A 115343-nucleotide genomic window follows, 5' to 3' on the forward strand; every position below is an offset into this window, starting at 1 on the left:
GTCCGCCGCCGAACGTTGCATTCTGATGAAACCGGCGAGAGCGGCGTTAACTCGTACATGCAATTGGACTAGTATCATCTTATGTATCCGTATGCGGCAATATGACGCGTATTTTTGTTTTTTTATCTTATGGCGATGACATTAGGAGAATCCCCCGATCTCGGACTGCGCGTCTTTATTTCAATCTACTTTATGTGATCCGTGAAGCTTTTATGACGGTTATTGCTCATACTGACAAAAGAAAAAAGAGATATCCCTTATTTGGAATATCTCTTTTTGAACCATTAGAGCCTTGGTGGGCATACAGCTAAATCATTTGAATTGCAACCATGCTTATTTTATTGGCTGGGCAACCGGCGCATTATTTTTCCAAGCGTAGAAAACCGATTTTACAGGTACGAAGTAGGAGTGTTCCACCAGCAAATCCCGAACATCTTCAGTCTCTGTTGGAGACACGTCAGACTTTTCCACTGCCTGCATAATATCAAAAGCATAATCTACATAGACCTTGCCTTCGTCATCCATCACAAAAGGTAAGGCCTGACCTGAATATACACTATTCAGCGTAATGGAAGGAATACCTGCCTGAGCAGCCTGCTCCATATCCACAGCATATAACCCCGGATACATTTCTTCCCCGCTTGGCAGCTTATTGTTATGTACGGACTTATATTGATTAACCATTCGTTGCACATCGTTTACTTTCTGTACGGTCAGAAGATCCATCACTTTAACGGTCGGATTCACTTCTTCGTCCTGAATAAGGAAGTAAGCGCTCCCACCACTTTCAAAAGCAGTCCCCGGTATTTCATCCAGATACCCCAGTTGTTTCAACTTGGGCAGATCCACTCTGAACTTTTCATATTTTGGCGTTTCCATATCTGCATTGATGATTGGCAAAATCCCCTCATCTTGCTGGAATGCCTCGACAGCACTCTGGATACGGCTCACGCTTTCCCGATAGGCTATCTTAGGGTCCGAATTGCTCTGGGATGGATACATACAACCAGTTGCTGTAAAAGCAAACAACAAGAATAACAGCAGACCGCCCGTCTGATGTTTCAGACGCTGCCGTCCGCTTCCTTCCACACATTTTGGCTTGTTCCTAATCATTCGTGTCCTCCTTGAATAACTCATTAGAGAATCAATTTCATAACGCTCAGAACCAGTCGTCTTCCTGTTGTTGACGTTCCAGTTGTTTCCGAATGGCTGCCTTCAGCGGGTCCTCTGGAACATGAACCGATAGAGATCCACACACCTTGGCCTGACAGGACAGTCTTATACCTGCTTCCAACAGTGAACCCAGCTTGCGCTTTTCTGCATCTGTTGGTGGATACAGTTCCGCCCGATGTTCTTCATCCACATTGACTTTGCACATCAGGCAAGCCGCTTTACCATCACATCGGGTCGTAATCTTGACTCCAGCACGTCGTGCTGCATGCAGAAGTGTTGCCCCTGGTTTGAGCGCTATCGATTTGTTCATAGGTAAAAAAGTAACTTTATAGTCCATCAATTTTCCTCCCTCAACCTACTGGGGCCATGTAAAGCCAACAAGCTCTTCCACTTCGGCTCTGAAGCGGTTTGTCCATACATTCTGTTGACTTAAAAGCATCATTATAGGTTGATGTGCATCTGGCTGCACGCGCATCTGTGTCGCAATGGGGACATAACGATCTTCACGACCTCGCAGCAGATTAAACAACAGCTCATGCGCAAGCGGCATCAGTCGCAGGCTATATGAACCCACTTGTGCTACTGGTGCATGCGGAGCAAGTACATGTTCAATCTCGATACGGTACCAACTTTTGCGAGCCCATATTTCGAAACCACCAACCAGTTCCAGCGCACATTCACCCACCTGATAGTGGCTCAACAGAGAAGCATACGGTCCTGTCTTGTCCACTGTAGGCTCGTCAAGCATTTCCCCCGGAGCGCTAAGGTGAAGTTCCTTAGCAGCAGCAACATCCGCATAGATATCAATATCTCTCGGAGCCTGTTGCAACTCCACCCCTTGAAGCAGCAACCCACAACTCCCTCCAAGTAACCATGTCTGCGGCTGTGTGTTCCAGGCTTTGGCCGTTTCCAGCAAAGCCGCGTGTAATTCCGGATAACGCTCTGTCCGACCCTCCGTATCATGCGGCCCCATAGGCTCACACTCCCCTCATCCGTGTTCATTGTGTCAGTTCTTATGATGTGCTTATGCGGATGTTATCTTTCAGGCATGGGAAATCAGGTCAGAGAAGCGATTCCACCGAAAAAGCCAATCAGCATAATCAAAAATGCAATCAGAGAAAGAATCCCCCGTACAATACCTTTTGTTTTGGCACGAGCAAACGTAATCAGGAATACAGATAGTCCCATAATGAGGATGGCCACCAATGACAGCCACATCTTGTCCATTGCGCTCATAATCCAACAGTCTCCCCTTCAGTCCGATATTCATCACTGACACTGTGACAATTGCAACCATTATAACACGAAATTCAGCTCAACTTTCCAAAAAAAAGACAAAAAAGCAAGCCGGCAGAAGCCGACTCGTCTTTTTGTCTTACTGGATCACCTGCACAAGCGGGTGTGATCTATTATTTTTTCATCATCATTTTCATTAACGATTCCATACTGCTCGGATTCAATCCGCTTTTCTTGACCGCACTCACAATATCCTTAACCGTATCCTCAGATACCGGGACTTTCGCCATGGCGGATACTTGTTTGATCAATTGGCGCAACTGAGCTTCATTCTGAATCGTCGTTGGTTTCACCGTGCTTGCCAATTTCTTAACGGCACCTTCCGTTATCGTTTTACCCGTTTTCTTATTGATTGCATTCAGTGCATCTTTGGAAATGTTGTTACCCATTCGTCTCCCCTCCTCCGGCAATACTCATGTGTATAGTATGAGTCTGCTACAGAAAAGGTGAATAAGCTTCTTATTTCACAAGGTACGTTTAGGCTGATTACAATCAGGAATGCCACTGCTCCCAGGTTTCAAGCTTCATGACTTCCATTTCAGTCTTCGGGTCACGTCCCATCAAGGCTTCAACCGCATCACGTGGCTGTCTCTCCTGGAATAAAACGTGATATAACTGATCCGCAATTGGCATTTGCACTCCGTATTTTTGGGAGATGAAATAGGCAGCTTGCGTAGTTCGAATGCCTTCTACCACCATGCCCATGGACTTCAGAACATCATCCAGCTTCTGTCCCTGGCCCAACATGGAACCTGCTCTCCAGTTCCGACTGTGCTGACTTGTAGCCGTTACAACCAGATCCCCGATTCCAGCAAGTCCCGAAAACGTTAGCGGATTTGCTCCCATCTCAACACCAATACGTGTGATCTCTGCCAAACCGCGTGTTAGCAAAGCAGCTTTGGCATTATCACCAAATTGAAGACCATCCGACATACCTGCACCAAGAGCAATGATATTTTTGAATGCGCCCGCCAGCTCAACACCGATCATATCCCGATTCGTGTAAACCCGGAAATAGGCATTCATAAACAAAGCTTGGGCAGACTCGGCAGATGCCTTATCCAGTGAAGCTACAACCACTGTCGTTGGACAACGCTTCACCACTTCTTCCGCATGGCTTGGGCCAGAAAGAACAACCACACGTCCTTCTTCACATTCAAGCTCTTCTGAAATGACTGTGGACATCCGTTTCAGGCTTTCTGTCTCAAAACCTTTGGTTGCATGAATGACTAACATCTCAGGCTTGTAATAAGCCTTAAGCTGGTTCGTAACCGCACGCATGGCTGAAGAAGGCGCAACAATTAACACAGCTATAGCGCCTTCCACCGCAGCTTCCATATCAGTTGTTGCTTGAATCCGTGTTGAAAGCTCCGCATCCGGAAGATAGCGAGTATTAGTGTGCTTGTTATTGATTTCGTTAGCCTGGTCTTCACCACGTGTCCACATCATCACGTCCAACTGATTGGCGGCGAGTACACTGGCCAGAGCCGTTCCCCAGCTCCCAGCGACCAGAACAGCAACTTTTTTAGACAACTCGTTTACCCCCTCCAGGGTTTTTCGATCCCAATTTATTTTCCTGTCCTTTGGCGAGCTTCGCAATATTGGTACGATGTCTCCAGAACGCAAACAGACAAATAATCAGACTCCCCCAGAAGATATTCATTGAATATCCGGGTAATACCAAGATAAAGATGGGTGTAAATGCTACAAAAATCAGAGACCCCAATGAAACATAGCGTGTCAATACAATAGACAGAATGGCGATCACCCCAGCACATAACGCAGGTAGGAAAGCAAGACTCACCAGAACACCAATGGCTGTGGCAATGCCTTTTCCTCCACGAAAATGGAAGTATAGCGGCCAGTTATGTCCTGCAATGGCTGCTATACCACTGAGTGCAGGAATCCAGGCAGAACCGTCACTCAGCCAGATTCCAATCCATACAGCTGCAACACCCTTAAGTACATCAAGTAACAGAACAGCAATTGCCGGTCCTTTACCCAAAATACGCAATGTATTGGTAGCTCCCGCGTTTCCGCTTCCGTGCTGACGAATATCGATCCCCCGTATCGCTTTGGCAAGGAGGACACTAAAGCTGATCGAACCGAGCAAATAGCTCAGTACAATCGCTGCGATTTGTAAAATCACACACTTCTCCCCTAACTTTCGTCGGACTTCTTCCGAGTAAATATGCGAATTGGTGTTCCTTCGAAATCAAACGCTGCACGGATTTTATTCTCCAGATAGCGCTCATATGAGAAGTGCATCAACTCAGGGTCGTTCACAAAAATAACCATGGTCGGCGGTTTAACTGCAACCTGAGTCACATAGTTAATTCTCATTCTCCGTCCTTTATCTGTTGGCGGAGGATTAATTGCAACCGCATCAGACACCACATCGTTAAGCAGATGTGTCTGCACACGTAACGTGTGTTGCTCTGCTACACGTTGCACAACCGGCAACAGTTTTTGTAAGCGTTGTTTTGTGAGGGCTGACAAGAATACGACCGGAGCATAAGTCATAAACAGGAAGTGATCCCGAATTTTTCTCTCAAATTCTTTCATCGTTTTGTCATGCTTCTCTACCACGTCCCATTTGTTCACAACAAACAATGACGCTTTACCAGCTTCGAATGCATATCCTGCAATATGCTTGTCCTGTTCAATAATGCCTTCTTCACCATTAATGACAATCAGAACAACATCTGCACGCTCAATCGCACGCATCGCACGCATTACACTGTATTTCTCAGTTGTTTCATATACTTTACCACGCTTACGCATACCTGCTGTATCAATCAGCACGTAACGTTGGCCGTCTTTTTCAAAAGGTGTATCAATCGCATCCCGGGTCGTTCCAGCCACGTCACTTACAATGACACGCTCTTCACCCAGAATAGCGTTCACCAGTGAAGATTTACCTACATTAGGACGTCCGATCAGAGCTACACGAATGACATCTTCATCGTAAGTCTCTTCCTCAAGTTCTGGCAACTTCTCCACAATTGCATCAAGCAAGTCACCTACACCTGTACCGTGACTTCCGGATACGCCGATGGGATCACCGAAACCAAATCCATAAAACTCATAAATGAGCTCACTTCGTCCGATATTATCCACTTTGTTAACGGCTACAACAATAGGCTTGCCTGAGCGGTAGAGCATCTCTGCTACCTCTTCATCCGATTGCGTAATACCTGCTTTTGCATCACACATGAATACAATAACATCCGCTTCTTCAATAGCGAGCTCTGCTTGCATCCGAATCGATTTTAAAATTACATCTTCACCATCAATTTCGATACCACCTGTATCAATGATACTAAATGGTTTACCGTTCCATTCACCGATTCCATATATGCGGTCACGGGTAATGCCCGGCTTGTCTTCCACAATGGCCAGTCTGTCGCCGATGATCCGATTGAAAATGGTGGATTTACCCACGTTCGGTCGTCCGACAATTGCCACAACGGGTCTTGCCATACATTCCACTCCTCCTGTCCATACTTACGATACTCATCATAGCAAAAAAGATATGTCTTGGCTAACGTTTCATGCCAAATTACTCGCAATAAAAACAATCGGCGAACCCGCCTGGGGCTCGCCGATCTTGCTTTTGTTATTCAGCAAAATATGCAGTATATAACTTAGAACCATGCATTGTTAACTTATTTGAATTTGCTGAGTTTGTCTCCAAACAGTTCGCCAAGCGTAGTGCTCATACCTTGATTGTTCAAGGAAACGTTTGGATTGTTGATTTCTTCACGCGGAGCGTTGTTTCTTGAAGGTCTTTCTGATTTTTGTGGTTGAGCTGGAGCTTCTTCTGTTTCTTTGATGCTCAAGCTTACACGTTGCTCAGAAGGGTTCATGTCCAAGATTTTAACTTGAACTTCTTGTCCTTCTTTCAACACTTCATGAGGAGTGCCGATGTGTTTGTGGGAGATTTGCGAGATATGCACAAGTCCCTCAACACCAGGAGCGATTTCAACAAATGCACCGAAGTCTACCAGACGTTTTACAACACCTGTTACGATATCGCTGGAATTGAATTTTTCGCTTGCTGTTTCCCAAGGACCTGGTTGAACAGCTTTCATGCTCAGGCTGATTTTGCCTTTTTCAGGGTCAACTTTCAGCACTTTCACACTAACTTTATCACCTTCAGACAGTACGTCGGATGGTTTTTCAACGTGTGTCCAAGCCAGCTCGGATACGTGAACCAAACCGTCAACTCCGCCCACATCAACAAATGCACCGAATTGAGTCAAACGTTGTACTGTACCTTCGATCACTTGACCTTCTTGCAAACCAGCCATTACTGTAGCTTTGTTTGCTTCGAATTCTTGCTCCAGTACGTCTTTTTGGGAAAGGATCACTTTGTTGTTCTCACGGTCGATCTCTTTCACTTTAACACGCAGTGTGCGTCCTTTGTAGTCGCTGAAGTCTTCAACGAAATGGCGTTCAACCATGGAAGCCGGGATAAATCCACGTACGCCCACATCTGCTACCAGACCGCCTTTAACAACATCACCTACAACAACTTCGAATACGTCTTGGTCTTCAAAATGCTTTTGCAATTGATCCCATGCGTTTTCGCTGTCGATTGCACGTTTGGACAGAACGAGTTTTTCTTTCTCGTCGTCGATGCTAAGAACTTTAGCTTCAACTTCTTGTCCAACTTCTACTGCGTCAGACGCGCTGTCAACATGTAATGAAGACAGTTCACGAATTGGAATGACACCGTCATATTTATATCCAATGCTCACATAGGCTTGGTTATCTTCCAATTTGACGATGGTTCCTTTTACGGTATCTCCTTTTTTCAAGGAAACGAATTGATCCAACTCATCTTGGGTTGCTTCTTGATTTTTCATTTCTTCCGACATGTCAAATACCCTCCTCAATTCAAAAACCCCATTATATTCAAACCTGCCTGTAGCAGAGTTCAAAACACTTTCATCACTGAGTGCTCAAGCTTTAGTCTCCCTCAAAAATATGGAAACATGCACTCAGCTACCGACGAAGCCACTACTTGCTTGGCACGCCCGTTTGCACCATTTCGTTAATCTTGGACATAATCTTTTCAGTCGCCTTCTCCAGAGCTTCTCCAGATGGGTCTTCCTTGAACTCGTCCAAACTTACTGGTGCTCCATATACAACTTTCATCTTACGAAAAACTTTGTAGTTACCGATAATAGCAGTAGGAATAACTGTAGCGCCACTGCGGAGAGCAAAACTCGCTGCCCCTTTTTTGCCGATACCTCCATCATTGTGACGGCTTCCCGAGGGGAAGATTCCAAGCACTTGACCATCACGCAAAATATTGAGTGAGGTTTTGATGGATTCCTTGCTGACACCTCCACGTTTAACGGGGAAAGCGCCCACTGCTTTAATAATTCGGCCGAGTACCGGAATTTCAAACAATTCGCTTTTGGCCATGAAACGCACCTGACGGCGAATTTTGATACCAACGGTTGGAGGATCGAAGTTACTAATATGATTGGAACATAAAAGTACGCCGCCTTCTTTCGGAATATTCTCCCGTCCAACGGCCTCCAAGCGGAAAAGAATGGTATAAATGATCCGCAGTAATGTGCTGCAAAATGTGTAAATCATAGACCGATCTCTCCTCTGACCATTGTGCAATAAGATACGATTTTGTCAACCACTTCATGGATGTTCATCTCCGTTGTATCAAGGACGATAGCATCCTCAGCACAACGCAATGGGGAAATTTCCCGATTCTCATCCAATCTGTCACGGGTGGCAATGTCTCGCTCCAGCTGTTGCAACGTCAGTCCTTCAGAAGGGTCCAGTTCTTTGAAGCGGCGAAGCGCACGCTCTTCCACACTGGCAGTCATGAAGATTTTCACTTCCGCATCGGGCAATACTGTCGTTCCGATATCGCGTCCATCCATGACGACGCCCTTGCGCAAAGCCATTTGCCGCTGAGTATCCACTAATTGCGTACGCAGCCCCTCGATTTGCGCATATCGGGACACGATTCCCGTCACTTCACGGGAGCGGATTTCCGAGGTTACTTCTTCCCCATTACAGAACACTTTCTGTCCGTCGGGATCCGGTTGTAAATCAATGACCAGCTTTTGGGCTTCCTGAAGTACCTGTGTCACTTCTTCCGGCGCAATATCATTCCGAAGCATGTGCAAGGTTACCGCACGGTACATTGCGCCTGTGTCGACGTATACATACGCGAGCGCCTCTGCAACCAATCGGGCCACCGTGCTTTTCCCGGCACCGGCAGGTCCGTCAATTGCAACGTTCATTTTCCCGTTCTCTGATGTGTTCTGGCTTGCCAACGGGGCATTCCTCCTCAAACGATAAACCTCAATAAAAAAACAGGCATTGCCTGCATCGTGAAAATTATACCACACTCTACACATGGATGCAAAAACAGACAAATCAACGACGTTTGTAATCATTCATCGTTTGCACTTCAATTGGCGTTCCTTCCAGGCGGTCAATGGTGGTCAAATTCTTTTTGAAGCCGGGTACCAACAGCAGCAATTGATATACCACAAGCAGGATTAGAAGGACTGTAATCAGAATCGTAACCTTTCGTTCCATTCGCCTGGAGAAAACATAATAAAGTCGTTCATATCTGCGGGTTGCATGACGACGATTCAAGGCAATACCTCCGTTTTTTTTCATTACGGTACCCGCAGTTCCCTCTCTTTATGCCACAACATTCCTATTTCGTGCGATAGTCAAGTTGCCGTTCGAAACAAAACTTGATAATTTTCTGGCGCTCCGAATCTGAAATCTGCACAAATTTCAGCATGCACAGCTGTCTGCCGGTTTCCAGGGTTTTGATCCGTACAACTTCAGCTTCAAAATTCACATGTTCAATGGTTGAATTCCGGTAGGGAACCAGCAACCAGCATTTCAGTTTTTGACCTTCAGCTATTGAAAAACCTGTTTCGCCGTAGATGGACAATCCACCGCCACCAATATCTTCAGTCAATCCGACGGCACGGGTCAGGTCTTCACTCTGGATGGCCAATTCGAGGTTTGCATGAACACGAAGAAAGCTGCGCCGTTGTATTTTGGATATATCGCTCGGAAGCGGTTTGCGGATACGGACAAGACGGACCACATCTTCCTCAAATCCCGTGACATAGGTATTAAAATAATGCCGGACCCCATCCTCCGTAATATATGAAATGGACAATTCCTCTCCGAAAAAGAGCCTTTTCAGACGGCTGCTTCCTTGTTGCATCGGGACCTCAATCAGAAAACTGCTGTCATCCATATCTGCAATGCGTGATTTGTACTCTTTGTGTTCCTCTTTTTCATCTGCAGAAGCAATCTGGATGTATAAAATTTCATTTATTTTAGGAAACAAGCTGTTCACCGCCACTTTATGTATTTATCTTCGTATGTACAAGGACTATTATACCATGACCTTTCTCACATTGAACAAGAAAAAAACAGACCACATTGTGGTCTGCCGCAGTTAATCGCTCAACTTCAAATTGAGATTATCCATCTTTTTATGAGGTTGCATTGACCGGTTTGATCTCTTCAACCGCTTCTTCTAATCCTGTATTCGCATTAATGTATATCCGGTAACGGGATCCGTTAATTTTCCCTCCGAATTCATAACATAATACTTCTTTGCTGTAATCATTCTCAATCAGAGATTTGCGAACATAATTTTCTTCGAACTCCGAATTAAGCTTTTTCCGCGCCTGTTGCTCTGTAAGAGTTGCTTTCGGAATTTTGCGCTTGTCATTATGTTCGTAGACAAAGTCACTCGCCTGGAAGCCGGTAACTTCGCCTGTATCCAAACCTACACGAACTGACATTTTCTCGGGATAAATCAACGTGTCCCCTTGCTTACGCACATAAGTAAGGTTACCCAGGTTACCATATTCATCGTAGTTTACAGCCTTCATATCCTTATAACCTTTGTTCATTAGAAATTGATCTGCTTTAGCCATGGCATTCTGACGAGATACTTTTTTGGTTCCGATTGGACGCGTATCACTGTAAGAGATCAGCATTCCGCCATTACGCGTGAAATCCATCATCAGTTTGCCATTGTTGGCATGATCAATCGTGGCAGTATACGACTCCCAGTCTGTTCCTTTACCGTTCTCCTGCACTTGGATTTTGCTACTATCCGCATCAGAGAATTTTGCAGCCTTGCTTTGAATCTGTTCTTTGGTCACCGGCAGACCGTCCAGTTTCTTGACTGATCGTTTTGCATAGATATTGGATACGGAAGGACCCCAATCAAGTTCCGGGTATTCCTGTACCTTTTTGTTCACAGTACGAAAACCATCAACGATCGTGTTGTCCATGGTTTGCTCTTGTGTTGCCATGGCAGTCTCTGCATCCATCCAGCGCAATCGGTCCGTCAGCACTTTCTGCTGCACATCCTGCAGATTCTTGGTAATCTCGGATGAATTCTGATACAGCTTTTTCAGGTTGCCCATTTCCTTCTCACTTAGTGGTTCGTTCGTCAAGTCACGCATCGACGCCCGATAGGCAAAGTTCGAAATACGCGAGAGAAACTCCTCTGTCTCGTTAAATGGTAGCATGGTGAGTGGCAGTTGGTTGATCTCATTCTGCGCTTCACTGGTGAGTCGCCATACATTCATCAGACCTTTGCGATGCATCCCCTGTGATGTAGAGTGAACCGCCAAGGTGTTACCAATCTCCGAATGCAGTTTGTCCATATGAAAAGATAAATCGTGAAAGGCACGCTGATATTGATTCTCTGCCTTGATCAGAATTGCATTCTTCTCCTGATTCTCCTGATAGCCCCACACGAGCGCACCGACCAGCAGAACCGCAAATATCGGAAACATAACTGAACTTAATCGTTTATACATCGGTAGAGTCTCCTTTCTTCTAAACCACTACCTCTATTGTGGATCGAAGAAAGATCTCTTATGCATGCGATTTCCAGTCCTTACACAAGCAGGCTGCTAAAGTACTGTCTGGGTCCTCCTTTTAATTCAGCTGAATCCCAGTTGCCATGCCCTCTTCTTCAATTTCGAACTGGTCTCTGTTATCGCAGAGGCACTGCTTGAATCCCGTCTCAATCCGGCCCCGTTCTTTCTTGCCTCGTAATGTAAATCGTTCACCGCATTGTTTGCATCTGATTTTAATTTTAATTCTCATCACAACGATCTCCGTTTCTGTTGGTCATTCCCCGGGAGTTTATCTGTAAAAATAAAAACACACCGGAGCCATAGGCGCAATATGCGCTTTATGTCCACCAGTGTGTCCGTATTTTTATAATTTAACCTCTTCCTCCCGCTTCACAAAACGAAAAGGAGAACGGTTATTAGCTCGTGTGATTTTACCCATTGCCCCATACCACAGGCCCGCCATTAGCGGCGCTATAAACCACAACCAATGATTCACCATGGTGTTCATGATGACATCGTACAATGCATGCCAGAAAAAAGGTAACACCAGAGAAAGAACGAGATACCACCGCTTTTTCTTACCACCGATAAACTTGGCTTTACCCATATAATAACCCATAATTACCGCAAACATAGCGTGCCCTGAAACAGGGAGCAGTGCCCGAAGGAACATGGCTGAGACGGATGCATTCCCCGCAAAGGCATACAACACATTCTCTACAGTGGCAAATCCAAGTGAAACAGCTACTGCATATAAGATCCCGTCATACGGCTCATCAAATTCGGTGTGATTATAGATGATATGATAAAGAACGAACCATTTAACGAATTCCTCCACACCACCTGAGATCATAATGGCCTCAAGATAAGGATTATCCCCGAGCCACATCATCATGCCACGCTGAATAATCATCACAGGCAGTACCATCAGAATCCCCATGAGGAAAACCCGCAATACCATATGAAGTGGCTCATAATCATAACGGTCTTTCAGGTAAAAGTATGTTAACAAGGCGAGACCCGGAGCAACTGCTGCCGCTAAGACCGAAAACAAAAGCACCGAAATTCCCTCCTCTGACTAAAGACGCGATTACAACTAGAGATTAATCCTGGCGTTTGAAGTGGGTGCAGATAACATCAATCGCTTGTGCAGGAATAACAACCTTACCATACTCTTCCATAACTGCCGGAGTCATTGAGGAGCCTTCACCAAATTCAGCAAGCAAAGCAATCAATGCCGCATGTTTGGTGGAATCTACCTCATCTGGCTCAAAATGCAAGAACCACTTGTCTTTATAAGAATAAAGTCTCCCAGCATCCGTAACATGCTGACGCAACATATGTGCAGCTTCAATGAGCACTTCAAAGTCCTTGAATGCATAAACGATGGAATCGCTTTGCTCGAGTGTAACTTCCATTTCATATACTTCTTCAGGAAGATCATCTTCATGACCTGAACCATATTGTTGCGGATCATATTTTCCACGTGTGACAATGACAACCATCCCTTGAGCGGGAAGTGCGAATACTTCGACAGCGAGTGGACCTGTGGCATCAAATCCAAGTTCGGAATAGGCCTGATCCATCATTTCAGTGAACAGTTCATGAACCTTAGGTATTTCCTGCCACATATCTTCTTTTTGTATTCCGCGCTCGCTCAGATCGTCAAAGGTCAGGAAAATCCGTATCTTATCGTGACTTAGTCGTTCTATTTTCATACAGGATCTCCCCTTTATAAGCAAGTCTTATAACAGATTATGAAGCACAAAACAATATGTGCTGAAAATAAATCTATGTAGTTATGTTATCATTTTATACCTCTAAATGCACGAAGTAAAATCGACAAAAAAAGAATCATTCCACAGCCAATCCAGACTGTGGATGATTCTAATTGGAGGTTTTGGTTTATAAACCCGGTACTGTTGTGTTTGTTTGACTTAAAATTTGCTCAACTTCATGCTTCACATCGGGATTGGTGCGAATAAAATCTTTGAGCATGCTCATATTCGCTTCTTTTTCCTGCGGTGTAATTGCTCTTGCGGTCTTTGCTGCCGGATTTTTGTGGGATTCACCATGTTGATTTTGCTTGCTTGTGAACCCGTCCATACCCGGGAAAGTCATTTCCATCATTTTATGTTTTGCCTGGTCCATCATATTTCTTGATGAACCCGATGACAACATGGGCAATTTGCCTTTGGACAGCCATGAACTGGCTGCAACACCAATGACAAGACCCCAAAAAAAGGATGACGTCTTCATTACACCAACCTCCTTCAAGTGTTAAAATCATGTTTAGTGTTTGCGGGAGTGAGCGATCTCATTCCGTATAAATACAGGAAAGCGAGTTGAAATCATGTTCAGACATACCGCCGCATTGATCATTGCTGCAAGTTTGCTGCTGTCAGCTTGTGGGACAGCGGAAGAAAAAACATCTGATAATTCCACACCAGCGGGCGAATCAACTACCACGGTTCAAGAAGAGCAAGGTAACTCTAACCCAACTGAAACAGGAGAACCCGGAACTGGTATGCCCGAGCCTTCAACGGAAGATTCAACTGTGACAGAAGAAGAACCTGAATCTTCGGAGAAGGTTTCTACAGAAGAGAAAGTGGAAAAGACGTATCATATGAATGAAAATTATTATATTAAACCAAACGATGAAGCGAGCCCAAACAAAGTGGTCTTGTTAACTTTTGATGATGGACCCAAAGAAGAAAAAATGATTACTTCACTGATCGACACTTTAGATAAACATAACGCTAAAGCGATATTTTTCGTCAATGGATATCGGGTAAAAAGCCATCCAGAATTGCTCAAACTCATACATGAACGGGGTCAGATTATAGGCAATCATGCCTGGGATCACGAGGATCTCCAAAAAATGTCCAACGCTGAGGCGGCAAAACAGGTTACAGATGTCCAAAAAATAGTGAAGGATACCATTGGTGAGGAACCGCAATTCTTCCGTCCACCTTTTGGTTCGGGAAATGATGCACTGAAGGCTGCTGTGAAGAAAAATGGCATGTTATATATGACTTGGTCTAATGGTTCGCTCGATTGGGATAAAAGCACCAAAGACAAACCGGAAAAAGTCATTCAAAATGTATTGGACCAGTTAAATCCCGGAAGCAATATTTTGATGCACGAGTTGCCATGGACGGTTGAAGCATTGGATGAGTTGCTGACCAAGCTCGAAAAGAAAGGTTATTCCTTTGTTGATCCGCGTGCAATAGAATTGGAAGCTCGTTAAATTGTAATTTTGCACATTAAAATAAAACAGCCCTGATCCAATGGATCAAGGCTGTTTCTCTGTGAGTGCTTTTTCCGCGGGCACTCTTAACGTGATGATATGCATCTCCGCAGGACAACCTAGTCGGAGAGGAAGATGATTTGTTCCGTATCCTCTGCTAACAAGCATTTTGCCTTCTTGGTGAACGTCCTCCGGACTTCGCTTCAGGGAGTACCACCCGTTCGATACGGGACGATACGCTTTGCTCAGGAACACAGGTCCGAAAAATGGTAAAACCAATTGTCCGCCATGTGTATGACCGCTTAAAATAAGATCTGCATTTTCTTCCAAGCGAAGGGCCTGCAAAGGATCATGAACGATAGCAATTTTGCAAAAACGGTTACCGATCTGCTGTAGTAATACATCGCCCTGTTTGGAACGATAGTCTATGCCGATCAGGCTTAATCTGTCGTTGCCCCTTTGTAGATATTCCACATCATCCTGAAGGAGCTTAACGTCCGATTCCCGAAGGATTCGCGAAAGTTGAGCGGTACCTGCCCTCTTGTCATGGTTGCCATACACCGTAAATGAAGGAGCAATGTTCGATAAAATTTTCATGTTATGTCTAACTAAAGACCATGAGATTCCTTTTTCCGCAACATCCCCGCCGATGAGAACCCAGTCCACCTTGTTTTTAACGTTTTCCAGATCCTTCTGCTTCAGTTTGCGCTTGTGCGTGTCGGATACATACAAAATCATAGCCCCGTCAAAGGATGTTGGCAGATGAGGCACTTCAATCTCTTCTTCAATCATTTGATGAATATGGGCTTCACGCCACATATGAAAAAGTAGTAAAACTCCCATCAAAATGATTAAACCTGCGAGTAAAAGCATTACCACGGCAAGGGAAGGAACGTATTCAGAGCGGGTGCCCCTTCAACCCCCCACCAAACCAGACTAATCGTTAACATGACAAAAATAAAAATGAGTGAATTGACAAACCTCTTGCTCAATTTTAACCGACGTGAAGGATGTAATTCTGTCCGTGTAGGAAGCGAACCCGCTTCGGGGATCGATTCTTCCGTTGAATTTGGCGTTTTTTTGGAGCGTGATGGTGCCCTTTGAGGAAGTACTGGACTTTCCAGTTTTTCTGTATAAGGTTTGCGCTGTGATCTAGGTAAAGAAACGGAAGTAATTGGTGTGATTCCGCCAACCTCAGCAGCTGCTGCCGTTTCAGCAACGATGCTTACTTGAGAAGCCACCTGACGCTCGGATTTCTCTTTTTTATCCGATTGACGATGGCGCTGACTGCCATATGTCTTCATTCTACTTAATGGCTGATTCATGATCCCCTCCGAAAACGTATCGCTAATCCGGACACCAAATCAATTATAAAGTGACATAATATAGGCGCCCATAATGTGCCGGACTGCAAGTAAATCCAACCCAATCCATAACTTGAGACAAACACCCAGCCTGTTGGAATCCAGTGGCGCAAATAACGAATATGGATAACTGCAAATAAAATACTTGTCCAGTAAGGACCGATGGCATGTTGGATGGCTCCACGGAATAATAATTCCTCACACACAGCAACAATGGCTGCTATACATACAATGTGCCAGATCGGACGCCCACGGAACAGCATCTCGTTAATTCCACCGTCATCCATGCTTTCCTGAGGTATAACATACGACAGTACCAAGTCCATAACAAGCATTATTCCTGCAAGACCAAGACCCCACCATATAAATTGGTAATTGTCAGGCCATGCGAGTACATCTAACAAGTTTCGTTTCTGCAATAAGATCCACACAACTCCGATAATAAGTGTCAGACCTTGTGTAAAGTATAGATTGATTAAAAGTAAACGCTCGGTAAGCCGCTGTGGCTCAGCCTTCTGAATCTTGAACTTGGGAAACTTGAATTTTTTCATCGGATGCGTCTGTCCTCTTGAGTTAAATTTGATGGATAACAATTACGTTGTCCAATCGGATAGTATACTAAATGATAGCCAAAAAACCAATTAGGTTCAAGGCCTGCCCCAAGTCCTGGTTATATGTCCGTGCCATTACTTCATTAAAGCAGTAAAATCCAGTTCACCAAACAGCTTACTTTCCATCTTCTTGTGGTAGGTATATTAACTATTGTATTACTTATGGTGACTCTGTTTATGTGTGAATCTAAAGACATCTGCAAAACATTTTAAAACATTTAAGCCTATTGACATGCTCATGTCAGCCATGATACATTATGAAAAAATTAGTCACGTTAAACACGATGATGGAAAAAAGACGTTGCTTCGTCTTACAGAGAGCCGATGGTAGGTGTGAATCGGTGGCAGGCAAATGGTCTTGAGCGCTCCTGAGTTATTGCATTGAAATTGGAGTAGGTGCAATCGGTTTAGACCCGTTATCCTCTTCGGTCTTCATTGACCGCTAAGACTGTCGTTGCGAAACGGCGGTGAATTAGGGTGGTACCACGACAACTCTCGTCCCTTATTGCGCAAGCAGTATGTGGATTGAGAGTTTTTTGATTTATTTTAAAGGATATCTGTGGGATCACTCTATTTGCTTCACCTTCCCCCTCTGTTGCGACACCGCGTTGTTGGGCGGAAGAATCAACCTGGTTTTAAGGAATACCTCTTCGCTGAGGTCAGACCTTGACGATATAGATACACATACCTAAGGAGGAAGAAACCATGTACAAAGTGTTAGTGTCGGACCCAATCAGTGATCTGGGGATCCAGCAACTGGTGGATGCAAATGATGTTGTTGTTGAGAAGAAAACCGGTCTTAGTGAAGATGAACTTGTTGCCATTATTGGTGATTATGATGCCCTCTTGGTTCGCAGCCAGACTCGTGTTACAGATCGTATTATGACGGCTGGTACCAATCTTAAGGTGATCGGACGTGCAGGTGTTGGTGTAGATAACATTGATCTGGAAGCTGCTACACAGCGCGGTATCATCGTTATTAATGCACCTGATGGCAATACCATCACAACCTGTGAGCACACGTTTGCCATGATGATGGCATTGGCACGACACATTCCTCAGGCATATGCCAAGACTATTCAGGGTACGTGGGATCGTAAAACCTTCCTGGGTGTGGAATTAAGAAATAAAACGCTTGGTGTACTGGGTATGGGACGGATCGGTAGTGAAGTTGCCAAGCGCGCCAAAGCATTTGGAATGGACATTCTTGCTTACGACCCGTTCCTCACGGAGGAGCGTGCCGAGAAGCTGCAAGTGAAGCTGGCTAGTGTAGATGATATCATTCGCAATGCGGACTTCATGACCGTACACACGCCATTAACACCGGAAACACGGCATATGATTTCACGTCCACAATTCGAAGTGATGAAAAAAGGCATGCGTATCATCAACTGTGCTCGTGGTGGTGTAGTTGACGAGATGGCACTTGTCGAAGCCATTGATCAAGGTATTGTTGCTGGTGCAGCATTTGACGTATTCGAAAGCGAGCCGCCAGCCGCTGATCACCCGTTCCTGAATCACCCAAGCATTATCGTTACGCCTCACCTTGGTGCGTCCACAGTAGAAGCACAAGAGAACGTGGCTATCGATGTGTCGGAACAGGTGCTTCACATTTTGCGTAACGAACCGTTTAAAAACGCAGTTAACATGCCGGCTGTTGCACCAACCGTGATGAACAAATTGCAACCGTATTTCAAACTGGGTGAAACGTTGGGTAGTTTTGCAGCACAGATTACACAAAATGCAGTGCAGGAGATTCGGATCGACTATGCTGGTGAACTTTCTGAAGTAGATACGTCTCCTCTCACTCGTTACATTGTGAAAGGGATTCTCGCCAGACATTTGGGTGGGGAAGCCAACATCGTTAACTCCATGCATCTGGCCAAAATCCGTGATCTGAATGTGGTTGTAAGCCAAACCTCAACAACTAAAGGATTTACTAACCTGATTACCGTAACATTGGTTACAACTCAGGATGCTGAGGAACGTCGTGTAGCGGGCACATTGCTTGCAGGTTATGGAGAACGTATTGTTCGTCTGGACAAATTCCCGGTAGATATCGCTCCGGAAAGTCATCAAATTTTGATCTCCCACAACGATAAACCAGGTATTATCGGACGTGTAGGAACGCTGCTTGGACAAAACGATGTCAACATCGCATCCATGCAGGTTGGACGTAAAATTATTGGTGGTGCAGCGATCATGATTCTGACCGTAGATAAAGCTGTTCCAAAAGATGTGCTTGTGCAGCTTGCTGCACTGCCGGAAATCAATACTGCTGTTGAAATTGTTCTGGAATAATCAAATATTCTCTATATGTAAAAGGAAAGACGGGACCATCGTGGTCCCGTCTTTTTTGTCGTAAGGAAATTGTATGACTGTACCCGCTGAAATATCGGTGAAGAAGTTTGCAAACAAAATATTTGTGGAATTGGAAAAGGGGTACCCATCACCCCCATATGAAGTCCGCTTCTTTTGTCCACTGGGAAATAGTCTTAATACGTTATCGAACTATTAACTTAACTGAATAATGTTTAGTGTAGACCCCGGAGGAGACAGAACGGCTGCGCCAACAAGCCCGAATAATTGTAACTGTATTGTAGAACCAGCGGTAACGGTAACCATAAAATCAGACTGCAGCTGACTGAGAGAAAGTACTGGAGATACTACACTCGCTGGAATTGCTGCACCGTTAAGTAAAACCCGAGATTGGATAGCAAGTGCAGCTGTCAGATTTATTTTGTATGAGATATAGTAACGACCTGCGTTGGTCAGTGTGAAGGTGTCATTTGTCCCATTGACGGTTATACCTGTGCCAATATTTTGGTTATTCGGTAATGGAACGAGTGTACCACCCAATATTACAACAATCGTACCATTAGTGTTCTCAGCAAAAGCCGAGTTAGATGTTACAGATGTTCCGGTTGCACCAGTGGCTCCTGTTCCCCCAGTCGCACCTGTTGCTCCGGTACTTCCCGTTATGCCGACTCCCGTTGCTCCAGTTATACCTGTCGCTCCGGTTTCACCAGTTGCACCAGTTACTCCAGTACTTCCCGTTGCTCCGGTTACACCTGTGGCTCCTGTTCCCCCAGTTGCACCTGTTGCTCCCGTACTTCCCGTTATGCCGACTCCCGTTGCTCCAGTTATACCTGTCGCTCCGGTTTCACCAGTCGCACCATTTACTCCAGTACTTCCCGTTGCTCCGGTTACACCTGTGGCTCCTGTTCCCCCAGTTGCACCTGTTGCTCCCGTACTTCCCGTTATGCCGACTCCTGTTGCTCCTGTTATACCTGTGGCTCCGGTTTCCCCCGTCGCACCAGTAACTCCAGTACTTCCCGTTACGCCAGTCGCACCAGTTGCCCCGGTACTTCCCGTTACGCCAACTCCCGTTGCTCCTGTTATACCTGTGGCTCCGGTTTCCCCCGTCGCACCAGTTGCTCCGGTGCTCCCCGTTACGCCGACTCCTGTTTCCCCGGTTATACCTGTCGCTCCGGTTTCACCAGTGACACCAGTAACTCCGGTACTTCCCGTTATGCCGACTCCTGTTGCCCCGGTTATACCTGTCGCTCCGGTTTCACCAGTGACACCAGTTGCTCCGGTAATTCCTGTTATGCCGACTCCCGTTGCTCCTGTTATGCCTGTCGCTCCGGTTCCACCCGTCGCACCAGTAACCCCGGTACTTCCCGTTACGCCAACTCCCGTTGCTCCTGTTATACCTGTGGCTCCGGTTTCCCCCGTCGCACCAGTTGCCCCGGTGCTCCCCGTTACGCCGACTCCTGTTGCCCCGGTTATACCTGTCGCTCCGGTTTCACCAGTGACACCAGTAACTCCGGTACTTCCCGTTACGCCGACTCCTGTTGCCCCGGTTATACCTGTCGCTCCGGTTTCACCAGTGACACCAGTTGCTCCGGTAATTCCTGTTATGCCGACTCCCGTTGCTCCTGTTACGCTTACTCCCGTTGCGCCAGTCAATCCCGTTACTCCTGTTGCTCCTGTGGCTCCTGTTTCCCCTGTAGCACCAGTACTACCTGTTACACTTACTCCTGTGGCTCCTGTAATTCCCGTCGCCCCAGTCAACCCTACAAGACCAGTCGCTCCTGTTTCACCAGTTGCCCCAGTTCCTCCAGTTACTCCTGTTACGCTTAATCCCGTGGCTCCTGTAATTCCCGTCGCCCCAGTCAACCCTGTAAGACCAGTCGCTCCTGTTTCACCAGTTGCCCCGGTTCCTCCAGTTATTCCTGTAGATCCCGTTACGCTTAGTCCCGTGGCTCCTGTGATCCCCGTCGCCCCAGTCAACCCTACAAGACCAGTCGCTCCTGTTTCACCAGTACTTCCCGTTACTCCAACTCCAGTTGCACCCGTCACACCTGTCGCTCCTGCTCCAGCGATCAACGTGTAATCTGGCGAAGTCCCCGGCGTTCCCGTTGGCGATGCTACATTTGCAATATACGTACTGCCGTTGAACGTTACAACCTGACCCGATGGATACGTTGGGGCTACGGCTGGATCGAATGGTACAATACCACTTAAACCTACGCCTGTTGCTCCCGTTACCCCTGATGCCCCTGTGACTCCGGTACTTCCGGTTACTCCTACTCCAGTTGCACCTGTCACACCTGTCGCTCCTGTTACGCCCGATGCTCCTGTAGCTCCGGTACTTCCCGTTCCACCAACTCCAGTTGCACCCGTAACTCCCGTGGCTCCCACGCCAGCAAGCAACGTGTAATCCGGCGATGTGCCCGGCGTTCCGGTTGGTGAAGCTACATTCGCAATATACGTACTACCGTTGAACGTTACAACCTGGCCGGCTGGATACGTAGGGGCTACGGCTGGATCGAATGCTACGATACCGCTTAAACCTACGCCTGTCGCTCCTGTTACGCCGGATGCTCCTGTTACTCCGGTACTTCCCGTTACTCCAATGCCGGTTGCACCTGTCACACCCGTTGCTCCTGCGCCCGCAAGCAACGTGTAATCCGGTGAAGTCCCCGGCGTTCCGGTTGGCGATGCCACATTCGCAATATACGTACTACCGTTGAACGTTACAACTTGACCCGCTGGATACGTTGGGGCTACGGCTGGATCAAATGGTACGATACCACTTAAACCTACACCTGTCGCTCCTGTTACGCCCGATGCTCCTGTGACTCCGGTACTTCCCGTTCCACCAATGCCGGTTGCTCCTGTAACTCCCGTTGCTCCTGCGCCCGCTAGCAATGTGTAATCCGGTGAAGTCCCCGGCGTTCCGGTTGGCGATGCCACATTAGCGATAAACGTACTGCCGTTGAACGTTACAACTTGACCCGCTGGATACGTTGGGGCTACGGCTGGATCAAATGGTACGATACCACTTAAACCTACACCTGTCGCTCCCGTTACCCCTGATGCCCCTGTGACTCCGGTACTTCCTGTTACTCCAACACCAGTTGCACCCGTCACACCCGTTGCTCCCGCGCCAGCAAGCAACGTGTAATCCGGTGAAGTCCCCGGCGTTCCGGTTGGCGATGCCACATTTGCAATATACGTACTACCGTTGAACGTTACGACTTGACCTGCTGGATACGTTGGGGCTACAGCTGGATCGAATGGTACAATGCCACTCAAACCTATGCCTGTCGCTCCCGTTACTCCTGATGCCCCTGTGACTCCGGTACTTCCGGTTACTCCAACACCAGTTGCACCGATCACACCTGTCGCTCCTGTTACGCCCGATGCTCCTGTAGCTCCGGTACTTCCCGTTCCACCAACTCCAGTTGCACCCGTAACTCCCGTTGCTCCCGCGCCAGCAAGCAACGTGTAATCCGGCGATGTGCCCGGCGTTCCGGTTGGTGATGCTACATTCGCAATATACGTACTGCCGTTGAACGTTACAACCTGACCCGCTGGATACGTTGGGGCTACGGCTGGATCGAATGGTACAATGCCACTCAAACCTACGCCTGTCGCTCCCGTTACCCCTGATGCTCCTGTCACTCCGGTACTTCCTGTAACTCCAACGCCAGTTGCACCCGTCACACCTGTCGCTCCTGTTACGCCCGATGCTCCTGTAGCTCCGGTACTTCCCGTTCCACCAATGCCGGTTGCTCCTGTAACTCCCGTTGCTCCTGCGCCCGCAAGCAACGTGTAATCTGGTGAGGTGCCCGGCGTTCCCGTTGGTGATGCGACATTAGTTATATACGTACTACCGTTAAACGTTACGACTTGACCCGCTGGATACGTTGGGGCTACGGCTGGATCAAATGGCACTAGGCCTGTCAATCCCGCCCCGGTTGCTCCCGTTACACCTGTGGCTCCTGTAGGTCCTGCACCTGCAAGCAATGTATAATCTGGCGAACTTCCTGGCGTACCCGTTGGCGAAGCGACATTTGTAATGTAAGTACTGCCACCAAACGTGACGATCTGTCCAGCTGGATATGTTGGGGCTAATGCGGGATCGAATGGCACGATGCCACTTAATCCTGCACCTGTGGCTCCAGTAACACCAGTCGCCCCCGCAGCAGCGATTAATGTGTAATCCGATGAAGATCCCGGTGTTCCTAGAGGACCAGCTACACTCGTAATGTAAGTACTGCCGTTATACGTAATTACTTGACCTGCTGGATAACCTGGGGCGAGCGCTGCATTAAATGCCACGGCTCCTGTCAAACCAGCTCCGGTTGCTCCCGTTGCTCCATTGGTTCCACCCGACAGTAAAAGAGTGTAGTCTGGAGAACTTCCGGGTGTACCCAAGGGACCGTTTACATTGGCAACATAAAGACTACCCTCGTAGCTTACTACTTGACCTTGAGCATAAGTTGGTCCCAGTGCAGGATCATATGCAGTAATATTGTTCAAGCCAACACCAGGTGCTCCTGCAGGACCCTGTGCTCCCTGTGGACCAACTGGGCCCACCGGTCCTACTGGTCCAATTCCTCCCGGTGTGCCAGTAGCCCCTTTCACTCCAGGGACTCCTGGGACACCTGGTACCCCCGGGACTCCTGGCACTCCCTGTGGGCCGGCTGGTCCGGTAATTCCTCCAGTTCCAAGAGTTGTCGTCGCCCGGCTTAACGATATGGAGATCGATCGAATTAATCCCACAAGTTTATCTTTTTCTGCAGGTGGTACTTCAAGAAGCAACGTCACACTTAACAAGTCATCCAGTAAGTTTTGCAAGTTACCTGCGAGATTAATAAGAGGAACAGGGACAACCTCTGAACCTGCAATCGTTAATTCCAATACGGCTTGTAATTCAGCCTTTACTCCGGCACGAAATCCGGATTGATTTACAAAAGTAAGTAACTGGCGTAATCCATTCTGTAATGACAGTATATTGGCTGAAGTCGGCTGACTAATTGCAGCAGGAATAGCCACAGCCAAAGAACGCAGTATGGATTCAAACTGCTCCAGTTCGCTTGTGGTTATTGGAATAAACGGAGAGCCTGCTCTAAAAGATCTGCCTTCCAGGAAAGCTTTAATATTGACCCTTTTTCGATCATCGGACATGCTTAACTCAATCCTCCTCTATCTTGCTTGCTTTTCAAGCTTATGTCACATAGGAAGGAAAATTATCTTGGACACTCTTTTTAGTCAAAAAAAGACCATTCTTGTTCCACGTTGAACAAGATTAAACGGTAGTCTTCAACAAAAAAACACCCTCCATAAGAGGGTGTTTCCGCACTTTTTGTATGAAATTCAGGCTATTTCGATGAATCCAAAGGAAATTGCAAAATAAACTCTGTTCCTTCGCCAAGCACACTATTGACGGTAATCATGCCTTGATGCGCATCAACAATATTTTTCACAATCGCTAAACCAAGCCCCGTACCTACACTTTCTCCCCGAACACGAGCCTTGTCTGCTTTGTAGAATCGTTCGAAAATAAATGGCAAGTCAGATGAAGGGATACCTACACCCTGATCTTTCACAGAAACTCTGACAAATGGAGCACGAAGATAAGTGACCCGCTCAGCTGAGATCATTACATTTTTGCCAGTAGGTGTATGTCTGAACGCATTATCCAGCAAATTCGTAAATACTTGCTCAAGTCGATCCTCATCTGCTTGTTGAAGTTCAATGGTTGGTTGTTCGAACTTAAATTGCAGTTGAATTCCCTGTTCTTTTGAACGCACCGAGAACTTCCGATATACACGTTCAAGTAGTTCTCCGAGGTCAACTTCTTTCATCACCATGTCCGTGTGTCCAGCTTCCATCCGCGCAAGATCAAGCAAGTCTTTAACCAGTCTGCCCATCCGCAGGGACTCATCATGAATGACCTGGATCAGTTCTTCGCTCTCTTCCGGTGAGGTTGCCATGCCGTCCAAAAGGGCTTCACTGTAACCTTGCATCATGGATAGCGGAGTTCGTATCTCATGAGATACATTAGCCACGAAATCACGCCGCATTTTCTCCAGACGCACTTCTTCTGTTACATCTCTTAAGACAGCCACAGCCCCTCTGACAACACTGTCAGCATACAACGGTGCCATCTGAACAGACCAGACACCTTGCTGTACATGAACATTGGAGTTCTGGTCCCCACCTTGCTCCATCACCATTCTGAACAAAGGAAGAAGGGGCTCAGGTACATCACGCGAAGACTTGTCGGACTGCTCGGAATCTTGTCCTTCGTCCATTTTTGCCCAATCGAGATCATACCATGTCTGCATGATCTTCTCTCCAGGCGGATTCGTCAGAATAACTTTGCCTTCACCATCAAATGTAACCACCGCATCGGTCATGCTGCGAAGCACACTCGCCAGATGTTCCTTCTCATGGTTAAGGTTTCGAATATTATCTTCCAGTTGGGCAGCCATATGATTAAATGTGTTGGCAAGTTCACCAATCTCATCACTCGTTACCAGGGAGAGACGTGTTCCGTAGTTCCCTTTGCGAATCGCATTGGCTGCCTGAATCAATTGCTGCATGGGCTGCGTTATTTTAGTGAATAGAAACAATGCAAAAAACGTGGTTAAACTGAATCCGATAATACAGATATAGGTGAACAACCGCTTAATATCTCTGGATTCGGATTCTGCAAAGTTCGTATCAATGTAGGGCAGCAAAAAAAGACCCAGCGCTATAAGTACACAACCCACAAGGCAGATAATAGTGATCCATAACTTCCCGACCAGTGATCTCCAGAAACTAAAACTACTTCGGTACTTCCAGTTTATAACCCACACCCCACACCGTCGTAATCATGGCCGCCGATTCAGGCGATACCTTGTTAAGTTTCTCGCGAAGACGCTTCACGTGCGTATCCACGGTACGAAGATCGCCAAAGAATTCGTAATTCCATACATCTTTGAGCAATTCTTCTCTGGAGAAAACTTTGTCGGGAGATGTTGCCAGGTAGTGCAGCAATTCATATTCTTTTGGTGTAAGACTAATCTCTTCGCCACCAGCGGTTACCCGGTGGGCATCATGCTCAATAACCAGATGCGGGAACACGATGTTGTTACTCGAATTGCTCTCCTTGGAGAGATAAGCTGTCGCGGAAGCTCGACGCAAAATCGCTTTGACGCGATAAATCACTTCACGCGGGCTGAATGGTTTTACAACGTAATCATCAGCGCCAACTTCGAAGCCTTGAACCCGGTTAATCTCTTCACCTTTTGCAGTGAGCATCAAAACCGGCGTTGATTTCACCTGACGAAGACGGGTACACACTTCAACTCCATCCATACCCGGCAACATCACATCAAGCAAAATCAGCCCGTAGTCCCCTGCTGTTGCTTTACGCAGTGCAGTTTCCCCATCCTCAGCTTCATCGATTTCATAACCTTCTTTTTCAAGATACATTTTCAAAAGCCTGCGGATTCTCTCTTCGTCATCCACGACCAGTATTCGATTCTCATGTTCAGCCATGCCTCTCCAGCCCCTTTGCAATAACTCCTCATCACTTCTATTATGTTCGATCTGGCGAACAATATTTGAATACCCTTCAATAAAAAGGTACATTTGTGTTTCCCGCTTCTAAACTCAACCTTTGCAATACGAGACTGTCCTAGTCGGCCCCAGCATAAGAATGTAATCCGGCAATGATCAGATTCACTCCAACCAGCGTAAACATGACCACCAGGAAGCCAAGAACTGCAAGCCATGCGGACTTCTGACCTTGCCAACCTCTGGATAAACGCAAATGCAGATACACACTATAATATAGCCATGTAATCAATGCCCACACCTCTTTGGGGTCCCAACCCCAAAAGCGACTCCAGGCAATCTGAGCCCAGATCATGGCAAAAATTAATGCTCCCAGCGTAAATATCGGAAAACCAATGGCAATCGCGCGATAACTTATCTCATCCAGATCATCGGCATCGATTCCATCCATCATTGGCTGTAACGCTTGTCCAAGTGATCTGCGTACAAGAAGTCGTACAATTCCATACAGGATCAGACCTACAATAAGTGACCAAACCACCGTATTCAGCTTACGCCCGGCATTTACCCCGTTCATCCAGGAAGGCGTCTCAAGTAAAGGTTTTTTCATGCCAAGAAACGGTGTCATGCTCTCCACTTCGCTATTATATGGTGCAAAAATCGGAGGCATGCGATAAATCACTTTCTCTATTGTACTATTTTCCTGTACCTCTGTGTCAATGCTGACCGTTTTCTGCACAAAAACCGCCTCATAGCCAGCTGCACGAAAGGCAAATACCGTTCCGATAAATCCGATAACGACGACGATCGTAACCAGGGTGAATTCAACCCATCCTCGTTGACGTCTTGAAGACTTGTCTTTACCACTGAAATCAACCGTACGTAGCAAATACATGAACCCTGCGGCAAAACCCACGGCGAAGAATGCTTCACCAAGCGCGGCCAACGTCACGTGAATTTTCAGCCAGATGGACTGAAGTGCCGGGATTAATGGTTGTACCTCCTGAGGAAATACTGCGGCGTACGCCATAATAATAATGGTAAGTGGTAAAGCAAACAAACCCAGTAATGACTTGCGGTATATGGCATATACAACAATAAATGCAACCATAATCATCATGGACAGAAAAGACATGAACTCATACATGTTACTAACCGGGATATGACCTGCCCCAGCCCATCGGGTTACAAAAAATACGATATGTGCCGCCAAGGCGACAGTCGAAGCGATAAAAGCTCTTTTACCCCAGCGATTCATATGGTCCAGAGGATCACGATTACTCCATTTTTTGCCCATGACCGCGACAGCATATAACAAGAATGCAGCACAATAGAGAAAGAAAGATACGATAAATGCGTCGCTGCTGAAATCCAATAAATTCATGCCTGGTTCCCCCCGTTATCCAACGACTTCTCTTCAACTTCCAGATTCATCTGTTTTAACACGGCCGCAACTTCACGCCTGAAGCCAAACCAGTTTTTGTTGGTATGTCCACCCAAGGTGAGCTGTTGATCATCAAAACGAATCCAGATGCGGCGATGATGCCAATAAAAACCCATGACCAGACCCAACATGACAATACCGGCTCCTACCCAGACAAAAGGCATTGCCTTATCCACTCTTATATTGAGATAACTTACGGACTGAATAATATCGACCTTGTCCATGCTGTCTACTTCCAGCTGTAAAGGAATCTCAGCTCCAATCAACTGTTGGTTAATCGCATCTTGTTGAAACCGTTGTTTATCAATCTGCTTTGCAAAGTACAGATATTGTATCCCCTCTTCGGGCAGATCCGGTCCCTTGATGAGAAAGAGAAAAGCAGGTGCATTAGGTGAAGGCGATTTTGATTTGGGCTGACCATTCTCATCTAATCCAAAGTCCATAAACTTTTCTTTTACCGTGAGCTTATAAGGACCAGCTTCAAATGTTCTTTGGGTATCTACCATATCGATCTTAATTGGCCCATATACTTCACCCGTCTTTGTATTGACCAGATCAGGCGTTACGGACCGAATGGTGGGTGTTAGATCATAATCAAACTGATAGGCTTTCAGACCGTTATAATTCAATGGATGATTCACCCGCACATCATGTCTTGCCACCTCAGCTAACTGAGGTTTCTTCGAAAGATCCGAACAATCTGCTGTACATTCATACAAAACAACTTTTGTTTCAAAAAGTTTTGGAACAGTCTTATTCAGGTTACGGAATTGCTCAGGCACTTCTTCCTCAGTGTAGAATTCAACATTAAACTGTTCATTTTGCAGATACATCGACGTATTCGGGATCTTTTTGATCTCACCTTCAGGAAAAGCGACATGCTCATCCAGATTCAGACCAGGAAGTCCTCGTGCAAGCACCGCCAGCAAAAATATAATGAGTCCAATATGGATGACATATGGGCCCCAGCGACTGAATCGCTGTTTCTCGGCGAGTAATGCATCACCCTGGGTGTGTACGCGGTATCCTTTCTTTTTCAACGGCGTAACCGCTTTCTTAATCCAGTCTTCTGGTGCCTCTTCGATGGTACCTTGGTACACCAGACGCTGTCTTGTCAAAAATTGCGTATGCTTACGTATTCTCTGTTTATTCAGTGCTTTGTAGAGCGGTAGGACGCGATCCAGACTGCATATCACCAATGATGCCCCAATCAGCACCAGCAGTAGAATAAACCACCAGGATTCGTATGTATGGGATAAACCCAACAGATAATAGATATGACCCAATTGACCGTATGTTTCTTTGTAATACACGGAAGGATCAATATTCAAGAACGTACTTTCTTGCGGATAGATTGTACCAAGCATAGAACCTACAAGCGTGAAAACAATCATATAGACGGCAATTTTAACGGAAGAAAAAAAGTTCCATATGCGGTCAATGATGTTGGGATTACTGCGCTGTGAACGGCGCGCCATGCCATCATAACGCATTTCCAGCACTTCATCAGATTTAGCTTCAGACTCCAGTAGCGGTTTCCCACATGCTTCACATAGTACAGTGCCTACCGGATTCTGGTGTCCGCACTCACATTTGGTATTTTGGAACACGAATAGACCTCCTGTCAGGGCTGCTTCGCCAGTTGCGAAATTTGAGCGTCAAGTGTGTCCAAATCAAGTTGCCCGATATGAATGGTAGAGATTTTGCCCGTGTCAGATACAAAAAATGTCGTTGGCATCGGAGAGATCCCGAAATCACGAACCGAGTTTTTCTCCCTGTCAAGCATGATTGGAAACGTAACCCCAACCTGCCGCACAAAATTATCAACGGTCATCTGGTCTTCTCCAACATTAATTCCGACAAATTGTACTCCCTGGTCCTTCCATTTGTCAGCTTGCGCCTGAAGTGCAGGCATTTCTTTAACACAAGGTTCACACCAGGTGCCCCAGAAATTGATCACCATTGCTTTTCCTTTGTACTCATCAGACGTATGAACTTGACCATCCAGGCCCAGCAGTTCAAAAGAAGGAGACTTGTCCCCTTCCTTTGGCTTGCCATTCGAGCCGGATACCGATGTGGTAATCGCATATCCGCCCAACACCAGGATCAATAACAAAATGACGATTTGCACCGTTCTTCTTGATTTGCCCATGTGCTGCTCCCCTTTTAAGTGACTGTAGCATTCGCATCTTATTGGTCTAAGACAACTGTGAACATCCTATGAACAATTATAGCGAATTTCGTCACAAAACTGCGGCGGTTTTATGAAAATTATGTGTCCTCACATTACCTTTTTTTCATTTTTTTGGCTGGTTCTGATTGTGCGAGGGTAATCAGGTTGTTGACTTCCTCTTTGGTCAGATTGCGTGTCAGACCACGTTTCAGGTTTTGTAGCAAAATACCACCAAACGAAATCCGTTTCAGACGAGTTACCGGATGGTTGATTGCTTCGAACATACGTCTAACCTGACGGTTACGTCCTTCATAGATCGTAATGGAAATGATCGACTCATTGGCCGCTGTATCCACATCTTTGTACTCTACCTCTGCAGGAGCAGTCATGCCGTCATCCAGCATAATGCCTGTCTTTAATTTCTCCAGAGCTGTACCATGCGGCACACCTTTAACCGTTGCGTGATACGTTTTGGGTACGTGATGCTTCGGATGCGTCAGCAAATGTGCAAACTCACCATCATTGGTAAGGATCAATAAGCCCTCTGTGTCATAATCCAGACGACCCACAGGATATACGCGTTCCTTGACACCTTTCAGGTAGTCGGATACAATTTTCCGACCTTCCGGGTCAGATGCACTTGTGATTACGCCTTTTGGCTTGTTTAACATCAAGTACACTTTTTTCTCACTGCGGATCGGTTTTCCATTAACCGTAATCATATCCTCTTCGGGGTTCGCTTTTGTACCCAGTTCGGTTACGACCTCCCCGTTAACTTCTACTTTGCCGGACAGAATTAGTTCCTCGCTCTTGCGGCGGGATGCAATGCCTGCCTGTGCGATAATTTTTTGTAATCTTTCCATGTTTGTCATGTCACCTCACACTAATGATACCCATCACGCAAGGAAATCACAAGGATAATCCAAGGATTTTGTAAACTGGCGACACGAATATGCATTTTAGGCTACCTTCCCCTTTGAGATTGACGCAAAAAAAGCCTGCCTTTACACGACCTGTTGAACACAGATGGCGTAAAGATAAGCCTTTCCTCAAATCATTTAATTGGAAACTTTGCCGGCAACTGCAACCTGTTTTTTGGCAGGTTTGGTACTCTCTTTAATGAAAGTCTGCAATGTTTTAGAAGTAATATAATAGGTACGTCCACCGTACACAAATGTCATCATACCAATGACCCGGTTGTTCTGATCCAGAACAGGGCCACCTGAATTACCTTGTGCCATGGATTTCACAATACTGCCGATTCCCTTTTTACCTGGAACGTCCGAAGCTTGGGAACTGAACACTCTGCTTTTTGCTACCGTATTGTAGGTTGAGGGAAAATCTTCATCCAGGATGACAAGATCACCAGCAGGATTTTTGGGGAATCCAATGGTATAAACAATCTGGTTATCCCTTGCGTTTGCAAACGTGACCGGTTGGGCGTCTATTTCCTTGTCCAGCTTCAGCAGTGCCATATCTGTCACCGGGTCTGTCTTAATAATTTTTGCCTTTACAGGCTTACCCAAGGAACCCGGACTTGCAACAGTCAGTGTACCTTCATCACCATCAGACAGTTCAGCAAAACTCTGAACGACATGATAATTCGTGAGCACTTCATCCTTGGAGATCAATATTGAGGTACCAACATCATAATATACCATATCGGGTTCATCCTGCTTGACCAAACGTACATTCACGACTGGAAAAGAATCCGCTGTGACTGCCATTTGTGCACGCAGCTGTTTATTGAAGTAACCTGTAAAATGTATTGTCTGAACGGCTTGAGCTGCCGCCAGCCCCGTTGACCCTGCGAGCATTGCAATAGCAAGCACGCCTGACATTCCGACACGGAGCATTCGTTTCCAACTCTTCTGCATGTCTCACTCTCCTCCGCTATTATTCTAGCATATCTAATATATCGGAAGGAAAGGAGATATCATTTAACCAAAAACGAGCAAACAAATGGCGAGGGCAGCAATAAAACCAACGACATCGGAAAACAACCCTACTTTGAGTGCATATCGACCGTTCCGTATGCCTACAGCCCCAAAATAAACAGTCAGCACATATAACGTGGTGTCTGTACTCCCCTGAATCGTAGATGCCATACGTCCAATCATGGAGTCAGGGCCATGGGTTTTGATCAGATCGGTTGTAAACGCCAGAGAGCCTGTCCCCGTTAAAGGACGCAGTATTCCGAGTGGCAACACTTCGCCCGGAACACCCATCCAGGACACCAGCGGAGCGAACAGGCTAATCACAAAATCCAGTGCACCCGAGGCACGAAATACGCTGATTGCGACCATCATGCCCACGAGATGCGGAATAATACTGATTGCAGTAGAGAATCCATCCTTGGCCCCATCAACAAAGGATTCGTAAACCGGGACCTTTTTGGTAAACGCATATAATGGAACAAACGCGATAATAACCGGGATGGCCCAGACGGAGATCCAGTTGATGAAGGTTAACAAAGGTGCTCATCCTTTCATGCCGGGATTGCCACTTTTCGGTACGCGCGGCGGTTTGTGTAAAGCCCTGTTCCGATACCAGCGATCGGCGATTATAGCAGCAAGTGTAGCGATAATGGTAGCCATCAATGTTGTTCCCACAATCTCTGTTGCATTGGCGGAATGATAGTTTAAGCGGATGGCGATCAGCGTTGTCGGAATAATGGTAATACTAGCCGTATTCAGAGCCAGTAAGGTGCACATCGCAGGAGAAGCGGTTTGTTTGTCCGGATTAAGCTCCTGCAGTTGTTGCATGGCTTTAATTCCCATCGGAGTAGCCGCATTTCCTAGCCCCAGCAGATTCGCACTCATATTGGAGAGAATATAACCCATCGCCGGATGATTTTTGGGCACATCGGGGAATAGGAAGCCCACAACCGGACCGAGCAGCTTGGCAATCCGGGCCAAGAGGCCAGCATCCTCAGCCATTTTCATCATACCCATCCAGAACACAAGCACACTAATCAGTCCAAAACAGACCGTGACTCCCGTTGCCGCCCCATCAAAAGCGGCTTGCGTGACCACTTCGATATTGCCGTTGACGGCTGCAAAAGCAAATCCGATTAAAATCATGAGCAGCCAAATTAGATTAATCATGGATTATATCCTCCCTTCAATGGCGATTTAGCTAAGGAGACAACAGGTGGCTTAACACGGCACGCCATGCAGCTGCCCAGGAAGAGACATCACCGATTCCACCCAGCGTTGCATCTTCTGTCTTCGGTTCAGGAGGAATATAACTGCCTTTGCGATACACCGGAATTGAGCCAACAAGTTTGCCATCAAGCTGCATATCAATGCGACCTGCCAATCCGAACGAAGGATCTGTCGATTGTTCCTTGCCTTCGACTTTCGTTTCCGACTGGGCGCGATTCTCGTGCAGAATCAACTTTTTGGTCAATGAACTTTTCTCACTCTCGGCCAGAGGATACCAGAATCCCCGGCCCGTAACAACATCTGTATTTTGCACAGGCTGTTCTTGCTTGGCGACCTCTACTAACGGGAAGTACTCAAACCCGAAATCCAGCATCCGAGCATGATCGTTCCAATCGTTTCCGTCGTTCAGCGTTACTGCGGCGAGCTGCTGTCCGTTACGTGTAGCGGAACTGACCAAACATCTGAAAGCTTTTTTTGTGTAGCCGGTTTTCACTCCATCTGCACCTTCATACATCCGCAGCATTTTATTTTTATTGTGCCAAGAGTATTCCCAGCTTTCATTGGGGTTCGGTGCGGATTTGTCCTCCGTGGCTACGATTCGTTTGAACACCGGATTGTGCAATGCATATGCCGTTAATCGGGCCAAGTCATTGGCTGTAGAATAGTGACCTTCTGCATCCAGTCCATGAGGGTTCATAAAATGAGAATGCGTCAGACCGATTTGCTCCGCCTTTTTATTCATTAACAGGACAAAGCCTTCTTCCGATCCACCGACATGTTCTGCAATCGCAGAGGCAGCGTCATTGCCTGAACGGAGCATTAGCCCGTACAACATGTTTTCAAGCGTCATCTCTTCACCTAACTTCAGATAGAGAGACGATCCTTCTTTGGCAAACGCCGTGGGAGACACTTTCACTTTCTCATCCAGCTTGCTGTGTTCGATCGCTACGATCGCTGTCATGATTTTGGTCAAGCTAGCAATTCGCAGTTCCTTATCCCCATCCTTGCTGTATAAGATCCGGCCTGATGTGACATCAATGAGAGCAGCGCTTTGCGCATGTGTAGACGGACCTTGAATCGTTGCCTGGGCTTGAGTAGCCCCTAATGAAGACAGCAAGAAGACAGGGATAAGCATGCATGCAATGACTTTCGTTATTTTTCGCATCAATTCATTCCTCCGGGTCACTTGGAATCTTGTACTATCTTATGTTCGGACAACTTGGAGTATGTCCCATAGAGCAAAAACAGCAAAAATCCCTCACGCTGGGATGCGGGAGGGATCATGACGAAATGATTCAGCTATAGGTTGATGGATCTGGTGTAACGGGTACACCTGTTGTATTCGTTGGTGTTGTATTCCGTTGGAACATGCCTTGAATTCGGTCCAAAACATAAGGGGTGGAGTCAATAAGTTTCTCAAACAGATGTGTGGAGTTATCGAGTGGTACAATGTGTACCCCCTGTTTACCTACCACCAGGAACGCAATAGGACGTATGGATACACCGCCACCACTACCGCCACCAAACGGAGAAGCCACTTTAGCTGAACTCGCATGTTCAGCAGAGGTGCCCGTAGCACCACTTTTGCCACTACTTTCTCCATTAACGTGAAAATCACTACCACCGGCAGCAAATCCGAATCCAACCTTACTGATTGGCAGAATCACGGTACCATCTGGTGTTTCGACTGCATCGCCAACAATTGTATTGACATCCACCATGGCCTTGATATTTTCCATTGCGGTTTCCATTAAGCCTTGAATTGGATGATCTGACATTTAAATTCCCTCCAGTTTCAATGTAAGCTAGGTTTGATCTACCCATATCATCCCCAAACTTGAAGGGACTTATGTAATAAGCATTTTAAATACACTCACCAAATCCCAACCTTACATTCCCAAAAACAGACCGACTATGATGGGTTTTTATACTGTTGTCCCACTAAGCTTATTCTTTTGCTTCTCTTTATGCCTGCGGCGCTGTTCCTGAAGAAGTTTGAACCACATCCGCCATCCGCCTTCAACTTGAAGCACACGGGTGAGTAGTGTAACTCCAGCGATCAGAACGGCTGTAATCCGAATTTTCACTCTGAAATCAAGCTCCGTTCTAAATTCCATTTCATCGGACCATACCGGCATAACCTGAAGCACAGGTGTTTCATCAAAGCGGATCTGATAGGTGAGAAAACCAATAATAATGGACTTGATACTCCACACCCAGCCCGTCAGCACCGCTGTATATGCTGCATCACCAACGCCGATGTGGGTAGCCCAGGACAGTTGGGTCATATGTACGCGTGTAAGTGTTTGCTTCAGCCACAGCTTGAGCGCGTCCGTTGCCCTAAGCATGATTTTCACATCTTTAGTCCACTTTTTGACTTTGCGTTTGTTGACCCTCTCGCTTCCCTGGGCCTCCCCTCTCGAATGATTCATGGATTGTTCGGTCTTGACCAGAAAACCTTCCTTCATATTACGAAAAACAATACTCGGGATCTCATAGTTAATCCGCACAATTCCATAGAGAAGACGAACATTAATATTGGCGTAATCATCACTTTTATGTTTACTGAATGTAAAATGTACATGAACATTTGAGATGAGGACTGCGGCAATCAGCAATGCGAACAACAAACCGATTCCTCCAAGCCAAATCCACACAGGCCTTACCTCCAAGCCCTCAATTCTTTTCTCGTCTAGTATGGCACTTTGAATAGGAAAAAATTCACGTCTGACCTAAAAATCCCATTTCATATTTGTTTGGAAACTGTTCTATTAACCATTTATCTAAAAATAATGCACAAAAAAAACCGACCCCACTTTGGGTGTCGGTTAGTATGAGCTTGCAAATTAGAGTGAAGAGTCTGTATTATCGTCTTCGCTATCGATATGACTTAGGTCATCCGCCGGATCAACACTTTCCGGTTCCAGTTGTTGCAAATCCAGTTTGTTGAATAATAGTTGTGTCTCTTCCTCCAGGTTTTCCGAATCTTCGAACAAGCCTGGTTCGGGAAGGTCTTTAATTGAAGCCAGTCCGAAATAATCCAGGAATGACTTGGTTGTTCCGTATAGAATTGGTCGTCCGATTGCCTCGGCTCGTCCCACTTCAATAATTAGATCCTTATTCACAAGCGTATGGATGGCCCGCTCCGATTTTACACCGCGGATTTCCTCAATCTCTACCCGTGTAATGGGCTGACGATACGCCACAATGGCCAGCGTCTCCAGAGCCGCTTGGGATAAGGACGTTCGTGCGGGAGAGTATGCCAGTTTCTCGAAATATACAGCGTGGTCAGGCAAGGTGCCCAACTGAACTACACCAGCGATCTTGAGAATCTGTACACCTCGTCCCTGCTGTGAAAATTCATGAATCATCTCCTCAATCGCGTCCGTTACAAGCTCCACTCGCTGGTCGACGATCTCGGCAATTTGTTTGATACTCAGACCTTCTTCTCCGGACAAAAACAGCAGGCCTTCAATAATCGATTTCAATTTCGGAAAATCCATGATTCTTTGTTTCCCCTCTCCACTCCATAACGATATCCTCAAACATCCGTTCCTGATAACAGACAATCTGCTTCATCTTCATCAGTTCCAGCACCGCCAGAAAAGTGACAACAATCTCATGGCGATAGATATGCTCGTCCATCAACTTGGAGAATAACAGTCTGCCTCCCGGCCCCATACTTTCCAAAGCGCCGATGACATCCCGTATGCGGTCCTTAACCGAAATCTCATCCCGTTTGATTCGGGTTACAGTTGTGCGCTTCTCAGCCTTGCGTAGCGCCTTCTGAAAGGCTGCAATCAGGTCAGAGGTGTGTAAACCCTCAACCGGGTTCGATTGGGCTTCTACGGGCATATAGGGGCGCAGATCCTCGGGCTCTTTGGAAAATATAAGGCTGCGTTCCCACTCCCGTTCATGAAGGTGACGCGCAATTCCCTTGTACTTGCGATATTCTATCAGACGTGCAATCAGCTCTGCACGTGGATCATAATCTTCTTCTTCCATAAAATCATAATCCTCGAAGTCCTCAATTACCGGTGGTTTAGGCAGTAAAAGTTTGCTCTTGATCGACAGCAATGTTGCTGCCATGACCAGAAATTCACTCGTAATATCCAGTTCCAGTTCCTGCATTGAATGCAGGTACGCCATGTATTGATCGGTAATATCGCTGATGGGAATATCCTGGATATGAATTTCAGCCTTATCAATCAAATGAAGCAGCAGATCCAAAGGCCCTTCAAAAGTCTCCAGTTTGTATGTAACTACCGTCACTAGACGAATCCTCCCGCCAGAAAAATACAAAACCCTGCTAAGCCGTCCGAATCCGGTTTCCCGTGTTCGTCTGCGCAAAGCAGGGCACTACTATTAAATAAGCACTATTTTAGCTGTTTCGTCAAGTTTGCCATCTCAATTGCCGCCGTAGCTGCATCCCAACCTTTGTTACCCGCTTTGGTTCCGGCACGTTCAATCGCTTGTTCAATATTTTCTGTTGTAACCAGTCCAAAGATCGTAGGCACGCCAGTTTTCAGGTTGATTGCTGCTACCCCTTTAGCCATCTCGTTGCACACATAATCGTAATGCGTAGTGGATCCACGAATGACAGTTCCCAAGGTAATCACCGCATCATACTTGCCGCTCTCCGCCATTTTCTGCGCAATCAAAGGGATTTCGAACGCACCTGGAACCCAGGCTACATCCACTTCATCATCCTGCACGCCGTGACGTTTGAATGCATCGAGCGCTGCGCTAAGCAATTTACTGGTAATGAATTCGTTGAAACGTCCAACGACAACTCCATATCGTGATCCTTCTGATACTAAATGTCCTTCAAAAAATTGTGGCATTCAAGTCATCTCCCTAACGGTATAATGTAATGTAAGTACCGGAACTCCTAATTAATCTCTTCCATAAATTACATGGTGAACGTTATTCATCTAAAATATATTTACTGTTCGTTTTGCTCGATATCATCAAACTTGAGCATATGCCCCAGCTTGGCTTGCTTGGTATGAAGATAAACCGTATTGTCCTCGTTCTCCTCCATCTGGATCGCGACACGCTCTACGACTTCAAGTCCATACCCTTCAAGACCTTTAATTTTACGAGGGTTGTTAGTTAGCAGTCTGATCTGACGAACCCCAAGGTCTTTCAGAATTTGAGCGCCAATTCCGTAATCACGCAAGTCGGCAGCAAAACCCAAACTCAGGTTTGCATCAACAGTATCCATACCTTCCTCTTGCAGCTTATAGGCTTTGAGCTTGTTGATCAGCCCGATACCCCGACCTTCCTGTCTCATATAGAGCAGTACGCCATTGCCTTCCTCGTGAATCTGTTTGAGTGCCGCATCAAACTGCGGACCACAGTCACAACGATGCGAATGGAATACATCACCTGTCAAACATTCAGAGTGCACACGTACAAGTACGGGTTTCGAACCATCAATTTCGCCTTTGACCAAAGCCACATGTTCCTTATTGTCCACAGCGTTTGTATAAGCCACCGCTTGAAACTCACCAAAGTCCGTCGGCATACGCACAGCCACTTCACGTTGAACCAGCTGCTCTTTTTCGTTACGGTAACGAATCATGTCCTGAATACTAATCAGCTTCAGATCATGTTTGCGGGCAATCTCCTGCAGATCCGGAAGTCTGGCCATCGTGCCATCTTCCTTAATTACTTCACAAATAACGCCGGCAGGGTAGGAACCACACATGATAGCAAGATCTACAGCCGCTTCCGTATGTCCGGCACGACGAAGTACTCCGCCGTCTTTTGCAATCAACGGGAACATGTGACCAGGCTTACGGAAGTCCCCGGCTTTCGCCTCAGGATCAATTAGACCTTTCACGGTAATAGAGCGTTCATGTGCCGAAATACCTGTTGTCGTATCTTTGTGGTCCACAGAAACGGTGAAGGCTGTTCCATGGAAATCCGTATTTTGTTGAACCATCGGTTTAAGGTTAAGTTCGTCCGCACGTTGTTGTGTAATCGGAACACAGACCAGACCTCTACCTTCAGTAATCATGAAATTAATGACTTCAGGTGTCGCCTTTTCGGCCAAAGCGATAAAATCGCCTTCATTCTCCCGATCTTCATCATCCACAACAATGACGGGTTTACCACGCATGAGATCATATATGGCTTCTTCTATTGTGTCCAGAATGGATTGTTCTGACATTGGTCCACCTCCAGTTAATTTCTGTTCTCTATTTATGCAAATCCGTGATTGGAGAGAAAATCTTCACTGATACTGCGCGGCTTGCCAGCCCCCGTCTCCCGATGCCCTCTCCCATACTGGAGCAGATGATCCACATATTTGCCCAAAATATCGCATTCGATATTAATGGTATCCCCTGTCTTTTTCACATTTAGTACAGTTTCACCAATGGTATGCGGGATAATGGAAACCGTGAATGCGGTATCCGATGTATGGACAACGGTCAAACTAATGCCATCCAGTGTAACCGATCCTTTGGGGATCAGATATTTGAACAACTGGTGATCATCAGGCTTGATCTCAAACACAATCGCATTCTGATCACGTGTTATACTGCCAATCACTCCAGTACCATCAACATGGCCCTGAACGATATGTCCCCCAAAACGACCGCCTGATTGCATGGCCCGCTCCAGATTAACTTTACTGCCAGATTGCAGCTGACTGAGATTGGTATGGCGATAGGTTTCAGGCATTACATCGGCGGTAAAACCTCCACCTTCGAGCGTTGTCGCAGTTAAGCACACGCCGTTCACTGCTACACTATCACCAATCTTCAGATCGTCCATGATGGCGGAAGCTCCGATATTCAGGACCATCGCTTCGCCTTTCCGACCAATACGCCGGATCTGACCGACTTCTTCCACCAAACCGGTAAACATGCTGCCGCCTCCCTTCTTTAATTTATAAAGAGTCTAACTTGTTTCTTTAAAATTCATTTATTTATTCAGGCCACACCGGAATACCGCCAATGCTGATATTATCTCCAACTTTTTCGATCTCCAACTGATTCAATTGAATCGCCTGATTCATACGTTCCACACCTTCGAAGCGGAAGCTTCCAGGTGTATCATAACCGCCTACAATCTTCGGTGCGATAAACATGAGCAGTCGATCAACCAACCGTGCCTCCAGCATGGCTCCATTCAAGGTGCCTCCACCTTCAAGCAAAATTGAACCAATCTCACGCTCACCCAACTTGCTAAGTCCGTTTAACAGATCCACACGTGGTCCAGGACCACAGCGTATAATTTCGACGCCGTAGGCTTCCAAACGTTCAGCAGCTTCAGGACTGGCTTCGTCTGTTGTCAGCACCCATGTTGGAGCAAGACCATCCTTAACCATTTTGGCACCTACGGGAAGACGTAACTTGGAATCCACTACAATGCGCACTGGACTAATGCCTTCGACTTGCAAACGGGTTGTAAGTTCCGGATTATCGGCAATCACTGTGTCGACCCCAACCATAATTCCCTGGTGACGATGACGAAGGGCATGCACAATCTCACGAGCGGGCTCGTTAGAGATCCACTTGCTGTCTCCGCTGCGAGTAGCAATTTTGCCATCCAAAGTAGTAGCCGTTTTCAGTGTCACAAAAGGTAGACCCGTTGTAATAAACTTAATGAATTTTTCATTCATGCGTCTTCCACGCTCACGCAGTACGCCAACTTCAACTTCAATGCCTTGTTGACGAAGCATGCTGATGCCCCTGCCGGATACTTGCGGATTTGGATCTTCACAACATACCACAACACGTTTCACCTTTTCATGAATCAGGCGTTCACTACAAGGTGGCGTCTTGCCATAATGACTACAAGGCTCAAGTGTAACGTATACCGTACTTCCTTCTGCATCACTGCCTGCCATGTTAAGTGCATGCACCTCTGCATGACCGGTTCCACGTTTCAGATGGCTTCCCAGGCCTACAATACGACCCTCTTTCACAACTACACATCCAACGACCGGATTAATCCCCGTCTGTCCCTGTGCTCGTTCCGCCATATCCAATGCCAGTGCCATATAAAATTCATCATTGATCATTTCCAAATCCGTTCACCCCGCGGTTTAAAGTCTTGTTTATTAAAAAATCCCCGTCGAACAATCAGTTCGATGGGGATGATGAGAGACAAATGTCACCAGCAGGAGTGAAATGGATACAGCACGCCAACACTTTGCCCAAAACTTCATTTCGGGCAAGTGAAAATAGACACATACCTTAATGAACATCAATTAAAGGTAAAGAGCTTTTATAGTGCGGCATATGTATGGAACTGTCCGGCGTAACCGGATCTTCCCTGCACAGTGCAAGACATTACCAATTGTGACTGTGCAGCAATACTCCTGCTGAATGCAAACCTGTTAGGTCTGCACCTCTCCTTCTCCCATCCAGACTATACTGTCGGTTCTGGAATTACACCAGATCAGCCATCTGCCAATGGCAGACAGGTCACGGACTTTGCATCAAGTGCTGGACATATAGGTCCTTACACTTCCTGCATCACCGCCGGTAGGGAATTGCACCCTGCCCTGAAGGATTGCTTTCGTTATTACTTGGATGTTAGCACTTTAACGCCAAAAAATCAATTGTTTTTTGTTCCTTTTTGTCACATACTAACTTTTAATAAGCTAAGAAACAACAAAAAACCGCTTCCTCTCAAGGAGGCACGGTTTTTGCTTGGAGGCACATTTCACATCCATCACAACATTCTACATATCAGGAAAACACCAGCTCGCCATATGCTTTAATTCTTTGGCATTATGGAATGGAGTGCGATCAGGTTCTTGCAGGGGCGAAGTCGGAAGCGGGAACTCTCTTGCCACCCTTCTGACCCAACTTGTGGAGTCGATCGCAATAGCCGAGCATTTCCAGCGTCCATTCGCTCTCGGTCGAAACGTCCCATGCAATTCTGCTTTTCCGGGCATCTCTGGAAAGACACCATCCAGATATTCGACGATGACACGCTTGTCTCTGACTTCATGACAGTATACCGTCACCCATACACCTTCCCGGACCCGAACAGCATACACATCTCTAGACTGTACCTCCCCGGTACCTGCATCAGGAGATGCCTTTGGTACTTTTCCGCGAACACTTCTCTTCTTCTCCAATGCCCCTAAGATCGTGTCCTTTAAAGCTGGACTCTCATCAGGCTTATCCGCAAGTGATATATTATTCAGATCAAAATCATGAAATATCTTGTTCAGGTTGTTCTCATTAATTCCGACAGATGAGTCCCACCACGCCAGAGGGGCCTGCACTTCAACCCGCACATTGGGGCGTGCGTCACGCTGCATGTAAGAGGTGAATTCCGTGATCATTCCAGGATGTTCCGGCGTATCCAATATGCCAATCAGAGCTAACGTCTCAAGCAAATCACGGTAGGCATATTCCTTCTGTGTAGGCAAAAGACGTTCCTTCTTGAGCGCTACTGCTGCCTTGCTGTAACGTGTATTGAGAGGTAATTCGCGCAGCACTGTTAACACCGCACGGAATGTCCAGCGGTCGTACTCATTGGGTATTGGAAGCTCCTGCGCGGCAGCCAGCTCTCGAAGTGCCAACACATATCCAAAAGGATCTCCGTCCAACGGGGTTCCATTGGTCATCCGCCAATACCATTGCAGCGTTGTGTCGGTTGCTTGATCTACACTTAATCCGCAGATCTTACAAGTGTTCGAAGATGGATATGGTGTATGTTCATGACTTGGCATACTGCTCGCAATAAGCTTGCCCGTAAGCAACGAGCGCCAGATCATGGGTGCTGACCACAAAGAGGATACAAAGGCCTGCGCTGCATCATTGATCGTCCATTGATTCGTAACTTTTTTCAGCTCAGTAATCGTTTCATCATGTTGCGGACGTACAAATCGATTCGGTTCATGCCCGGCTGCCTCAAGCGCTTCTCGATCCTTTACCGATAGACTATCCGGAACAACATGGCGCGATGCCTGCAATTCTTCATCCCACAACGTGCGCTCACTATAAATTTGTTTCAACAAGCTTAGCTGAGTAACCATATCCAAGGTTTTATTCATCCTTTCTAATTATCGATTTCAAGTATGTAAAAATAAAAAAAGTGCTTCTATAAAAGAAGCACTTCATGTTTGGATCCAGTTAAGGTGAAGGTATTAAGCTTCTACAACTTCAACAGTTTCCATTTTGTCTTTACCTTCTAAAGCGTCCACGAACTCCATACCTTTAGTTACTTTACCAAATACAGTATGTTGTCCATCCAAATGTGGTTGCGGTTGGTAGCAGATGTAGAACTGGCTTCCACCTGTGTTACGGCCAGCATGTGCCATAGCAAGTGTTCCGCGCTCATGTTTGTTCGGGTTAATTTCACAGTTGATTGTGTAACCTGGGCCACCTGCACCGGAACCGTTAGGGCATCCGCCTTGAGCTACAAAGCCCGGGATAACGCGGTGGAATGTAAGACCATTGTAGAAACCGGAGTTAGCCAGTTTCTCAAAGTTTGCTACTGTGTTTGGAGCTTCTTGATCGAACAGATCGATCAGAACTTCTCCGCCGTTTGCCAATTTAATTTTCGCTTGTTTCGCCATATGTAAATGACTCCTTTCGTATTGACCATCGTTAATGGTGCCAGAACGCCGCATGACCCTGGGCCAAGCATTACAGCACTTTTCTTAGTGTACACCGAAAATGTCTGGATCGCAAAAAAAACGGCAACTTTTTTCATGATTTAGCTCAAATACGCAAAAAGCAGACGAAAAAGGAAGTTCCCTTTTCATCTGCTTCAACTGTAAACGAATTAGCGAGTTACTGGCTGTTTGCCAATGCGCGCTGGTACTAGGTCATTCTGGATGATATCTTGATACGTCTCACGGCGTACCACGACATCTCCCTGACCGTCTTTGACAAACACAACAGCCGGACGACGAATACGGTTGTAGTTGCTCGCCATGGAATAGTTATATGCACCTGTACAAGCTACAGCGAGCAGATCGCCACTTTCCACTTTTGGCAAGTCAAGATCCCAGATCAACATATCTCCACTCTCGCAGCATTTACCCGCAACGGATACTGTTTCCTGAGCAGCCTCATTTGCACGGTTGGCAAGCACAGCTTCGTACTTGGATTCATACAAAGCAGGACGTGGGTTATCGGTCATACCACCATCAACGGCAACGTATTTACGCACGCCTGGAATGTCTTTGCTTGTTCCAACAGTATACAGCGTTGTTCCCGCTTCACCCACGATGCTGCGGCCTGGTTCAACCCAGATCTCAGGTACGGCATAGCCGATTTGGGCAAAATGATTTTTAACGGCGTCTGTAATAGCCTTCACGTATTGTGCAACTTCAAGCGGCGTATCTCCATCGATATAACGGATTCCGAATCCACCACCAAGGTTAACCACTTTGAAAGCAACATTAAGACGCTCATATACACTTGCTGCAAATTCAGCAACACGTTGAACAGCCATCTGGAAGCCTTCAACTTCGAAGATCTGGGAACCGATGTGGGAATGCACACCGAGCAATACCAGGTTAGACTGCTTGGAAGCCAAGTCAATCGCTTCAAATGCTGTACCATTACCGATATCGAATCCAAATTTGGAATCCGTTTGACCAGTGGAAATATATTCATGCGTATGTGCCTCAACACCAGGCGTCACACGAAGCAAAATGTTTACTTTACGATTTTTGTCCGCTGCTACAGCCTGCAACAGATGCAATTCACTGAAGTTATCAACAACAAAGCATCCAATTTCCGCATCAAGAGCCATTTCGATCTCTTCCAGCGTTTTGTTGTTACCGTGGAAGTGAATGCGCTCAGCCGGGAAGCCTGCTTGCAGTGCAGTAAACAGTTCACCATCAGATACGACATCCAGGGAAAGTCCTTCTTCTGCTGCAAGGGCACACATCGCCATTACACAGAATGCTTTACTTGCGTAAGCAACCTGGAAGCCCAGTCCGGAAGCACGGAATGCTTCCATGTACTCTCTGCAACGCTCGCGAACCAATTGCTCGTCCACAACGTACAGGGGAGTTCCAAATTGTTCTTTCAGATCTGTTGCATCAACTCCGCCAATCTCCAGATGCCCTTGCGCATTTATTTTACTTGTACCATGTAAATACATAATCTGCATTCCTCACTTTTTTGTATACTGGAACAGTTGCTATTCCAATGATTTTACACCAGTATATCAAATTAGGCAGCGAGATGAATGGATTTTTCGGAAGATCATTTGTGTTTTTTACTTTTTCGCAGTTCTCCGTCCGGATCATCGGACATTTTGGTGTTGTCACGGGTCTTGTTAAATGATGGACGTTTTTTATTTTCCAGCAGCGGAAGCCGGAATAAAAAGTTGCCCAAGGCCTTTGCATTAAACGGTATAAAAGGCCAGAGATACGAAGAATTGTACGACCGGTGAACGGTGAGTGCTAATATGAGCAATGTACAACCTACTACCAATCCCGGAACCTTGAATATCGCAACAGCGATTAACAGAACTAACCTGACCAACCTGTTGGCGAGACCCAGCTCGTAACTTGGCGTGGCAAACATGCCGATGGCTGCGATCGCCATATAGAGTACAACCTCATTGACAAAATATCCTGTTTTTACGGCGATGTCCCCAACTAGAATGGCCGCGATTAAGCCCATAGCCGATGCCAGAGGTGTAGGCGTATGAACCGCTGCCATCCGTAATAAATCGACGCCCAGTTCGATCAGTAGAAACTGTAGAATCAGCGGTAGCTTTACATTTTCCTGCGGACCAATGAAGTCGAGTCCCATCGGTTTAATCGAAGGGTCAATAACCATCAGAAGCCATAGTGGTAACAAAAACAACGATATGAGAATCCCTGCAAAACGCACCCATCGTAAATACGTTCCCATCAAGGCCGTCTGTCTGTTCTCTTCCGCATGCTCACACAGGTCAAAGAAGGTCGTAGGCAGAATCATCACACTCGGGGAAGTGTCCACGAAAATAACAACTCGTCCTTCCAGCAAATGGGAAGCTGTAACATCCGGTCGTTCCGAGTAACGAACGAGTGGAAACGGATTCCAACCCTTGTTGATAATCGCTTCCTCCAACTGTTTATCAGCGGATGGAATACCATCAATATCCACCCGCTGAATTTTTTCACGGACCGAATCCACCTGCACTTTATCCACAATATCGTCAATGTACACCACGCAGACATCGGTTTGTGTTCTCCGCCCCACCTGCATAATCTCAAATTTCAGTCCAGGGTCGCGTATTCTGCGACGCACTAATGTTACGTTGGTCAGGAGTGTTTCGGTAAAACCGTCTCTCGAGCCCCGGACTACCCTTTCCAATGAAGGTTCTTCAGGTGAACGTACCGGATAACTCCGGGTATCCATAATTAAGACCGATCGGTCTCCTTCAACGAACATTGCACTCATACCGGTAAGAACCTTGTTGATGACCGCACTCATCTTCTCGACTTTCTCCACCTGAATATGAGGAATGTAACATTCGAAATAGGATTTGAGAGCATGTCCCGACACGTCATCCGGCGTGAGATAGGTCAGTCTTTTCAACACTTCAAGCAAAATCTCATCCTTGGCGAAGCCAGTGATCATCAGCAATCCAACGTGCTTGCCACCCAGGACCATTTCCCTCATATTTACGTCGAACGATTCTCCGAGCCCCAGTACCTGTTGTAATGTATATCTATTTTCACTCATCCGAGGGGAGATGTCATCGTTTTCCTGCCAATATTGTACGGATTCCTCAACGCTGTCGGACATCTCATTTTGTTTTTTCTTGTTGTACGCTTTCTCCTCTTCTTCCTTCTGAATCTCATAAGCAGACTTGTGTAACATCTCTTCCGTTATACCTTCACTATTTTCCTGGCCTGTGTGCTCCGTTCGTTCATCCATCTTCCATCCTCCTATGGCCACGAGTTACCGCTGATATATGAAAAAATCAAACAGGGAACCTGTCATTTTGCCCAAAATCATGGCGAGCAGTAATCCAAACAAATAAGGTTTCATGCCCAAACGTTTGGCTAGCACGGGCAGTACATTAAGCACCTCGGTGAGCGCCGCAGCCAGCAGACCGATGAACACGCCACAGAACAAACCAACGATCGGGCTGAGCAGCAGCACCCCATGCATTTTCCAGTGCCAGAAATCCGCCACCGTCCCGAGCAGTGAACCACCAATTAGCGCCCCTTCGTACCAGTGAGTCTTGTCATACGATTGCGTAAGTTGAGCCAACCTGGGAATCATATCGAGCACCAGAATGAGCGCAATTACGCCGCTCCCTACGGCAATTCCCCCTGCAATACCCAATACAATGCTGATTGCTCCATTAAGAACGCTCATCCGCATTCATCTCCCTGCGTTCCTGCTCGTGCATCCGTTCGCTTTCTTCAATCACTACATATTTATCTACATTTTGCTGGTATAGGAACATCTCCACTTCTAGTGGGGTAGGTTCCTCATTCCATTTTTTCTTGAACAAATGATTAAAAAATACTGCCATTCCGAATCCAATGCCAATGGAATACGCCACTTGGAACAAATAGGGATGTTCGTCCCGATGCCCAGTGAGCATCTCCACAATACGAATCTGTACTTCCTGCATGTTCACATCGGCATGAAAATTCATAATGGTTAAGGCTGATCCAAAAAACAGCAGCAGCCAAACCAGAATGAACAGGGACTTGGAAGGTTGACCATTTCCCGCGATGACTTCAACCAACGTATGACCTGATCCCATCAGTTCCACACTTACCTCCGGCAAGATGTGCCGAATTCGGGGAATAATCTGTAATATATCAATGAGGATCAGATTGCCATCCTCCGGTCCAGGGCGCAGCAGTTCAAGCTCCAGTAGCCTGCCCTCCTGGTCTTCAGAAGAGGTCAGTACATGTGCAATATCTCCAAGCTTGACTGCTCTGCCCCTCTGGATGCGAATACGGCTGCGCAGACGAATATAGACCATTGGAGTGGGTGTCTGGGACATCCATAGCACTCCTTTACTGCGTAATTTAGGTTAGTATTTGAAGAATGTGCAAATTTATTACAAACGGGTTGGAAAAAGATCGGGAGGTTGTGCTAGTGCTGCGGGATGGATCGGTCATTGGTCGCTGTTGCTCGGGGGAGGATACACGCAGACACTCCGACGGCAGACCAACCTTCTGATCGCTGTTGTCTCCAAATTCTTTTGATTGATTTCTAAGTGTTAGAAATTTGGAGACAAAGGCGAACGCTTCGCTTCTTCAGGTCTAATCTGCCGCCTGCGTTGCTTATGTATCCTTAGATGAGTCCTCACGCTTCGCTCCTTTTGACCGATTCCATCCCTCCGCTACCCATCGTCCTCCCGTTTCCAAACGTTTGAAATAAATATGCTGGGGAGTAGGCAGGAAGGGAATTAAAAGATGAGATTTTTGGGGTTATTTTGCTCAAAATTCTATGATGTTGGAGTTGTCTTCTGCATGCGTCTTAGAATACAACTGTGTAGAAATTTGGAGACAAAGGCGAACGCTTCGCTTCCTCAGATCTCATCTGCCGCCTGCGTTACTTATGTATCCTTAGGTGAGCCCTCACGCTTCGCTCCTTGTGACCGATTTGAGGCGCAACTGAGTGTGATGCATTATTTTACATATCAAAAAAGTCGCCGTATGAGCGACTCTTCGGTATTGGTAGCTAGGCTCACGGATCATGAACAAGAACTCAACAATTATGTTCTTTTTCTCTTTTGTTCAATTCCCTTCTGAATCGTAAAGGGGTTGAATTCATTGTTTTGCGGAATTGGTTAATGTAATAACTCGTGCTGTTAAAACCAACCTCATAGGCAATTTCGGTGATGCTACGCTTGGAGGATTGCAATAGTTCAATGCTTCTTTGGATGCGGTACTCGATCACATATTGCATGGGTGTGGTTTTCAGGATTTGCTTGAAATAACGGCACGTCTCCGATCGACTTAACTGTCCGGCCTTTGCAATATCTTCAAGCTTAATTGGATCGGCATAATTGAGATTAATCCATTGCAACATTTCTTTCATTCGATTGTTTCTGCTCATCTCTGATGGATCATGTTCAAGAGAATACCCGTTCATAATCAGCAGTTTCCACATATTAAGCACCGCCGAAGCAATATTCACTTCGTAAAAAGGAACTTGGTGCACCAGCTCCTTTCTAATCCGTGCAATAGCATCCAAGATCTGTTCTCCCCAAGCGTTAGCTCTTTCGATATACAGAAAAGGCAAATTAGTTGCTGTTACATATGGATGTACGTACTTTATATACAAATCCGAAGGCATGATAACATGTGGGGACAAATTCAGACATAAATAAATGCAGTTCTCGCTCACACCGTGATCTTCGGCCATATGCATTATTCCACTGTTAATAAAAATCCCGTCACCTTTGGACAACATCATCTTTTGATCGTTGATATGGAACAACGCCGTACCCTGAAGAACAGCAACAAACTGCAATTCATCATGCCAGTGGAGAGGAATATGACCGTGAACATTTTGAACAATGGTTGTCTCATAACAGGCTACGGATAATGTATCGGTACGGTGTTGCGTCATTTCTTTCAAATGTTGATCAATGATAAATTCGATCTTTTGCATGGCCCTCATCTCAATATAATTATATTTTTAAGTGTAATATTGATATTAATGTACCGCATTTCTCCTTAATATAACACTATTCTTATATTTAAGGTGAGGCGAACAAGAATGACAACTTCTGCAAAATCCAAAATTTCAGGCATCATACTCGTTCTGACGGGAGCCATCTGCTGGGGCATTGGGGGTACGGTATCTCAAAAACTGTTTCAACTGGATGGAATTGAGGTCAATTGGTATGTCACTGTACGATTGTTGATCGCTGGGTTACTATTACTGGTTATTCAATTGTTTACAAATGGACGATTTCAAATTTTTGATGTGTGGAGAAATAAAAAAACGGCTGGACAGATGATCATTTTTGGATTGGTGGGCATGCTTGCCGTTCAGTATACGTACATGGCATCCATTAAACACGGCAATTCAGCGGTGGCTACACTCCTGCAGTACCTGTCCCCTATTATGATCATGATTTACATCGCACTCCGTAAGCAGTCTGTCCTCACACTTAATGACCTTGCATGCGCCATTCTGGCTCTCAGTGGGTGTTTTCTCCTGCTGACGAATGGCTCACTTACCCAGTTATCTGTCTCCTCGCTTGCAGTGATATGGGGGCTGTTATCTGGGGTTTCAGCTGCATTTTATACGCTGTATGCCGTGCAACTGATTAAAAAGTTCGATTCACTTGTTGTGGTCGGCTGGGCTATGATCATCGGTGGTTTGGGAATGAGTTTTATTCACCCGCCCTGGAAAATGAATTTTGCTAACATCACGCTTGAAACCTACGGTTATTTGATATTTACGATCCTTTTTGGAACCATGATTGCTTTTTGGTTTTATATTGCGAGTCTCAAAAGTCTTACACCCAAGGAAACTAGCCTGCTCGGGAGCGCAGAGCCGCTTGCTGCTGTTGGAACAACCGTCATATGGCTCCATGAACCTTTTGGCTTTTATCAATGGATTGGTATGGCATGTATTCTTGGCATGATGCTGGTCATGCAGTCCAAACGTTCGAGATCTCCCCGTATTAACAACAAATAACCTCCCTCGCCATAATGCGCGATAGAAGGTTGTTAGTTGTCGTATATTGGTGTATATGCACCAATATTGTTGTTGCAACCCACGAAATCACTGCGCGATCTGGTCGCGGATGGATTGCAGTATTTTTTTCTCCAGACGTGATACCTGCACCTGAGATATTCCCAATCTGTTGGCAACCTCGGACTGGGTTTGATCCCGGTAATACCTAAGATAAACGATTAACCGCTCCCGCTCACTGAGACCACCGATCGCTTCGTTCAGGGCCAGCTTGTCAAACCAACGTTCCTGAGACTCGTCGGCAATCTGATCCATTAACGTAATGGGATCACCGTCATTCTCGAATACCGTCTCATGGATGGAGGTCGGTGGTTTGTTCGCTTCCTGGGCAAATACGACTTCCTCGGGGGTTACCCCCAGCTCTGCGGCAACTTCCTTAATCGTTGGTAAACGATCCAGATGTTTGGACAGTTCGTCCCTTTTTTTGCGGACTTTATTCGCCATCTCTTTCAGTGAACGACTGACCTTCAGGGTACCGTCATCCCGCAAGAATCGCTGGATTTCTCCGATGATCATCGGTACCGCGTAGGTTGAGAACTTCACGTCATAACTGAGATCAAATTTGTCTACTGACTTGAGCAGACCGATACAACCAATCTGGAACAGATCTTCCGGATCATATCCCCTGTTCATAAAACGCTGTACGACGGACCAGACGAGTCTGATGTTGCAGTTCACCAGCGTATCCCGTGAGACATGGTCACCCGACTGACTGAGCGCAATCAGCCGTTTGACCTCGGCATCGTCCAAATAGGTCTGTGAAGATGGTTTCACTTCAGCATCCATAAGAACACCAACCCCTAATTATACAATGCTTTCTTGGATTCAATCCTTTTTTTCATCTTGATGGAGGTGCCTCTGCCGGGCTCACTGCTGACTTCGAATTCATCCATAAAGTTTTCCATAATGGTGAAGCCCATGCCCGACCGCTCAAGTTCGGGTTTGGACGTATATAGCGGCTGCTTGGCCAGTTCAAGATCTTCGATTCCTTCACCGCGGTCTTCCACAATGATTGTAATCATGTCTTCCCGAATCTCGGCCTGGATGGACACAACACCTTCGGAGTTGTTGTTGTATCCGTGGATGATGCTGTTGGTCACGGCTTCCGAAATGACCGTCTTCAGGTCACTGAGCTCGTCCATCGTTGGATCAAGCTGGGAGATAAACGCAGCAACGGTTACCCGTGCAAACGACTCATTCTCTGACTTGGCCGCGAATTGCAGATTCATGAAATTTGTCCCTGTTCCTTCATTCATGAGACGACCTCCAGACCTGAGAGAGCAGTTCCCTCATTTTCGTATATCGGCATAATCTTGAACAGACCCGACATTTCCAGCAAACGGTACACTGGCGAATTGACGTCACAGACCACCATCTTGCCACCTTTATTCTTAATGAGCTTGTATCTTCCCAAAATGACACCCAGACCTGAACTGTCCATAAATTGCAGATCTTTCAGGCTGAGTACGAGATGCTCGCTTTGTCTCCGCTGGATGGCTTCATCCATTTGCATCCGTACCATGTCAGCTGTATGGTGATCCAGCTCCCCGGATAATCGTACAATCAGAATCCCGCGATGGTGTTCCATTTCCACATGCAAGTTCACGTTTGCTCACTCTCCTCCCTGTCTTAGAACAAGGATTTCTACGTTTCCGAAGGCTTTTCCTGCCCCCCGACAAAACTAGAAGAAAACCCCTATTTAACTACAAAATATGTTCGAAGGATACGTGCAACTCGCAGAAATCGCCGTTTAGTCAAACAGGTTGGACGTTGTCCGCTTGAACAGCTTCCACCAGCCAGCCTTATTCACATCCTGCGGAGCCTGAATGTCGAACTCCTTAATGACGTCGTTGCCCTGGTAAACCACCAGTTTACCTATACTTTGCCCGGCTTTGATCGGAGCTTTCAATTCTTTGGCGACCAGCAATTCATGCCGGATGTCATTGGATTTGGCTCCTTTGCGCATCAGTACACTATAATTTTGCGTGGCATTTAGAGGCAATTCGGCAACTTCACCTTTTTCGATCTTCAGACTACCCAGCAGATCCCCTGCCTTGTAGAGCGCCTTCATCGTATATTGACTAAACGCATAGTCAAACATCGAAGACACTTCGCTGTTCCGTGTTTTGGTATTTGGTTCACCAAGTACCACGGAAACGACACGCAGTCCGTCCTTGGACGCTGTTGCGGACAAGCAGAATTTCGCTTCGGACGTGTAACCTGTTTTCAAACCATCTGCCCCTTGATAAAAACGAACCAGCTTGTTTGTGTTCACCAGCCAGAATGGCTTCTCCGAATCTTTGCGAAGGTAATCCTGGTATGCACCGGTGTACTTCGTAATCCCGGAATGTTTCAGCAGTTCACGGCTCATGACGGCAATGTCATGGGCTGACGAATAATGATTATCAACCGGAAGGCCGTTACAGTTGGCAAAATGAGTATCCTTCATGCCAAGCTCCTTCGCACGCTCATTCATCAGCTGTACAAAGGCTTCTTCCGAGCCAGCGATCTTCTCGGCCATAGCCACCGAGGCATCATTGCCCGAAGCCATCGCGATCCCTTTTAACATATCATCAACTGTCATTTCTTCCCCAGGCTCCAGGAAGATCTGCGAACCGCCCATGGAAGCTGCGTATTCGCTCGTTCTTACTTTGTCGGTCAGCTTCAGCTTACCCGAGTCGATCGCTTCGATCGTAAGCAGCATGGTCATAATCTTTGTAATGCTCGCCGGAGGCAGCTGATCATGACTGTTTTTCTCATAAATGACCGTCCCCGTATCTGCATCCATTAAGATCGCAGAGCGCGCCGACGGGGCCAGATCAGTTCCTCCCGCTGCCTTCGGTGTTTCTTCAGCTAATGCCGTTGATGCCAAAAGGGACAGCAGGATACAAAGGGTCATGAACGATGCCATTATTCTTTTCTTCACAAGGTTACCTCCTCAAATGACTTGCTTACTGCATGTTCCATGCATGTACTGCTAATCATTGTCGGCCCGTTTCCAGTAAATTATTCCATGTAAAGCATGATTTCCCGAACTTTTATTGAAAATGTGGTCAAAGCAAAAATAACGCACTGCACTCAACGAATGAGTAAACGTACGTTCAACACAACAAAAAAAGGTTACCCCCCGATGATTTCTCATCCAAAGAGGTAACCTTATCTACTCAAATCTTGCTTACATTTGTGGAATAACCGCCACTACCAGCGCCAGGAACGACTCACGCACACGTTCGGTCGTCTCCATAACCTCATCATGTGACAGTGGCTGGTCCAGAATTCCGGCAGCCATGTTGCTGATACAGGAAATACCGAGTACTTCCAGGCCTGCGTGGCGTGCCACGATCACTTCAGATACAGTGGACATGCCCACTGCGTCTGCGCCCAATGTACGCAGCATTCTGATCTCTGCCGGTGTCTCGTAGTTCGGACCGAGCATACCTGCGTATACCCCTTCACGTACGTTAAAACCTTGTGATGCGGCCGTATCCTTCGCCAGCGCACGCAAACGGCGGCTATATGCTTCGGACAGATCAGGGAAACGCACGCCCAGTGCAGCGTCATTTGGTCCGATCAGTGGATTTTTGCCTGTGAGGTTCAAGTGATCAGAGATCAGCATCAAGTCTCCAGCTTCATACGACGTATTCACGCCGCCCGCAGCATTGGTTACAAGCAGGCTACTTACACCCAGTTCTTTCATAACCCGTACCGGGAAAGCTGTCAATTCCGGACCATATCCTTCGTACATGTGAAAGCGGCCTTTCATCATCACGACTGGACGACCTTTAATGGTTCCGACCAATAGTTCACCTTCATGTCCTTCTACTGTGGACACCGGAAAATGTGGAATATCCTGATAAGCGATACTTACGCCATCTTCAATCAGTTCTGCCAGTACGCCAAGACCCGAACCCAAAATCAAACCGACTTCCGGCTTGATGGAGCTTTTGCTTTGAATATAAGATGCAGCTTCCGAGATCATTTGTTGGTTTAATGCTGTCATGCGATGTATGTTCCTCCTTGAGTTGAAACGATCCGTCTTATGTATAACGGCGTTTGGATGTATTCAATTTATTTTATCCTAAATCGGCCCAATGTTCCGCATTTATTTGTGAATGCCATGCGTCAAAATCTATCTTGCCCTCGGATGATGGGTTTCATAGATTTCTTTCATGGTTTTGCGACCATGATTGCCGTATTGTTGTCCAGGCTGCTCCACGTGACCCAGCATGTCTTGAACCGCACGTGTATCCGCCCCATTGGCAATCAGGTGTGCTGCAAACGAATGACGAAGGGTATGCGGCGTAATTTCTTCCGAGATTCCCGCATCCACCGCCGCTTTTTTGAGCAGCTTCCAGAAGCCCTGCCGAGTTAAACGCCTGCCAGAGACATTCACGAATAGTGCCTGCTCGTCCGAATCGGTTTTGAGCAACTTGTTGCGAAACTCCTCCACATATACACTTGCCCAATGTGCTGCTGGTGCACCAATGGGAAGGATGCGTTCCTTGCCCGCCCCACCACATCGTATAAAGCGCATGCCTGGCTGTACATCCCGAATGTCAAGGGCAATCAGTTCCGAGACCCGAATGCCTGTAGCATATAACAGTTCAAGCATCGCTCGATCTCTCACACCCTGCGGTGAACGAATATCAGGCGCTGTCAGCAGTTGTTCGATCTCCTGAATACTTAACACCTGTGGTGGCGTCTTGTCCGCCTTGGGAGCTTCCACATCAAACGTAGGGTCCTGTATAATATCACCCCGCCGCATCAAAAAATGAAAGTAGGAGCGCAGAGATACGATGCTGCGGGCAATGGTTGCATTGGCACGTCCTGCCTGTTTGAGCTGACCTGCAAACAGGACGACATGTGTGCGTCTGACCTGATCGGCTTCACGTATGCCATATTCCTTATCTGCAAATTCAATGAACTTGTCCACGTCTCGGAGATACGATTCAAGCGTGCTGCTCGACATCCCTTTATCATCTTCCAAGTATAAGGCATAGGCGTGTATCGTCTGTTTCATGTACAACGCTCCTCAACTGACAGATCTGCCGCTCTGGCAGACTGCTCCCGTATTTGCATCCCTGGCTGTTCGAAGCTACTCCCCGTACCAATAGAACAAACGGAGACGCTCTGCCATCGTAGGACGTCCTTCTCCATTACCCGGCCAATCCGTTTCCTGAAATACTTTGATTGCATTGCCAGTCGGCATCTGATACTGATCCACAGGTGAGATCCAGCCATTAAACAGATCCAGAACATGATAGAACAGATAAACTAATGCAGCAAAAAATATAATAAATCGAATAAAACGGAGCCCTCTCCGCACTGATATAATCATGGGCGCGTCCCCTCCTGATTCGAATCCGGTATTGTCCTTGAATCAGGGTATGTCCATAAACACAGGTTTATGCCATTTCGGGTAAACTCCAGATCACTCCGGTGCCAAAAAAGCTCTCCCGTCAAAACCGCCGGTGAGAGCTTGAAGATATGCTATGTTATTCTTCATCTTTGGGTTTCTGTTCATTTTTAGCTTTGCAACGATAACAAATTCCATGAAAGTCCAGTCGGTGATCTACTACCGAAAAGTTGAATTCCCGCTCCAAACGCTCTTCAAGCGGTCCAAGCCAGTCTTCACGTATTTCATCCATACTTCCGCATTGAACACAGATTAAGTGATGATGGTGATGCTTGGATGTATCTCCGCGCAGATCATAACGCGCTACACCGTCGCCGAAGTTGATTTTCTCTACAACATGCAGCTCACTCAGCAGTTCGAGGGTACGGTACACGGTTGCCAGACCGATTTCGGGAGCCTTTTCTTTAACGAGCATGAATACATCTTCTGCGCTCAGATGATCTTCTTCATTCTCAAGAAGTACTCTTAAGGTGGCTTCCCGCTGGGGCGTTAATTTATATCCTTGGGACTGTAGTTGCTGCTTAATTTTATCAATCCGTGCTTCCATTTTCTCCCTCCCCCTAGGAAATCACTGCACACTGCAACTTAACCCACTCTTTTCATTATAGGGGGAGTGCGTAATTAAAGTCAACATTTTACACTATACGGTGCACGTTAGGCCGGTAGTAGCATTGGCGTGACCCAGCGCATCATCGCAGGTGTAACCCATGTTTCAAAAGACGCCACGCCGAGCAGCAATGCAGCCATAACCAAAGTTAACACTATATATGAAGCAAAAGGCCTTTGTCGACCCGGTGTTCGCTGCATCAAAACACGATTGCGAATGATGTATAACGAGAACGTCATCGCCGCCACACTGCAGATCAGAAGGATCGGAATGACAAATAGATTATGCGGCGCCACGGACACCAGTGCAAACAGTAGCCCTTTCCAGGAATACTGCCCAACAAGGTACCCCACTGTGAATCCAATGAGCACACCTTTCAAAAAATCCAGAACCAGTATACCGGGTAGTCCAACGACGGATAAACCCAGAATAAAGATCAGACCCACCCATTTCAGATGGAGCATGGCAATGTCCCAATATGCCCCGGTCTCAGTCACTTGTGCACTGTGCTGCACGGTCATGAAGAAATTGCCGAGATAACCCTCCAGATCCTGACGTTGCTCAAGAGACAATGCATTCACCATGAGCGCGCCAAAAATGACGCCGACCAGAAACAAGACAGCCACGAATACATATAACGAAGTCTGACCTTTAAATGTAAAGTAGGAAGAGCGCATACAGGTACGAGTCCCCTTTCCGGTATCATGCTGCAAGGATTCTCAGTTACATCCTCATAGTCATTCTTATGAACCGGAATGCACCTGTATGACTTCTTGTCCAGATTGCCTCTAGTTGAAGTGGAGCTTTATCAGTTGAACCTAGGAGTATTTACACGGGTCACTCCGAAGCTTTTTCCTGAACAGCAACCTTTCCGTACGTACCGCCACCTCCGGAGGACAACTCCAGTTGTCCGTTCCGTGCAGCCACAATCAGGCCTGCCAGCACAGGTCCAACAACCGCAGCAAGCTCTTCCTCACGCGTGCGATGAAGTACGTTCATTTCCGTACCAAAATGGTCCAGTAGCTGGCGCAGTTTGGCTTTTCCAAGTCCCGGAATGAACTCCAGTGGTACCTGATAATGATACGCCGGTCTGTTTGCAGGAACATGAGGACTCTCCCGATCAGAGATTGCCAGTATGCGGTCCAACACTCCCTGAACCAGTTTCAGACTGCCACAGTGCGGACAGCGCTCTGCTGACATCGCTTGCTCATCCATAATGCTGCCACATGCTGCACAGTAGGTACGATGATATTTGCCCAGCCTTGGATTAAGTCCATAATTGGCCGCAATTTTCCTGCCGGCTTCTCCTTGGAGTGCCATACGGAACTCATCAAAAGAAGGTGCAGCCACTTGCAGTTCATTATACTCTCGTCCAATCTTACCGAGAGAGTGGGCATCCGAATTGGTCAGGAACGGAACATGATCCAATTCCCGAATATAACTGGCCATGGATGAGTCAGAGCTTAACCCCAGCTCGACCGCATCCACAAGACGGGTATCCAGTACATCGCCCATACGGGGCGCCGTACTGCCATAGATGCCTTTATGCGGTGTAAACACATGTGCAGGCACAATAAGTCCACCACGGGCCTTAATCTCCGCCTGCATCTCAAGAGCGGGCACGTAGACACGCTGAGAACTGAGGTTCACATTTTTCATATAACGTTTCATCCAGTCCGTGAAGGACTTCATCGTTTTCAGATCACGGAAGTACGCCAGCATATGGAACTCACGCATTCCAGGCTCGCGCAGCTCAATCTCTGTACCCAACAGAATGGTGGTGTCCTGGTAGGCAATACCGCCGCCCTCAATCTCGGACATGGTACCACTCTCCAGCAATTGTTCAATATCCATCTGTACAACCGGAGAATGACAATCAATAACACCAAGCAAATGAATTCCTTTGCGACCCGATGCTTCCCGGGCAATATTCTCAAATGTCAGATCACGACTGCCACTGATTTTAACAGCCTCACCGCGAGAGGTTCGTCCGATGTGGATATGCAGGTCTGTATAACAGGGCTCCCACATCGTGGACGTTTTCAGTTGGTCTTGCATGCCTAGAACCGTCCTGTCGTTCTGTAAAGGTCCCACGCGTACACGGCCATCATCGTTTTGGCATCGCTAATCCGGTTCTCGTCCATAAGTGCATAGGCTTCCTCCAGAGTTAATTCGGCAACTTCAAGGAATTCATCTTCGTCCAGCGCCATGTCCCCTGCTTCCAACTCTTCAGCGATGTAAAGATGAATGATCTCATCTGCGAACCCCGGTGACGTGTAAAACGAACGCAAATGACGCAGCGACTTGGCTACATATCCCGTCTCTTCTCGCAATTCACGTGCTGCGGCAACTTCCGGCTCTTCTCCCGGGTCCAGTTTTCCCGCAGGAATCTCCACTTCGGTGCGTCCCATTGCCTGACGATACTGATCCACAACAAGCATGCGATCCCCATTCAGAGCGAGTACAGCTACCGCTCCAGGGTGCCGGATTATCTCACGTGTAGCCGTCTGGCCATTCGGTAGTTTAACGGTATCGACTTGAAGTGAAATCACTTTGCCCTCGAAGATTGGCTTAGTGGATACGGTCACTTCATCTAGTTTTGGATTGGCAGGTTGCGCCGCGTGGATGGATTGGGCAGATTGGTTTGGTTTCATTTGTTCTTCAACTCCATATCGTAGGATTATATATTCGGTTAATGTATATATCTCTGATTTTGGGCATATGGTGAGCGTATAGAATTCTCACAGCAAATATAAACGAATCAGGGGGACTTTCAATGAATAGTTATATGACGCCTCAATCCGTACACGTGGTAGGACAAGCCCGGCAAGTACAGCTCATACTCAAACAATGGTTGCGCGAGTGGGGTCCGGATGCCAAGTTAATCGATCTGCTCGCTGGACGTAAATGAATGGGTCATCGATCCATTCATCCATTGATTCAATTTGATCCTAAATAAACGAGTCTTCTCACTTGAAATATAACATGAATTTACAAAAAGTCCGAATCCGATACTAGGGCGTGTCTCAAAACTCGCTGAAGTGCATCTTTTACCGCCTTTTCGCCCCCTGCTGCGTCACTTTCCCTTGACGTGCCCCGGCACGCCTGCGGAAAACTTCCTGGCTTGGAACGAAAATTCGGCAAAATCTGCTTCCTTCAGAGTTTTCAGACACGCCCTAACCGGGTTCGGACTTTTGTCTAACAACATGTGAGGTAACATGTGCTCTATATTATTTCTTGTCAGCTGCCGTTTCCTGAATAATAGCTACGACTACCTGGGATAACTTCACAATGTCTTCGGCACGAATACGTTCTTTAGTTGTATGAATATCCTCATATCCTACCGCCAGATTCACTGTTGGAATGTCGAATCCGTTAAAGATGTTGGCATCACTACCGCCACCGGAAGCAAACGTACTTGTCTCCAGCCCAAGACCGCGAATGGCACGCTGCGCAAGCTGTACAACTTCATGTTCATCATGGAAACCAAATGCGGGATACAGGATCTCACTTCTGAATTCAGCTGTTGCACCGTATTTACGACATGTCGTTTCCAAAGCGTCACGCATCTGTGCAACTTGCAATTCAACTTTCTCCTGCACAATACTGCGAGCTTCCGCTTCAAGCTGTACAAAGTCACATACCACGTTGAGTGCTGATCCACCTTGGAATTTACCGATGTTTGCTGTCGTCTCATCATCAATTCTGCCCAGTGTCATCGCTGCAATCGCTTTGGCTGCAACCTGAATGGCGCTGATCCCGTCTTCCGGGTTCACACCCGCATGTGCGGACTTCCCATAGATGCTCATTTGAATTTCAGCTCTCGCTGGTGCAGCAACACAGATCGTGCCTACAGCTCCATTAGAATCCAGCGCATAACCGAACTCGGCATCGATATCCTTTGGATTCATGGCACGTGCACCCACCAGTCCAGACTCTTCGCCGACCGTAATGACTAATTGAATTTTACCATGTGGAATCTTGTTTTCCTGGATCACACGAATCGCTTCGAACAATGCCGCAATCCCTGCTTTGTCATCTGCTCCCAGGATCGTTGTTCCATCACTGCGAATCCAGCCATCTTCACCCAGTTCAGGTTTGATTCCCTGTCCCGGCGTCACGGTGTCCATATGACATGTGAAAAAGATCGGTGCAACCCCTTCAGTTCCTTCGGCTTCCCAGGTAATGACGAGGTTTCCGGCGCCATGTCCGGTTTGCTCCATGGTGTCGTCCTCATAGACATGAAGACCAAGCTCTGCAAACTGTTCTTTTAACACTTTCGAGATGTTCTGTTCGTTTTTCGTTTCACTATCAATCTGCACCAGTTCCATGAACTGATCAATAACACGTTGTTGTTTAATCATAGGACTTTCCTCCCTCTCGTGGATACGGTACAATACAATTACTATGGCTTGTTTATTTTATGAGGTTGTTCAAAAAGTCTGCTTTTGATTACGAAGGATGCCTGACGCGGCATCATCAGCATCGAATATGGAATTCAGCCGAAATGTCCGTTGCTCACGTAGTTTTCCCTACGCTCCGCTACTCCATTTCTAGCTTCATCCCATCTTCTTGGTACTGAAAACCAGTCTTTTTGAACATACACTTTATGTTGAAAGGAGTTCTCTCATCATGCAAAAAAAGAAATGGTTCAAAATCATCATCTATCTCATGCTGATCGCCATGATCGGGTCCACCCTTTTCATAGCTCTCGAACCGTTGCTGTTTGGATAGCAACCTAAAGCCTTTCGACGAACTGTTTACAGACGTTGAAGGGCTTCTTTTTCCGTGACCCAATTAATTTGATATGGAAAAATACGATTAAAGTACTGAACAATCTCCTGCGCTACCTGCTCCACCGCATAGGACTTGCCCGTTATATCCTCGAGTGAGGTAACGCCATACTGCTCAATCCCACAAGGAACAATTCCCTGAAAACCAGCATGTTGAATGCCTGAGCTGATGTTAAAAGCAAACCCGTGACTGGTCACAAAACCGCGGCGGTGTTTGCAACGATTAAACTTGATGCCGATTGCAGCAATCTTCATATCGCCAATCCACACACCCGTGTAACCCTCTTTGCGTCCGGCTTCAACGCCCTGGTCTGCGAGATAATCCATAAGCACCTGCTCAAGTTTCCGTAAATATCCGTGTAGATCCAAGTCTTCATCCCGACCAAGAATCAATAACGGGTAACCTACCAACTGGCCCGGGCCATGATAAGTAATATCACCGCCTCGGTCAATTTGAAACAAAGAAATCCCTTGCTCACGCAACTCTTCCGGACTGAGAAGCAGATGCTCCGGATGATTTTGTGAGCCGATCGTATACGTAGGCGGGTGCTGTAAAAGCAGCATCTGCTCCGCTCCCTCGCCCTCGTCCAATCGCTGCACAATCGCTTTCTGGCGGTTCCAAGCCTCTTCATAATCAAGCATTGGTATGTATGCAACATCCAGCGGCTTGTTCATGATTCCCCACACCCTTCTGCTCAGGTTCAGTGTACAATTGAGCACCTGTCCGTAGACAGCAGGAAAAGTGCACGGCCTCAGGCACATACACTTCCCTGTCAACTATTTACTTAATACACCTTGGTCTCCATGGTATATCCTTCAAGGTTTTCTTTGACACGTTGCAAGAAACGTCCGCTGATTACACCATCCAGGATTCGGTGATCCAGCGACAGACACAGGTTAGCCATCGAGCGAACAGCGATCATATCATTAATAACCACTGGTTTCTTGACAATCGACTCGAATGTGAGAATCGCTGCCTGCGGATAGTTAATGATCGGCTGGGACAGGATCGAACCAAATGAACCTGTGTTATTCACCGTGAACGTACCACCTTGCATATGGTCCAGCTTCAACGTACCTTCCCGTGTTTTGCGAGCCAGTTCATCCACTTCACGGGCCAGACCTGCAATATTTCGCTGATCGGCATGTTTGATTACGGGTGTAAGTACGGAATCTTCGGTTCCTACCGCCATGGACAGGTTAATGTCCCGTTTGACGATAATTTTGTCCACTGCCCATACCGAGTTCATGATTGGGTAGTCTTTAATCGCGTTAACGACTCCCTTCATCATGAAGGACAGATATGTCAGATTGATGCCTTCCTTACGCTTGAACTCATCCTTGAGTTTATTGCGCAGCATCACAAGATTGGTTACATCCACTTCGATCATTGTCCATGCATGCGGGATTTCCGATACGCTTTGACGCATATTCCGGGCAATGGCATTACGCACAGGGGTAACATCGATGAAATACTCCGATCTTCCCTGGCCGCCACCTTCCACTTCGATCTGTGGAATTTTCGGGCTTTCGGTTAAATGAATGCCTGAATGTCTCACAGGAACACCTGCATCGGACGCTGAGATCGCTTCTCCAACGGTTAAACCCATTTCACCATTTCCACGATTCACTCCGCTGAATGGAGAAGCAGACGGCACACCAGAAGGTGTACGCTGTGCTGCTGGAGATGATGCTTGTGCAGATGATCCAGCCGCGTTACCTCCCTGTGCAACAAATGCCAGCACATCTTTGCGGGTAATCCGACCACCTGCTCCAGTGCCTTGGATGCTTTGCAAGTTCAAGCCATGCTCTGCTGCCAAGGATTGCACTGCCGGGGAATACCGATTACGCATCGGCTGGTTAGGGTCATGTGCTGCTGTATTTGAGGCGGCAACAGGAGTGGGGGCCGTATTATGCTGCACTTGCTCCTGCTGCTGCGATACTTGTGTTACTTGCTCAGCCGCTTCTTCGTCAGAAGCTGCGACCTGCATGCGGCAGATTGCTTCACCAACAGCAATCGTTGTGCCCTCTTCCACCAAAAGCTCACCCATAATTCCATCCACAGTGGATGGAATCTCGGCATTAACTTTATCAGTGATTACTTCACAGATCGGCTCGTACTGTTCCACACGGTCGCCCGGTTTTTTCAACCATTTGCCTATGGTAGCCGAGACCAGCGATTCCGCCAATTGCGGCATAATGACCTCGATCCATTTCATACGTTCAGCCATTTGATTATCACTCCAAACTTTACTTTTAAACGATCCAAAACAAAATTAAAACTCGGCAAGTGTACGCATTGCTGCTTTGGCTTTGTCCTTGCTCAGCATGTAGAATTTCTCCAATGTTGGGCTAATTGGCATGGCCGGCACGTCAGGTCCACAGAGACGCTGAATCGGTGCATCCAGTTCAAACAGACATTCCTCGCTAATAATCGCGGCAACTTCGGCACCTACACCACCCGTTTTGTTATCTTCGTGTACGATCAACACCTTGCCCGTCAGACGAGCGGAAGCAATAATCGCTTCACGATCCAACGGTTGCAACGTGCGCAAATCCAGAACGTGTGCTGTAATGCCTTCTTCACGCTCCAGCTCCTCAGCAGCCTGCATGACAAAATGCAGCGGCTGACTGTAACCGATCACCGTAATATCCGCACCCTCACGAAGTACGTTGGCTTTACCAATCGGAACGATGTAATCATCTTCAGGCACATCTTCCTTGATAAGTTTGTAGCATTTTTTATTTTCAAAAAAGAGTACCGGGTCCGGGTCGCGAATAGCGGCCTTGAGCAGTCCCTTAGCATCGTATGCCGAGTAGGGAGCTATAATTTTCAGACCAGGTGTACCAAAGAAAATCGATTCCGGACATTGGGAGTGATACAACCCACCGAAAATACCGCCACCAATCGGCGCGCGGATAACAATCGGACAGCTCCAGTCATTGTTGGAACGATAGCGGATCTTGGCCGCTTCACTAATGATCTGGTTGGTTGCCGGCAGCATGAAGTCCGAATATTGCATCTCGGCAATCGGCTTCATGCCATACATCGCTGCACCAATGGCAACACCTGCAATAGCGGATTCAGACAATGGTGTGTCCATCACTCGCATTTCGCCAAACTGATCTTGCAGCCCTTTAGTTGTGGTAAACACGCCACCTTTGAGACCTACATCTTCACCAAGAATAAAAACATTCTCATCCCGTTCCATCTCTTCTTTCATCGCGAGACGGATTGCATCAATATATTCCATCACTGCCATACTTACCGTCCCCCTTCTTCGCTGTCCGCATAAACGTGCGTCAGAGTGTCCTCAGGTTTAGGATATGGCGCGTTGTCTGCATATTCAGTTGCTTCTTTCATTTCCATCGCAAGCTGGGAAGCCAGATCCGCATCCCGGGCTTCGTCCCAGATGCCACAATCGATCAAGTAGTTCTTCATGCGAGGAACGCCATCTTTCTTCCAGTTTTCCTCAACTTCCTCTTTGGTCCGATAAGCCAGATCATTATCGGAGGTGGAATGAGGTGACAACCGATACATCATCGCTTCAATCAGTGTCGGGCCTTCCCCGGCTATGGCACGGCGACGCGCTTCCTTCACTGCAGCATATACTTCTAATGCATCGTTACCATCAACACGCAGTCCGGGGAACCCGTATCCTTGTGCTCGATCGGATATTTTGCCGCTCAACTGTTTGTGAATCGGTACCGAAATTGCATATTGATTGTTCTCACACATAATAATGACAGGCAATTTATGCACACCTGCAAAGTTGGCGCCCTCATGGAAGTCACCCTGATTGCTTGATCCTTCGCCAAAGGTAACAAAAGAAACAAATTCTTGCTTCTTCATTTTGGCAGCCAGTGCAAATCCAACAGCGTGCGGAACCTGTGTTGTAACCGGACTGGAACCCGTCACAATCCGCAGCTTTTTGTGACCGAAGTGACCCGGCATTTGCCGACCGCCACTATTCGGATCTTCTGCCTTCGCAAAAGCAGACAGCATCAACTCACGCGGAGTCATGCCTACCGCCAGTACAAAGCCGTAATCGCGGTAATAAGGTAAATAATAATCGTGATCCCGATCCAGACCAAAAGCAGCGCCTACTTGCGCAGCTTCCTGTCCTACACCGGATACGTGAAAGTTAATTTTGCCAGCCCGTTGCAAGAGCAAGCAACGCTCGTCAAACTTGCGCGCGAGCAGCATGTATTTGTACATATCCAATACTTCACCATCGCTAAGTCCCAGCTGTTGATGCCGGTGGACCGCGTCTGCAGTACCTTGTGAACTCATATGAGGTACCTCCTTTTAATCAGAGCCTGTGCCACTCTTACTACCCGATCTTATAACCTGGTACTAAGACTTGGCTTAACCTTATTATAATCCCTTTTACCCAAAAAAGGAAAGGACCTTTCTCATAAGCTTGTTTGGCTTACATTCCAATGGCCTTTCCATCGACCGCCAACATGGCTTCACCCATAATTTCTGACAGAGAAGGGTGCGGATGAATGGTTTGTCCGACTTCCCAAGGTGTGGCATCCAGCATCTGAGCCAGAGAGGCCTCAGCGATTAATTCCGTCACATGGGTGCCAATCATATGTACCCCCAATATATCATTCGTCTTGGCATCTGCGATCACCTTCACGAATCCATCCCGACTTCCGTGAATGAGTGATTTGCCAATAGCCGAAAATGGGAACTTCCCTGTTTTAATGTCATAGCCACGTTCTTTGGCTTCACGCTCGGTAAATCCGATGCTTGCTGCTTCCGGACGTGTGTACACACAGCGCGGGATACGGTGGGATTCTACGGCATGTACCTTTTCGCCCGCCAGATGATCGACAGCGAGAATGCCTTCATGACTTGCGGCATGTGCAAGCTGCAAACCGCCGATGCAGTCACCAATAGCGTAGATGTGACCTTCACCGGTCTGTAACTGTTTGTTCACAGCGATGAACCCACGCTCCAATTTAATATCTGTATTTTCAAGTCCGATATTTTCGACATTGGCCTGACGCCCAACCGACACGAGCATTTTCTCCGCTCTCAGCGTTTCCTGCTTATCGTCACCAAGCTGCACATCAATCTGGATGCCCTCTTGATCCGTGTTATATGTTTCCGTTAGAACAGTGGCACCTGTCAGGAAACGAACCCCTCGCTTGCTGAGCAAGCGCTGCATTTCTCTGGCAACATCCTCATCCTCGGCAGGCAATACGTGAGCTGCTGCTTCTACCACCGTGATGTCTACACCAAAGTCATTCAGCATGGATGCCCACTCCAGTCCAATCACACCACCCCCGACAATAATAAGTGATGCAGGAAGTTCATCCATTCGTAGTGCTTCGTCACTGCTCATAATAAACTTGCCATCCGGTTCCAGCCCTGGCAGCACACGTGGACGTGAACCAGTAGCAATAATGAGATTGGTCGGCACAACTGTATCCATCTCCCCATCTTCGAACTCTACAGCGACCGCTCCGCTCTGCGGGGAAAATATGGAAGGTCCGATAACGCGACCGTTCGCGTGTACGACCTGAATTTTATTTTTTTTCATCAAATACTGAACGCCCTGATGGAGCTGTTCGACAATTGCATCCTTGCGTGCCTGTACTTTGGGAAATACAAGTGTAGCTCCAGCTGTCTCGATACCATACGTCTCGCTCTCCTGGATCTCGGCGTATACTTCCGCACTTTTCAGCAAAGCCTTACTCGGAATACAGCCACGATGCAGACAGGTACCGCCAAGCTTGTCCTTCTCAATGATAACGACCTGTTTTCCCAGCTGTGCAGCCCGGATCGCGGCTACATATCCACCGGTCCCTCCTCCAAGAATTGCAACATCACATGTAATTGGCATCTCTCATGCTCTCCTCTATGAATCAAATTTCAATATCATTTATGATGGCTTAAATCATGGTTTAGCTTATACCCTCTATATGCCATTGTACTCTCCTTGAGCGGTCAACTCAAAGTTTGAAGCAATCACACATGGACAGCCTATGCATTCCAAGCTATGATGGAATCAGGTGTGATCTGTAAGCGTAACCTTTATTTAATGTCGACTTTGGCAGAAAGGGTATAATGCTCATGAATACAAGATTGGTATTTGCGCGATTTTTGGCGATTGTTGTTCTGGTCATCCCCGGTTTAATGGCAATGAAGGGTTTTCTGATGATGAAAGATGCCCTGTTCCTATATTATGCCGAGCACGGGAACGAACTGATTTCACCAGGATTCCAGTGGCTCTCCTTTGGCGGTGGACTTGTCCTTTTTGCCGCAGGTATGAGTTTTCTGGGAGGCTGGATCCTGTTCCGTGACCGCAAGCGTAATTATGTAGGTCCCCGTTTCCGGTCCAAAAATGTACCCGAAAAAGCAGAGACGCCCGGAGGGACTCCTTGAGTCCGGGCTTTTTGTGTGTTTATACAACACACCGCCTACTTTACATAGACAGGATGGATCAACATGGTATCATTTATAATCACGTTAAAACGACTGCTCAAAGGCATTTTCCATGCGTTCAAGGACCCCAAGTTTCTGGCTTTGTTCGCGTTAACGGCAGCAACGTTGCTGTCAGGCACTTTGTTTTACACTCGTGTTGAAGGTTTGCACTGGATTGATGCGTTATACTTCTGTGCGGTTACCCTGACTACGGTGGGACATCCTGAATTTGTGCCAACCACCGGATTCAGCAAAGCTTTTACCGTCATCTACATGTTTGCAGGCATTGGTCTCACCTTTGCCATGATTGCCAGAATTACAGCAGGTATTCTATTCCCTCGCAAATTAAAGACAGAAGAGGACCCGGAGTAATCTCCGGGTCATTCGTATAAAGCATCCCGCAGTTTGGTAGACATACGCGATTCTTTGGAAGAAGACTTTAAGATCGTTCTGCGCAACGTCAGGTTACTTGCCTGCAGTCGCTCCGCTTCTGCGAACAGTTCTGCAAATAATACCTGCGCCGCTTCATCTAGCGATCCCTGTTCTTTCAGGCTTTCATATCGCTCTTGAAGTGATGTTAATGCTTCACTCATACTAAACACCTCTTTTCACAACTCCTGTTAACTAGCTGCCGTAACCAATACCTTAACAATCCATATAGTAACACAAAGCTGTGCAGATTAGTTCTGGCTCTTTCCAAAGATTTTGTGGTACTCTGTAAAGGTCGCTTTTTTTGTTGAATCCCGTATGTGAGAGGAGTAGCAGCACCGTGCAAACAGGACGTATTACCGTAATTACTGGACCCATGTTCAGTGAAAAATCCGGTGAACTCATTCGCCGTTGTCAGAAATTAATACAATTTGGCCGTAAAAAGGTTGTGGCCTACAAACCAGCCGAGGATAATCGGTTTGCCCAGGACGAGATCGTGAGCCGAATTGGTTATCGACTCCCTGCCCATTCCATTCCCCGGCAATTAACCCCGGAATCCGTAGAAATGATCTTGAACCAAACCATAGATGCTGATGTTGTTGCATTTGATGAAGTACAATTTTTCAGCAGTGCCATTATGGAACTTGTCTCGGAGTTAGCGTATTGTGGCAAACATGTCATTGTGGACGGACTTAATATGGATTACCGTGGTAAGGAATTCGGATATGTCGGTGGTTTGCTTGCCATGGCAGACGACATTGAGAAACTCTCGGCTTTCTGTGCGGTATGTGGCAGCCCAGATGCAGCCTTTACGCAACGTATCGTCAATGGGGAGCCTGTTACCTTGGGTCCGGTTGTCATGATTGGCGATTCAGAAGCTTACGAGCCACGCTGTCGTTGCTGCTTCATTCCTCCTCACAAAGTTGAATGTTCATCATAATTCCTAAAAGATCGATCTTAGATATCTTCCAAAAAGGCCCCTTGGGGCTTTTTTTGTTATAGAGCAAACATTTGCACAAAAAAGCACCGCTTCGCAGCGATGCTTCCAGAGTCACTTCCCGCTAGTCACGGGAAACAAAATATTTGTTGGTCATGTAGTAAGCGTCACCACGCGACGTTTCCACCATTCCTTTTTTGGCATCCAAAAATACAATCTCTTTACACTTTGTACAGTACCATTTTGTGCGCTTGTATGGGGATTCCGTCACATAAGCCGTGCCACATTTACAATCAATCTTCATTAATAACTCGGTTGATTTATAAGCACTGGACAAGCGTTCCAGGTTATCCTGCTGCTGTGTAGGCATAATGGTCTGCTGATAATCCGATAAATGATTTTGAACCTTGAAGTCTGCTACCAATCCTGCATTCAATCCAAAAAACTCCTTGCCGATTTCGGTCACGAAGCGCTTCTCATTTCTGTAGCAATCCAGCCACTCAATAATCTGCTTATTAGACAGTGGAACCGTACCCTTGATACCGCTGTTTAAGGTGTAGGTCATGATGTATAAAGTATCGTCTTGTCTACCTGAGTACATTAGAATCCTCCTTCGAATACATTTGCTAATGTACTACAAAAACGCGCATAAATCAAAAAAATCTTATTTCCTGAGCGCATCTCTTCTTATTAAATGGGAAACATTCCACGTTCATCCGCCAAAGACTTACAAGAACTGCATACACCTGAAACATTTCCCTGTGGCGCCGCATAATGCACGACCGATTTAACGTTTTTCTTGCATATGGAACAGTAGTGCCTCCTTTCCTTTTTTGGGATATAGTCCGATAGCTTAACCACGTTTTTGTTCGGTCGGAATCGTTGTAAGAAACCCGGCCATTTCATCTCGCTTCACTCTTTCTTGTTCGTCTACTTCGTAGTCATTTTTTTGCTCTGGGCTAAAAATCATCTTGTCTTTTTTTATGTATACGATTCCAAGTTGTGCGTGCCTATCTCATAATCTATTCGACGTTTTGGGCGTTTTTCCTGTTTTTAATCTCTACACATATAAAAAAAACCGACAGAACCTGCTCTCCTTTTTTTCGGAAGAACAGTATTTTAGTCGGTTCCAGCCTTATTTATAAAAAGTTCCCAGAACGTCCAGCTCTGATGAGCGCTCAATTCGAAATGGATAGATATAACCCTGATTCATTCGGGTAAATTTGCGGCTCCACAGATCCAGTCCCGATGTGAACTGATAGGCCTGATATATAAACTTGGAGCAGTAATTGCGCTCAATACTGCGCAGATTGGTCTGCAAACGGTAGAATTTTACCTGCTTGTAATGATCATGTACCCACCCGGCTGCTTTCATGCCTGCCTCATTCAGTCTGGAACGGAATACAATGAAACGATCTCCTTCATAAAATCGCGTGAGATACCACTCTAATGAATCAGCAAATACAGGCCCATAAGGGTGCACATGATACACCTTGCCGTCGAGACCGATAATGCCCATATGCCCGGCGTAATACGTCGATTCTGAGCTTGGCGTGTACACAATATCCCCTGGCTCTAGCTTCATTTCGCCCAACACGTTAATAGGCAAGTCCTGGTGCAGCCGTTTGGCTGCTGAACGTTCACGCCGCCCTTCAACCAACAAGCGATGAAGCGCGCCAGCCAGTGCGAGATACATTTCAGACCATTTGATCTTTTTTTTATCAGATCGTTTGAACCACCGCTGGATGAAGGCGAAACCTCGTTGTGGCTGTGATCCCTTTTTCATACGCTGCACTCCACTCTGATCTAGTTATTGTATCTTGATGTTATTCTACAGTTTATCAGCCTTATTATAGACATTTGGTGGTTCATGTTCAATTCGAAGTGTGTTCTATCTTGTGCCATTATGCCTTCTTATTACCCATTTTATGCAAAAAAGATGACTTCGGAATGAACCCGAAGTCATCTTTATATAACCGATCGAAGACCTTTATTCTTCTACAACGCCAAGGGCTTTATTTTTCTCTTTAAAGCGACTGTTATGGGAAGAAACATAAGCCACTTTTTCCGCTTCAGGGTCCATGTATAGCTTCGCACTGTTTACCGCTAGGGCTGCATCTGTGAAAGTACCCGCAATCAGGTACAGTTTGCTACCATAATCTACAAAATCGCCTGCGCCAAACACGCCGGGAATATTGGTTTGCAATCTCTCTGTTGTAGTGACATGCCATTCGCCAAGATCAAGTCCCCAATCCCGGATTGGACCAAAGTCACTCTTCATGCCGTGGTTTACAATGACAGCATCGACTTCAAGCATTTCAGTTTCACCTGTGTCCACGTGTGAGATGGTCACCTGTTCAATCACATCACCACTCATACTATGCAGTGTCTCTACCGCATATGGTGTACGGACATCTACAGAGGATTCTCTCATACGCAGTACATTACGCTCCAACCCGCCAAAGCGGTCACGACGATGCACAACCGTAACTTGCTCTGCCAGAGCTTCCAGTTCATTCGCCCAGTCCACAGCAGAGTCGCCTCCACCCGAGATCAACACGCGTTTACCACGGAATGGCTCCAGTTCCTGCACAGTATAGTGCAGATTGCTAACCTCGTAACGGTCTGCACCTTCAAGCTCTAGCTTGGCCATTTTATATATACCATATCCGATTGCCATAATGACGGTACGTGTCCAGTGTTGTTCACCTGTTGCAGAAGTTAACAGAATTGTGCCATCAGGTTGACGCTCGAATCCTTCGATCTGTTGTTCAAATACGAGGGTTGGCTCAAAAGTTCTTGCCTGTTCTTCCAATTGTTTGATCAGATCTTCACACAGAATTGGCGTCACACCCCCGACATCCCAGATCATTTTCTCCGGATAAAAGAGCATGCGACCTCCCAATCTGTCACGTGCCTCAATCAACTTGGTCTTCATATCCCGCATGCCGCTATAAAAGGCAGAGTACATGCCCGCAGGGCCACCGCCGATAATGGTTACATCATAAAGTTCCAACTGCTGATTCATATTAAAAATACCTCCGTTAATTCGATCCAGAACATCGAGTATTTGATATCGATTCTCATTATCACTTAAATCCTAGTGTAATGGTAATCTTATCAAAATACAATGGCTAAAAAACAAACATTTCTTGTACAAAAATTCTATGAACACATCCGCTCTTTATTATTGTGCTCTTGGAGCCGCCAACAGCTTTTCCACGACAAAATCAAGTTGTTTATTAATTGAATAGATATCCGAATAATAGAAGAAATCGAAATCAATCTCAATCAGACGACCTTCCTTAATGGCAGGGATGCTGCTCCATATTGGATTATCCGTCAAGTTATCTGCCCCTTCATACACAGAGCGAAACACATAGTCTCCGATATATTCAGGAAGGACTTCCATGGAAATCGTGGAGCCTGCCGCGTCCGAAACCACGTCGATTTTTTTCTGTACGACTTCAGGTGCTTTCATTCCCAAGTACTCATATACCGCCTGAGATCCACGGCCAAATTGTTTGCTCTCTACAATAACCATACCTTTCAAACCACCCTCCACAATGGAGATTGTTTTGTCCAGTATGCCTGCATCTGCAAGAGTTTTTTTACTCTCTTCGACTTTGTTGTTGAGATTGGTGATTAACGTCTCGGCTTCCTGCTCTTTGCCAAAGATACTTGCTATATCATGAAGTCTCTCTTCTGTAGTCAATTTCTCATACGGAATATATACCGTAGGTGCAATATCTTTTAATAACGTATACGTCTCTTCTGAAGGAACAATGATCAGATCCGGATCAAGATCAATGACAGCTTCAGGATTCGGTTCAAACCAGGTACCCAATGCGTTTACACCTTCTAGCTCACCCTTGTATGCAGCCCCGTCATATACATCTGAGGTAGCGATTGGCTTAACTCCAAGTGCGACAACATCCCCCTGGAGATACAATACAACAACCCGTTTTGGATTCGCTGGAACAACTACGTCACCCTTAACCGTTGAGACCGTGCGTGTTTCATTGTCTTTGTTCGTCTGGCTTCCTGTGTCGGATGATACTGCCGTACTGCTGTTATTGGAACTGGCACCCGTTCCTTCGCCAGCTGCTGGTGTTGTTGCTGTACCTGAAGAGCAGGCTGCGAGGAGCATCGTTATGCTCAATAATGCAACCATAATCATACTGGAACTTGTTTTTCTTCTTTTCATCGGTGTAGACCCTCCGTCTATATATTGATAATGATTCTCATAATCAATATATCCCGACTTCCATCTTCGGCCAATGGACGATTCAGAGATTACCAATGGACGATCCTCTGCTCTCGCTTCTTCTCTTATCTTTCGTTGATACTGAATCGGAGAGATTCCCACATGTTTTTTGAAGATACGACTAAAATAATACACATCCGAATAACCCACTTCTGCTGCAATTTCACTCAGCGTTGCATCAGATCGTACAAGCAGATTACGAGCCTTGGCGATTCGAGTCTGAATTAAATAATCAATCGGACTGTAGCCCGTCTGTCGTTTGAATTGCATGGATAAATGTCGGGAGCTGTAGTTGAATTGTTCAGCCAGGAAATCAAGCGTGACTTGTTCCCTATAATGGTTCTGTAAATAACGAAGTGTTTGTTTCACCGGGTCAGCAAGCTCTGTTTTGATCTCCTGCTCTTCCAATTGAACCATTATTTCATGAATGAACTGGTAAAATAAACTTTTTGTATGAAGCAGATCCAGACTGCCAGATTGAATCCATGCACCCTCAAGCTCATCAAGGTAACGTAACAACCCCAGCGGACTACTTGGCGTAAATCCATATTGCAAAGAGAACGGTGCAACTTCCGGCTGTGCCAATAACCACTTTTTGCGATAACTAGGAAAGGCAAGGAATGCTCTGTAATAGAGCAGAATATATTCGAAATCTTCGTTGGTTTGGATATCCAGTGAAGATCCTTTGGCTCCATGAAGCATGTAGAACCGCTCTGCTTTGTATGTTTGCCCATCCAACTGAAGCACAGCCGATCCTCGAATCGTATATATAAAACCATTTGCCGGAAGTGTGTAGGAACTCAGTTGTGCCCCTGCCTCCATAACGATTCGGCGTATATCCAGAACCTTAACAGCGGCATGATTCCAGCATTTCATCTGTTCATCTAATTGCATTGAATACTCTCCAATCCCAGCCTCACCCGGAACAAAGGCCTTACAAGGTCATCATTCTGCCACACATCCGATAACATATGCGTAGCAGAGGTTCACTAATGTACCTTTATTATAGATGATAATAATTTTCATTATCAACTGAAATTTAGAGTGGAATTGGATTTCATTTCATCCATCACTTGTTACGCTTATTTTTTTCAGCGATCTTCGTAAACCACGCGGCCAATTCCTCTGTTTGATCCAATGTTGCAATTGGGTCAAAGTACCATGAACGATCCGGGCTCCAGATAAACACACGATCATTTTTAACCGCATCCAGTGAACTCCAGACCGGTTTCGATTTCAACTCTTCCAGGGTCAGATTATCTGCTGTTAGAATGATGTAGTCTCCGGCGAACTCAGGAATCGCTTCCGATGAAACTTCAACCAGTTGATCCTTCATTAGAATCTCTTTTTTATCTGCAGGAGGATTCAAACCAAGCGCGCTGTAGACTGCCTGACCTCCCCGACCAAAATTATCACCAAAGGCCAACGGTGCTTTATCATAGAACTGCATGACCGACACCTCGGCCTGCGGATCAATTGCCTCACCAACACGTTTCTTGGCATCTGCAATTCTTGCGTCATAATCGGTTAACCATGCCTCAGATTCTTTTTCTTTATTTAGCACTTCACCGAAATAGGCAATTTCTTCGTGGGTGTTTTTCAGTTCGCCATAAGGTACCACCAAGGTAGGTGCAATTTTGCTAAAGGAATCAAATAAATCAGGATTACCTGTCACAATGAGATCCGGTTCAAGCTCCAACACCTTTTCGAGAGAGATGGTTTCATATTCACCAATATTCTGCACACCCTCAAGTGATTTGATAAAATAAGGATTTTTCAGGTTCATCTCGGGTGTACCCACAGGCTTGATCCCAAGGGCGATTAGACTTCCCAGATACAAGTCAACCACAATCCGTTTAGGTTCAGCCGGAATTGTAATATCTCCCTTAATCGTTGAGACTGTGCGGGGTTCCGATGACTTGCTTTGATTCTCCGCCGTTACTGTCTTTGTGGAACTTGACGTACTATTGCTTCCGGATGCATCCCCGCTCGAATTACTGGCAACACCTGTTGAGCAGGAACTTAGCAGTAACGTAAGACTTAGTAGAATACTAAGCAACATTCCCGTTCTTGTCTGTCTGTTCATATTTATTGACCCTCCATGCTTATATTGATAATGATTATCACCATCAGTATAAACATACCTTCCACTTCCACCTCTGAAAATGTCATTTCGCGCCACACCTAATGTCAGATCAGGCCAATTTAGAGGTGCTGAGGTCTTTTCTTTAAATTGCAGAGGAGAAAGACCTGTATATTTCTTGAACATACGCCCCAAATAATATCCATCCGGATAACCGATTCCTACAGCGATCTCATCCAACGTGGCATCCGTTTGCAGCAACATCTCTTTGGCTTTGAACAAACGAAACTGAATCAGATAATCGATGGGACTGGTTCCAGTCGACTGCTTGAACTTGCGTGACAAACTTCTTGGGCTGGTGCCAATCATTTCTGCCAAAACATGAAGTGTAAGTGGCTGGTTGTACGAAGACTCTACAATTTCAATGACTTTGCTGACCTGATCCAACATACTTGGATAACGATTGGATATACGAGGAATCTGTGATGAGATCTGCTCCACAAATGCATAGAACAAACTCTTGGCCTGAAAGTGCTGAATAGGGTTCTTTTGATCCCACAAAAAGTGCATCTGTTTCAATTGCTCATATAGAATGGTTGGCATACCGGGAGTAAAGCCATAGTTCATTTGGAACGGATTGATACGCTCCATTAACCTTCCCAGATCGTTTCTCCCTCCACTAGGCAGGTTTGCTTTGTACATCAAGTAATATAGGCGCAATCCGGATTCGCCTGCTTGAATCACCAACTTACTCCCTTTTCCCCCATGAATAATATAAAAGCGACTCACTTCATATGTTTGATTGTCAATCGTCACTCCAGCATCACCCTGAATGGTGAGTACAAAGGTACTTGTCGGAAATTTGTATTTCATCTCTTCATATGCCTCTAATTCCATGAAACGGATATCTGTTATACTCACCGCAGCATAGTTCCAGAGGATATAATAATCATTCCACATTTTGCTAATCCATCTCCGTCTACATAGATTGTGTCTGAACTTCCACTCACTTATTGATAACCATTATCAATTATTATGATGAAGTACGCAATACAACCGATCTCAATGAATCCATTCAGAAGAAAAAAGAGCTATTCAAATCCTTCTCTTAACATCCGATATATGTAAATAGAACCATGATAAAGCGGAGAAGGAGAACAGAGGATATGAATTCAATCTCATCTGCAACCAAAAGCAGTTTCACTCCCGGGAATCAAGTCTCCAATCGGGATAAAGAAATTCAGGGACTCATGCAGCAGAAGATCCGGCTCAATGAAGAAATGCAAGGTGTAAAAACCAATGACGAGTTGGATACCAAAACCAAAGCTCAGCGAATCAAATCCCTAACAAGCTCCATTTCCCAGATCGACAGCCAGATTGCCCAAATTAAAGCTGAAGAATTGCAAGAAAAGAACAAATTAAGACAGCCCGAAAAGACTCAACAGCAACAACCCAAACCAACCGACGAGGCACAAGCCCCTTCACTGGATCATCTAATTAAGCATAGTCAGACTTATGATCAATTGGGTAAGCTGGTCGGTTTGCGGGATCGCATGCAGGGCTCCATTCAGACCACCGAAGGAGAAACCCGCTTCGACCGACTTGTTCTGGAGATCAATCCTCCCGCAAATGATCTCGATCTAGGCAAATCAATGATGTTGGAAAATTCAGAACGCACCGTCTTTCAGGCAAAGCGAGATACCGTCCAGGACATCCACTCCCAGTTAAACAAGGTTAATCAGAAGATTGGGGAACTGGTGGAAGAGATCCATCAGCCCGCACCTAAAAAAGGAGTACAACCACCTATCTCTGCAACATCTGGAGAAGAAGAGCAGGAAGTAAATGAAGGAAAGAAAACGGGAAGTAAGGAGCACGCATCAGATGGCGGAACCACAGATCAGGAATCAGGAAATGGTCCGCAAACTACGGCTTCTACATCTCCTGCTGCTTCATATCCATCCGTTGATATTCGAATCTGATACGCATTGATCAAACATAATTTTATGTATACATAATGAGCTTAAAGATTAAAGTGGCTCGTTTGCTACACAACCTTTGACCCGCATCCAATGATAGAACCGCTATTACAGGTGACTAACTCCTGATAAGTAGCGGTTTTTCTGTATTTTAACGTTATGGGTATAGAGGCGAATCCTCAGCTTCCGAAGAAGCTTTCTTACAGAAAGCTTTTAGACAAACATCTTCAGGTCCTCTCTGTCCTCTACGTTCTCGAAATTTTATTTCTAGCACGGAGTAGTGGCAGTATCATTTGCACAGATGATACTTCCAGCAATCGCTTTACAACCTTTTTTAATGCGTGTGGCCTCATCAATTATCTGATCTATTTTTTCATATTTTCGCTTGCTATTGGTTACAACGGCGATGGATACCGACACAAGAGGAATGGGCCGATTTAGCCCGGAACGTCCTTCCCCCAGAACATATTGATGATGCCAATCATGTTCGTTGTAAAACGTCCTTTTCATATCCTCAAAACCTGAGATGACTTCCTCACTAATATATTTGTAATCATGGTGATTCAGGATTGTAATAAAATCATCACCACCGATATGTCCAAGAAAGGCTTCAGGGGGAACAAATAGCTTGCGAAGCAAGTTAGCTGTCGCCTGAATAAGCTGATCCCCCATTTTGAAGCCGTAGCTATCATTGTAGGATTTGAATTGATCGAGATCAACGTACAGTACGCTAAATTGGTCCATCTGAAGAGCCTGAGACAGCCTTTCATCTATAATATGATTACCAGGAAGACCAGTCAGCGGGTTCATAAAAATCGCCATTTCAGCCCGTACATCAGCAACAGCGAGTAGCAAACGCCGAATACTCACAGCGCCAAAGAAACTTTCTCCTGACGTGACCAACACAAGATCATATATTTCCCCTTCATCTCGGTCCATGGCTAGAACACTGACATCTGTAATCTGTTCCGAATAATCCACAACTAGTGCCTGCGTGTTCATTACCAGTTCTACAGGACGTCCCATGTACAGATTATAGCCATACTGGGTACCAATCTGCTGAAAGAATCGGGGCCGCATCATTAATGACACACCCTTCTCCCCCATAACAGCTATACCTTCCAGACTAGGATTGGACTTGAAAAGATGATAGACGATATCACATTTTGTATCAGATTGTACTACAGGAATTGGTTCAGCAATCTCGCCTATTTGCGTAAACATACTATTCTACTCCTCTGTTCGTAGCATCTAATCCGAACTTTTCAAATATATATGTAGGTCTTTGTCAATGGTCACATCGTACCACTTTCTACTTGAAAAAGCGTTAACTGAAAGTAAAAGTTTATGAAATATTTCCTTTATCTGAATTTTGCTATAGGGAGCTTACTTTAATACTTGATCTCAAAATTCAGAAACAATCATGCAAAACTAAATTTCATCATCATGTTCTGTGTTATTTCGTTATGCAAAAATACCGTCATTTACTGGATATCTTTAATCCAATAAATGACGGTATTCGTTGGCATAATTCACAGAAGTTTATCGGCATGAAATGAACGAATTCAGATATAAACCGCCAAAAATCCATTTGACTAGAATCTAATCTGAATCCAAACTATACTTGCCAGCTCACTACTCCTGACCCTTTCAGCTTACCTTATGCTCAATTCTCAGCTTGTCAGCGACCATCGCGATGAACTCGCTATTTGTTGGTTTCGACTTGCTGATGTTGATTGTATAACCAAACAAGTGGCTGATGCTGTCGATGTTACCGCGAGTCCATGCCACTTCAATGGCATGACGGATGGCACGTTCGACGCGGGACGGCGTGGTTTTGAATTTTTCGGCAATCGCCGGATACAGCGTTTTGGTGATGGCTCCCAAAATTTCGATATTGTTATACACCATCGTAATGGCTTCCCGCAAATACTGATATCCTTTAATATGCGCAGGAACACCGATTTCATGTATGATGGACGTAATGCTTGCATCGAGATTTTTGTGTTTGCCCATTGGCACAACATTGGATTTCATGAACATGGATGATCCGTTGCTCGTGGACATCGCGGTCTGTGTTCCCACCAGTTGACGCACACGATTCGCAAGCACTTCCATGTCAAACGGCTTGAGAATATAATAAGAAGCTCCGAGTTGCACGGCACGCTGTGTGATATTCTCTTGTCCGAATGCCGTAAGCATAATGACTTTAGGCTGTGGAGACAGGTTCAGGTTGCGCAAGCGCTCAAGCACACCCAGACCGTCCAGATGCGGCATGATAATATCCAGAATCAATACATCCGGCACATCCCGAGTTTGCTCCAGCAATTGCAGTACTTCTTCTCCATTGTATGCAATACCGGTTACTTCCATATCTTCCTGCTCAGATATATATTCGGCAAGCAAATTCGTAAATTCACGATTATCATCGGCCAGCAATACCTCAATTTTTTGCAAAACGGTATCCTCCTTTAAATTAAACATCGTTTCGTACATTTCCTTACAGGTTAAATTTTCGACACAGCAAGTTAAATTCCTCCTGTCGAAAATTATTTTTCTTTATTTTTTTTTCTTGATCCTATATAATAAATAATTTATTTCATTATCCGATATATTATGTTTGCTTTCGACAAAAAAGAACCTCAGGGCTGTTTAACCAGCCTTGAGGTTCTTATCGTTTTCCTTTTTCATCATAACGCCAGCATCTTGTAACATCCATTCAATGAAGCAACCGTAACCCGATTTTGGATCATTCACGAATACATGAGTAACTGCACCGATCAACTTACCGTTTTGCACGATGGGGCTGCCACTCATCCCTTGAACGATACCTCCGGTCTTATCCAGCAGTTTCGGGTCCGTAATTCGAAGTACCAGACCTTTTGTTGCTGGCTCGGTTTGATCTGCCACATGAACAATGTCAATGGAGAAGCGTTCAACTTGTTGACCGTCAACCACGGTAAGTATTTCGGCCGGTCCTTCTTTGACTTCATGAGAAAAAGCGACGGGAATACCTTTCGAATACAGACTGTGCTCAGGATTTCCGGACATTTTACCAAAGATGCCAAAAGCCGTATTACGTTCAATATTGCCCAAAATTTTGCTTTCCTTGAGGAAATGAGCACGTTTTTCACCCGGATCACCGGTCTCACTTTTAGAAATGGACGTCACATTAGACTGAACGATCTGACCACTACCCACAACAATAGATGTTTGTGTGTTCATATCTGTAATGACATGGCCCAGTGCGCCGTATACGCCCTGATCTGGAGCATAGAAGGTAAGTGTGCCAACACCAGCTGCAGAATCACGAATGTACAATCCAAGCCTCCACGCTTGATCCTCGGAGTCATACGCCGGAGTTAATCGTGTCTTCACCGTTTCCTTGCCCCGTTTTAACACAACATCAATACCTTTTTTACTTTTCCCTGCAAGTTCAACGGCTTCAGAGACACCTGCTACGCCATCCAGACGTTTACCATCCATATGCGTAATCAGATCTCCGAGCTTAATGCCCGCTGTTTCTCCGGGCGATACACGCTCATCCTGACCGGAACGGACCAGATGATGTCCAACCACCAGAATGCCTGCCGATTTAACCTTGACGCCAATCGTTTGTCCCCCGGGTACAACACGCAAATCCGGTATCACATTCACATGGACTGTTTTGACCGGAATTTTACCCCACAACTTCAACGTTAATTTGGCATGTCCCGTCTGTTGAGGGTGAAGATGCAAAGGTTGCTGCCTGGTAACATGCATCGCTTCCTGATCATCCAAACCAACGATATCAGGACGATCTACAACGGCGCTTGAAGCAGCAGGTACAGCGAGCCGGACATCCGCTTGCCTGCCAGCAAACACCTGCAATTCATCCGGCAGTGAAGCATAACTTTGCACAGGCTGAATGGCCTGGCTAATCACACAAAGAAAGAAGGCAAATAAAAGACCTAGCAATTTCTTCCTGAGGGGGGAATTCAATGGCTGTCACACTCCCTTTGCTTCTTTCGCTTGACGAAAGGTGGTCGCCAATTGCGTACCTATAAGATAACCTCGCCCCCAGGCTTTTATTACTGTCAATCATTACGCCAGCCGTCCGTTTCACCCTTTTTTGGCTTCCGCCAAATTCAGCATTTCCTGTGCGTGATGCAGCGTTTTTTCTGTAATTTCCACGCCGCCCAGCATACGTGCCAATTCCTTCACTCTGCCTTCGTCTGACAGCGATTCCACCTGCGTCATTGTCCGTCCATCGTAGACATGTTTCTCAATGAGATACTGATGATCTGCCATACAAGCCACTTGTGGTAAGTGAGTTATTGAGAAAACCTGACAAGTCGAAGACAAACGGAACAGTTTTTCCGCAATGGATTGAGCTGCTCTACCGCTAACTCCGGTATCAACTTCATCAAAAATCAACACAGGTATCCGGTCATGTCGCGCAAAGATACTCTTCATCGCCAGCATCATTCTCGACAACTCACCACCTGAAGCAATTTTGCCAAGTGGTCGTAATGGCTCGCCCGGGTTTGGTGAGATTAGGAATTCCGCATTGTCCGCACCATGACGATTCAGACGAATACGACGTCCATTCCATTCAATCCCCTTTGGATCTTCGAAAGGAGTAATTTGAACACGGAGTGTAGTCCGCTCCATTTGCAGATCCTTGAGTTCGCTTTCCACCTGTGCAGCAAGTTCCTCGGCGCATTGTTTGCGAACCTTGCTGAGCTCTTCAGCAGACTCCATCACAAGGTTAAGCATTTTGTCACGTTCAGCTCGCAATTTCTCCAGCCGTTCGTCCTTGTTCTCCAGTTGGTCGGTTTCATGGCTAATCTGATCATAATAACTCAGAATAAGTTCAACACTGTCCCCGTATTTCCGTCTGAGGCCAGAAATCAGATTCAGCCTTTGCTCCACTTCTTCCAGCCTTGCCGGATTAAATTCAATCTTCTCCCGGTAATCCCTTAACTGAAATGTCGCATCTTCCAATTGATAAAATGCAGATTGCAGCTGTTCTACGATTGGTTGCAGTCCTTTGCTATCATATCCAGAAATGTCTTCAATTCTTGAAAGAGCAATGCTCACAGCTTCAAGTCCGCGTTGACCACTGAGCAGATCATATGCACCAGCAACACTGTCCATCATTTTCTCACTATGGGATAGTTTGACCCGTTCTTCCCCGAGTAATTCATCCTCGCCTTGTGTAAGGCTTGCTGCTGCGATCTCCTCAAGCTGAAAGCGATACATGTCCAAGAGTTGATATGCCCGCTGACTGGACTCCTGAAGGGCACGCAGTTCTTTTTCCGCCGTGATAAACTTGCTGTAGCGCTCCTGGTACTTCGCTTTGATCGGTCCGATGACTTCCGAGCCATAAGTATCGAGAAGCCCCAGATGGCTCTCAGCGCGTAGCAAACTCTGATGTTCATGTTGTCCATGAATATTGATTAGCTTCTCGCCTACTTCCCGCAGCATGGTCAGATTGACCAATTGCCCATTAATACGGGACGTACTCTTCCCTTGAGTATTCAACTCACGTCGTATAACCAAATGCTCTTCAGGCTCACAATGGATACCCAATTTCTCTAATGTCTGCCATACCGGATGACTCTGCTCCAGCTCGAACAAGGCTTCCATCTCTGCCTTCTCACATCCGTACCGGATCAGATCAGCTGAACTGCGTCCACCGGCAATTAAGCCAAGTGCATCTATAATAATCGACTTACCTGCACCCGTTTCCCCTGAAAGTACATGGAATCCCGGGTGGAATACAACATCCACTTCTTCCACCACAGCCAGATTACGAATCGATAACGTAACTAACATCTGCAAAAACACCTCCGGATGACTAACTCAGATATTATGTTTTTGAACCATTGATTCAAGAGGTTGTTCAAAAAGTCGCTTTTGATTACGAAGGATGCCTGGTGGCATCATCAGCATCGAATATGGAATTTAGCCGAAATAAGTGGGATGCTTACGAAGTATGTTTCCTTCGGAAACATTGCAGTTGCTCACGTAGTTTTCCCTACGCTCCGCTACTCCATTTCTAGCTTCATCCCATCTTCTCGGTACTGAAAACCAATCTTTTTGAACACGCACTTTAAGCAATGTAACCCATGATCCGCTCAATAACGGTCACACTGTTACCTTCAGTCCGGCAGATAATCAGAATGGTGTCATCTCCACAGATCGTGCCCATGACTTCATTCCACTCAATATTATCAAGCAAAGCTGCAATGGAGTTGGCTGTTCCCGGCAAACATTTCATCACAACCAGATTGTTTGTGTGATCAATGTGCAAGAAGTTGTCAACGAGTGCACGCTTCAACTTTTGAATCGGATTATATCGTTGATCTGTCGGTAAAGAGTACTTGTATCTTCCATCATCCATCGGAATCTTGATTAACAGAAGTTCCTTGATATCCCGGGATACCGTCGCCTGAGTCACCTGAAAACCTGATTTGCGTAGTGCTTCAACCAGATCATCCTGGGTCTCAATTTCATTTTGACTAATGATTTCACGAATCTTGATGTGCCTTTGTCCTTTCATACATGCCTCCAGTTAGATGTATTGCAATAAAGCAGCAATTGTAATTCGCCGCAGACTTTGCCCTGCAATGTTCATTCTTTTATATTAGTCCAGATCATCCCCATCATACACATCTTCCTGATAGTCCATGAGCCTGATTAACTTAATATCGGAATCCTCCACGTCAACATACAGCAATCCTTCACAGCCAGGATATAACAACAGATAATTGAGGAAGCGATCCCTTAGCGCAGGGCCGGTCATTTCAATTGGCTGTCTGCGACGAGACGTTTTCACGAGGTATCTGAGATCCTCACGTTCTGCAACATAATCAATGAATAATCTGCTGTAATAAACGGATTCATTGGCCTCAAAAGCCAGAGGGACTTTCATTTTGCCACCGATAACTTCATAGCCCTGTGCTTCAAGCAAATCCAAGGCCGGGGAATCCTGAATCTTCACGTTCAGTTGCATTCCAGACAAGCTTACCGGCATCGGTCGGTTCACCCAATTACGCAAGCCAAAGAACAGCCACAAGATTAAACAGACAGCAAGTACAACTATAACGATTGTGTCATATTGACCATCCATTATCGCTCACCTCGAAGACATATTCGAGGTTCAGTAACGATTTCCCTTTACATCAATCACCTTTCCAGCGAAAAGAAACCCATCTTATGATGAGTTTCCCGTAAATGTATGAGCTGCTTCCTTTGCAACTTGCTCCGCAAGTGCGTCAAGTGAAGCTGGATCGATCTCTGGTTGTGTTGCCTCTGGTGCTTCCAGACGCCAATGTGCGAGAAATTCTATATTACCTTCTCCACCGGTTATCGGTGAAAAAGTTAAACTCTGCAGATGTAAACCAAGTTGACTGGCAAAATGAAGCATTGTCTGCAATACATCCTTGTGTACCTTCGTATCACGTACCACACCGGACTTGCCTACTTTTTCACGCCCTGCCTCAAATTGAGGTTTAATCAATGCAACGATATCTGCAGGTTGTTTCAAAAGAGCCAGAAGTGGCGGCAATATGATTCGCAGTGAAATGAACGACACATCAATGCTCGCAAAGTTCGGCACGGGTCCCGCCAGATCTTCAGGAGTCACATAGCGGAAATTAGTTCGTTCCATAACAGTAACCCTCTCATCATTACGCAAAGACCAGTCCAGCTGATTATAGCCCACATCAATAGCGTAGACGTGAGACGCACCATGCTGTAGTGCACAATCCGTAAAACCGCCGGTGGATGAACCGATGTCGAGCATGACAAGTCCATTCATATCAAGGCCGAAATGACGGATCGCTTTTTCGAGCTTCAATCCGCCTCTGCCGACATAGGGATGTACCGAGCCTTTAACTTTCAGCTCGGCTTCCCTTGGAATTTTCATGCCCGCCTTTTCGATCGGCTCATTATTGGCATATACCAGTCCAGCCATGATTGCAGCTTTTGCCTTCTCACGACTTTCATAATAGCCCTGCTCAACCAGCAGAACATCAATTCGTTCTTTCGGGAGTGACATGTCTGTCTCCTATCATGTAAATTTACGAAGGAAAACGTGTTTTGGGTATGCCGTAAGATGATTGAACAGCCATCTTGCGCAGTTCAGCACATACATTTTCAACGGTAAGACCCACTTCCTCACGTTGTTCCTTAATACTGCCATGCTCGATGAAGCGATCCGGAATCCCCATCAATTGTACATGAACATCATGTAGTCCCTGTTCTGCATAAAACTCCAGAACTGCACTACCCATGCTGCCTGCTTGGGATGTTTCTTCAAGTACAATCAATTTGGTGCCTCGAACAGCTAAATCACGCAACATTTGCTCGTCAAGAGGTTTCAAGAAGCGAGCGTTGATTACGCCTGCTGTGATCCCTTCCCGCTTCACCATCTCTGCTGCTTCTTCTGCAAGCTGCACCATTGACCCTGAAGCGATGACAGCATATCCCTCGGATGGACGCAGTTGCTCCCATGATCCGATTGGAATCGGAACAAGTACATCATCCAAAGGTACACCGACTACATTGTTCCGTGGATAACGGTAAGCAATTGGACCTTCATTATAATCAAGCGCCGTTTTCATCATGTGGCGCAATTCATTTTCGTCTTTTGGCATCATCAGAACGATATTTGGAATATGGCGCATAAATGCCACATCGTATACCCCTTGATGTGTTTCCCCATCCGGACCAACAAACCCGGCACGGTCAATAGCAAACATCACGTTGGCGTTATGACGGCAAATATCATGTACAATCTGATCATATGCACGTTGCATAAACGTAGAATACACGGCAAAGACCGGCTTCAAGCCTTCCATAGCCAGTGCAGCACACATGGTTGCCGCATGCTGTTCTGCGATTCCTACGTCAATCATGCGGTCAGGAAATTCCTTACTAAAAGGAATGAGACCAGATCCTGTAGGCATTGCTGGCGTTACAGCTACGACCCGCTTATCCTGCTTCGCAAGATCAATTAACGTTTGACCAAACACTTCCGTGTACATCGGTTTTCCGACTGCCTTCAGCACTTGACCAGATTCAATTTTGTACGGAGAAATCCCGTGCCACTTGTGCGAATCGGCTTCTGCTGGCTGATAACCTTTGCCTTTGGTCGTGAGCACGTGAACGAGCACAGGGCCATCAACGTTATCTGCCTGTTTGAAGGTTTCGATCAATTTGGGAATATCGTGCCCATCAATCGGTCCCAAATATGTGAAGCCCAGTTCTTCGAAAAGAACACCTGGTACCATCATATATTTGACACTATCTTTGATCCAGCTTGCCGATTTGGCCAAACGATCCCCAATAGCTGGAATTTTTTTAAGCATTCCCTCGACATCATCTTTTGCTTTCAGATAATGACGATCCGAACGAATCTTGCTCAAATATTTATGCATGGCCCCAACGTTTGGAGCAATGGACATTTCATTATCATTCAGAATAACCATCAGTTTTCTCTGCTCATGACCGATATGATTAAGGGCCTCAAAAGCCATACCACCTGTAAGCGCTCCATCACCAATCATCGCGATAACTTGGTTGTCCTCACCCTTCAGATCACGTGCAAGGGCCATCCCCATCGCAGCGGACAATGAAGTACTGCTGTGTCCAGCTTCCCATACATCATGTTCACTTTCGTTGCGTTTGACAAAGCCGCACAGGCCGTTATGTTGACGCAATGTATCAAAGCGATCCATACGCCCTGTCAGGACTTTATGCACATAAGCCTGATGCCCTACATCAAAAATCATTTTGTCTGCTGGACTGTTATAGCAGTAATGCAGGGCTACCGTGAGCTCAACCACGCCTAAGTTGGGTGCGAGATGCCCACCTGTAACAGACAGTTTCTCAATCAGAAACTGCCGGATCTCTGCCGACAAAAGGGCAAGATCATCCTGAGACATCGACTTTAGATCACTGGGTTGTTTAATTTGTGGAAGCAGCACGAGAATCTCCCCGCTTTCCTAGATTGTTTAGTTATTGTTGTAAATCGATATATACATTATGAATCAAATGACATTAAATCATTATAACATAAAAGAACAAGAATCATAATTTACTGCACTATACTCCCGATAACGAGCATTCTCGCCAGCAAGTTATTTAAAATTCTTCTCCATATGTATTCACGCATCCACTCGGGACAGACTTTTTCCATCCACTCGGAAAAAGAACATTACATTCATTACACGGTTATACAGGTTTTGAAACAGCGCGTTTTATCAGAATCTAATGGTCTCGACTCATCAGATAATCTGCAATTTCCAGCAATCTGGATGCATCAGGTAACTCCGCTCTTTCGAGTGCATCTTTTGCAGATTGGGTAAGGGATCTCACTTCATCTACAGAAGCCTCCATGCCAATAAAATAAGGATATGTTACCTTCTGCTGATTCACATCGCTCTGTGTTTTCTTGCCCATCTTCTGCTCGTCGCCCGTCAGATCGAGAATATCATCCTGAATCTGGAACGCCAGCCCCAGATCACGACCGAACACACGCAGTGCTTCCAATTGTCCTTCCGTTGCTCCACCAATTCGTGCTCCAGCAATGAGTGAGAAAACAATCAGGTCACCTGTTTTGTGCAAATGAATATATTGGAGCTGTGAAAGATCAGTCATGCCTTGCTCGCCTTCCATATCCGCAACTTGGCCGCCGACCATACCTCTTGCTCCAGCAAGTTCGGACATGTCCTCTACGATGGACAGCAACGCATCTGCCGCCACACCACTACGGCGTCCAGCTTGAACAATGCTATAAAAAGCATGGGTTAACAGTGCATCGCCTGCCAAAATGGCTGTTGCCTCACCATATACCTTATGATTCGTTAATTTTCCCCTGCGGTAATCATCATTATCCATAGCAGGCAGGTCGTCGTGGATCAGTGAATAGGTATGAACCATCTCCACGGCGCAGGCTACCGGCATTGCAGCTGTACGCTGTGCACCGAAGGCTTCCGCCGCAGCAACGACCAGAAGAGGACGAAGGCGTTTGCCTCCGGCCATGAGTGAGTACTGCATCGCATCTGTCAGCGATTGGGGTACATCCCAGTGATCGGGAAGCGTGTGTTTCAACGCTTCTGTCACCTCAGCTGTGACCTCTTCGAGATATGCTTGAAACGAAGGACGATTACTCATGGACTTCACCGCTCTCATCGTCAGCAGTTCCGAAAGGCTTCTTGCGAAGCTCTCCATCTTCTTCTACGATCATCTCGATCTTGCGTTCCACTTGTTCCAGCTTCAGACCGCAAAGTTGCGAAAGTTTCATCCCGCGTTGAAACAGATCGATGGCCTGTTCCAACGGAACATCACCATGTTCCAGCTGACCTACGATGTCTTCCAATGCCGCCATTGCCTCTTCAAAATTCAATTCCGGTTCATTCGCCATGGGTATTGTCGTCCTCCTTCATTCCCCAAACCTGACAGTCCAACTGTCCGTCTGTTAATTTAATCTTAATTGAATCTCCAGGCTGTACATCCTTTGTCGACTTGATCAATCGCTGTTCTTGCTCGTCATAGACAAGGCCGTATCCCCGTGACATGACTTTGAGCGGGCTAAGCGCATCCAGATGCCGCACAGATGATTTCCACTGTTGCTGCTTCGATCTGGTTATAGACCTGATCGCAAGTTCCAGTTGTCTGCGTGCTGCCGCATTCTCACGGCGTGCTGCATTGACCTGCTCACGAGGATTGAATCGTTGCAGTGCTGCCCGCAGACGCTCCTGCTTCTCTCCTGTCCATTTCATACGCGTATCCACTGTTCTCAAAAGCCGTTGGTGCATCATATCCAGTCGTTCCGTATGCTGCATCAAAGTACGTCTTGGATGCACCAGAACTGGCGAACGCTGCAATCTTGCGAGCCGTTCACGATTATGTACAGCACGTTGACGTAAGCTGTGCTGTAACTGGCGCTGACGTTGTCCGATCTGATCAAGCAACTCAGCTCGATTAGGTACAGCTAGCTCCGCAGCAGCCGTTGGCGTTGCCGCACGTAAATCAGCCGCAAAATCGGCAATGGTGAAGTCCGTTTCGTGCCCAACTGCAGAGATAACAGGTATATCCGAAGCGACTATTGCTCTTGCCACAATCTCCTCATTAAAGGCCCACAACTCCTCCAGTGAACCGCCTCCGCGTCCAACGATAAGTACATCAGCTTCTCCCATCCGGTTCAGGTTGCCAATCGCTTTGACGATGGAAGGTGCTGCACCTTTGCCTTGAACCAAAACAGGATACAAAACGACTTTGGCAGAAGGGTATCTGCGCTGGAGTGTGATCATAATGTCTCGCACCGCCGCTCCCGTCGGTGAAGTTACAACCCCGATGGTCTGTGGATAACGAGGGATCTGTCTTTTTCGCGAAGGTGAAAATAACCCTTCATCCTCAAGCTTTTTCTTCAGCTGTTCGTAAGCCAGATACAGACTTCCAATTCCGTCCGGCTGCATATGGGTAGCGTAGAATTGATACTGCCCATCCCGTTCATACACCGAGACATTACCACGGGCAATAACCCTTGCGCCCTCCTTCGGTACAAAGGGTAATCGCTGGTTATGGGACGCAAACATAATTGACTTGATCCGGCTGTCCTTGTCCTTCAATGTAAAATACATATGGCCGCTGGAGTGATGTGTGAAGTTCGAAATCTCCCCGCGCAGCCAGACGTCCGACAGGACCTGGTCCGATTCCAGTTTCATCCGGATGTATCGGTTCAGGTCTTTGATGGAGTAGATCTTTTGATCTGCCACAGACAAAACCCTAGGCCAATCCGTGAGCGCGTTTGGCAGCGATCAATGTATTTTGCATCAGCATTGTGATTGTCATCGGACCAACACCACCTGGAACGGGTGTAATTGGACCAGAAACTTCTTTTACGCTCTCGAAATCAACGTCTCCTGCTAGTTTGCCATTCTCCAAACGGTTCATGCCGACATCGATAACCACAGCACCCGGTTTGACAAAATCAGCATCCACAAAATTAGCACGACCGATGGCAACAACCAAAATATCCGCCTGACGTGTAATTTCTTTCATGTTGGCTGTGCGGGAATGACACATCGTTACCGTTGCATTCTCACGTTGCAGCAACAGCGATACCGGTTTGCCAACGATGTTGCTTCTTCCGATGACTACCGCATGTTTACCGGACATTTCCAGTCCAGTACGTTTGATCAGTTCAATTACACCCGCTGGGGTACATGGAAGCAGACTATCGTCTCCAATTACGAGATTACCAACATTGACTGGGTGGAATCCGTCTACGTCTTTATCCACGGCAATCGCATCAATGACCGCTTTCTCTTCGATATGCTTCGGTAGTGGAAGTTGAACCAAAATTCCGTTAATGGATTGTTGATTGTTCAGCTTGTCCACCAGCGCAAGCAGATCTTCTTGGGACGTATCTGCATCCAAGCGATGCACTTCGGAGTAGAAACCGAGGTCGTGACAAGCTTTTTCTTTATTACGCACATAGACTTGGGATGCCGGATCTTCCCCGACGAGCACAACAGCCAGACCAGGTACTACCCCCTGTTCGCTAAGCTGTTTTACTTCTGTTGTCAGGCTTGCGCGGATCTCTTGGGATACTTCTTTACCGTTAATAATAGATGCTGTCATTGTACTCTCTCTCCCTTATGTGAATATAAATTTAGAGGTTGTTCAAAAAGCCCGCTTTTGATTACGAAGGATACTGAAAACCGGTCTTTTTGAACACACACTATAATTAATCTTAACTTAAGATAATTTTGCTTTAATCGCGTCAACTTCCTGAATCATGCGTCCAAGTACACCATTGACGAATTTACCGGATTCTTCTGTACCAAAATATTTGGACAGTTCAATTGCTTCATTGACCGATACCTTTGCCGGGATGTCATCACGGAATACCATTTCATACGTGGACAGTCGTAGAATCTGGCGATCTACACGTGACAGACGGCTGATCTGCCAACCTTTCAAATAATCCACAAGCAAACCGTCAATGGCTTCCTTATTGTTCCAGGCTCCTTGTACAATCTCAGTAACATAAGTACGCATTACATCTTCATCGCGAATAACTACTTCGGTTTCATTATCTTCAGCAGCTTCATTGATCAACATGTTTACAGCTTCTGCTGCACCTACCTCATTCATTTCCATCTGATACAGACTTTGTACTGCAATTTCCCTTGCCAAACGTCTTTTCATGTCCTGCCTCCTGCAGCGCTCCGTCTGGAGCGTCATCATGCTTATTTTATAATCAATGCAACCATCTCATCTTATCCAGTATCGGTTAGATCGATGGCTTACACGGTATTGTTATTGTTATCCCTTTTCACAAAAAAACCTGCAATACGTTTCCTCCAAAAAACGGGCAACCTAAACTACAGCTCTATTTTCGGAAGAAACATATTGCAGGGTTCAGGTAGGTCACTTAAACGGACGCCAGCGATCGCCCAGCCATTGTCCCCACTCCCTCCAGGGAATGGACGAACCCAGCTTCGAATCGCTTCGTCTGCCTAACGTATAACCGATGAACACCAAGAGTGCAAAGAACAACATATCCCAAAAACCGATCCATACATAAAGAAATCCAAAAAAGATGCCGCCGATAATTCCGGTAATTCGGCCTCTGTGACTATCCCAAATCTCTTTCCACAGCATCAGTGAAACTCACCTCATTCCACTCGACTCTTGTAGTTAGGCGACTGGGTTACATTAGCGATATACACCGTGACAAAAGAAACCGGAATGCCCGTAATCTCTTGTACATGATCATGTATCGCCTTTTGCAGATCAGAAGTCAGCGCAGGAATAGGTGTCTCACCATCCACTACTGCACGGATCATAATCTCCAGTCCTGACTCAACCACACGTATGCGTGCCTTGACATCACGTACTCCCCGGAAACGGGAAGTTGCCTTCAAACAGAGATTCTCAATCGTCTCCATCGAAATCTGTACATCACCAAACTCAGTACGTTGATCTACAGACGGCAACGATGCACGCTCACGCCGAACCGAGATGTAGAAAAATCGCAAACTCAGGATAAACAAAATCGCTGCTGCAATAACCGACGCAACAATAACGTTTTGTTCCTGCTGGTAATTCAATTCGTAAGGCAGCACACCGCTAATCAGAAGAATGACGGCTGCCGATATTGCTCCAACGCTTATGCTGTATATAAACAACAGAAGCCGATCCAGTATTTTAGCCACGAACTGCACAGCCTCCCTTGCTCACTAACATGACTTAACCTGTTCACTAGCAAAAAATCAGATCCTCATCTAGCTTTCGCTATAATGAAGACCTGTCCAAGACGGGATAACCCCCGGCAGATGATGCCGGGGGAATCTGTCTTCTTTTATTTTACGCGCTGACTGTTCAGGTCGATTTCTTCCACTTTTTCGGTGTTCTTGAACTGAACGTCATGAATGTGCACATTAACTTCATTCACATTCAATCCTGTCATGTTCTCGATGGAACGTTTCACGTTCTGTTGAATCTCCGTAGCTACTTGTGGCAGACGGTATCCGTACTCGATAATTACGGAAACATCAACTGCAGCTTCACGTTGGCCCACTTCAACTTTAACGCCTTTGGAAAGGTTTTTGCGACCAAGCAATTCAGCAAATCCGCCAGCGAATCCGCCACTCATGCCTGCAACACCTTTCACTTCAAGGGTCGCCAATCCAGCAATCACTTCAATAACTTCAGGTGCGATCTGGATTTCACCGATATCCGTTCGTTCAAATTCAGTCGGTAGTGTACTCATAACTGTTCAACACACCTTTCGCGAGATAAGTTTGCGGCCATCCGTCAGGGCGCTGGACTCAGGTTAATCAACCTTCAGAACCCTTCCGGTCCGGCTTTACCGGAACTCCTGCAAACATCCGCGAGGTGCGGGCTTATCCTTTGCAGGAGACATGCGCTCTTATTATTCATACTATATCATTTGGGCTACATTATGACAAACAAGCCCAATATACCTTTTAAATCTCGTTTTCTTCAAGAAATTTGATATCAAAGTCACCACGAATGAACGTTGGGTGCTCCAGCAATTTCTGATGGAAAGGAATAGTTGTAGATATGCCTTCAATTGCAAATTCCCCAAGCGCACGTTTCATCTTGGCAATCGCCTCTTCACGATTCGCTCCCCACACAATCAATTTTGCAATCATGGAGTCATAGAAAGGTGAAATGGTATAACCCGGATAAGCAGCACTATCTACACGAACGCCAGGTCCTCCCGGTGCAAGGTAGAATCCGATTTTGCCTGGTGATGGCATAAAGTTACGGTCCGGATCTTCTGCATTAATACGACATTCAATGGACCAGCCATTGATAACCACGTCTTCCTGACGGAATGAGAGTGGGTTGCCTTCAGCTACCGAGATCATCTCACGGATCAGATCCACGCCAGTAACCATCTCAGTTACCGGGTGCTCTACCTGAATACGCGTATTCATCTCCATGAAATAGAACTCGCCATTCGGGCTGAGCAGGAACTCCAATGTACCCGCTCCCGAGTAATCTACAGCAAGGGCAGCCCGTACCGCAGCTTCACCCATCAGTGTACGCACATCTTCGGAGAGAATCGGACACGGAGCTTCTTCTACCAATTTCTGGCGACGACGCTGAACCGAGCAATCACGCTCTCCCAAATGTGCTGCATTTCCGTGTTTATCAGCAATGATCTGAATTTCCACGTGTTTCATACCTGTCAGGAATTTCTCCAGATATACACCTGCATTGCCAAATGCCTTTTGTGCTTCCTGCTGAGCAGCAGTAATCTGCTTAATCAGCGTTTCTTCATCTTCGGCAATCCGTATTCCCTTACCTCCGCCACCAGCAGTAGCTTTGATAATAATAGGATATCCGATATCTCTAGCAATCATGATGGCTTCATCCATATTTTCAACAAGGCCGTCTGATCCAGGAATAACAGGTACTCCTGCATCTTTCATCGTCTGTTTGGCAACAGCCTTGTCTCCCATTTTGGTAATGGCTTCGGGTGAAGGCCCGATGAATGTAATGTTGCAAGACTCACAAATTTCCGCAAAGTCAGCATTCTCCGCCAAAAAACCATAACCAGGGTGGATTGCATCACATTCCGTCAGTGTGGCTACACTCATCAGGTTTGTGAAGTTGAGGTAACTGTCCTTAGACAGTGTCGGTCCGATACAATAAGCCTCATCTGCAAGACGAACATGCAGAGAATCCTTGTCGGCTTCCGAATAGACGGCTACCGTTGAGATACCGATTTCACGGCAGGCACGAATAATACGTACCGCAATCTCTCCACGGTTCGCAATCAGTATTTTTTGAAATTTCATTTCGTTTTGTCCTCCTTCGAAGCTCATGCGGTTAGCTGTTTACCAGCTATAACGGTTATTCCGGTTTCACCAGGAAAAGGGGCTGCCCATACTCGACCAGCTGTCCGTTCTCAACCAGCACTTCAACGATTTCTCCCTTGATGTCCGCATCAAGCTCGTTCATCAGCTTCATAGCTTCGATGATACATACCGTTGTTTTCTCAACAACTTTATCACCAGCGCTCACAAAAGGACCCGCTTCCGGCGAGGAAGCTCTGTAAAAAGTACCTACCATCGGAGATACAATTTTATGTAAATGACTTGTAGTATCGACCTGCGGTGCAGCTTCACTTACCACTGCTGCCGGCTGTACTTGCGGAGCAGCAATCATTTGCGGTTGCACAGCAGCTGCTTGAACATACTCCGTTTTGCCCGGTTTGCGGATCGATAACCGTGATCCTTCATTTTCAATTTCCAACTCTTGAACGGAACTTTCATCTACCAGTTTAATCAGTTCTTTGATTTCACTCAATTTAAACATTTCCATTATTCACTCCTTCGGCATCATGCCAGTCTCACTAGGACGGTCATATGGCTTTATGTATTATATCATAATCATTAAAAATGGAAAGAGCCCGAGAGTACAACCAGCTCCCCGGACTCCATTTCCATGATTTGGATTACTGTTCTGTGACGTATTGCACGCTGATTTTGTTCTGTGAAACCGCCAATTCTTTCATAACCAGATCCACAATGGATACCGCCTGTTTTACATCCAGTTTGTCACTGAGAACCACAACTTTATACTTGTCGGCATCTTCTTCAACGATCGCATTAGCGAACTGTTGAGAGAGCGTCTCCTCAATGCCAGTGATTTTAGCTTCTTTTTCTTCCAGTGTACGGAGTTGCTCCGTTGCTTTGGCATTCTCCTCTGGTGTTTTGCTCAGATCACCTGCCACGGTCATCAGTTCCTCATACTTACGATTGTTGCTTTCCTCACGTTGCCACTGGTAGTTCTGGAACTGGCTGCTCGCAGATGCTGTCGTATTCTGCTCTTCCATTTCCTTGAGGACTTCCTCATCTGTCTTGGTTGCAGTGCCGCCTGCCTGACCGTCTGTCTCCGGTGTAGTTGTTGCGCCTTTGTCGGTCTCTTTGTTGGTTTCTTTGCCTGCCTCACCCTTATTCTCGCCTGGTTCGACAGCAGGTGTTTTCTCTGTATTTCCAGCTTCTTTACCTTCCGTAGCCGCCGGTTCTTCCACAGCGCCAGCCGCACTTGGATCACTTTCAACTTCGCCGCTATTCACCACTTCATTCACAACCAAACCTTCTGTAGGATCAAGAATGCCTGCCGTCTCCTTTGCTTCCCCTTGCTTGATTCCATCCACTTGCTGACTGTCAGCCACCGGCGCGTTGACTGGACCGGAATCCTCAGTGAACAGATAATACGCGGACAAAATGACCATCAGACTCAGCATGGAAACGAGCCATACCGTTTGACGTTTGTTATTCATTAGAACTTCCTCCTCAAATTGGCTTCAATCTTATGAGAATTGAATCTTGTGATTCAACACATCAGATTAGTCTTGTTTGCGCGGTACAACCGAGATCCGGTAGGCTGCCACATTCAGTCCTTTTTCCACAGCATCGGTTATCAGGTCCTTCACAACCTTATTCTCTGCACCCCTCGCAACCACAAGCACCCCACGGATCTGCGGTTTGAGCTTTTTGGTCACTATAGGTGTCTGATCCCCTGCTATTTCGTAAGTAATAATCTCGCCATCACGGGTATATTGCGTCATATGCCGTTTGCCCCCGCTAGCATCGGTTTCTTCGGTAAGTTGCTGAGAATCCTTCACGTTCCGCTGAACGACCAATTCTTCTGTGGAATCCACGGTAACCATCACATCAACCGTTCCCACACCAACAATGTTTTCCAGCACACCTTTGATTTTGTCTTCAAACGCAATTTCGATCGCCTGAAAAGGATTCTGTTCCGACGGATCACTCTGTATGGATGCCATGGATGTTGCCGGGTCCGGTGGTTCCCGACCGATATTTTCGGAATCAATTTTTTTGACATTGACGAAGGAATTGAACAGCATGATTCCCACCCCGATCAAACCCAGGATAATCAGCCAGCGGAAGGTTTGACTTCGCCTTGCCCCACCCTCTCCGCCACCCATCCAGGTTTCCATCTTTTTGAACCATTGTTTCATCGGACAACCTCCTTCTCAGAGCACTCCAGCACTTTTTGGTTCTGTCACTTGAACGTTGTTTGCATCAACATCCCACTTTTCAGTCAACAATGTAATAATCTGCACCGCATGTTCGGACCTTGTGGATTTCTCACCTTGCTGAGTAGTCTCATCTGCCTGATCACGTATAACAGGCTCGGAAGACGCTTCATTTCCATCACGTTGTCCTCTACTCACATCAATCTGTACATCAGGCACTTCAATCTGACCGATCTGGATGGGCTGTTGTGTTTGATGTGATTTATCCTTCTCGACTTCTGTGTCTGTTCCAAATATGGGTTGTGTGTTAGCAGCGACTTCTTGCTGCCCTGCCTTCACTTCTCCTCCTGCACCCTCTCCGGCCATCTCGACCAACACACGCTGGATCACAGGCAGTTCGACTGATGAGGCAGCTTCCATCTCGGTTTCATATTTACTCATGGTCAGCTGTACCTCTACGGACTGCACCCTCGCTCCTGTTGTTTCTTCAATCTGGCCTTTCATGACATTAGCCAGTTCTTTGGCTGTCCATTGTAAGGATTGTTCCTGTTCACCCGCTTGCAGCCGTTTGCCCTGAGCTAATATCTGTTCGAGTGTCGCATTCCCATTCGATGGAGCATCCATTGCAGACATGGCCCGTTTCAGTTCGCCAACCGGATCACTTTTGAGCAGCTTGGTTATGGGTGATAAAAGGGTCAGCAGGATGAGAAGGCTCAGCACAAGCTTCACATAACGTTCCATGGATCGATTGGGCAACAACATATCCACAAAAGTCGCCAGCAGAACGATCATAATCAATTCCTGGAGCCAGTTGCTCAGCCACCCCATCCTTTCCACCCCCTTTTTTGCCAACATACATTCAGCGCATCATGACAGTCAGATTGCCCGCGGTCAGCAAGATGGTAATGGCCAGGAAAAACATCAGCCCGACGGCTGCGAGCGCCGCAAATACGTAGATCATGCTCTTGCCGATGGCCTGGAGGCATCCTACAATCGGGGTGTCTCCTAGTGGTTGCATAATGGCACCAGTTACGTTGTATATCAAGGCAAGAGCCAGGATCTTGAGTGCCGGAAAGGCACAGAGAAACAAAATGATGATCACTCCGGTGAGTCCAATTGCATTTTTGACAAGTAAAGAAGCTGTAATTACCGTATCCGTTGCATCCGCAAATGTTCTGCCCACAACAGGGACAAAGTTGCCTGCGATGTATTTGGCGGCCTTCAGGCTAACTCCATCCGCTACGGAGCCCGATGCTCCCTGAACCGAGATTACACCCAAAAACATCGTCAGCAGGATACCCAGCAGTGCCACACTAATATTGCGCAGGAGGTCTGCCAGCTGTGTCAGCTTGTACTTGTCAGACAATGAACTGACGAGATGCAGAACAGCTGAGAAGAAGAGTAACGGGAATACCAGCAAGTGAATCAATGTACTCACCAGATGAATCATGAAAATGATGAGTGGATGTGTCACCGAGACGGTGATGACATTACCCATGGACGCAAGCAGTGTGAATAACAAGGGAACCATGGCCATCATGAAGTTGATCATGCCAGTTATGGCATCCTTGGCGTATCCAATCGCCACACTGAAGCTGTTGATTGCAATGATGATGATGACCATATAACAGATGGAATAGGCGATTTTGCTAATATTATTTTTCTCAAATGCGGTCTGAAGAGTCTCCAGAATCATGCTGAGTACACTTAACATCACAATCGTGACCAGAAGTTTGCCATTATATAAAATTTCATGCAGCATGAAGGTTCCTATCGCTACAAACACCGATTTCAGGCTGAACCCTTCATTGCCGGGGATTAACATATCCATGAAGGAAGGGGTCTTCCCATCCGGGAAGAAACCACCGTATTGTTGCATCAGTTGATCCCAGTATTTCTCCACCTGATCCTTGGGAAGCTGATCGGCCTGCTGCTCCATCCACTCACCGGAAGGCGAGGTTGCAGTAACCTGTCCCAGGATACCAAACAGAAAACAGAGCATCAGCACAACCGTAAGGCGCCACTGCGGCTTATGATGCATTGATTTCATATGAAGTCCGCACGCCCTTTCTACACCGGCATCAGCTTCATGACGGTTTCGATAATAATGCTGATGATCGGTATAGCAAGTACAAGGATCAGTACCTTACCAGCCAATTCGATCTTGGACGCAATGCTTTCTTGACCTGCATCCCTGACAATCTGTGCGCCAAATTCAGCGATGTACGCTATGCCAATAATTTTCAGCACCGTTTTCAGATAAATACTTTCCATGCCTGAATTCTCGGCAAGCCGCTTCAACACTTCGATGACTGCTCCGATTTTGCCAATCAACAACATGAAGATGACAATGCCGGTCGCGGCTGCAATCAGAAAGGCAAACATCGGTTTCTGTTCCTTAATGACCAGAATGAGCACTGTTGCGATGAGCGCCAAACCTACAACTTGGATAATTTCCACAGGTCACCACCATCCGGCTTCATGACCGTTTTTCATTGAAAAAGAAATATCGATTTGATCTCTTGTAGCAGGCTGTCCAGCATACGGACCACCATGAACAATACAACGACAAATCCGATTACGGTCACCCAGTGAGCCATATCTTCCTTTCCCATTTGTTTCAGTACCGTGTGAATCATGGCAATGATGATTCCGATACCCGCAATTTGAAAGATTGCGTTCACTTCTAGATTCATGACCTTGGCACCTCACTATCCCGGCTATTTCAGAAGATCAGAATGACGATTAACGCTCCGACAAGCATCCCGAGGCTTCGGCTCATTCGTTCATATTTCATTTGATCGGCCTGGGCGCGGGATTCCTCATGCATTAGTTGTTGAATGGCTAACGATATATGTTTGGTCTGATCCTGACGGTCACTTGTGCCAAGGCTGAAGCTTAATTGCAGCATCACTTCCTTCTCGTCAGCCTTCATGGCCGATCTTCCCCACGCCAGATCCACGCCTGACTGCAGACTTTCCCGGGCAGTGAGTCCATGAGGAGGTTCCATCTGTGTAGCTGCATGAAGAAACAGCGTCTTTACAGGTTCTTTGGTCTGTGCTCCCATCTTGCCCATGGCATCGGGAAGTGGAGTGAGCCCATAGTTAATCTCCGTCATTAGTCGCTGGAGGGCTGCTATGAGTTCTCGCAACTGTCTCGGTCTTAATGCATACTGTCTGGCCTTGTAAAATCCGGCGAGGGTGCTGGCTAACAGAATAATTACCGCACCAAACATGTTAACCAAAGGCTTCACCTCCTGCCCCGGTCTGCTGCAACCCACGCATTTTGCCATCAGCCAGCCGAAAGGTCATGCCCCGGCTCGTCCGTTGCAGCTGGACATAACGTTGAAACATCTGCTCCGTAATTAAGGTTCTGAGGGCGGGTCTGGCCGACAGCTCCGATAGGTCACGGCCATGCGCAGTCGCAATTACTGAGACGCCTGCATGCAGGGCTTCCATCACCGCTTCGGCATCCTCCGGACGACCGATCTCGTCCACAATCAGGACATCGGGCGACATGGAGCGAAGCATCATCATCATGCCCTCAGCCTTCGGACAACCGTCCATCACATCTGTTCGGGGACCTACGTCGAAGCCAGGTACTCCTTTGTAGCTACCAGCGATTTCGGACCTTTCATCCACAATGCCCACTTTCAGACGTGGACGTATTCCCTGAACCAGTTCAGTTCCCCCTGTAAGCTTTGTACCACTGCTAATTTGTCTCGCCAGATCTCGCAGCAACGTCGTTTTCCCTTGTTGTGGTGGTGATAGGATCAACGTGTGCAGGACCTGTCCGCTCTTCATATCGAGAAGATAAGGAAGAATACGATCAGCTACTCCATGTACTTCACGGGCTACCCGAACGTTAAATCCGTTGATGTCACGCAGGTATTCGACACGCCCACCGCTTAGTACCGTTCGTCCAGCAAGCCCGATTCGATGTCCCCCAGGTATGGTGATGAACCCTTTGCGCAGTTCCTCTTCCAATGTATAAAGTGAATGGTTACTGATCAGGTCCAGCAACCTGTGCGTCACTTCTTTCTGAGGAACATACGCTTCTTCAGGATTCCCGGTCGGACAACCTTGAGGTGTCAGGAAGTGGTATGTGTTGCCTGCATTAATCTCCAGGGGTCTGCCTTCTCGAATACGTACTTCCTCCACTTGTTCCAATAGAGCGGGTGGCATTCTTCCGAGAATGGTTCGGATCGGTTCCGGAAAAAGTTCCCTCCAGTTCACCTTCATGAGTAGGCTCCTCCAACCTTGAGATCATTTGGTTCACACTTCTGGCGCTTGTTCATATCTCAAGTTTATGCCTGTACATTTAATTTATGACGCTGAAATCTATCAATTCTTCAGAATACGGTTGAGAGTGGAAACCATAGATCCACCTTCTGTTCTAGGCACCCGTCTAGATGTGCATGCATATAGTAATTGCAGATAGGTAAGTTCCATTCCGGTTCAAAACAGAACTACCGATCCCCAGATACAGAAAGGAGTTGTGGGGAGTGCGAGTTGATGTCGTTGGCAATGTGAATGAAGTACGTACCATTGATATTGCGGGGCGAAGTGCAGTTGTCATTGATGTATTGTGTACGACCAGTACGATTGTTACGGCTCTGGCGTATGACGCTTCGGCTGTGATTGCCGTAGAGACCGTTCCACAAGCCAAACAAATGGAAGTGAAAGATTGCATTCGAGGCGGGGAGCGTTTTGACAAAAAAATCACCGGATTCGAAGTGGGGAATTCCCCCTATGAATATATGACTGCAGGCATTGCAGATAAAACAATCATTCTAACCACAACCGATGGAACCCGAGCTTTGATCAAGGCTTCCAAGGGGAAACATGTATTCGCTGGTTCATTTCTCAATGTGCAGGCTGTTGCAGCAGCCCTATGTGAACTTCAACGAGATGTATTGCTGTTATGTGCGGGGAACCAGGATGAATTTGCTCTGGAGGACGGCTTGTGTGCTGGATGTATCATCGATGAACTGCACCGTCAATCCTGTTCTCCCCTCCAACTTAACGATCTCGGCATAGTGCTTCATCAGGCGGTATCCCAATGTATGGAGAGCATCCCGGAGTTGGTGCAGGGGTCTGTTAGCGGGCGGAGGCTTGAAAAGTTAGGCAGAGTTCATGACATTTCGTATTGTTCTCAATTAAACCTGCTGGATTGTGTTCCCGAGATGGGGGAGGGGAACCGCATGCAGCCTTATAGAGGCATACGCGGGGGAAAGATGTTCAAGTTGATGTGAGAACTACCATGACAAAACAAAAAAGGTGTACTGCTGCCCGTTGGCAACAGTACACCTTTGCTAATTAACATACATAGAAGATACTTATCTGCGATCTTGAGGTCCACCGATAACGGCTTGCTCGGCAGTGTCGAGATCATATGCTGTATGCAATGCCTTAATGACGTCATGCAGCTTATCTCCGTCAATAACACAAGATACTTTGATCTCGGAAGTGCTCACCATCTTGATACTCACGCCTTCAGCGGAAATGACTTTGAACATCTTCGCAGCTACACCTGGGTGACTGACCATGCCTGCGCCAACAATGGAGATTTTAACGAGGTTCTCCTCAGATGTAACTTCACGGTAAGGCAAGCGGCTGTGAAGGCCTTCAATGACACGTAATGCGTTCTCACGATCAGACAGCGCCACAGAGAACGAGAAGTCTGCTTTGCCATCCATCACTCCGCTCTGAACGATAATGTCCACATCCAGCTGATTGGATGCAAGCGCACCAAATACTTCGGCCAGAACTCCTGGTACATCCGGCACACCCAGAATACTGATGCGAGCCACGTTTTTGTCATAGGCAATACCACTAACCACTACGCCTTGTTCCATTGCTGCTTCCTCCTTCACAACCGTTCCTTCATTATGGTTAAAGCTGGATCTTACGATTAAAGGTACACCGGAATGCTTCGCGTACTCTACTGCACGCGGATGCAACACCGCTGCTCCCAAATTAGCAAGTTCCAGCATTTCGTCATACGATATTTCCTTCAGCTTGCGCGCAACCTTAACGATCCGCGGGTCCGTAGAGTATATTCCGTCTACATCCGTATAGATCTCACACGCATCAGCCTTAATTGCTGCCGCCAGCGCTACAGCTGTGGTATCCGAACCACCACGACCTAGCGTTGTGATCTCGCCGTCTTCCGTCATACCCTGGAAGCCTGCAACAATAACAATGTTGCCCTCGGCAAGTGCTGCATTCACACGGTCAGGTTGAATATCATGAATACGTGCTTTTCCGTGAACCGGCTCTGTGCGGAATCCCGCTTGCCAGCCCGTAAACGATACTGCCTTACGTCCAAGCGCTTGAATAGCCATCGATAACAAAGAGATCGAAATCTGTTCTCCTGTCGTTAAGAGCATATCCATCTCACGAGCAGGCAGATCACTATTCAGTTGTTTTGCCTGATCAATCAAATCATCTGTTGTATCCCCCATGGCCGAAACCACAACTACACACCGATGTCCTTCATCAGCTTTTTCTACAACACGTCCGGCTACACGCTTCATGCGTTCTGTATCTCCGACCGAGCTGCCCCCAAATTTCATGACGTACAATGACAACGCAAATCCACTCCCTACCTTGTGCAGTATGCATAATTAATGTCCATCGTCATTATTCTCTACGAGAAATGACTTTAACCCAGTATATTACGAAAGCGCCTGATAGGCTAATCTTTTTTCGAAAAAACCCTCTGCCAAAGGAATGGCAAAGGGTTGTTAATAACCTTTTTTAGCTTACAAGCTGTGAAAGTTACGCACGGGAAGAGTATTTACCTTCACGTGTGTCAATCAGGAGAACGTCACCTTCGTTAATGAACAAAGGAACCTGTACGTTCAAGCCTGTTTCCACTTTTGCATTTTTGGTAGCGCCTTGTGCAGTGTTACCTTTAACACTTGGCTCAGTCTCGATGACTTTCAACTCAACGCTTGTCGGCAAGTCGATTCCCAGGATTTCACCTTGGTAGCTAACAATCTTAACGACCATGTTTTCTTTCAGGAAGTTCAATTCCCATTCCAGTTGATCACTAGTCAATGTGAACTGATCATATGTTTCGTTATCCATGAACGTGTGCTCTGTACCGCTTGCATACAGGTAGGATACGCCACGGTTTTCGATGATGGCACGACCAATCGTTTCGCCTGCACGGAATGTTTTTTCAACGGTGTTACCGTTACGCAGGTTTTTCAATTTGGAACGTACAAAGGCAGCGCCTTTACCTGGTTTAACGTGTTGGAAATCAAGCACGGTATAGATATCGTTATCTACTTGCACGGTCAAGCCTGTTTTAAAATCGTTTACTGAAATCACAAAAAATCCCTCCTGATATGGTTAAAAGTAGGTGATATAAGACGATGGGTTAATGTTATATGTAAAATGAGCCCAAGAATGGCCACCTCGTTCACTTCGATTGCAGTACCATCCTCCGATCGCTGTTATCCCCAGATTTTTTTGATCCCATTATCCATGGGAAAATCCGGTGATAAAGGCGAACGCTTCACTTCTTCAGATTGGTTCTGCACTCTCCGTTATGGTGAAATTTCTTATTTTCAATTTAAATAACACATTAAAAATCGTCTTATATCCCTGTGGCTGTAAATTAGCCGATTACGGTGAACTTCTTGTCCGACTTCGTGAGAATATGAATACCCGTCTCGGTAATCACTACGTCATCCTCGATACGCACGCCGCCAAGCCCGTCAATATATATACCCGGTTCAACGGTAACAACCATACCCGGTTTCAATACATCGTCGCTAAGCTTGGACAAGCGAGGAGCTTCGTGAACTTCCATACCCAGACCGTGGCCTGTGCTGTGTCCGAATTGATCTCCATATCCGTGACCTGCAATGATATCACGAGCCAATGCATCTGCTTCCCGTCCGGTCATGCCCGGTTTCAGGTTCTCCAGCGTATGTAACTGAGCTTCCAGTACAATGTCATAAATTTTGCGCAGTTCAGGTACAGGTGTACCCGTTGCAATGGTACGTGTCAGATCTGAACAGTATCCGTCCAAAAGTGCACCAAAGTCAAATGTAATTAACTCATTTTGTCCGATGACCTTGCTGCTCGCTACACCGTGAGGCATAGCGGAACGTTCACCCGATGCTACAATGGTGTCAAACGAAGAGGACGTTGCTCCATGCTTGCGCATGAAAAACTCCATCTCCAGATCCACTTCACGCTCCGTCATACCTGGTTTTGCAAACTGCAAAACGTGGCTGAACGTGGCATCCGCCAGATCTGCTGCTCTCTGCATGACCGCGATCTCGTCTTCATCCTTGAACATACGAAGTTGTTCCACGATCCCGGATACAGCTTTCAGTTCGATAGATTGAAGTGCTTCAGCATAAGCGGAGTGCGTGCCAAATGTAACACTATCCTGCTCGAAGCCCACTGCTTTGATATTTGCGGATGCCAGTAGTTCACGCACTGTATCCATCGGCTTGGCTCCATGCTCCACAACGGTGAATCCTTTGGCTTGTTGAGGCGCTTGTGACATATAACGGAAATCAGTCAGCAGATATGCATCCTGTTCCGTAATCAGCACATATCCCGCCGAGCCTGTAAAACCCGTCATATAACGACGGTTAATCGGGTTTGTAATCAGCATTGCAGTGAGTTCATGCTCACGCATGGCTTCACGCAACTTATTTACTCGTTTGTTTTCCATCGGTAACCCTTCTTTCTCTCACATTCCCGGGTTCCCGGCTCAGGTTTGTTTGTCCAGATGACGCACAAGAGCCAGCAATCCCAGTTCATAGCTTACTTCGCCAAATCCGGCAATCTGCCCGATTGTTTCCGCTGCAATCACTGAATGATGTCTGAACGCTTCGCGTGCATGAATGTTGGATAGATGTACTTCAACCGTAGGGACTTTTACAGCATTGATTGCATCACGTATAGCATAGCTATAATGGGTAAATGCTCCGGCATTCAGTATTATTCCGTCTGCCTCACCCATCGCTGCATGAATGCGGTCAATGATGTCCCCTTCATGGTTCGATTGATAAAAAGCGATGGAGACGCCAATTTCATCAGCCTGTCTGCGAATTTTGTCCTCAATATCCTTCAGACTAAGCGTTCCATAGATGCCCGGTTCGCGTACACCAAGCATGTTCAGGTTCGGACCATTGATCACAATAATTCGTTTCATCGCTGCTCCACCCTCTCTGCAAATAACCATCTGCTATTTTAACACAGGCATTGCCGGATTGAGAAGCTTTTTTGCGCTATGCCCCCGCTTGCTCCGGCTCGCGTTTGCGTTCGTCCGTGTACTCCATGGCTACCGTGTAACCAATGAACAGCCCCCATAGCAAAAAGAAACAGAGTTCCGTGATGATTGAATCCCATGTTAAACCGTTCAAAGGTTTCATCATCCCCAGTTTTGGTCCGACCAGTATAAAGAGAATCAGCCACCAGACGATTCCATACACCATGCCGGGTAACGGCCCTTTCAGTTTTCTAATCGTGAACGTGTAGAGTAAGGATGCCAAGATGGAAAAGACGATAAAAAACAGCCAGCCTGTCAAATGTCCTGCTGCGGTATATATATATTCATGTTTGAAAAAAGGCTCGGCCAGAAATCCGACAGGTACAATCGTAAAATGCAACAGATAGAATAGCCAATGCAGTCCACCCCAGATAAAACCGGCAAAAAAGCCAAGCTCTAACGCAAAGGAAAATGGCTTGGTGTAGTAGTGTGCTTGGCCTTGCCTCTGGGTCGGGCGCCTGCCCTTGTCTTTTTGCTGCCGCTCATTGGGACGTTGACCTTCATCTTGTGATGTATCTTCATGCTTACGTTCTGTCATCGATATTCTCCTTCATTCAGTTGATAATCCCGCATTATGCCTCTAATTTCCGCTCCGATTCTACGAGGTAGTATGTTCAAAACAGGACAATCTTAACAACATCCTTCAAGGTTTGACTCACAAACTAGAAATTGGTCTTAAAATTCGATACAATAGGGTTATTAAACTGCCTTTGATTGCGAAGGCCTAGAACAGAATAGGAAGGTGAATAATTTGCCTCAACAATCCAAGCCTGTCAGCTATGGGGGGCAAGCTGTCATTGAAGGCGTAATGTTCGGTGGGAAACATGTCAACGTTACAGCTGTTCGTAGAAAAGACGGCGAAATTACGTATCTGGAAGTTCCCAAGCAAGACAAGTCCTGGGTCACGAAATTGCGGCGGATTCCTTTATTACGCGGAATTGTCAGCATTATAGATTCAAGTGTCAAAGGTAGCAGACATCTCAATTATTCTGCTGACGCCTATGCTGATGATGAACTGGAACCGGAAGAGAAAGCCAAGCAAAAAGAGAAAGAAGGTTCGGGCTGGAGCCTAAGTATGATCATTGGTGTGACCGCCGTCGCCATCCTTTCATTCCTTTTTGGTAAAGTTGTGCTCACATTGCTTCCTGTTGTTATCGAGAATTTTCTATTCAAAAATGCATTCGACAATCAGTTTTTGCATAATTTACTGGAAGGCGGCATTAAGCTGATCCTGTTACTCGCTTATCTGTGGTTAATCTCACAGACGCCGATGATTAAACGTCTCTTCCAGTATCATGGAGCGGAACACAAAGTAATCAGCGCACATGAAGCTGGTGAAGAACTGACACCGGAGAACGTGCAAAAGTACAGCCGACTGCACTACCGCTGCGGAAGCAGTTTCATTATGTTGACTGTCATTATTGGAGTGTTTCTATACTCCCTCTTCACGTACGATAACCTCTGGGAACGGATGGGTCAGCGTCTGTTGTTATTGCCAGTTGTGCTAGGCATTTCTTTTGAACTGTTAAAGCTCACGAATTCAGTACGTGATATTCCTGTACTGCGTTATCTCGGATACCCGGGATTGTGGCTGCAATTGCTGACAACAAAAGAACCGACCAACGAGCAGGTAGAAGTATCCATTGCTTCGTTTAACCGTATGCGTGAGTTGGATGCCAAGCTTGCCAATGTCTCTGCTACGTCAGAAGTACCTGTTGCAACACTCGATCCTGTGAAAGGGTGAATGATATGAACAAGCAGGCAATCTTATTTTGGACGTTCATCGCACTAGCTGCTGTTGGAGTCTTGACTTGGCTGGGGAACGCTAGTCCATCCAGGATCATTATTCCTCTGGTCGTGTTCGGAGCCGTATTCCTGCTGTACAAATATCCGCCTCGTCGCTGGGCACAAAAAGCCAAATCACCAAAGATTAAGCCATCTGCACGAACCATGGCGAAAGTCAATGCACAGTCCAGTGCCAGAAAGAGCAGCGGCTCTTCAAAGAAACGCAAGGATTATCCTTTCCAAGTGATTCAGGGACAAAAAGGGAAAAGCGATGAAGATATACCGAAATTTCACTAAAAGGTACTGAACATACAAAAAAGCAGTTCTCCCAACATGCGGAGAATTGCTTTTTTCACGTTTATACAGGAATCAGAGGGGGAGCTTCTGCTTGTTTCTTACGCAATTCTTTTCTTTGTTTGTCCAGCTGTTCACCATATATTTTCGTATTCCACCCGTTGAAAAATTCACTCCCTGCGGTAGCTCCTGATCGATATAAAGCTGTGCTGTCCTGTAACGATAAATGAAATTGCGTCGGTTTAATCCCAAGCGTTGGTATCTTCACTGTCCGAAACCGGTTAATCTGTTCGATGTAACGTTCATCATGTGCTGTGAGCATCGTCTCTACAAGGGCCTGAAGCATGCTTAGCGGTCCTTTAATCCGGGCAGGTTCCACTTCCGTCTTCCCCACCATTTTGAATCCGACAACCGGAATAACGTCTCCTCCTCGTTCCGAGCGATCACCATCGAAGAGCCACAACGGAAAATTGCTAAGCAATCCACCATCCACGACATACACAAACTGATCTTGAAAAGGAAGTCCTTTGGAGAATACTGGTGATTTGCGTATGACTACCGGATCGAAAAAATACGGGATACTGCAGCTCATACGTACCGCCTTTGCAACATCCAGCTTCGCAGGGTCAATGCCAAACCGCCGAATATCGTCCGGCAGCACCAGAATGGTCCCATTGGATATATCGGATGCGGTAATAAGCAACTTGCCTTGTGGCAAGTCAGCGAATGTGCGAATCCCTTTCTGCTCCAGCATCTTGCGAATCCATGATTCCAATGCCTCCCCCGAATACAGTCCTTTCTTCAAGAACAGCCTCGCGGCGGGTCCGATCCACCGGGTATTAAATATGGGGGAACGACGCAGCAATGAAACAAAGGGGGTATTCTCAATAATGACTTTCATCTCCTCGGCCCTGTAACCGGCCGCTAGCAGAGCAGCTACAATGGAACCGGATGATGTGCCTGCCACTCGATTAAACTGAATGCCGCAGTCTTGAGCACCCTGCACAGCACCTGCAAGCGAGATCCCTTTGACGCCTCCACCTTCAAACACCGCGTTAATTAACATAACAAAAAACCCCCGTTCTCCAGGCAGCCACGTTTCTACTGCCACTCTATGAGAACAAGGGTTTGTCTTATCACTGTATTGTTAAAATGTTTTATAGACCATAGTAGGCTTTTAATTTGGCAATCAAGCCTAGAGGGTTCTTCGTCAAGTACTGTGAACTAAAGAAAATATCCCCTTTGACCGAACCATACTTCTTGTTGTAGTTCAGCTGATCGATGATCTCCTGTGAAGTCTGCCAGCCAATCTCTGGAGTACCTAACTTATAAGGAGAGTGACCGATATACAATTTTACATTTGTGTTAGCCACTTCATTCGCCCACCAGTCGACGACTTTGTCATATCGGGCTACGCTCAGTGTCATACTCCAATACACCTGCGGAGCGACATAGTCGATCCACTCCTGGTTAATCCATGTCCGCACATCGGCATTCATGCTATCATACGCGGTTACTCCTGCTTTGGTATCAGAGCCGGTCAGATCAACGGATTTGTTACGCCATACACCAAACGGACTAATTCCATATTCAACGTTAGCTTTCACGCTGTGAATGCTCTGTCCGAGCTGCTTGACGAATTGATTAATATTGTCCCGACGCCATTCAGCACGATCTTTGGTATTTAATGTGTTATAGGTTTTGAAGGCTGCATCATCATTAAAAGTCACATTCGATGGATAGAAATAATCATCCAGATGTACACCATCAATATCATACTGATTGACCACTTCCATGATCGTATCGATAATATGCTGTCTGGCTTCCGGGATACCCGGGTTAATGTACATTTTGCCGGATGCATTCACAATCCAGTCAGGATGAAGCTTGGAGATGTGGTTGGCAGCCAGATTGGATGTACTCGCCGAATTCGTTGCTCTAAACGGATTAAACCAGGCGTGGAACTCCAGACCCCGTTTGTGTGCTTCCTCGACCATAAACGCGAGGGGATCATAACCTGGATCTTTACCTTGTGTTCCTGTCAGCACACTGTTCCAAGGTACCAGACCTGAAGGATAGATGGCATCCCCATTGGCTCTCACTTGGACAAATACGGCATTAATGCCCATACCTTGCAACGTATCTAGCTGTTTTGTATACTCCTGTTTTTGCTTCTCTACATTTCCCTTTGCACCGGATGTAGGCCAGTCTCCATTCACAGTGGAAATCCAGGCTCCCCGCATCTCTTCAGAAGCTGGTACAGTGCCCGTGCCTCCAGGCTCCGCTGGGGTTGCCGGGGTTGGTTCAGGAGTTGGGACTGATTCGTCTCCTGTGTACAGATCAATGGTCTGGGCTGCCTGATTCCAGTTCACTCGAATGCCCAGATTCTCACTGACGAATCGAATGGGTACCATGACCCGACCTTGTTTCAATTCGACCGATGCATCCAGACCAACTACAGCGTTATCCACAGTTGCCTGCTGGCGTCCGCTTGTCATAGAGATGACCGAATCGGATTTCTGGATGGTCACGGTACGAGTAGCTTGAGACCATAGAACAGACGCACCCAATCCTTCGCTAATAACACGCAGAGGCACCATCGTTACATTTACTTTGGGCAAGATGTAGGGTGATACATCCGATTCCAGACGGTTGCCGTCTAGAAAAATAGCGATTTCCTTCTGCCCGGCCGCTTGTGCCGTCATGCCTGCTGTCTGTAATCCAAGTACAAAAATGAGCAGCAGCATCAATCCTTTACGAACGTTCATTAGTGCAGTCCTCCAAAATCATTATAAATTTGCGGTAAATTCTACTAGTTTAATAGACGCTCCTACCGCTCGTTTAGTTGCGAAAATCACCAAATTATGGTGTGATTGCACACAAAAAAATGCTTCCTGCCATTGAAACGGCAAGAAGCATCCTTTGATCACGGGATACAATTCATTGTATATCACCATTGTGTATTCCACTGCTGAAACTTAAGACTCCGTATTACTCATGACGTCCTGAAGGTTTTTGAGGTCACGCAACCGGCTCTCATCCTGACGGAAGTATTCAACCAAGGACTCGATGCATGTAATGGAGTCCCAGCTCAGATGATGTTCAATGCCTTCAACATCATTGTAGATATTTTGTTCCTGAACACCAATCGTTGTCAAAAATTGTTCAAGCAGATGATGGCGCTCCATCAAACGTTTGCCCATCTTTTTGCCTTTTGGCGTAAGCACCAGTCCGCGGTACTTTTCATAGATCAGGTACTCGTCTTTGTCCAGCTTTTGGATCATCTTCGTCACCGATGAAGGATGTACTTCCAGTCCTTCAGCTATATCAGACACACGAGCATAGCCCTTTTCATCAATTAATTTGTATATACGCTCCAAATAATCTTCCATACTGGGCGTTGGCATCTGCTTCCCTCTTTTCTCTCTGACCGGCCCCTATTCGTGCCTGGTCCCTATCTTATAATGATACATGTTATCAATACGCATTGGCAAGTCCTGCACAGTTCGGAGCGCGCTGTTACACAAGTAATTGGCAGGCGTGACTTCTCCCCAAACGAGGCAAACTAAGCAAAGTTCCGCATCGAAAGGAGTGATTTCGTGAGTACAAGTGTAGCCTCACCGCCAGTTCGTAAAGCAAAAGGTACTAAACCCTTTATTCCCGATTTGGTGTATTTTGAACCCGGTGCGTTGGAATATGACAAAGGCAAACGGATTATGGAATGGGTGACATCCAAAAACATACCTTATCAGATGACCACATCCCATAACCGAATCACAAACTTGCCGGGTGAAACCGAACAAGAAAAGTATCGGATGGCAAAGCGGACTCTGGTCGTTGGTGTGCGCAAAACACTCAAGTTTGACCAGTCGAAACCTTCAGCGGAATATGCCATTCCCATCTCTACCGGCTGTATGGGGCACTGCCATTATTGTTATCTTCAAACTACACTTGGTGCGAAACCTTATGTCCGTGTCTATGTTAATACCGAGGAGATCATTCAGGCTGCCAAAGGATACATTGAAGAACGCGCGCCTGAAATCACGCGATTTGAAGCCGCCTGTACGTCTGATCCCGTAGGACTCGAGCATATCACGGAGAATTTAAGTGACCTGATTCGTTTTATGGCGGAAGAAGAATATGGACGCTTGCGCTTTGTAACCAAATATCATCACGTTGATCCGTTGCTGAACATTAAGCATAACGGCCACACCCGGATCCGATTTAGCGTCAATTCGGATTATGTCATCAAAAACTTTGAACCGGCTACCTCTAGATTTGAGGAACGTATTGAAGCTGCTGGTAAAATTGCACACGCCGGTTATCCCCTGGGCTTCATTATCGCTCCGATCATGTGGTATGAAGGCTGGGAAGAAGGATACTCGGAGCTGTTGCAGAAGCTCGCAGATACACTTCCAGAGGAAGCAACCAAGGATCTTACCTTTGAGATGATCCAGCACCGTTTTACCAAAACAGCCAAAGCAACCATTGAAAAGCGTTATCCTAAAACCAAGCTGGAGATGGATATCGAGAAACGTAAGATGAAATGGGGCCGCTGGGGTCAGTACAAGTATGTGTATAAGGATGACCAGCAAGATGCGCTGCGCGAATTCATTACGGAACGAATTTTTGAACATTTTCCACTAGCCAATATTGATTACTTCACCTAAACGAAAAACAGGATTGCCCAAAATCATATGCAGTTAAAAGCATTCCTAACAAACGATTAAAAAGCAGGTTACATGACCCAGAGTGACTCTGGTTAACATGTAGCCTGCTTTGTCATGCATTTTTAAATTCAAATTCAGTTCATCCGTTTAAATAATCATCCAGTCTGGTGTAATCTGCTGCAACCAGATCGTAATCTTCGTCATCTGATCTGTAAAAAGCAATACCCCAAGGAACAACATTAATGCTCCCCCGACTTTCATCATGACATTGGAATAGCGTAAGATCCAGCGTGTCGAACCGATGAAAAACGCCAAAATGAAGAACGGGATTGCAAACCCTGCCGTATAACCTGTAATTAACGCCAACCAGGTTGTGGGCTCACTTGCAGCCATAGCAATGATTGTTGCCAGAATAGGGCCAATACACGGCGACCAGCCTGCTGAGAAACCGATGCCAAATATAAAAGAGCCCAGATAGCCTGCTGGTTTCCATTTCATGTCCAGCTTGCGTTCCTTCATCAGAAACTGTGGCTTGAACACACCAAGCAAAAATAACCCCATAAGCATAATCAAAATCGCAGACAATTGCCGAATCAGTTCCCGGTTATCATTGAAAAATTGGCCAAACAGTCCGGCACCAAGGCCAAGCGAATAAAATACAGCCGAGAAGCCTAAAATAAACGCCAGCGTATGCGTCATCGTCTTAAAACGGACTTCTCGCTGATTGCGGTCATCCTTCAATTGTTGCACCGTCATACCTGTAATGTAGGAGAGGTATGATGGATACAACGGAAGACAACATGGTGATATAAATGAGACCAAACCTGCTACAAAAGCCATCCATACATTAACATCAGGCATGAAGCGGATGTCTCCCTTCCCCGGGCTCTCGTGCTTGTTCGTTTAGCCGTCAGGCTCGGAACCCTTTTTTTCCAATCATCGTCAGAATCAGCATCATGATCAGTAATAATACAATCGTTGCTCCAGGTGCGAGGTTCCAGATACCTGCTACGACCAGTCCAAGGACTACGGCAATTTCGCCAATCACCACGGACAAAATAATGGCGGATTTGAAACTTCGGGCCATTAACAGGCTGACCGCTACCGGAATGGTCAATAACGCTGACACCAGAAGCGCACCAACAATCTTGATCGCCGTGCTAATGACAAGTGCTGTCATCACAGTGATTAACATGTTCAGAATTCTCACAGGCAACCCTGTAACCGCTGCCGCATCTTCCTCAAAGCTGAGCAGGAAAAATTCCTTATGTAACAATGCCACTACAATCACCACGATCAGCGTAACCACACCTACAAGCTTCAGATCCGTAGCGTCTAATGTATATATACTGCCGAACAAATAACTCATGACATCTGCATTATATCCTTTGCCCAGCGTGAAGAACAAGGAAGCAAGAGCCACGCCACCGGACATGATAATGGCAATCGATAATTCGGCGTAACTCTTGTACGCTTTGCGCAATTTCTCTATCGCAAATGAAGCAAGCACGGCAAATATCAAGCCCACTGCAATGGGATACACTTCAATCAGGAATCCAAGTGCAACACCGGCAATGGTCACATGAGACAAGGTGTCTCCGATCATGGATAACCGCCGCAAGACCAGGAACAGTCCGATTAACGGAGCGGTAATGCCAATTAACAACCCACCCGCCAGGGCACGCTGAAAAAAATCACTCATTAATATTTCCAAAACAAACACGACTCCTTCGGCCTTACTCTAATCTAATGGGCCATAAATACGGCTAGCGTACCTGTGCAGTGGTATGTTGCAGATTGGTCTCAGCACAATCCTGTACCTCATGCGAATGACGGACATGAAAATTAATTTTGCCATTCGTTACCACAGCTTCAGAACCCAGA

Annotated in this window: 120 protein-coding genes, 1 riboswitch and 1 other annotated feature (1 of these 122 cut by a window edge); of the genes, 13 read left to right on the forward strand and 107 right to left on the reverse strand. The window is 46.4% G+C overall.

Annotated elements, in window-relative coordinates; genetic code table 11:
* Nucleotides 1–333: 333 nt before the first annotated feature.
* From MHI12_RS19140 to MHI12_RS19225, 18 genes are all read right to left on the reverse strand, one after another.
* Nucleotides 334–1113, reverse strand: a complete 780-nt coding sequence (locus tag MHI12_RS19140) for a hypothetical protein (protein ID WP_341008040.1) — start codon at nt 1111–1113, stop codon at nt 334–336.
* 46 nt (nt 1114–1159) lie between these two features.
* Nucleotides 1160–1510: a 2Fe-2S iron-sulfur cluster-binding protein gene (locus tag MHI12_RS19145; protein ID WP_405170057.1), complete on the reverse strand. Its 351-nt coding sequence runs from the start codon at nt 1508–1510 to the stop codon at nt 1160–1162.
* Nucleotides 1511–1528: 18 nt separating this feature from the next.
* Nucleotides 1529–2146, reverse strand: a complete 618-nt coding sequence (locus MHI12_RS19150) for a hypothetical protein (RefSeq protein WP_341008042.1) — start codon at nt 2144–2146, stop codon at nt 1529–1531.
* Between the two features lie 83 nt (nt 2147–2229).
* Nucleotides 2230–2409 carry a DUF2768 family protein gene (locus MHI12_RS19155; RefSeq protein WP_017687688.1) on the reverse strand — a complete coding sequence of 60 codons (180 nt, stop codon included), beginning with the start codon at nt 2407–2409 and terminating at the stop codon, nt 2230–2232.
* A 173-nt stretch (nt 2410–2582) separates the two neighbouring features.
* Nucleotides 2583–2858 (reverse strand): stage VI sporulation protein F, encoded by a 276-nt coding sequence (locus MHI12_RS19160; protein WP_017687687.1) that lies wholly within the window; start codon nt 2856–2858, stop codon nt 2583–2585.
* Nucleotides 2859–2961: 103 nt separating this feature from the next.
* Nucleotides 2962–4002, reverse strand: coding sequence for an NAD(P)H-dependent glycerol-3-phosphate dehydrogenase (locus MHI12_RS19165; RefSeq protein ID WP_211083487.1), 1041 nt, complete (start codon nt 4000–4002; stop codon nt 2962–2964).
* Nucleotides 3995–4618 carry a glycerol-3-phosphate 1-O-acyltransferase PlsY gene (gene plsY, locus MHI12_RS19170; protein ID WP_076209908.1) on the reverse strand — a complete coding sequence of 208 codons (624 nt, stop codon included), beginning with the start codon at nt 4616–4618 and terminating at the stop codon, nt 3995–3997. Before plsY ends, MHI12_RS19165 begins: the two co-directional genes overlap by 8 nt.
* An 11-nt stretch (nt 4619–4629) precedes the next feature.
* Nucleotides 4630–5952, reverse strand: a complete 1323-nt coding sequence (der, locus tag MHI12_RS19175) for a ribosome biogenesis GTPase Der (protein ID WP_047843568.1) — start codon at nt 5950–5952, stop codon at nt 4630–4632.
* Nucleotides 5953–6137: 185 nt separating this feature from the next.
* Complete coding sequence (gene rpsA / locus MHI12_RS19180) at nt 6138–7352, reverse strand: 30S ribosomal protein S1 (RefSeq protein WP_036607712.1); 1215 nt, start codon at nt 7350–7352, stop codon at nt 6138–6140.
* A gap of 142 nt (nt 7353–7494) precedes the next feature.
* Nucleotides 7495–8082: a 1-acyl-sn-glycerol-3-phosphate acyltransferase gene (locus MHI12_RS19185; RefSeq protein WP_091018056.1), complete on the reverse strand. Its 588-nt coding sequence runs from the start codon at nt 8080–8082 to the stop codon at nt 7495–7497.
* A complete protein-coding gene (gene cmk / locus MHI12_RS19190) occupies nt 8079–8783 on the reverse strand; it encodes a (d)CMP kinase (protein ID WP_315936052.1) in 705 nt (234 codons plus the stop codon). The genes MHI12_RS19185 and cmk overlap by 4 nt, the downstream gene beginning before the upstream one ends.
* 103 nt (nt 8784–8886) lie before the next feature.
* Nucleotides 8887–9111, reverse strand: a complete 225-nt coding sequence (locus MHI12_RS19195; protein ID WP_076317426.1) for a hypothetical protein — start codon at nt 9109–9111, stop codon at nt 8887–8889.
* Nucleotides 9112–9175: 64 nt separating this feature from the next.
* The gene (locus MHI12_RS19200; RefSeq protein ID WP_017687679.1) at nt 9176–9829 is read right to left on the reverse strand and encodes a flagellar brake protein; all 654 of its coding nucleotides are present in this window, start codon (nt 9827–9829) and stop codon (nt 9176–9178) included.
* A gap of 148 nt (nt 9830–9977) precedes the next feature.
* Nucleotides 9978–11324 carry a germination protein YpeB gene (gene ypeB, locus MHI12_RS19205; RefSeq protein ID WP_405170058.1) on the reverse strand — a complete coding sequence of 449 codons (1347 nt, stop codon included), beginning with the start codon at nt 11322–11324 and terminating at the stop codon, nt 9978–9980.
* A gap of 121 nt (nt 11325–11445) precedes the next feature.
* On the reverse strand, nt 11446–11616 hold the full coding sequence (locus MHI12_RS19210; RefSeq protein ID WP_165980215.1) for a hypothetical protein: 171 nt from the start codon (nt 11614–11616) through the stop codon (nt 11446–11448).
* Between the two features lie 114 nt (nt 11617–11730).
* Nucleotides 11731–12426, reverse strand: coding sequence for a glutamic-type intramembrane protease PrsW (gene prsW / locus MHI12_RS19215; protein WP_017687676.1), 696 nt, complete (start codon nt 12424–12426; stop codon nt 11731–11733).
* Between the two features lie 43 nt (nt 12427–12469).
* Nucleotides 12470–13084 (reverse strand): genetic competence negative regulator, encoded by a 615-nt coding sequence (locus tag MHI12_RS19220; RefSeq protein ID WP_338587613.1) that lies wholly within the window; start codon nt 13082–13084, stop codon nt 12470–12472.
* Between the two features lie 187 nt (nt 13085–13271).
* On the reverse strand, nt 13272–13625 hold the full coding sequence (locus MHI12_RS19225; RefSeq protein ID WP_405170059.1) for a hypothetical protein: 354 nt from the start codon (nt 13623–13625) through the stop codon (nt 13272–13274).
* Between the two features lie 94 nt (nt 13626–13719).
* On the opposite strand from MHI12_RS19225, the gene MHI12_RS19230 reads away from it, so the two are divergent.
* Nucleotides 13720–14616, forward strand: a complete 897-nt coding sequence (locus MHI12_RS19230; RefSeq protein ID WP_405170060.1) for a polysaccharide deacetylase family protein — start codon at nt 13720–13722, stop codon at nt 14614–14616.
* Nucleotides 14617–14661: 45 nt separating this feature from the next.
* Here MHI12_RS19230 and MHI12_RS19235 read toward each other — a convergent pair whose 3' ends face one another.
* Genes MHI12_RS19235 through MHI12_RS19245 form a run of 3 tightly spaced genes read right to left on the reverse strand, consistent with a single transcriptional unit; the run spans nt 14662 to nt 16531 of the window.
* Nucleotides 14662–15459, reverse strand: coding sequence for a metallophosphoesterase (locus MHI12_RS19235; protein ID WP_405173024.1), 798 nt, complete (start codon nt 15457–15459; stop codon nt 14662–14664).
* A gap of 29 nt (nt 15460–15488) precedes the next feature.
* Nucleotides 15489–15941, reverse strand: a complete 453-nt coding sequence (locus MHI12_RS19240; RefSeq protein ID WP_017687671.1) for a hypothetical protein — start codon at nt 15939–15941, stop codon at nt 15489–15491.
* Nucleotides 15938–16531 (reverse strand): CPBP family intramembrane glutamic endopeptidase, encoded by a 594-nt coding sequence (locus MHI12_RS19245; protein WP_405170061.1) that lies wholly within the window; start codon nt 16529–16531, stop codon nt 15938–15940. The genes MHI12_RS19240 and MHI12_RS19245 overlap by 4 nt, the downstream gene beginning before the upstream one ends.
* A gap of 335 nt (nt 16532–16866) precedes the next feature.
* Nucleotides 16867–17097 (forward strand) — a binding site (T-box leader).
* 199 nt (nt 17098–17296) lie between these two features.
* Here MHI12_RS19245 and serA point away from each other — a divergent pair.
* Nucleotides 17297–18892 carry a phosphoglycerate dehydrogenase gene (gene serA, locus MHI12_RS19250; protein ID WP_047843574.1) on the forward strand — a complete coding sequence of 532 codons (1596 nt, stop codon included), beginning with the start codon at nt 17297–17299 and terminating at the stop codon, nt 18890–18892.
* A 213-nt stretch (nt 18893–19105) separates the two neighbouring features.
* Here serA and MHI12_RS19255 read toward each other — a convergent pair whose 3' ends face one another.
* From MHI12_RS19255 to MHI12_RS19380, 26 genes are all read right to left on the reverse strand, one after another.
* The gene (locus MHI12_RS19255; RefSeq protein ID WP_405170062.1) at nt 19106–24073 is read right to left on the reverse strand and encodes a BclA C-terminal domain-containing protein; all 4968 of its coding nucleotides are present in this window, start codon (nt 24071–24073) and stop codon (nt 19106–19108) included.
* Nucleotides 24074–24267: 194 nt separating this feature from the next.
* Nucleotides 24268–25665 (reverse strand): ATP-binding protein, encoded by a 1398-nt coding sequence (locus MHI12_RS19260; RefSeq protein ID WP_341009889.1) that lies wholly within the window; start codon nt 25663–25665, stop codon nt 24268–24270.
* 55 nt (nt 25666–25720) lie between these two features.
* Nucleotides 25721–26437: a response regulator transcription factor gene (locus MHI12_RS19265; protein WP_036607918.1), complete on the reverse strand. Its 717-nt coding sequence runs from the start codon at nt 26435–26437 to the stop codon at nt 25721–25723.
* A 139-nt stretch (nt 26438–26576) separates the two neighbouring features.
* Entirely contained in the window at nt 26577–27839 is a 1263-nt protein-coding gene (gene ccsA, locus MHI12_RS19270) for a cytochrome c biogenesis protein CcsA (protein WP_405170063.1), read from the reverse strand.
* Nucleotides 27836–29509 carry a cytochrome c biogenesis protein ResB gene (locus tag MHI12_RS19275; protein ID WP_405170064.1) on the reverse strand — a complete coding sequence of 558 codons (1674 nt, stop codon included), beginning with the start codon at nt 29507–29509 and terminating at the stop codon, nt 27836–27838. The genes ccsA and MHI12_RS19275 overlap by 4 nt, the downstream gene beginning before the upstream one ends.
* A 14-nt stretch (nt 29510–29523) precedes the next feature.
* Entirely contained in the window at nt 29524–30051 is a 528-nt protein-coding gene (locus tag MHI12_RS19280) for a redoxin family protein (protein ID WP_017687661.1), read from the reverse strand.
* Between the two features lie 134 nt (nt 30052–30185).
* Complete coding sequence (locus MHI12_RS19285) at nt 30186–30935, reverse strand: pseudouridine synthase (RefSeq protein WP_017687660.1); 750 nt, start codon at nt 30933–30935, stop codon at nt 30186–30188.
* A gap of 195 nt (nt 30936–31130) precedes the next feature.
* Nucleotides 31131–31949, reverse strand: a complete 819-nt coding sequence (locus MHI12_RS19290; RefSeq protein ID WP_405170065.1) for a serine protease — start codon at nt 31947–31949, stop codon at nt 31131–31133.
* Nucleotides 31950–32012: 63 nt separating this feature from the next.
* Nucleotides 32013–32546, reverse strand: a complete 534-nt coding sequence (locus tag MHI12_RS19295; RefSeq protein WP_017687658.1) for a spore maturation protein — start codon at nt 32544–32546, stop codon at nt 32013–32015.
* Nucleotides 32547–32552: 6 nt separating this feature from the next.
* Nucleotides 32553–33179, reverse strand: coding sequence for a nucleoside recognition domain-containing protein (locus tag MHI12_RS19300; RefSeq protein ID WP_133385355.1), 627 nt, complete (start codon nt 33177–33179; stop codon nt 32553–32555).
* A 31-nt stretch (nt 33180–33210) separates the two neighbouring features.
* The gene (locus tag MHI12_RS19305) at nt 33211–34404 is read right to left on the reverse strand and encodes a D-alanyl-D-alanine carboxypeptidase family protein (protein ID WP_405170066.1); all 1194 of its coding nucleotides are present in this window, start codon (nt 34402–34404) and stop codon (nt 33211–33213) included.
* 130 nt (nt 34405–34534) lie between these two features.
* Complete coding sequence (gene ytfJ / locus MHI12_RS19310) at nt 34535–35017, reverse strand: GerW family sporulation protein (RefSeq protein WP_036607830.1); 483 nt, start codon at nt 35015–35017, stop codon at nt 34535–34537.
* 147 nt (nt 35018–35164) lie between these two features.
* A complete protein-coding gene (locus MHI12_RS19315) occupies nt 35165–35896 on the reverse strand; it encodes a DUF2953 domain-containing protein (RefSeq protein ID WP_405170067.1) in 732 nt (243 codons plus the stop codon).
* A gap of 189 nt (nt 35897–36085) precedes the next feature.
* Nucleotides 36086–36742 (reverse strand): SMC-Scp complex subunit ScpB, encoded by a 657-nt coding sequence (scpB, locus tag MHI12_RS19320; RefSeq protein ID WP_405170068.1) that lies wholly within the window; start codon nt 36740–36742, stop codon nt 36086–36088.
* Nucleotides 36711–37511, reverse strand: a complete 801-nt coding sequence (locus tag MHI12_RS19325; protein WP_076328266.1) for a ScpA family protein — start codon at nt 37509–37511, stop codon at nt 36711–36713. Before MHI12_RS19325 ends, scpB begins: the two co-directional genes overlap by 32 nt.
* A gap of 104 nt (nt 37512–37615) precedes the next feature.
* Nucleotides 37616–38083 (reverse strand): 6,7-dimethyl-8-ribityllumazine synthase, encoded by a 468-nt coding sequence (ribE, locus tag MHI12_RS19330; protein WP_017687651.1) that lies wholly within the window; start codon nt 38081–38083, stop codon nt 37616–37618.
* Between the two features lie 101 nt (nt 38084–38184).
* Nucleotides 38185–39417, reverse strand: a complete 1233-nt coding sequence (locus tag MHI12_RS19335) for a bifunctional 3,4-dihydroxy-2-butanone-4-phosphate synthase/GTP cyclohydrolase II (RefSeq protein WP_076318983.1) — start codon at nt 39415–39417, stop codon at nt 38185–38187.
* 32 nt (nt 39418–39449) lie between these two features.
* Nucleotides 39450–40118, reverse strand: coding sequence for a riboflavin synthase (gene ribE, locus MHI12_RS19340; RefSeq protein ID WP_036607839.1), 669 nt, complete (start codon nt 40116–40118; stop codon nt 39450–39452).
* Between the two features lie 61 nt (nt 40119–40179).
* Nucleotides 40180–41283 carry a bifunctional diaminohydroxyphosphoribosylaminopyrimidine deaminase/5-amino-6-(5-phosphoribosylamino)uracil reductase RibD gene (gene ribD / locus MHI12_RS19345; protein WP_405170069.1) on the reverse strand — a complete coding sequence of 368 codons (1104 nt, stop codon included), beginning with the start codon at nt 41281–41283 and terminating at the stop codon, nt 40180–40182.
* Between the two features lie 323 nt (nt 41284–41606).
* Nucleotides 41607–41775, reverse strand: a riboswitch (FMN riboswitch).
* A gap of 168 nt (nt 41776–41943) precedes the next feature.
* A complete protein-coding gene (locus MHI12_RS19350; protein WP_405173025.1) occupies nt 41944–43251 on the reverse strand; it encodes a hypothetical protein in 1308 nt (435 codons plus the stop codon).
* Nucleotides 43252–43362: 111 nt separating this feature from the next.
* Entirely contained in the window at nt 43363–43794 is a 432-nt protein-coding gene (locus MHI12_RS19355) for a peptidylprolyl isomerase (RefSeq protein ID WP_017687646.1), read from the reverse strand.
* A 209-nt stretch (nt 43795–44003) separates the two neighbouring features.
* Nucleotides 44004–45335: a diaminopimelate decarboxylase gene (gene lysA / locus MHI12_RS19360; protein ID WP_405170070.1), complete on the reverse strand. Its 1332-nt coding sequence runs from the start codon at nt 45333–45335 to the stop codon at nt 44004–44006.
* A gap of 104 nt (nt 45336–45439) precedes the next feature.
* Nucleotides 45440–47107 (reverse strand): spore germination protein, encoded by a 1668-nt coding sequence (locus tag MHI12_RS19365; protein WP_405170071.1) that lies wholly within the window; start codon nt 47105–47107, stop codon nt 45440–45442.
* A gap of 24 nt (nt 47108–47131) precedes the next feature.
* The gene (locus MHI12_RS19370) at nt 47132–47560 is read right to left on the reverse strand and encodes a stage V sporulation protein AB (RefSeq protein ID WP_026080996.1); all 429 of its coding nucleotides are present in this window, start codon (nt 47558–47560) and stop codon (nt 47132–47134) included.
* Entirely contained in the window at nt 47541–48197 is a 657-nt protein-coding gene (locus tag MHI12_RS19375; RefSeq protein WP_339297325.1) for a stage V sporulation protein AA, read from the reverse strand. Before MHI12_RS19375 ends, MHI12_RS19370 begins: the two co-directional genes overlap by 20 nt.
* A gap of 710 nt (nt 48198–48907) precedes the next feature.
* Complete coding sequence (locus MHI12_RS19380; RefSeq protein WP_405170072.1) at nt 48908–49816, reverse strand: helix-turn-helix domain-containing protein; 909 nt, start codon at nt 49814–49816, stop codon at nt 48908–48910.
* Nucleotides 49817–49924: 108 nt separating this feature from the next.
* On the opposite strand from MHI12_RS19380, the gene MHI12_RS19385 reads away from it, so the two are divergent.
* Entirely contained in the window at nt 49925–50854 is a 930-nt protein-coding gene (locus tag MHI12_RS19385) for a DMT family transporter (RefSeq protein WP_405170073.1), read from the forward strand.
* Between the two features lie 87 nt (nt 50855–50941).
* On the opposite strand, the gene sigF is transcribed toward MHI12_RS19385, so the two are convergent.
* The 11 genes from sigF to MHI12_RS19440 all read right to left on the reverse strand — a co-directional run bounded on the left by sigF (nt 50942) and on the right by MHI12_RS19440 (nt 59588).
* Complete coding sequence (gene sigF / locus MHI12_RS19390) at nt 50942–51697, reverse strand: RNA polymerase sporulation sigma factor SigF (RefSeq protein ID WP_405170074.1); 756 nt, start codon at nt 51695–51697, stop codon at nt 50942–50944.
* A gap of 14 nt (nt 51698–51711) precedes the next feature.
* Nucleotides 51712–52167, reverse strand: a complete 456-nt coding sequence (gene spoIIAB, locus MHI12_RS19395) for an anti-sigma F factor (protein ID WP_036672324.1) — start codon at nt 52165–52167, stop codon at nt 51712–51714.
* Nucleotides 52164–52517, reverse strand: a complete 354-nt coding sequence (gene spoIIAA, locus MHI12_RS19400) for an anti-sigma F factor antagonist (protein WP_017687636.1) — start codon at nt 52515–52517, stop codon at nt 52164–52166. Before spoIIAA ends, spoIIAB begins: the two co-directional genes overlap by 4 nt.
* Nucleotides 52518–52661: 144 nt before the next feature.
* On the reverse strand, nt 52662–53837 hold the full coding sequence (locus MHI12_RS19405; RefSeq protein WP_405170075.1) for a D-alanyl-D-alanine carboxypeptidase family protein: 1176 nt from the start codon (nt 53835–53837) through the stop codon (nt 52662–52664).
* A gap of 249 nt (nt 53838–54086) precedes the next feature.
* Complete coding sequence (locus MHI12_RS19410) at nt 54087–54911, reverse strand: purine-nucleoside phosphorylase (protein ID WP_036607861.1); 825 nt, start codon at nt 54909–54911, stop codon at nt 54087–54089.
* A gap of 129 nt (nt 54912–55040) precedes the next feature.
* Nucleotides 55041–55931, reverse strand: a complete 891-nt coding sequence (locus MHI12_RS19415) for a tyrosine recombinase (RefSeq protein WP_105599514.1) — start codon at nt 55929–55931, stop codon at nt 55041–55043.
* 75 nt (nt 55932–56006) lie between these two features.
* Nucleotides 56007–56249, reverse strand: a complete 243-nt coding sequence (locus tag MHI12_RS19420; RefSeq protein WP_017687632.1) for a DUF4227 family protein — start codon at nt 56247–56249, stop codon at nt 56007–56009.
* A gap of 157 nt (nt 56250–56406) precedes the next feature.
* Nucleotides 56407–56874: a Fur family transcriptional regulator gene (locus MHI12_RS19425; RefSeq protein WP_036607866.1), complete on the reverse strand. Its 468-nt coding sequence runs from the start codon at nt 56872–56874 to the stop codon at nt 56407–56409.
* Between the two features lie 107 nt (nt 56875–56981).
* On the reverse strand, nt 56982–57611 hold the full coding sequence (gene spoIIM / locus MHI12_RS19430; RefSeq protein WP_017687629.1) for a stage II sporulation protein M: 630 nt from the start codon (nt 57609–57611) through the stop codon (nt 56982–56984).
* A gap of 160 nt (nt 57612–57771) precedes the next feature.
* Nucleotides 57772–58992, reverse strand: coding sequence for an endonuclease Q family protein (locus MHI12_RS19435; RefSeq protein ID WP_405170076.1), 1221 nt, complete (start codon nt 58990–58992; stop codon nt 57772–57774).
* 2 nt (nt 58993–58994) lie between these two features.
* The gene (locus tag MHI12_RS19440) at nt 58995–59588 is read right to left on the reverse strand and encodes an NUDIX domain-containing protein (protein ID WP_405170077.1); all 594 of its coding nucleotides are present in this window, start codon (nt 59586–59588) and stop codon (nt 58995–58997) included.
* Nucleotides 59589–59710: 122 nt separating this feature from the next.
* On the opposite strand from MHI12_RS19440, the gene MHI12_RS19445 reads away from it, so the two are divergent.
* A complete protein-coding gene (locus tag MHI12_RS19445) occupies nt 59711–59845 on the forward strand; it encodes a Z-ring formation inhibitor MciZ (protein WP_017687626.1) in 135 nt (44 codons plus the stop codon).
* A 319-nt stretch (nt 59846–60164) separates the two neighbouring features.
* On the opposite strand, the gene MHI12_RS19450 is transcribed toward MHI12_RS19445, so the two are convergent.
* Nucleotides 60165–61298 (reverse strand): M20/M25/M40 family metallo-hydrolase, encoded by a 1134-nt coding sequence (locus MHI12_RS19450; protein WP_405170078.1) that lies wholly within the window; start codon nt 61296–61298, stop codon nt 60165–60167.
* Nucleotides 61299–61566: 268 nt separating this feature from the next.
* Between MHI12_RS19450 and prli42 the strand changes: the two genes are divergently transcribed.
* On the forward strand, nt 61567–61668 hold the full coding sequence (prli42, locus tag MHI12_RS19455; RefSeq protein ID WP_017687624.1) for a stressosome-associated protein Prli42: 102 nt from the start codon (nt 61567–61569) through the stop codon (nt 61666–61668).
* Nucleotides 61669–61694: 26 nt separating this feature from the next.
* Here prli42 and lipB read toward each other — a convergent pair whose 3' ends face one another.
* From lipB to lpdA, 5 genes are all read right to left on the reverse strand, one after another.
* Nucleotides 61695–62402, reverse strand: coding sequence for a lipoyl(octanoyl) transferase LipB (lipB, locus tag MHI12_RS19460; protein ID WP_405170079.1), 708 nt, complete (start codon nt 62400–62402; stop codon nt 61695–61697).
* Between the two features lie 110 nt (nt 62403–62512).
* A complete protein-coding gene (locus MHI12_RS19465; protein ID WP_405170080.1) occupies nt 62513–63958 on the reverse strand; it encodes a dihydrolipoamide acetyltransferase family protein in 1446 nt (481 codons plus the stop codon).
* 45 nt (nt 63959–64003) lie between these two features.
* On the reverse strand, nt 64004–64990 hold the full coding sequence (locus MHI12_RS19470) for an alpha-ketoacid dehydrogenase subunit beta (RefSeq protein WP_017687621.1): 987 nt from the start codon (nt 64988–64990) through the stop codon (nt 64004–64006).
* A 2-nt stretch (nt 64991–64992) separates the two neighbouring features.
* Nucleotides 64993–66021 (reverse strand): thiamine pyrophosphate-dependent dehydrogenase E1 component subunit alpha, encoded by a 1029-nt coding sequence (locus MHI12_RS19475; protein ID WP_036607878.1) that lies wholly within the window; start codon nt 66019–66021, stop codon nt 64993–64995.
* Nucleotides 66022–66160: 139 nt separating this feature from the next.
* Complete coding sequence (lpdA, locus tag MHI12_RS19480; RefSeq protein ID WP_405170081.1) at nt 66161–67585, reverse strand: dihydrolipoyl dehydrogenase; 1425 nt, start codon at nt 67583–67585, stop codon at nt 66161–66163.
* Nucleotides 67586–67809: 224 nt separating this feature from the next.
* Between lpdA and MHI12_RS19485 the strand changes: the two genes are divergently transcribed.
* A complete protein-coding gene (locus MHI12_RS19485) occupies nt 67810–68127 on the forward strand; it encodes a DUF2627 domain-containing protein (RefSeq protein WP_339256190.1) in 318 nt (105 codons plus the stop codon).
* Nucleotides 68128–68190: 63 nt separating this feature from the next.
* Nucleotides 68191–68538: a potassium channel family protein gene (locus tag MHI12_RS19490; protein WP_253438761.1), complete on the forward strand. Its 348-nt coding sequence runs from the start codon at nt 68191–68193 to the stop codon at nt 68536–68538.
* Between the two features lie 8 nt (nt 68539–68546).
* On the opposite strand, the gene MHI12_RS19495 is transcribed toward MHI12_RS19490, so the two are convergent.
* Nucleotides 68547–68759, reverse strand: coding sequence for a hypothetical protein (locus MHI12_RS19495; RefSeq protein WP_036607885.1), 213 nt, complete (start codon nt 68757–68759; stop codon nt 68547–68549).
* 176 nt (nt 68760–68935) lie between these two features.
* Between MHI12_RS19495 and MHI12_RS19500 the strand changes: the two genes are divergently transcribed.
* A complete protein-coding gene (locus MHI12_RS19500; protein ID WP_017687615.1) occupies nt 68936–69535 on the forward strand; it encodes a thymidine kinase in 600 nt (199 codons plus the stop codon).
* A gap of 121 nt (nt 69536–69656) precedes the next feature.
* Here MHI12_RS19500 and MHI12_RS19505 read toward each other — a convergent pair whose 3' ends face one another.
* The 5 genes from MHI12_RS19505 to MHI12_RS19525 form a co-directional block, all read right to left on the reverse strand.
* The gene (locus MHI12_RS19505; protein ID WP_017687614.1) at nt 69657–70133 is read right to left on the reverse strand and encodes a hypothetical protein; all 477 of its coding nucleotides are present in this window, start codon (nt 70131–70133) and stop codon (nt 69657–69659) included.
* A 534-nt stretch (nt 70134–70667) separates the two neighbouring features.
* Nucleotides 70668–71318, reverse strand: coding sequence for a hypothetical protein (locus tag MHI12_RS19510; RefSeq protein WP_340017842.1), 651 nt, complete (start codon nt 71316–71318; stop codon nt 70668–70670).
* A 204-nt stretch (nt 71319–71522) separates the two neighbouring features.
* Nucleotides 71523–72560: an NAD(P)/FAD-dependent oxidoreductase gene (locus MHI12_RS19515; RefSeq protein WP_405170082.1), complete on the reverse strand. Its 1038-nt coding sequence runs from the start codon at nt 72558–72560 to the stop codon at nt 71523–71525.
* A gap of 159 nt (nt 72561–72719) precedes the next feature.
* Entirely contained in the window at nt 72720–74693 is a 1974-nt protein-coding gene (locus MHI12_RS19520; RefSeq protein WP_405170083.1) for an AraC family transcriptional regulator, read from the reverse strand.
* Nucleotides 74694–74868: 175 nt separating this feature from the next.
* Nucleotides 74869–76842 (reverse strand): ABC transporter substrate-binding protein, encoded by a 1974-nt coding sequence (locus tag MHI12_RS19525; RefSeq protein WP_405170084.1) that lies wholly within the window; start codon nt 76840–76842, stop codon nt 74869–74871.
* A gap of 206 nt (nt 76843–77048) precedes the next feature.
* Here MHI12_RS19525 and MHI12_RS19530 point away from each other — a divergent pair, with 206 nt between their 5' ends.
* Nucleotides 77049–77861, forward strand: coding sequence for a hypothetical protein (locus tag MHI12_RS19530; protein ID WP_405170085.1), 813 nt, complete (start codon nt 77049–77051; stop codon nt 77859–77861).
* Nucleotides 77862–78125: 264 nt separating this feature from the next.
* Here the strand turns inward: MHI12_RS19530 and MHI12_RS19535 are convergent, their stop codons facing one another.
* The 26 genes from MHI12_RS19535 to spoIIIAA form a co-directional block, all read right to left on the reverse strand.
* On the reverse strand, nt 78126–79082 hold the full coding sequence (locus tag MHI12_RS19535) for a GGDEF domain-containing protein (RefSeq protein WP_405170086.1): 957 nt from the start codon (nt 79080–79082) through the stop codon (nt 78126–78128).
* A 426-nt stretch (nt 79083–79508) separates the two neighbouring features.
* A complete protein-coding gene (spo0A, locus tag MHI12_RS19540; protein WP_091018123.1) occupies nt 79509–80315 on the reverse strand; it encodes a sporulation transcription factor Spo0A in 807 nt (268 codons plus the stop codon).
* Between the two features lie 195 nt (nt 80316–80510).
* Nucleotides 80511–81839, reverse strand: coding sequence for a SpoIVB peptidase (gene spoIVB / locus MHI12_RS19545; RefSeq protein WP_405170087.1), 1329 nt, complete (start codon nt 81837–81839; stop codon nt 80511–80513).
* Nucleotides 81840–81959: 120 nt separating this feature from the next.
* Complete coding sequence (gene recN / locus MHI12_RS19550) at nt 81960–83678, reverse strand: DNA repair protein RecN (protein WP_405170088.1); 1719 nt, start codon at nt 83676–83678, stop codon at nt 81960–81962.
* 277 nt (nt 83679–83955) lie between these two features.
* A complete protein-coding gene (gene ahrC / locus MHI12_RS19555) occupies nt 83956–84405 on the reverse strand; it encodes a transcriptional regulator AhrC/ArgR (RefSeq protein WP_017687604.1) in 450 nt (149 codons plus the stop codon).
* Nucleotides 84406–84489: 84 nt separating this feature from the next.
* Complete coding sequence (locus tag MHI12_RS19560) at nt 84490–84975, reverse strand: hypothetical protein (protein ID WP_211083526.1); 486 nt, start codon at nt 84973–84975, stop codon at nt 84490–84492.
* A gap of 84 nt (nt 84976–85059) precedes the next feature.
* Nucleotides 85060–85905 (reverse strand): TlyA family RNA methyltransferase, encoded by an 846-nt coding sequence (locus tag MHI12_RS19565; protein ID WP_307410507.1) that lies wholly within the window; start codon nt 85903–85905, stop codon nt 85060–85062.
* Between the two features lie 22 nt (nt 85906–85927).
* Entirely contained in the window at nt 85928–87835 is a 1908-nt protein-coding gene (gene dxs / locus MHI12_RS19570; RefSeq protein WP_036614362.1) for a 1-deoxy-D-xylulose-5-phosphate synthase, read from the reverse strand.
* A gap of 283 nt (nt 87836–88118) precedes the next feature.
* Complete coding sequence (locus MHI12_RS19575) at nt 88119–89024, reverse strand: polyprenyl synthetase family protein (protein ID WP_405170089.1); 906 nt, start codon at nt 89022–89024, stop codon at nt 88119–88121.
* On the reverse strand, nt 89017–89274 hold the full coding sequence (gene xseB / locus MHI12_RS19580) for an exodeoxyribonuclease VII small subunit (RefSeq protein ID WP_017687599.1): 258 nt from the start codon (nt 89272–89274) through the stop codon (nt 89017–89019). Before xseB ends, MHI12_RS19575 begins: the two co-directional genes overlap by 8 nt.
* On the reverse strand, nt 89264–90628 hold the full coding sequence (xseA, locus tag MHI12_RS19585; RefSeq protein ID WP_405170090.1) for an exodeoxyribonuclease VII large subunit: 1365 nt from the start codon (nt 90626–90628) through the stop codon (nt 89264–89266). Before xseA ends, xseB begins: the two co-directional genes overlap by 11 nt.
* Before the next feature lie 10 nt (nt 90629–90638).
* Nucleotides 90639–91496: a bifunctional methylenetetrahydrofolate dehydrogenase/methenyltetrahydrofolate cyclohydrolase FolD gene (folD, locus tag MHI12_RS19590; protein ID WP_211083531.1), complete on the reverse strand. Its 858-nt coding sequence runs from the start codon at nt 91494–91496 to the stop codon at nt 90639–90641.
* 117 nt (nt 91497–91613) lie between these two features.
* Nucleotides 91614–92066 carry a transcription antitermination factor NusB gene (gene nusB / locus MHI12_RS19595; protein ID WP_036675000.1) on the reverse strand — a complete coding sequence of 151 codons (453 nt, stop codon included), beginning with the start codon at nt 92064–92066 and terminating at the stop codon, nt 91614–91616.
* A 222-nt stretch (nt 92067–92288) separates the two neighbouring features.
* Complete coding sequence (locus MHI12_RS19600) at nt 92289–92522, reverse strand: DUF2273 domain-containing protein (protein WP_017687595.1); 234 nt, start codon at nt 92520–92522, stop codon at nt 92289–92291.
* 14 nt (nt 92523–92536) lie between these two features.
* Nucleotides 92537–93076: an alkaline shock response membrane anchor protein AmaP gene (gene amaP, locus MHI12_RS19605; RefSeq protein WP_017687594.1), complete on the reverse strand. Its 540-nt coding sequence runs from the start codon at nt 93074–93076 to the stop codon at nt 92537–92539.
* Nucleotides 93077–93222: 146 nt separating this feature from the next.
* Nucleotides 93223–93633 carry an Asp23/Gls24 family envelope stress response protein gene (locus tag MHI12_RS19610; RefSeq protein ID WP_405170091.1) on the reverse strand — a complete coding sequence of 137 codons (411 nt, stop codon included), beginning with the start codon at nt 93631–93633 and terminating at the stop codon, nt 93223–93225.
* A gap of 217 nt (nt 93634–93850) precedes the next feature.
* Nucleotides 93851–95194 (reverse strand): acetyl-CoA carboxylase biotin carboxylase subunit, encoded by a 1344-nt coding sequence (gene accC / locus MHI12_RS19615; protein WP_036614375.1) that lies wholly within the window; start codon nt 95192–95194, stop codon nt 93851–93853.
* A 55-nt stretch (nt 95195–95249) separates the two neighbouring features.
* Nucleotides 95250–95714 carry an acetyl-CoA carboxylase biotin carboxyl carrier protein gene (gene accB / locus MHI12_RS19620; RefSeq protein ID WP_036614903.1) on the reverse strand — a complete coding sequence of 155 codons (465 nt, stop codon included), beginning with the start codon at nt 95712–95714 and terminating at the stop codon, nt 95250–95252.
* A gap of 139 nt (nt 95715–95853) precedes the next feature.
* On the reverse strand, nt 95854–96684 hold the full coding sequence (locus tag MHI12_RS19625; RefSeq protein WP_074095695.1) for a SpoIIIAH-like family protein: 831 nt from the start codon (nt 96682–96684) through the stop codon (nt 95854–95856).
* Nucleotides 96685–96750: 66 nt separating this feature from the next.
* Nucleotides 96751–97389, reverse strand: a complete 639-nt coding sequence (gene spoIIIAG, locus MHI12_RS19630) for a stage III sporulation protein AG (RefSeq protein ID WP_036614381.1) — start codon at nt 97387–97389, stop codon at nt 96751–96753.
* A 15-nt stretch (nt 97390–97404) separates the two neighbouring features.
* Nucleotides 97405–98235 (reverse strand): stage III sporulation protein AF, encoded by an 831-nt coding sequence (spoIIIAF, locus tag MHI12_RS19635; protein ID WP_405170092.1) that lies wholly within the window; start codon nt 98233–98235, stop codon nt 97405–97407.
* A 31-nt stretch (nt 98236–98266) separates the two neighbouring features.
* Complete coding sequence (gene spoIIIAE / locus MHI12_RS19640) at nt 98267–99409, reverse strand: stage III sporulation protein AE (protein ID WP_397376270.1); 1143 nt, start codon at nt 99407–99409, stop codon at nt 98267–98269.
* Between the two features lie 68 nt (nt 99410–99477).
* Nucleotides 99478–99867, reverse strand: a complete 390-nt coding sequence (gene spoIIIAD, locus MHI12_RS19645; RefSeq protein WP_017687586.1) for a stage III sporulation protein AD — start codon at nt 99865–99867, stop codon at nt 99478–99480.
* Between the two features lie 32 nt (nt 99868–99899).
* Complete coding sequence (spoIIIAC, locus tag MHI12_RS19650; protein WP_017687585.1) at nt 99900–100103, reverse strand: stage III sporulation protein AC; 204 nt, start codon at nt 100101–100103, stop codon at nt 99900–99902.
* A 29-nt stretch (nt 100104–100132) separates the two neighbouring features.
* A complete protein-coding gene (spoIIIAB, locus tag MHI12_RS19655; RefSeq protein ID WP_036614389.1) occupies nt 100133–100651 on the reverse strand; it encodes a stage III sporulation protein SpoIIIAB in 519 nt (172 codons plus the stop codon).
* Entirely contained in the window at nt 100644–101648 is a 1005-nt protein-coding gene (gene spoIIIAA / locus MHI12_RS19660) for a stage III sporulation protein AA (RefSeq protein ID WP_036674989.1), read from the reverse strand. The genes spoIIIAB and spoIIIAA overlap by 8 nt, the downstream gene beginning before the upstream one ends.
* A gap of 263 nt (nt 101649–101911) precedes the next feature.
* Here spoIIIAA and MHI12_RS19665 point away from each other — a divergent pair, with 263 nt between their 5' ends.
* Complete coding sequence (locus tag MHI12_RS19665) at nt 101912–102661, forward strand: 2-phosphosulfolactate phosphatase (protein WP_405170093.1); 750 nt, start codon at nt 101912–101914, stop codon at nt 102659–102661.
* An 84-nt stretch (nt 102662–102745) separates the two neighbouring features.
* Here the strand turns inward: MHI12_RS19665 and MHI12_RS19670 are convergent, their stop codons facing one another.
* From MHI12_RS19670 to MHI12_RS19690, 5 genes are all read right to left on the reverse strand, one after another.
* Nucleotides 102746–103999 (reverse strand): aspartate kinase, encoded by a 1254-nt coding sequence (locus MHI12_RS19670; protein ID WP_047843625.1) that lies wholly within the window; start codon nt 103997–103999, stop codon nt 102746–102748.
* A gap of 190 nt (nt 104000–104189) precedes the next feature.
* A complete protein-coding gene (gene efp, locus MHI12_RS19675; RefSeq protein ID WP_017687580.1) occupies nt 104190–104747 on the reverse strand; it encodes an elongation factor P in 558 nt (185 codons plus the stop codon).
* Between the two features lie 289 nt (nt 104748–105036).
* Nucleotides 105037–106110, reverse strand: coding sequence for a Xaa-Pro peptidase family protein (locus MHI12_RS19680; RefSeq protein ID WP_074095697.1), 1074 nt, complete (start codon nt 106108–106110; stop codon nt 105037–105039).
* Between the two features lie 39 nt (nt 106111–106149).
* Nucleotides 106150–106593, reverse strand: coding sequence for a type II 3-dehydroquinate dehydratase (gene aroQ / locus MHI12_RS19685; RefSeq protein WP_036614400.1), 444 nt, complete (start codon nt 106591–106593; stop codon nt 106150–106152).
* A 76-nt stretch (nt 106594–106669) separates the two neighbouring features.
* Nucleotides 106670–107248, reverse strand: coding sequence for a YqhR family membrane protein (locus MHI12_RS19690; protein ID WP_074095698.1), 579 nt, complete (start codon nt 107246–107248; stop codon nt 106670–106672).
* Between the two features lie 213 nt (nt 107249–107461).
* Here MHI12_RS19690 and MHI12_RS19695 point away from each other — a divergent pair, with 213 nt between their 5' ends.
* Entirely contained in the window at nt 107462–108454 is a 993-nt protein-coding gene (locus MHI12_RS19695; protein ID WP_062835280.1) for a DUF1385 domain-containing protein, read from the forward strand.
* Nucleotides 108455–108459: 5 nt separating this feature from the next.
* On the forward strand, nt 108460–108792 hold the full coding sequence (locus tag MHI12_RS19700; RefSeq protein ID WP_017687575.1) for a hypothetical protein: 333 nt from the start codon (nt 108460–108462) through the stop codon (nt 108790–108792).
* Between the two features lie 61 nt (nt 108793–108853).
* Here MHI12_RS19700 and MHI12_RS19705 read toward each other — a convergent pair whose 3' ends face one another.
* The 3 genes from MHI12_RS19705 to mntR form a co-directional block, all read right to left on the reverse strand.
* Nucleotides 108854–109855 carry a patatin-like phospholipase family protein gene (locus MHI12_RS19705; protein ID WP_405170094.1) on the reverse strand — a complete coding sequence of 334 codons (1002 nt, stop codon included), beginning with the start codon at nt 109853–109855 and terminating at the stop codon, nt 108854–108856.
* 91 nt (nt 109856–109946) lie between these two features.
* The gene (locus MHI12_RS19710; protein ID WP_405170095.1) at nt 109947–111557 is read right to left on the reverse strand and encodes a family 10 glycosylhydrolase; all 1611 of its coding nucleotides are present in this window, start codon (nt 111555–111557) and stop codon (nt 109947–109949) included.
* A 210-nt stretch (nt 111558–111767) separates the two neighbouring features.
* Nucleotides 111768–112196 (reverse strand): transcriptional regulator MntR, encoded by a 429-nt coding sequence (gene mntR, locus MHI12_RS19715; RefSeq protein ID WP_036614415.1) that lies wholly within the window; start codon nt 112194–112196, stop codon nt 111768–111770.
* 192 nt (nt 112197–112388) lie between these two features.
* Between mntR and splB the strand changes: the two genes are divergently transcribed.
* On the forward strand, nt 112389–113459 hold the full coding sequence (gene splB / locus MHI12_RS19720) for a spore photoproduct lyase (RefSeq protein WP_145148917.1): 1071 nt from the start codon (nt 112389–112391) through the stop codon (nt 113457–113459).
* Nucleotides 113460–113606: 147 nt separating this feature from the next.
* Here splB and MHI12_RS19725 read toward each other — a convergent pair whose 3' ends face one another.
* The 3 genes in view from MHI12_RS19725 to MHI12_RS19735 are tightly spaced (at most 52 nt apart) and all read right to left on the reverse strand, a layout consistent with a single transcriptional unit that may run on beyond the window.
* Entirely contained in the window at nt 113607–114320 is a 714-nt protein-coding gene (locus tag MHI12_RS19725; RefSeq protein WP_017687570.1) for a cytochrome c biogenesis CcdA family protein, read from the reverse strand.
* 49 nt (nt 114321–114369) lie between these two features.
* Nucleotides 114370–115173, reverse strand: coding sequence for a metal ABC transporter permease (locus tag MHI12_RS19730; protein WP_017687569.1), 804 nt, complete (start codon nt 115171–115173; stop codon nt 114370–114372).
* Nucleotides 115174–115225: 52 nt separating this feature from the next.
* Nucleotides 115226–115343, reverse strand: partial view of a metal ABC transporter ATP-binding protein gene (locus MHI12_RS19735; RefSeq protein WP_074096964.1) — the 3' end only. It continues 641 nt past the right edge of the window; the window shows 118 of its 759 coding nt (coding positions 642–759); the start codon falls outside the window, past its right edge; its stop codon occupies nt 115226–115228.

This window comes from Paenibacillus sp. FSL H8-0280 (genome assembly GCF_045040665.1).
In the GTDB taxonomy this organism is placed as follows: Bacteria; Bacillota; Bacilli; order Paenibacillales; family Paenibacillaceae; genus Paenibacillus; species Paenibacillus xylanexedens_A.

What these genes read in the sequence shown, in the direction of transcription:
- MHI12_RS19140 (WP_341008040.1), bottom strand. Translation starts at nt 1,113, where the DNA reads ATGATTAGGAACAAGCCAAAATGTGTGGAAGGAAGCGGACGGCAGCGT.
- MHI12_RS19145 (WP_405170057.1), bottom strand. Translation starts at nt 1,510, where the DNA reads ATGGACTATAAAGTTACTTTTTTACCTATGAACAAATCGATAGCGCTC.
- MHI12_RS19150 (WP_341008042.1), bottom strand. Translation starts at nt 2,146, where the DNA reads ATGGGGCCGCATGATACGGAGGGTCGGACAGAGCGTTATCCGGAATTA.
- MHI12_RS19155 (WP_017687688.1), bottom strand. Translation starts at nt 2,409, where the DNA reads ATGAGCGCAATGGACAAGATGTGGCTGTCATTGGTGGCCATCCTCATT.
- MHI12_RS19160 (WP_017687687.1), bottom strand. Translation starts at nt 2,858, where the DNA reads ATGGGTAACAACATTTCCAAAGATGCACTGAATGCAATCAATAAGAAA.
- der (WP_047843568.1), bottom strand. Translation starts at nt 5,952, where the DNA reads ATGGCAAGACCCGTTGTGGCAATTGTCGGACGACCGAACGTGGGTAAA.
- rpsA (WP_036607712.1), bottom strand. Translation starts at nt 7,352, where the DNA reads ATGTCGGAAGAAATGAAAAATCAAGAAGCAACCCAAGATGAGTTGGAT.
- MHI12_RS19185 (WP_091018056.1), bottom strand. Translation starts at nt 8,082, where the DNA reads ATGATTTACACATTTTGCAGCACATTACTGCGGATCATTTATACCATT.
- ypeB (WP_405170058.1), bottom strand. Translation starts at nt 11,324, where the DNA reads ATGTATAAACGATTAAGTTCAGTTATGTTTCCGATATTTGCGGTTCTG.
- MHI12_RS19210 (WP_165980215.1), bottom strand. Translation starts at nt 11,616, where the DNA reads ATGAGAATTAAAATTAAAATCAGATGCAAACAATGCGGTGAACGATTT.
- MHI12_RS19220 (WP_338587613.1), bottom strand. Translation starts at nt 13,084, where the DNA reads ATGAAAATAGAACGACTAAGTCACGATAAGATACGGATTTTCCTGACC.
- MHI12_RS19225 (WP_405170059.1), bottom strand. Translation starts at nt 13,625, where the DNA reads ATGAAGACGTCATCCTTTTTTTGGGGTCTTGTCATTGGTGTTGCAGCC.
- MHI12_RS19230 (WP_405170060.1), top strand. Translation starts at nt 13,720, where the DNA reads ATGTTCAGACATACCGCCGCATTGATCATTGCTGCAAGTTTGCTGCTG.
- MHI12_RS19235 (WP_405173024.1), bottom strand. Translation starts at nt 15,459, where the DNA reads ATGGGAGTTTTACTACTTTTTCATATGTGGCGTGAAGCCCATATTCAT.
- MHI12_RS19240 (WP_017687671.1), bottom strand. Translation starts at nt 15,941, where the DNA reads ATGAATCAGCCATTAAGTAGAATGAAGACATATGGCAGTCAGCGCCAT.
- MHI12_RS19245 (WP_405170061.1), bottom strand. Translation starts at nt 16,531, where the DNA reads ATGAAAAAATTCAAGTTTCCCAAGTTCAAGATTCAGAAGGCTGAGCCA.
- serA (WP_047843574.1), top strand. Translation starts at nt 17,297, where the DNA reads ATGTACAAAGTGTTAGTGTCGGACCCAATCAGTGATCTGGGGATCCAG.
- MHI12_RS19255 (WP_405170062.1), bottom strand. Translation starts at nt 24,073, where the DNA reads ATGTCCGATGATCGAAAAAGGGTCAATATTAAAGCTTTCCTGGAAGGC.
- MHI12_RS19265 (WP_036607918.1), bottom strand. Translation starts at nt 26,437, where the DNA reads ATGGCTGAACATGAGAATCGAATACTGGTCGTGGATGACGAAGAGAGA.
- ccsA (WP_405170063.1), bottom strand. Translation starts at nt 27,839, where the DNA reads ATGAATTTATTGGATTTCAGCAGCGACGCATTTATCGTATCTTTCTTT.
- MHI12_RS19280 (WP_017687661.1), bottom strand. Translation starts at nt 30,051, where the DNA reads ATGGGCAAATCAAGAAGAACGGTGCAAATCGTCATTTTGTTATTGATC.
- MHI12_RS19285 (WP_017687660.1), bottom strand. Translation starts at nt 30,935, where the DNA reads ATGGAAAGATTACAAAAAATTATCGCACAGGCAGGCATTGCATCCCGC.
- MHI12_RS19290 (WP_405170065.1), bottom strand. Translation starts at nt 31,949, where the DNA reads ATGCAGAAGAGTTGGAAACGAATGCTCCGTGTCGGAATGTCAGGCGTG.
- MHI12_RS19300 (WP_133385355.1), bottom strand. Translation starts at nt 33,179, where the DNA reads ATGATTAATCTAATTTGGCTGCTCATGATTTTAATCGGATTTGCTTTT.
- MHI12_RS19305 (WP_405170066.1), bottom strand. Translation starts at nt 34,404, where the DNA reads ATGCGAAAAATAACGAAAGTCATTGCATGCATGCTTATCCCTGTCTTC.
- ytfJ (WP_036607830.1), bottom strand. Translation starts at nt 35,017, where the DNA reads ATGTCAGATCATCCAATTCAAGGCTTAATGGAAACCGCAATGGAAAAT.
- scpB (WP_405170068.1), bottom strand. Translation starts at nt 36,742, where the DNA reads ATGGATTTTCCGAAATTGAAATCGATTATTGAAGGCCTGCTGTTTTTG.
- ribE (WP_017687651.1), bottom strand. Translation starts at nt 38,083, where the DNA reads ATGCCACAATTTTTTGAAGGACATTTAGTATCAGAAGGATCACGATAT.
- MHI12_RS19335 (WP_076318983.1), bottom strand. Translation starts at nt 39,417, where the DNA reads ATGTCAGAACAATCCATTCTGGACACAATAGAAGAAGCCATATATGAT.
- ribE (WP_036607839.1), bottom strand. Translation starts at nt 40,118, where the DNA reads ATGTTTACCGGTTTGGTGGAAGAAGTCGGTCAGATCCGGCGTATTGGT.
- MHI12_RS19350 (WP_405173025.1), bottom strand. Translation starts at nt 43,251, where the DNA reads ATGGTTACTCAGCTAAGCTTGTTGAAACAAATTTATAGTGAGCGCACG.
- MHI12_RS19355 (WP_017687646.1), bottom strand. Translation starts at nt 43,794, where the DNA reads ATGGCGAAACAAGCGAAAATTAAATTGGCAAACGGCGGAGAAGTTCTG.
- lysA (WP_405170070.1), bottom strand. Translation starts at nt 45,335, where the DNA reads ATGTATTTACATGGTACAAGTAAAATAAATGCGCAAGGGCATCTGGAG.
- MHI12_RS19365 (WP_405170071.1), bottom strand. Translation starts at nt 47,107, where the DNA reads ATGGATGAACGAACGGAGCACACAGGCCAGGAAAATAGTGAAGGTATA.
- MHI12_RS19370 (WP_026080996.1), bottom strand. Translation starts at nt 47,560, where the DNA reads ATGCGGATGAGCGTTCTTAATGGAGCAATCAGCATTGTATTGGGTATT.
- MHI12_RS19375 (WP_339297325.1), bottom strand. Translation starts at nt 48,197, where the DNA reads ATGTCCCAGACACCCACTCCAATGGTCTATATTCGTCTGCGCAGCCGT.
- MHI12_RS19380 (WP_405170072.1), bottom strand. Translation starts at nt 49,816, where the DNA reads ATGCAAAAGATCGAATTTATCATTGATCAACATTTGAAAGAAATGACG.
- MHI12_RS19385 (WP_405170073.1), top strand. Translation starts at nt 49,925, where the DNA reads ATGACAACTTCTGCAAAATCCAAAATTTCAGGCATCATACTCGTTCTG.
- sigF (WP_405170074.1), bottom strand. Translation starts at nt 51,697, where the DNA reads ATGGATGCTGAAGTGAAACCATCTTCACAGACCTATTTGGACGATGCC.
- spoIIAB (WP_036672324.1), bottom strand. Translation starts at nt 52,167, where the DNA reads ATGAATGAAGGAACAGGGACAAATTTCATGAATCTGCAATTCGCGGCC.
- MHI12_RS19410 (WP_036607861.1), bottom strand. Translation starts at nt 54,911, where the DNA reads ATGACAGCATTAAACCAACAAATGATCTCGGAAGCTGCATCTTATATT.
- MHI12_RS19415 (WP_105599514.1), bottom strand. Translation starts at nt 55,931, where the DNA reads ATGAAACAGACGATACACGCCTATGCCTTATACTTGGAAGATGATAAA.
- MHI12_RS19420 (WP_017687632.1), bottom strand. Translation starts at nt 56,249, where the DNA reads ATGATTATATCAGTGCGGAGAGGGCTCCGTTTTATTCGATTTATTATA.
- MHI12_RS19425 (WP_036607866.1), bottom strand. Translation starts at nt 56,874, where the DNA reads ATGGAAGCACGGATTGATAAAATTAAGCAGCAACTACAGTCCCAAGGA.
- spoIIM (WP_017687629.1), bottom strand. Translation starts at nt 57,611, where the DNA reads ATGCGCTCTTCCTACTTTACATTTAAAGGTCAGACTTCGTTATATGTA.
- MHI12_RS19435 (WP_405170076.1), bottom strand. Translation starts at nt 58,992, where the DNA reads ATGCAAGACCAACTGAAAACGTCCACGATGTGGGAGCCCTGTTATACA.
- MHI12_RS19440 (WP_405170077.1), bottom strand. Translation starts at nt 59,588, where the DNA reads ATGAAACCAAACCAATCTGCCCAATCCATCCACGCGGCGCAACCTGCC.
- MHI12_RS19445 (WP_017687626.1), top strand. Translation starts at nt 59,711, where the DNA reads ATGAATAGTTATATGACGCCTCAATCCGTACACGTGGTAGGACAAGCC.
- MHI12_RS19450 (WP_405170078.1), bottom strand. Translation starts at nt 61,298, where the DNA reads ATGATTAAACAACAACGTGTTATTGATCAGTTCATGGAACTGGTGCAG.
- prli42 (WP_017687624.1), top strand. Translation starts at nt 61,567, where the DNA reads ATGCAAAAAAAGAAATGGTTCAAAATCATCATCTATCTCATGCTGATC.
- lipB (WP_405170079.1), bottom strand. Translation starts at nt 62,402, where the DNA reads ATGAACAAGCCGCTGGATGTTGCATACATACCAATGCTTGATTATGAA.
- MHI12_RS19465 (WP_405170080.1), bottom strand. Translation starts at nt 63,958, where the DNA reads ATGGCTGAACGTATGAAATGGATCGAGGTCATTATGCCGCAATTGGCG.
- MHI12_RS19470 (WP_017687621.1), bottom strand. Translation starts at nt 64,990, where the DNA reads ATGGCAGTGATGGAATATATTGATGCAATCCGTCTCGCGATGAAAGAA.
- MHI12_RS19475 (WP_036607878.1), bottom strand. Translation starts at nt 66,021, where the DNA reads ATGAGTTCACAAGGTACTGCAGACGCGGTCCACCGGCATCAACAGCTG.
- lpdA (WP_405170081.1), bottom strand. Translation starts at nt 67,585, where the DNA reads ATGCCAATTACATGTGATGTTGCAATTCTTGGAGGAGGGACCGGTGGA.
- MHI12_RS19485 (WP_339256190.1), top strand. Translation starts at nt 67,810, where the DNA reads ATGCTCATGAATACAAGATTGGTATTTGCGCGATTTTTGGCGATTGTT.
- MHI12_RS19490 (WP_253438761.1), top strand. Translation starts at nt 68,191, where the DNA reads ATGGTATCATTTATAATCACGTTAAAACGACTGCTCAAAGGCATTTTC.
- MHI12_RS19495 (WP_036607885.1), bottom strand. Translation starts at nt 68,759, where the DNA reads ATGAGTGAAGCATTAACATCACTTCAAGAGCGATATGAAAGCCTGAAA.
- MHI12_RS19505 (WP_017687614.1), bottom strand. Translation starts at nt 70,133, where the DNA reads ATGTACTCAGGTAGACAAGACGATACTTTATACATCATGACCTACACC.
- MHI12_RS19510 (WP_340017842.1), bottom strand. Translation starts at nt 71,318, where the DNA reads ATGAAAAAGGGATCACAGCCACAACGAGGTTTCGCCTTCATCCAGCGG.
- MHI12_RS19515 (WP_405170082.1), bottom strand. Translation starts at nt 72,560, where the DNA reads ATGAATCAGCAGTTGGAACTTTATGATGTAACCATTATCGGCGGTGGC.
- MHI12_RS19520 (WP_405170083.1), bottom strand. Translation starts at nt 74,693, where the DNA reads ATGCAATTAGATGAACAGATGAAATGCTGGAATCATGCCGCTGTTAAG.
- MHI12_RS19525 (WP_405170084.1), bottom strand. Translation starts at nt 76,842, where the DNA reads ATGTGGAATGATTATTATATCCTCTGGAACTATGCTGCGGTGAGTATA.
- MHI12_RS19530 (WP_405170085.1), top strand. Translation starts at nt 77,049, where the DNA reads ATGAATTCAATCTCATCTGCAACCAAAAGCAGTTTCACTCCCGGGAAT.
- MHI12_RS19535 (WP_405170086.1), bottom strand. Translation starts at nt 79,082, where the DNA reads ATGTTTACGCAAATAGGCGAGATTGCTGAACCAATTCCTGTAGTACAA.
- recN (WP_405170088.1), bottom strand. Translation starts at nt 83,678, where the DNA reads ATGTTAGTTACGTTATCGATTCGTAATCTGGCTGTGGTGGAAGAAGTG.
- ahrC (WP_017687604.1), bottom strand. Translation starts at nt 84,405, where the DNA reads ATGAAAGGACAAAGGCACATCAAGATTCGTGAAATCATTAGTCAAAAT.
- MHI12_RS19560 (WP_211083526.1), bottom strand. Translation starts at nt 84,975, where the DNA reads ATGGATGGTCAATATGACACAATCGTTATAGTTGTACTTGCTGTCTGT.
- MHI12_RS19565 (WP_307410507.1), bottom strand. Translation starts at nt 85,905, where the DNA reads ATGTCACTCCCGAAAGAACGAATTGATGTTCTGCTGGTTGAGCAGGGC.
- MHI12_RS19575 (WP_405170089.1), bottom strand. Translation starts at nt 89,024, where the DNA reads ATGAGTAATCGTCCTTCGTTTCAAGCATATCTCGAAGAGGTCACAGCT.
- xseB (WP_017687599.1), bottom strand. Translation starts at nt 89,274, where the DNA reads ATGGCGAATGAACCGGAATTGAATTTTGAAGAGGCAATGGCGGCATTG.
- folD (WP_211083531.1), bottom strand. Translation starts at nt 91,496, where the DNA reads ATGACAGCATCTATTATTAACGGTAAAGAAGTATCCCAAGAGATCCGC.
- nusB (WP_036675000.1), bottom strand. Translation starts at nt 92,066, where the DNA reads ATGAAAAGACGTTTGGCAAGGGAAATTGCAGTACAAAGTCTGTATCAG.
- MHI12_RS19600 (WP_017687595.1), bottom strand. Translation starts at nt 92,522, where the DNA reads ATGCTGTGGAAAGAGATTTGGGATAGTCACAGAGGCCGAATTACCGGA.
- MHI12_RS19610 (WP_405170091.1), bottom strand. Translation starts at nt 93,633, where the DNA reads ATGAGTACACTACCGACTGAATTTGAACGAACGGATATCGGTGAAATC.
- accC (WP_036614375.1), bottom strand. Translation starts at nt 95,194, where the DNA reads ATGAAATTTCAAAAAATACTGATTGCGAACCGTGGAGAGATTGCGGTA.
- accB (WP_036614903.1), bottom strand. Translation starts at nt 95,714, where the DNA reads ATGTTTAAATTGAGTGAAATCAAAGAACTGATTAAACTGGTAGATGAA.
- MHI12_RS19625 (WP_074095695.1), bottom strand. Translation starts at nt 96,684, where the DNA reads ATGAATAACAAACGTCAAACGGTATGGCTCGTTTCCATGCTGAGTCTG.
- spoIIIAG (WP_036614381.1), bottom strand. Translation starts at nt 97,389, where the DNA reads ATGAAACAATGGTTCAAAAAGATGGAAACCTGGATGGGTGGCGGAGAG.
- spoIIIAF (WP_405170092.1), bottom strand. Translation starts at nt 98,235, where the DNA reads ATGGGGTGGCTGAGCAACTGGCTCCAGGAATTGATTATGATCGTTCTG.
- spoIIIAE (WP_397376270.1), bottom strand. Translation starts at nt 99,409, where the DNA reads ATGCTCTGTTTTCTGTTTGGTATCCTGGGACAGGTTACTGCAACCTCG.
- spoIIIAC (WP_017687585.1), bottom strand. Translation starts at nt 100,103, where the DNA reads ATGAATCTAGAAGTGAACGCAATCTTTCAAATTGCGGGTATCGGAATC.
- spoIIIAA (WP_036674989.1), bottom strand. Translation starts at nt 101,648, where the DNA reads ATGAAGGTGAACTGGAGGGAACTTTTTCCGGAACCGATCCGAACCATT.
- MHI12_RS19680 (WP_074095697.1), bottom strand. Translation starts at nt 106,110, where the DNA reads ATGGAAAACAAACGAGTAAATAAGTTGCGTGAAGCCATGCGTGAGCAT.
- aroQ (WP_036614400.1), bottom strand. Translation starts at nt 106,593, where the DNA reads ATGAAACGAATTATTGTGATCAATGGTCCGAACCTGAACATGCTTGGT.
- MHI12_RS19690 (WP_074095698.1), bottom strand. Translation starts at nt 107,248, where the DNA reads ATGACAGAACGTAAGCATGAAGATACATCACAAGATGAAGGTCAACGT.
- MHI12_RS19700 (WP_017687575.1), top strand. Translation starts at nt 108,460, where the DNA reads ATGAACAAGCAGGCAATCTTATTTTGGACGTTCATCGCACTAGCTGCT.
- MHI12_RS19705 (WP_405170094.1), bottom strand. Translation starts at nt 109,855, where the DNA reads ATGTTAATTAACGCGGTGTTTGAAGGTGGAGGCGTCAAAGGGATCTCG.
- MHI12_RS19710 (WP_405170095.1), bottom strand. Translation starts at nt 111,557, where the DNA reads ATGAACGTTCGTAAAGGATTGATGCTGCTGCTCATTTTTGTACTTGGA.
- mntR (WP_036614415.1), bottom strand. Translation starts at nt 112,196, where the DNA reads ATGCCAACGCCCAGTATGGAAGATTATTTGGAGCGTATATACAAATTA.
- MHI12_RS19725 (WP_017687570.1), bottom strand. Translation starts at nt 114,320, where the DNA reads ATGCCTGATGTTAATGTATGGATGGCTTTTGTAGCAGGTTTGGTCTCA.